Here is a 115,343-nt window from a genome sequence, read left to right as displayed (position 1 = left end):
TTCACACCCTCTTTCTCCATGAAGAACGGCTCTGATGTTAAGAATGCTTGTGTTACCGATTCTGGGTCAGCAAGGAAATTTACATGCTGGCCGGTATAGGTCATTTCTTTCACACCACTTAGATCATATTTGCTCTTCAAAAAGTCCCAATACGTAATACCTGGTTGAACAAATACCGTCTTTCCGTTTAAATCCTCGAAGTTCTTAACCTCAACGTTTTCCTGGAACATGAGAGCCTGCGGGCTGCCTTGAAGCGCAGCTGCTACTACAACTAGATCGATACCCTGATTTTTGGCTATAATAATTTGATCAGCATGTGCAAGACCAAATTCCGCTTTTCCAGAAGCAACTATTTGTACAGCAGAAACCTGAGGGCCGCCCGGCTCAATTGTAATATCAAAGCCATGCTTCTCAAAAATCCCCTGCTCTTGTGCTGCAAATACTCCGCCATGCTGAGCCTTCGGGAACCAGTTCAGTACTATCTTAGCCTTCTTCATCTCAGCAGGAGCTTTAGGCTCATCCGTAGCAGCTGGAGCCGGCTCCGCAGTTGGTGAACTACTCGTTGTTTCTGTTGGTGCGTTCTTTGCTGCATTGCCTCCACATGCTGCTGCAAATACCATCATTAGCACTAGCGATAAAGCAAATCCCCCGTTTTTCAACCATTTCTTCATTTTGTTTCCCTCCACTTTTATCTATTTATTTTCTCGTCTTCATCGCGGACTCATGCCATGAGCCCAGCACCCGCTTAGCTATCAAACTAACGATGAGATAGAAGCTGATGCCTAGAATAGCTGAGGCAATCCCGCAAGCAAACAAGAAAGGGGTCTTCATCTGAACAGCTGCAACTGTAATCGCATACCCCAATCCGCCTTTTCCGCCCCCAACTCCCGCTACGTATTCACCTACAATGACACCGACAATCGACAGCGTGCAGGATATTTTCAAACCAGCCATAATATAAGGCATTGCAGCTGGAAGACGGAGTTTCCACATTTTCTGCCACTTTGAAGAGTTATAGAGCGTGAATAACTCATCCATACTGGAATCGACTGAATTTAACCCCATTAATGTATTAGAGATAACGGGGAAAAACCCAATCAGAAAGGAAATAACGACGATAGAATTGTAGCCAGCACCAAACCAGATCACGACTAGCGGAGCTACAGCAACAACTGGGATTGTCTGAAGAATGATTGCATAAGGATAAATGCTTCGCTCCATAATGAGAGAGCTTGCCAGCAGTATCGAGACGGCAATACCGATTACAGCGCTAAGTAAAAAGCCAACAACTGACTCCAAAACCGTAATTCGTATAGCTCCCCATAAAATGCCCCAATCCTCGATTGCTGCGTTTAAGACATCAGTCGGTTTAGGAAAAATAAAAGGCTTCATCCCAAGCCATGCCGGAACGAGCTGCCAAAGCGCCATCACAAGGATAAAAGCTGCAATGGGACCCAGATAATAGTGTTTGAATGTATACACGAGGTTCCGGCTTGGTTTCTTCATAACCGTTGCCGCCTCAAGCGGCTTTGAAATCGTTTCGACTGATGAAACCGACATTTATCCCAGCTCCTTCCGAAGCGTGCCATGCTCCAAATAAGTCGATGCAAGCTCAACGTATTCGCCAAAATTTCGCTCCGTACGCATCCCGAGCGTTCTTGGATAAGGCAGCTTCACATCAATTAAAGTTGACAGTTTTCCTGGGCGTGCCGACATAACGGCAATTTTGGAAGATAGCAGTACGGCTTCAAATACATTGTGCGTAACGAACAAGACTGTCATTTTCTCTCGTTCCCATATGTCGAATAGCTCCATTTGGAGTGTTTGTCGTGTAATTTCATCAAGCGCCGCAAAAGGTTCATCCATCAGCAGAAGCTTTGGCTTCGCTGCCAACGCGCGAGCAATCGATACTCTCATCCTCATGCCCCCGGATAGCTGCCTTGGGTAGGCTTTGAAATAATCCTTCAAACCTACCATCTCAAGTACATGCTTTGCGGTTTCCTTATTCCCCTTCATATTTCCTCCTCGGAGCTCAAGCGGTAAAATCACATTGTCTAGTACCGTCCGCCAAGGCAATAAGTTCGCTTCCTGAAAAACGTATGCAATATCATTTGACTCGCGAATCAACTGCTTAGGTTCCTTGCCATTCACCCATACACCGCCGGATGTGGCCTCCTCCAGTCCTGCTACCATGCGCAGCGCAGTAGATTTCCCACAGCCTGACGGTCCAAGGAAACTGATGAATTCACCCTCTTTAATGGAGAGTTGAACATCGCTAAGTGCGATTGTTCCCGTGTTATATATTTTACTAACATGATTAAACGCTACGATTTCCTTCTCCGCCTTGTTATGCATATCGTCTCCCCCTATTGCGCTATATTATCGCTTGATCATTTAGAATTAAATGTTAATTTAAATGACATGTTATCATTTGGAATAGGTAGGAACAATAGTTATGTTAGCCAAAATCGAGCGCTTTTCTTTGTGCATTTCGAATAAATCTATCTTTATCGCGTTATGTTCACATTTCCAGACCTTCACTTATGTTATATAACTTGCCACAAAAGACATGTAATCGAAACAACAAAAAAGTGCTGATCTTGAACATCAAGATCAGCACTTCCCCCAAAAAAACACACTTCATTTACACCTGTTCTACGATTTGATTGATCCTAAAAACGCCAGAATGGAATCGTTAACAAAGATAGGCTTTTCTCTCAACATATGCGGTCTGTGGCCGCATTCTGGAACGACGATATAGCATGAGCCCTGTACCAGAGAGCTCAAATATTTGACTCTCTTCTCACCCACGAATTCGTCATGCTCTCCTGTAATAAATAAGGCTGGACATGCAATCGAGCTAATCTGTTCCTCCGTAAGCTGCGGATACAATCGCCAATCTGCAGCACTTTGCCGCATATGCTCTTCCCAGTTTCCTCGATGAGCCTCTTCATGTCTCTCTATCATTTGATTGATGGTATGCTGCTGCCCCGCTTGTATCAGAAAATCAGGTTCATATTGCTCAACTCCAGTTGGGTCACAGAATCCACTTGTACCAATAGTTGTTATTGACCCAACTCGATCCGGATGATTAACAGCCAAGTATAAACCTACATTTGCACCTAAGCTGTAACCGATTAGATGTGCTTTTTTTATGTTTAGACCATTCATAAAATGAAAGATATCATCCGCTAGTTGAGGAGTGTTCCATTGCAGGCTTTCACTTTTTGTTCTCCCATGTCCTCTGAAGTCAGGGAAAAAGCATGTATATTTATTTTGAAAATCGAGCATCTGACTTGCAAAAGCTAATATTCCTCTAGAGTAGCCGCTATGTAGAAATATAACCGGTTCACCGACACCCATTTTCTCATAAAACATCTCTAAATCCTCTATCTGCATGTATGGCATATATACCTCCGGAAACAAGATTAATAGTTGATGCACTGAAATTATAGAATGCTTTATATCATGTAGATTGTGTCTACAGTGAATCCAATATCTATTATTTCAATGAGCATTCTCACTATCCTTTAAAACGTCCTGTTCCAACGCAAAAAAAGCATTAGAATGTTGCGTATCGCACAACATTCTAATGCCCTCTATTTATTCAAACAAAATGATTCATAGTAAGAGCTTCCGCCGCTCTACTCCCCTATTCGATTTGCCTCTATCATGCATCTTACGATGCAAGCTTCGCCCGCTTCCAGCACTTGCATGCCTGTCAGTTCTCGCTTTAAGGGGAGGTTGAAGGCGTTCGTTACACTTGTATATGGCTCCGGACACATATATCCACCTGTACCATCGCCATTGTGAAGCACCCATTGGCCAAATGCAGGGTCTGCGCGGTAAACAACCTGAATATCCGCGGAACGATCCGTCATTACGACTTCATTCTCGCAGCAGTCTGCCGCTAGGAATACATCGTCTAACCGTATGCCCTCAATTCCCATGCCTTTACGCAGTACCTCGCTCCTTGCATCCTCGACTAATTCTCCTGTAGGTAGGAACTGGTCATCCAGTACCCATCGGCGCCCTACTGGCGCGATCATGGAGCAGCCTTTATTGTTTGCACCCTTCTGAAAGGGAAAGCAGAAGGTCGTGTGATAGCCAAGTCCCCAAGGAAAAGCAGTATCGCTCAGATTACGTATTTTGGCTTCCTGCATGAGAGTGTTGCCCTCAAGTATGAACCTCATCGTAATCGTAAATGCATGCGGAAATTGCTCCATAACAGACGGTACACTGCGGGAATCAAACACTGTCGTCACGATTGCTCTATCTCCTTCGATAGAGCATGTTCCCAATTTCCAAGATTGATCATGTACCAGTCCGTGTGAATGATTACCTAGATGCGGCTCATTGACTTGGAACTGATATTCGCGCCCATCAAAAGCAAAACGGCCATTCTCAATACGGTTTGGTGGGAAAAGCACCGGAATCCCATACAACAGAGGAGTCTTCTGGTAAGCCTCGATCGTATCTGGAGTCCGAAGCAGCTCAGCCTCCGCTTGCTTGCTGCTCAATCTGATAACTCGACTTCCCAGACTAGGAACAACCGTCATCCTTAAACGGCTATTCTCCGCTGTAATAGCGGCTATACCTAGAAAGGAATCTTCTTTAATCGAAGCCTTCAGTTGCTGTTCCATCTTAAATGAATTCAATCTTTCCACTCTCTGCAGAGCGATGAATCGCCTGAACAAGCTTCGTGTTAAGCAAGCCTGCTGCTGCGTTTGATTCCGGCATTATATTCAAGCGAATGTTATCAACAAAAGAATGAAGCATATAACTAGGCGCTGCAGTAAGCTGTCCATTAATTGGCGTACCTAGTGTGTGAACATGACTATAAGTCTGCCCCGCTTGGCGCACCATTTGATCTGCCAAATCGACGTACATCGCTCCGTCATCTCCGATTATTTCCACCTTGAAGTCATAAATGAGCGGCATTGATTCTGGAAGAATCCAGCTTGTTGTGAACGACGCATGCGTACCGTCATCGAAGGAAACGATCGTCTGCATGGAATCATACGTATCAATTCCCATGCTTACAAGCTTCTTCTTCGTTCCGACAGCGAATACGCTGACTGGCTTGCTGTCCTTCTTGAGCCATAAGGCAATATCCGTCGCATGAGGAAGAAGGAACCAGCCCGGAGTAGAGTCCCCTGCCCACTTCAACATTTGGGTAGGTACGAAGATCGTGTCGTTTAGACGCGTGTTAATCGATAAAATATTTCCGACTCCACCGCGCTCTACGGCTTCTTTTACTGCTACAAATGGTGAATTCCAACGATTCTCGAATGCAACCATACACTTAATGCCTGCATTCTCCACCGCCGCATACATTTCTTCAGCTTCTTCTACGCTAGTAGAGAATGGCTTCTCAACTAAGATATGAATCCCTTTCTCGGCTGCTAGCATTACAGGCTTCTTATGCAAGAAATCCGGCGTTGCGATGACAATGGCATCCAGCGCCTCTTTCTCTATCATTTCTTCAACTTCCAAATAACCAGGAACACCGAACTTTTCAACACTCTTGGCAAGCGTTCCTTCGAATGCATCACTAACAGCGACTAATTCCGCGTACGGGTTTTGTCCTAACGTCTCTGCAAACATACTTCCGCGAATGCCCATGCCTACTACTCCGAATTTAATCATCTTATTTGCCCCTCTACAAGTTGTATATGAATATGTGTATGAATTATTTCACTGCCCCTGCCGTCATTCCACTTGCAAGATGCTTCTGCAGCAGCCAGAATGCGATAACAATTGGTAAGGTTGTAATAACCGATCCAGCCATTAGATAATCCCAATTGACGACATATTGGCCTTGGAAACTTGCTATACCAACAGAGAGTGTCCACTTGTCGTAATCACTCAAGAAAGTTTGCGCAAACATAAACTCATTCCAGCTTGTTAGGAAGGAGAAAATCCCTGTTACGACGAGTCCAGGAAGTGTTAATGGGAGCAGGATTCGAATGAATGTCGTCCACCTGCTGGCGCCATCCACGCTTGCCGCTTCATCGATCGATTGCGATACGCTGTCGAAGTAGCCTTTCAGCATCCACGTACAGAACGGAACCGCAACTGTCGAGTAAGCGATCACTAGACCGAAATGTGAATTGAGCAAATGATAATCTTTCATGATCAAATAAAGCGGAATAATGAGAAGCGATCCTGGCAGCATTTGTGTGAGCAATATAATATATCCAATCGACATGCGTCCTCTGAAACCGAAACGGGACATCGCATAGCCGCCAAGCGCCGATATGACAAGTGACAAAACCGTTGTCAGCAAGGATACGAGTGCCGTATTGCCGAACCACTTCAAGAAATTCGCGCTGTCATCCGCATTGGGATCAAGCATTCCTTCATATCCGTTCAAATTCAGCTCTTGAGGCAAGTAAGTGAGCGGCGTGTTATAAATCTCAGCCTGCGGCTTCAAGGAGGTGAGTATCATCCAAATAAATGGCGATATGGCAAAAAGAGAGATCAGGACGGCACAGGCGTAAACGATAACCATCTGCGGTACTTTCTTCATGACATTTCACCTGCCTTCGTCGCTTTCATGTACAACACGGTAAATACAACCGATATGAGCAGCAGAATCATCCCTGCGGCAGCAGCCAAACCAAAGTCGAATGATTTAAAGCCCGCTCGATAAATAAATATAGTCAGAATTTCTGTCACTCGGCTAGGTCCTCCGCCAGTGAGCACATAAACAATGCCGAAATCCTTAATCGTCCAAATAATAAGAAGCAGGAATACGATAACCGATACTGGCTTAAGCATCGGGAAGGTCACACTACGGAACTGTCTCCACTTCGTCGCGCCATCAATGCTGGCAGCCTCGTATAAATCCTTTGATATGCTTTGCAAGCCAGCCAAGAGCATAATAGAAGCAAAAGGAAAACCCTTCCACACGTTGACGAACATAGCCGCTCCTAAAGCTGTACTGGATTCTCCCAAAAATGCGATAGGATTCGTGAGAATGTTCATTTTCAACAAAATATCGTTAATGACACCGAACTGATAATCATACATCAAAATAAATACGAGACAGGTTACTACTTCAGGTACAGCCCAAGGAATAATGACAAGCGCCCTAACCAAACCTCTTCCCTTAAAAGGAACATTAAGCAGTACTGCCGTTCCGAGGCCAAGTATAAACCTCAGCAATACCGTCACGATGATATATACGAATGTAATACCTAATGATTTTAAGAAATAACCGGATTGCAGTGCTGTTGCATAGTTATCAAACCCTACAAAAGGATGTCCTCCAGCAACTGGCTTCGCTACCTCCCAGTATTGAAAGCTCATTAACGCCGCCTTAAAAATCGGGTACAGAAGCACGAGAGCAACCGTCAGTGCCAAAGGTGCAATGAATAAGTAAGCGATGCCGTTCTTCTTGAAATGCTTCTTTTCCTTCAGCCAAAAGCCACTCATTTTACTAGGCTTATTGGTGAGCAAGGGACGCTGCTGATCATTACTCTCAATTCCCGTTAATTTCAAATCCCCTACCTCCTTCTTTATTCATTAACTATCCGGCGAATAATCGCCGGATAGCATCATTGGTCTAATTCATTGCGTCTTGCATTTCCTTAGCCGCATTATCCAATGTGGTCTTAACATCCTTCATTGCTACGAACATATCCTGCGTTGCATTTACAATGATTTGGGATAGTGTCCCAAGCTCAGGAATAGGAGGGTCCATAACTGCTGGCGCATATACGTTCTCTTGGAAATTGAAGAATTCTGCTGCAAGCGGATTAGCCGCTTTATACTGGTCAGTCTCTGCGTATTCCTTGCTGCTTGGAATCATACCGGAAACAGAAATAATAGCTTGAGCTTCCGCCGTCGTCATCCATTCTAGGAATTCCCATGCTTCGTCTTGATGCTTGCTTTTTTGTGAAATCATCGACACAATCGGGTAGTTATGTGGATTAGGCTTATAAGTCGTACCTTCGTAAACAACAGATGGCTGCGGGATAATACCAAGATTATCAAGAAGCTTCTCGTCGCGATCCTTTGTCATACCAATAAACCATGGTCCATCCATTACCATTCCTGCTTGACCGTTCCAGAACATTTCGCGGCTAACCTTTTTGTCGCGTGTACCCGGAGCTGTAACAGCTTTATCCTTCATTAGATCCTGCCACCACTGCGCTGCCCATACGTTAGCAGCAGAGTTCACATTGATCCGGTCCCCTTCATACGGTCCAGCTTCTCCGTCAGCGAAGAAAATACCATTCGATACAGGACGTGCAAGCAAGCGATACCACTCGGAAGCAATGAAAGGATGTGTACCAAGCACGCTTGAGAAGCCATATTGATTTTCCTTCATGCTGCCAAGCTTGATTGCTGCTGCCTTGAAATCATCCATCGTCTTGATCGATGCTGGGTCAATTGATGCCTCTTCAAACATAGACTTGTTATAGAAGATACCTGTTGAGCCCCACGCGTAGTTGGAGATTGCGTAATAAGAGCCATCCACTTTGCTAAGCTCCTGACCAATCAGCTTGTTCTCCAATCCGCTCGCTTTAATACGCTCATCCAAATTAACGAAAGTTCCGCCTTCTTTAAGTGCGTTATATGTTGCAATATTCTCTGGATAAACTTGAACTATGTCCGCTTGAGTTCCGCCAATAATTTCAGTCGTCAGCTTATCCCAATAATTTTCATAATCAGTACCGTGAACCTTAATAATGACGTTCGGGTGAGTCTCATTGTATTTTTGAATCAATCCATCAATTGCCTTCTTATGAGCCGCTTCCGCATATACGGATGTTTCAAGCGTAATCGTAATTGGATCGTCACCATTCTTCTTTTCATTGCCTGACGAAGAATTTCCACATCCGCTCAGTACTGTTGTAATTACTAGAGTGGCTGCAGCCAACATTGACCACTTTTTCCTTATCCCATTTACCATCTGATTAATCCCCCTCGATTTCTCATACGTTGTGATTTGCGGTTAACGAAATTAACATTTTCCGCCCCCTTATCAAACCATCCCTTCATTCCTTCGCACAACAAACACTTTTCACTCCATAAGCCAAAAGGAGAACTTGGAATTGAAAACGCTGTTTTAAATGTTAAGTAAATTCACATCTTTCTTTGTATCCGTTTACAGGCAAATACAAACTTTTCTCTACGACGAACTTTTTTCACATTAGTCAAAAACGCCGTAACAGCAAGGGTTTATCGTAGTATCAATAAATGATAAAACCGGCCGTGCTTATATTTCAGCGCGGCCGGTCTATGGAATCCAGTATACAAAAAGTTTACTTTCCTTTGCGAAAATCGACCGGCGACATTCCTACAATTTTCTTAAAGGTTCGCGCAAAAGAGATGGGACTGCTATAGCCTAGCTTCTCCGTAATGTCTTGAACAGACAGGCTGCTCTCTAGCAGCAGTTTCTTAGCTTCTTGCATACGAAGATCAATGAGGAAGTCAACAAACTTTAAACCATATTCTTCTTTAAACAACCTGCTTAAATATTTTCCGTTGACACCAAATTTAAGCTGCAAATAATCGAGTGATAAATTTGGATTTGTAAAATTGGCTTCAATATAGCCCTTTACTTCCTTTACAAGTGTTCCTTGATTGCGTGATTCCCTCCGTGTTTCCAATTGCTCAGAGAAGAGGTCCATTAGCTGGTAGACGGATTCTGCCATTTCATCTAGTATTTCTACCTCTTCTAATATCTGATACAAGGATGGCAGGGTTTCTAGCTTCCAGAGGTTCTGATACTCTGTATTCATTCCCGCAACTGCCTTGTCTAAATTAAAGATTAAATAATGAAGAACACTGCTAATTCCTTTTCGGGACACGCCTTCTGCTTGAAGCTGTAGGAACAGCTCGTTGAAATCTGCTCGCCATCTCGGCTCCGATAAGCGAAAATCATCAACTATGCTGTCAATTCGATGGAAATGTGTGAATACATTTTCGTTAGCTTGTAGTCCCGTAGAATAAGGAATAACCATATTAGTCCCATTCGCTGATTTGGATTGAAGGGCGTCAAGCGCCTCCCGATAGGAATCCCTTAAGTTCTCCGGATGCTCCACTGGCTCTCCAAGTCCAATAGACACAGTTACAGACAGCTCAGCACGCAAGCTTTCCTGCCAGCATTGAGCCAACTCTAGTCCGCCTAAATGGATCTCCGTTTCTTCTGACTCCACAAGAATACCTGCTAGCTGCTGTACAGATACCCAGAGCAGCCATACTACATATCCATGGCTCATCGCTAATTCACGTACCGCGGCTTCTATGCTCCGTTTATGCAGTTCTCGCTCTTCCTGCTCATACTGCCCAATCCACTCTGCTCGACGGTCAATTTCGAGCACAAATATTTGTTGCCTTCCGAACTGAAGCGGCAGACCATGCTTCTCTGCCTCTACTTCCCAGTCCTTCATGCTGACTGCTCGCGTTCCTTCCAGCAGCTCATAGATGAAGAAGTTCTGCTTCACCTTCAGATCATCTTCGAACTGTAGCTGAAATCGATTGTTTTGCTCGATCATATTTTCAAGTGTCGTATTAATAAAATTGAATTCATTTTTGACTACTGTCTCGCTGCTTCGTGCATCTCTTGGATTTAAGCTTTGAAGCTGCGTAACAAGTTTTTGGATTGGCCTATAGTTCTGGCGTGTAACGTAGATGATCCAAGCAATCGACGCGGCGCAGAGGAGCAGTCCAAACTTGAACCAAATGTTAGAGAGCGCAATGAAAAAATTGACTACACCAGCGTTTTGAATACTTCTAACGACACGCCAGCCTGTGTATTCCGAAACAGCCTCTGACTTTAGCAAACCAGTATGATCTGTAGTTTCGTTTACTTGGGCTTCATCATTCATTTGGTCGAATACTCCGTTATCACCTTGGTCATATAGGTGAAGGACGCTGAAATCTGGATTGTACATCTGATGAACAAGTACTTTAAGCGACTCTGCGCTTACATTGACAACAAATAGACCGAGATCCTTATTAAATATCGATACACTCCGTGTTAAGGAGACGACAGGCGTACCTTTGTCCGAATCGAGTTCTTTATACAGCCTCACATCCGACCAATTGCTATTCGGTGAATCCAGCTTGCCTTCAATAAAGGACTGATCTGCATATTGACTCAAGGGATAGGCTGTACTCTCGTTAAGAACGCGCTTATCGTCTGCTCTTACCATATAGATGGAGTGAATGAAAGGATTCGTCATTTTCAAATCACGAATAATATTCATGACATCAACCTGAAGCGGTAGATTTTCTTGCGATGGCTGAGAAAAATAACGATTGATCGTTCGGTTGCGCAGCATCTCCAGCGTAACGGTCTGATCGAGAGATGACAGAGATGAATCAATCATCAACAGTGCCTGCCTGGTCACGAACTCATTGGAACGTTCTGCATCTTTGCGGTTATTATCACTTAAGGATTGGAAAAAAAAGAAAAATAGAAAAGCGGGGACAATTAAGAAGACAGGGACATAGAGCAATAGCATTCGTGTAAACCAATTCCGATTCATGTTAGTTCCTCTCTGCAGGTATATTCAGATTAGCTTACAAATGCTTCTCTCAAAAAATAACGCTTACACAGATCTCTATTGAAGTAACTAATTACGATTACCTGCACCATTTTTAATCATTTTATTTTATAGTTATCGTACATTCTAAATTATTCTTTTAATTTTAACAGACCCCTACCATCTGTCAATCTCTGTGTAAAAGTACTATTAAATTTATGTTACTGCAACTCACAAATATTTCTGATAGAATAAGTAATTATTTCCAAATAAATTATACAAATATAGGAATACGATTATTGTAAAGGAGAACACGCCATGCCTAACAACGACTATTCAGAGTATTCTTCCAGCCTAAGCCGCAATGATTTACAGGCTGACTGTGAAAAGTGCTTCGGTATATGCTGTGTTGCGCTGCCTTACGCTGCTTCGGCTGATTTCGCTAATGATAAAGATGCCGGACAACCTTGCCAAAATCTGCAGCCGGACTTCCGCTGCGGTGTTCATGACAGCCTCAGGCAGCGCGGCTTTCGCGGTTGTACGGTTTATGACTGCTTTGGCGCCGGGCAAAAGGTTTCCCAAGTCACCTTCAGTGGAATCGACTGGCGACAAGCACCGGAATCTGCAAGTCAAATGTTTGATGTATTCATCATTATGCGGCAGCTCAACGAGCTTCTTTGGTATCTAACCGAAGCGCTTACCCTTCAGCCTGCTCATTCGATTCATGATGCGCTCGAGTTGGCGCTAAACGAGACGAAACGACTTACCAATCTCAAGCCTGATTCTCTAAAGCAACTGAATGTTGCGGCACATCGAGCAGAGATCAATGCTCTACTTCTTCAGACTAGTGAGCTCGTGCGCAATGAGGCTAGTCCCCAGCATAAAAGCCATTTAAATCGTCAAAAAAAAATTGGTCGAGGTGCTGACCTCATAGGCGCTAAGCTTAAAGGAGCGGATCTGAGGTATGCGAATTTGCGGGGTGCCTATCTGATTGCCGCTGACCTCAGAGGAGCCGACCTGAGAGCAGCCGACCTTATAGGCGCTGATTTCCGTGATGCTGATCTGAGGGGAGCTAACCTTACCGAAAGCATCTTTCTCACACAATCCCAGCTCAACGCAGCAAAGGGCGACGCTCATACCAAGCTCCCGCTAACGCTTCTTCACCCCAATCATTGGGCCTCTTAGGCGGTGCGTACACCCTTTTGTAGAGGAACAAAAAAAGAGCTGAGATAGTCTGCCAACCGGCAAACTGTCTCAGCTCTAACACCATGTACCAAGAACGTCAAAAATGAAAATATCAATTACCAGAAAGCCATTCAGCCAGCTCTTCTGTCTGGGCAAGAACAGCAAGCGGATCATAATACCAAGAACGATCCTCCGGCCATACATAAATGTTCCCGTTTTTCACAGCAGGAAGAGTGCCCCAAATAGGATCAGCTTGATAGTCCTCTACCGTACGGTTGTTGGAGGTCATAATAATATAATCACCAGCGTATTTTCCCAGTATTTCACTCGAAATCTCCGCCCATTGCTTTTCCATTATTTCATCTGCGATTTCTGCAGGCGGCTTCCGATTCAAAGCTTGATAGACCGGTTGTCCGCCGCGACCAAAGTTATCTCCATATACCCAAGTCGTTTTTTCGCTATTTTCCATGATACTGAATGTGGCATCAGCGGGAATTGCGGCATCAACCTTCGCCTTCGCTACAGCAATGCGCTCGTCATATTTAGCGAGCCAAGCTTTTGCTTCCTCTTCTTTACCAAGCAAGGCTCCGAAATAACTCAGCTCCTCGTGCGCATTTTTCAAATCCCCATATGGAATGAATAGGGTTGGCGCAATTTTGCTAAGCTGTTCATAGCTATCTCCATTCCCCGTAATTATAAGATCAGGATTGAGACCAATAATGCTTTCAGTGGACGGCTTCCCATAAACGCCCGTATCTGCAACACCATTGAGCGCATCTTTGAAATAGTAGTTTTGCAGCGTCAGTCCAGGCGCGCCTACAGGAACGACATCCAGCGCGATCAAGCTGCCCAAGTATTCTTCAGCAACAATTCGTATCGGGTGAACGGGAACCTCGATATCTCCTTTAACGGTTTTGATCGTTTTGACTTCTTTCGAATTATTAGCTTGCGTTGAGGCAGAATTATTCGATGTCTCTTCTTTCCCTCCATCGCCCTTATTTCCACCTTTATTATTCTGATCTGCTGCCCCGCAAGCAGAGATCATTAAAACCAATAATAAGCTGAAAACGAGTAATACTAGACTGCGCTTCTTGTATTTCTTCTGTTGAGTAAACAAATGTAACCCTCCCTATTTAATAACGATAATCATTATCAGTTAAACTTTACAATGCAGGAGGGGAAATTACTATACCTTCATATGATTTATATTCATGCATTTTTGTGATGTGCCGTCAGCGCACGCAGTAGTTCACGAAGCTGAGCTTGCGATGAAATGGGATCATAACCGAAGAACATTTCTGGCTCGTTCAATAGATATACCCGATTATTCCTTACAGCCTCCAGCTTCAACCACTGCGGAGAGCAAAGCAAACGTTTGACCCGCTGTTGAGCTTCTGGGAAAGATGGCATTTCCGTAATAAAGATATGGCTGGCCGGATAAGAGGCGATGGATTCAATCTCAACTTCTATATACCCGCTAGCCGTAATACCCTGTTCTATTAATTCGGATGGCGGAAGAAAGCCAAAATCATCATAGAGCACCTGACAGCCTCTGCCAAAACTGCTGCCAAAACAATAGGCTTTATTATGACCTATCTCCCAAACAATAGCAGTCCCGCGATCATCCAGCATCCGATCCAGCCGATGGTTGCTCCTAATGACCAGCTTGTCGTATTTTCTCATCCATTCCTCCGCTTGCTGTTGTCTATTCACAATACGCGCAATCATGTGGAACTGTTCACGCCAGCTCATTGTCATAAAAGGCAGTTCCATCACTGGTGCTAGGGGAAGAAGATTTTTGTTCTGTTCCTCCAAATTGTAGCTGATAATCACATCCGGAGCTGCAACTGCAATCTCATTATAGTAACCTTCAGAGGTTTGTCCGTATGGATTAAACGGCTGTCCGATGTCTAACTTCATCCTGCGCATCGCATGCTCTAGCCAGGATGTATAAACACCAAGATCAGGAGTAACACCCAGTGCTGCTAGGCACGCAGTATGATTAAAATTAAGTGCAGCAATTCGTTTATGCTTACGCTGATAAGCGGTAGGCGACAACCCGACTGATTCTTTGAATTTTCGGCTTAAATAGAAGCCCTCCTTGTACCCTACCTCATGAGCCAACGTATTCAAGTCAGGCGATCCGGTCAGAATACGACGCTGAGCGCTGCGAATACGAAGTAAGGTCAGATAAGAGGTGAAGGTTCGTCCAGTGTGGCTGCGGAATGTACGCGATAAGTGTTCTGGGCTTACATTAGCCAGCTCAGCCAGTTCCTCTCTCGTCATATCCTCCTGGTAATGATTATCTACATAATTCAGAACCTTCGTGAACCAATTTGTGGACGGCTGCGCCTTTGTTGCCAACTCTTGATGCAATCCCGCAAGAAGCTCAGTGAATAGCTGCTGTGCACGGAACGGCTCGCTAATCTGCGGATTTCTCCAAACCATTTCTAACTCATAAGCTAGGTTTAAAAGCCCTGACGGGCAGTTCTGTAGCGGCAAGGGATATTGTAGTCCGCTTGGTTTTGAGTCGTCATTAGACAAACAGCAGTACTCTAGCAGGACGCCCCGCAGTAGGGAACTCGACTTCAGTTGCATCTCTATATTGGTATTACTCAGAAATATACTTCCCCGAGATATTTCATGCTGTTGATCATTAATGCTTAGTAATCCCTCTCCATCCCACACGACGAGGATACGGAAAAGCGCCATATCCCTTTCTCTATCACTGCAAAACGTTTCATCACTCAATCCAGTAATACGGACGGGCATATAAAAGGAATGGGATGTTTGGTATTGGGACATCTGTTCACTATCAAAGGTGCTCATCTGTATAGATCTCCCTCTTTCGTTTCTCTAGTTGCTGCCGCCAAATACAATAACGTAACCGTCATGATCCTTGACTGCAAACTCTTTCCATTTGCTCTTCCCCATATCCTCTATGATTGGATCATACGCAATGATTGCTTGTTTCGCCTGAAACTCCTCATACAAGGATTGTACACCATCAAAGTCGGAATACGCATACGTATCCCAGCTCATCGGTGGACCAGGCCAGTCGAAAGGGTATTCCCTTTGTGATGGCTTCGCATTCGGTCGAACATCCTCAGCTCTCTCAGCTTGTTGAAGTAAGAACCCTACCCCTTCTCGTTCGGTATGTCCCCATTCATCAATGGTAAAACCCAATACATGTTCATAATATTCCTTTGCTTTAGCTAAATCGGATACCAATCTGACTTGAAGCGAATTTTTAATTTTTGCTTTCATCTTATCTGCAGGTCTCCTCTTAAGTTCTCCTATTAGCTTGCAATAACAGAAATACTGTCTTTGGGATCGGTAAAACCTTGTCTTAATCGGCTTATAGCGTAGAAGATGCTTCGCTTACGATTGAAGACAATTGCTCAAAATCAACCGCTTGTCCTTGACGTATCTTGATCGTTTTTCTTTCCTGCGGGCCTTCGAACAATCCATCTGGCAGCGTAAGCTCACTCGTATTAAAGATGACAAAGCTTACCGCTTCCTTAGATGTTGAAATGGCAGCAGCATACTTACCATTTTTCAGAAAATGAGGTTTCTTGTACTGAATACGTTCATTTACATCAGGAATCGCCTGAATAACAACCTCGCGAAGGCGGGCAGACAGTTCTCCCTGCCATGGTTCTTTTATCGCTTCAATAAAATCCGTTACTTCTTGTGCTCCCATTGTTCAACAACCTTTCGTTTATACGTTTATTTGTTATAGCCTCTAAACCCTGCTTATATGTAAACAACGAATGGAGGATAACAGAATCGACATGACAGAATCGACATGACAGAAAAATATATTTTAAAAATGACCTTATGTAGTTTTGGACAACAAATCCCGATCTTCTTACCTATAACTGCCGTTACCAGATTCATTTGATATGCATTCAGCGGCGCGCTTCAATAGCAGTTCACGCTCACGCAAATTGCTCGTCAGAGAAGCAGCCCGCTCAAATTCTTCACGAGCTTCTTTCATACGATCCAGCTTGAATAATAGGTCGCCACGCACGCTCGGAAGAAGATGATACTCTTTCAGCGAGGGCTCTGAAGTCAGCTCATCGACAATTTGAAGACCGAAGGAAGGCCCGAATGCCATGGCAATCGCTACTGCTCGGTTCAATTCTACGATGGGCGAAGGCATAACGCGAGATAAAGCCTCATAAAGAGCAGCAATGCGAACCCAGTCTGTCTCGGATGCACTTCGAGCTCTCGCATGGCATGAGGATATAGCTGCTTGAAGAGCATAGGGACCGAGTGGACGTCCAATTTTTTGTGCACGCTCCAGTGCGGCCAAGCCGCGTCGAATCAACAATTGATCCCATAATGCACGGTTCTGGTCCATAAGGAGTATAGGCTCTCCTATAGCGTTAACCCGAGCTTTGAAGCGCGAGGAATGAAGCTCCATCAAGGCGACCAAGCCATGTACCTCCGGCTCCCCAGATGAGATTTCTGCTAATATGCGTCCAATTCTAAGTGCTTCCTGGCAAAGCAAAGGACGTATCCAGCTGCCGCCAGAAGATGCCGTATACCCTTCGTTGAACATCAGATAAATGACTTCCAGCACAGTGGACTGACGCTCTTTAAGCTCGTCACCAGTAGGTACCTCAAATGGAATGCGTGCTTCGCTAAGCGTGCGTTTCGCTCGAACAATACGCTGTGCGATTGTCGATTCGGCAACGAGGAATGCATGAGCAATTTCCTCAGTCGATAGTCCTCCGAGAAGTCTCAGCGTCAATGCCACTCGCGCCTCCCGCGATAAGATCGGATGGCATGTCGTGAAGATTAATCGAAGAAGATCATCACCAATCTCTCCATCTATCTCCTTATCCAAATCATCCTCAGTATACAGATCGTTGCTGCGGCCAAGCTCTACATATTTCTGATCACGCAGTTTATTTCTGCGTATCCAATCAATAGCTCGGCGTTTCGCTGTCGTCATTAACCACGCGCCAGGATTTTCTGGGACACCGATATCCGGCCACTTTTCCATTGCAATGACAAGCGCATCCTGTGCAAGATCCTCCGCGAGTCCAACATCACGTACCATCCTTGCCAGTCCGGCAATAATCTTTGCCGATTCGATTCGCCAGATTGCATCTATTGTGCGAAGGGTTGCGGAAGCAGTCACGATTGCTTAAGCCTCTTCAACTGTTCCCTAAGTTCTAATTCTTTGGCAAGGATTTCTGGATCCTGCGTCAGATCTGGCGCTTCGAAAACCTGGCGGAGCTCTATTTCCCCTTCACCATTGCCATGAGGATCTGGCATGCGCATCGCCCATTCGATAGCTTCTTCTCTGGATTTGACCTCAATCAGCGTATATCCCGCTATTATTTCTTTTGTTTCCGTAAACGGACCATCCGTTATTTTCGGCTTACCGTTTCTTTCCGGATAAGAAATTCGAATGGCGGTCGAGCTATCATATAGGCCATCGGCAGCGAGCAACACACCCGCCTTAACCAATTCTTCGTTATAACGCTGCATGGCTTCAAATAGCTCCTGACTTGGCATGACACCCGCTTCTGAGTCCTTTGTAGCTTTGACAATCATCATGAATCGCATATTATATTTTCCTCCTGCACTCATATTGGAGAGACTTAATTAACCGTTCTAAACCAATCAACCGAAATTAATAATTGAATTTTTTTACATTATTCAGCATCATAATGGATTCGTCATTTATAAATAAAAGTCCTTTGATTTGAATGCTTAATTCTATTTTTATTAGAAATAACTCTACTCCTTTTTAACAAGCAGCCTCCCCAGATCGTAAACATAGTTAGCCTCTTCTTGCGTGAATACATCTCCAACTGCAATCCTCTTATCGTCTCCTAGCAGGGCATAGGTATTACCCTTATCCCCTAGAATCGCCAGCTTTACTGATTCGCTTACGGATAGGTTTCCTTCGCCCCATGAATATATAGTAAGGTCAGCGAATTGCATATGCAGTCCTTCGAACTGAACCACAAATTCATCAACACCATCCGAATTCAAATCGATTAAGTAGGGCTTGCCCCAAGCTTCAAACGTCAGCCATTGATTATTTTCGCAGTCATAGACGATGTAGATAAAGCTTCCAGGTCCGTTTGCAAATAATGCAATACCTCCTAATAAGAGAAGACCTTGATCCAGGTCAGGAAATGTATGCTGCAACACATACATCGTTGAGCCTTCAATAGAGGGTATCTCCATCAACTCATTACTAATTGAAAAGTATGTATCACGGTATCGAAGCAACCCATGGAAAGGTTCAATCGTTTCTTCCTCTTTCATTGGTTCTTGGTAAATAAGTAGATCCACTTTTTCCCGATTGATCATGCCAAATGGTATTTCCTTAATCCAATTCCATTCCTCTTTTGGTTGAGTTGTTTTCAATGCGTCCATTTGGAGTGCTGTAAAATCTAGTGACACGGAGTTTGGGAAAGAAAGCTTGGCGATTTCTGATGCTGCGGTTGCTGTTTGCATTGGCATTGGCATTGGCATTGGCGTCACTGTTTTATCAGTAGAGGCATCCTTTGGTTCTGTAACCTGAACTTTGCTGCAAGCCGCTATGAGCATTATTGCTCCAATTACTAAACAGATTCTCCACACTGAAACTTCACCTCCTCACACCTACACGCATATAAAATAAACGAGAAAGAAGGAGTGAAGGTTTCCAAATTTAGTTTTTTTAGCGCATATCTTCTAAAGTCATATCCTTAAAAATAAAAAAAGAGCAATCGAGATCTCGCCTCAAATTGCCCTGTATCCATGTTCTGTAATCGAAACTTTTTTGCATGATTTCACTGTAACTTCTATAGCTTAATACCCTATGTCGGTAATGTTACTCAGATCCAACTTCAAGGAAACATCCGTTTCCACTACCCCACCGTAACCGTAATCCCTCTCTCAGCCTGCGGAGTGATAATCGATACTACCCCGCTTTCCGAGCCCAGGTAAGGCCGAAGCTCAATCAGACATGAATCCGCTCCCGATACGACTATGCTTTCCTTCGAGAGCAAGGCAGCACGGGGATGGAAAATTAACGTTTCCTTACCTGATGGTACATACTCCATTTTCAAAATACCCGTATCATAATCATAATGGTATCCTCCAAGTACTCCACCTGTTGCCTGCGGATAAGCCCGCTTCAATACTTTTGCGTATGGCGTTTCCTTGAAGCCGTCACACCAGCACCAATACGTATTGCTCCAAAGGTATTTTTCAAAAATAGAAATGAGTGACTTGGTTAGCTCAAAGGTCGCAGGATGGTTAGTGAATGCCCCCCACTCCCCTATCAAAGTCGGAACGTTTAGCCGCTCCTGCACCTTTCGATGCGTAGCAAAGATTAAATCGACACGATCCCCATTATAAATCTCATAATGCTCTGTATCCACAACCAAATCATAACCATGAGGGGCGTACACCTGATGATGGACGACATTTCCCTCCGCGTTTTTTACAAGCTCCAACCCGGATTCTATGGCCATATTTGAGAAATAGCTAGTTTCAAGCATTAAAAATCCGTCGCCATCAACCGAGCGAATCGCTGCCCCCGTTTTTTTGAAAAAGGGAGAGAGAACGTCACGCTCAAATTTTTGTGAAGGCTCCTTCGCGCTTTCGACCAGCACCTGATAAATAGTCATGTCTGCCATACCAACGAGTATCTCTTGCTTCTTCTCCTCATCAAACCAGAGTGCGGAGAGCTGCTCCATATCGACCTCACTCGTTCCCATGACGGTTTGAGCATAGGCAGCGATAATAGTGCCAAACACCTCCTGCCCGCTTGATCCTGGGTAAGGCTCGTTCATCATGTCGTATCCAATAATATTGGTACAATCGCTAAAATACGCTGCTGCATGCTTCCACATCGCCGCATAATGATCCTGTAATCCTATACCATCGGGGGCTGGGGCGTTGTCCCAGAAATAATCCATGGCACGATTCAGTGCAGGGCTTTCCAAGTAAGCATCACTCCAAATTTGTCCGACTACATGAGGGAGACCGTCCGTAAACGTTGCCCACTCCGGAGCCCCGTCCGCATAGAGAGAGCTATACAAATCCTGATGCATATCGAGAAAAACATAGATATCGTTTTGTTCAGCCCAAGTCATTTGCTGTTTGATTTTGCTCAGATATTCATCATCATAGACACCCGGTTCGGGCTCCACACCATCCCAAATCAAGCCCAAGCGGATGACATTAAAGCCCTGCTCATGAAACCACTTAAATAGACTCTCATCACATGGGTCCACATATCCTTTCGACTTTTCCTTGCAGACCAAGTTTACGCCATTCAAAATAACCTGTGCTCCGTCTTCATTAACAAAACGCTGTCCATCCGTTGATAGCTTTTTCATTTCCACTCACCCTTCCTCATCCTCTGTTACAGGAATATAGATCTCAATGTAGTGCTTGTTGTACTGATTATATAAATTGATCTCCAGTGAATTTCCGGCGATCTTTAAGCCTCGTTTATGGATGAATGCTTTCATTTGCTCGTAGTGCTCATCTAATTGGGTGTAATCCTCTCTGCCGATTACTACATATTTTCTTGCACAAAAGCATGGCTCTACCTTTTGAAATACGCCGGTATCATCCTCCATCGGAAAGGTGGACAAAATACCATTATTCAGATAGCTGTGATAATGACCAGCGATAAGGTTCTCCATCGATACGATAGAGATGATATGGCAAAAAGCGATCCATTCCTTGTGGGTACTGATTTTATTAACCTGCTCCTGTACCTTGCTTCCAATCTTCTTATCGGTGCTCTCCATGATAGAATCGGTTAGAAACACCCAGCTGGGATTGCTTTTTACAAGCTCAATAACATCCGTATCCTCGAACCGTTGAAACTGATCCTTCAGAAAATCCAGCTTTTGAGACAGATGCTTTAAATAGGTCAGCTGCCTGTCAATATCCTTCTGCTTGTTAGAGAGCAGCTCGCGCATATCATTTAGACTATCGTCTGCAAGAAGGACTTGAATCCGTTCAATAGGAACATCCATTGCTCGCAGCATTCTAATCGTGATGAGGGAATCGAACTGTTCCAGATAATAATAGCGATAATTGTTGACGTCTCGATCATGGGAAGTCAGCAGCCCGATCTTGTCATAGTAACGAAGAGTATCAATGGGGATACCTAGAATATTGGATACCTCGCCAATTGTAAATTTCAGTTTTAAATTCACCTAATTCGGTCCTCCCCTTCTAGCAAAGTTACTAAATGCGGATATTTCTTCTTCTTTCTTCTTGTCAAATGGATAGAAAAACATCGGGATAAGTCCGATAATGATAGCCATAAGCGGGATCAGCCCTGTAGCCAATCGAATACCGAATACGGCAGAATCAGACTGAGCTTCAGCAAGACCATCGTAACCATACGCTCCGATAACATTGATAAAGATGACCGTCTGCAAGCTGGAGAAGGCAACAATAAACAACGAAAATAACCCGTTAAAAAGTCCTGTTTTCCGCACACCGGTTGTACGCTCGTTCTCATCAATAATGAGCGCGCCCATCGGTGATATCGCCGTTTTAATGTAGTTAACTGTAAACACGATTAAAATATAGGAAGCTGCTACCGTCCAAATATTATTCGCGAAAAAGATTCCGCCGTAGCCAAGAACGGCTGTGATTGTTCCCCAGTAAACGCTCGTTTTTGTTCCGTATTTTTTGACGATGAATCCCATGACCGGCAAAAACATGAGAGCGATTACATGGGTGCTCACGTCGACAATCGTAGCAGTGAGGCCACCCGAATTTAGCACATCATCCATAAAGTAAAGGTATGGTGTGAAGTAAAAGCCGATGGGGCCAATCGTAATGATGGAGTAGAGGATATAGGTGAGAAAAGGACGAGATTTGATAATTTGCCAGGATTCCCTCCAAACTTCTTTCGTTTCCATGTGTTGTGTATTTAGCGTTTCATACATCTTTGCATCATCCCTCAGCCCCCTCAAAGCCAAGGTGAAAAATATCGTTTCTACCAGAATTACTCCCGTAAAGACCGGAATAATCACCTCACGCTTTCCGTCGCCTACGAGCAGCAAAGTCGGAATCATCGTAATGAGAAAGGACATCCCTTGCGAAACGTAGTTTTGGATCACGCCGACATCAATACGCTCTTCTTTGGTGGGAGCAGCGATCAAGGTATAGGATTGGTAGGCCACACCGTAAGCTGTTGCTGCCGTATCGTAAATAAATAACTCTATCGTATAAAGAAGAAAGATCTGCCACTGATCCCAAGACGGACTGGAGAGCATCATGAGAAAGGAAGATATAATCATAAAAGGCACAGTCACACGCATGATGTAGACATATTTTCCGCGCTTCGGACGATGCCTCATTTTATCAATCCATACGCCTATCATCGGATCGTTAATGGCATTCCAAATATTATAAATAATGTACACCCAGCCCACATACTTCGGACTGAGCCCGATCATATCCGTGTAGTATTTGATGAACACATTATGGATGAGAACGCCGCCGACCGAAAGCACAGGTCCGGGGAGAGCTAATCGCCATTTTTGCCCTAAGGTCAGCCCCGTACTGGTAAAGCGAAAAAGTCCCCGAATAGAACGTACTGCTTTCCTCAAGAGCAACATTCCCTTCTCCTAAGCAGTTCTCTCATCAATGGTTCTCTACACTTCTCATTCTTATTGTTTTTTTATTATAAACGATGGAGTTACTCCAGCCTCAAGGGGAATTTTCAAAATAAAAGCACGGCTTTCCCATACAAAAAACTATGAATTTCCGTGTATGGCATACAATTTGCGGTATGCCGTAGGCGTCATACCCTCATGCTCCATAAAACGCTTATTGAAATAGCTAACGCTTGGATAGCCAGCCTCTTGAGCGATCTGACCGATGTTGGCATCCATCCTCTCAAGAAGCCATTGCTTCGCTGCTTGTAGACGGCATCGTGTAATGAAATCCATCGGAGTCATCCTCGTTGCACCCCGAAACAGCTTGCAGAAATAGTAAGGAGTCACACCCAGCCTATCTGACCATTCCTCCAATATAAACGGTTTTACCGCTTCCTGCTGCATAATCGGCAGCATCTCCATAATACGGTCACCAGGGGTTAGTCCCTTGTTCCGGTTTAATGCAACAGCCTGCTCTACGAATATCGTCAACACCGTATAGGTAAGCATGGATAAATGAACGGGATGAAGCATGCGATGCGTTTCAGCTTCATTCAGCAATTCTTCATGGGCTTGCTCCCAAGCAGCAGGCTGACGAAGTGTCCATAACTGACTCTTATGTAGTCCCTGCTCAAGCAAATATTCATGAAGCCCGTTTCCCCCGTAAAAGTGGAACCACCTAATGTCCCACGGCTCATCTTTACTGCTGTAGTAACGCTGCTTCTGCAGCGGGAAATAAAGAACAGCCTCTCCTGCTCGCAGCTCATGAACGACGCCATCCAGCTCAACAAAGCCTTTACCCGAAGCGACATAATGGACGTTGAAATTATTCAGCGCCCCCGCTTCTCTGTATACGTTATGTTCCGGATGATTGCGATAATAGCCGATGGATTCAGGGAAGCAAAAGTATGGCATATTCGGAATGGTAAGCAATAGACTCTGTCTTTGCAATAGGAACACCTCAATGACAATATTGTTTTAAACGACTGCAAAATAATATTATTTTCATTTTAATTTGTATGACCTATAATCGCAATATAATCATAAACTCATAAATAAAGCGAGGGTGAAGACATGAGTAAAAAGTTGAAATGGGGCATTATGGGATGTGCTGCAATTGCGAAGAGAGCAGTCATTCCGGGCGTGCATCTATCTGCATTAAACGAAGTCGCCGCTATAGCGAGCCGCGACGGGGATAAGGCTAAACAGACTGCGGAAGAGCTTCATATTCCTACCGCTTATGATAGCTATGAAGCACTGCTGGAAGATGACTCCATTGACGTTATTTATATACCGCTTCCGAATCACCTGCATAAGGAGTGGACAATCCGCGCAGCCGAAGCAGGCAAGCATATTTTATGCGAGAAGCCTCTTGCTCTAACAGAGCGTGAAGCGATAGAAATGGCTGAAGCGGCTGACAAAGGCGGCGTTCTTCTCTCCGAAGCGTTCATGTATCGCTATCACCCGCGCTATCAAACGATAAAAGATTTAATTGCCTCCGGTGCCATTGGCGAAGTACGTGGAATCCGCAGTGCTTTTACATTCAATAGCTCCTCGAATAAATCCAATGTCCGTTATCACAAGGATTGGGGCGGCGGATCGATCTACGACGTAGGCTGTTATCCCATTAATGCAGCTCGACTCCTTCTTGGCAAAGAGCCTGAAGCTGTCACAGTAAACGCCTTGTTCTCGCCTGAGTATGGCGATGTGGACATGATGGCTTCCGGACTGGTCGAATTTGAGGGATCAATTGCTCTTACTTTTGATTGCGGCATGTGGGCAGCCTTCCGGAATCCACTAGAGGTGCTTGGCACTGACGGGATCATTGAGCTCCCTTCTGCCTACCTAACGCCAACGCCTGAGAGCGGCAGCATCTTCCTCACTTCTAATGGGGATCGCAAAGAAATTGAAGTACCGTATGTGAACGCTTATACCGAACAAGCGGATCATCTTGCTCGTGCCATTACAGGAGGCAAACCTTTAGCCTTCTCAACTTCTGATGCCATTAACAATATGAAAGTAATTGAAGCCTGCTTATTGTCTGCTCGCGAGCGGACAAGAGTTGAACTATAAAATAGAAGACTTAGGAGGTTACAACGGCTATGGAATACTTAACTGTACAAGGATTAGAAAAGCCCGTATCCCGGTTAATGAAAGGTTCTGACTACTTCTTCCATCATAACTACGAGAAAGCTGCTGCAAACTTGGATGCGTTTCTTGCCATTGGCGGCAATTCCATCGACTCGGCTCATATTTACTGCGGCGGGGAAAGTGAAGAAGTAATAGGACGTTATATGAAAGAAAGAGACAACCGCGAACAATGGGTCATACTGACCAAAGGAGCACATCATGATCAGAATGGACCTCGCGTAAGCCGCGAAGCGATTCGCAGTGATTTGACGAAAAGTCTGGAAAGACTGCAAACGGACTATATCGATATGTATGCGCTGCACCGTGATGATCCGGCCGTTCCTGCCGGTGAGGTTATTGAAGCATTAAACGAACATATCGCTTCAGGTGCTGTAAAAACGATTGGGGTATCCAACTGGAGCTGGCAGCGCATTCAAGAAGCAAATGACTACGCCGCAGCTAACGGTTTGGTCGGCTTTTCCTTCAGCAGCCCTAACTTCAGCCTCGCAAAAGCGAATGAACCATTTTGGGCTGGATGCGTATCTGCTGATGATGAAACTTGCGCTTGGCATGAATCCAATCAAATTCCATTGTTTTCATGGTCTTCTCAAGCCAGAGGCTTCTTCACTGGAAGATTCTCTCCGGAAATTCGGGACAATGCGGATTTAGTCCGCGTCTTCTACAGCGATGGAAACTGGGAGAGACTTGAGCGTGCCAAACAGCTTGCCGAGCGTAAAAACGTAACAGCCATTCAAATCGCACTTGCATACGTGCTTAATCAGCCGTTCCCTACCTGTGCCTTAATCGGCGCTCAATCACTGGAGGAGCTTCGCTCATGCGATGAAGGCTCGCTCATCCAACTGACAAGAGATGAGTTGGATTGGCTTGATCTGACATCAGATAGCAAGCTGAATATTTAACTATATTTCCATAACACTCATGCCAAGAACTCCGTCCCGATAAGGACGGAGTTCTTCTATTATTCCGCTCCGATCATTAGCAAATCCCCTACCTCATTATTTCGGTTATTTTCTATCATTTATATTCGTTAATAGAAACGATTATATAAAAAAAAGGATTAAACCCGCTGTCTTGCCAGCGGGCTCAATCCTTTTTTGACATTTCATATCTATATTATGAGCGCTTGAAAATAAGGAAGCCGTCATCAACTGGAATGGTTTGTCCATTAATGGCCGATGCTTCATTGGAGAATAGGAAGCTAACAACGTCAGCTATCTTTTCCGGTTGAATGAGCTTTTTGCTTAGATGCTGATCAGCAAGGAATTCTTTGAAGCCATCTCCATCCTTGATAATCGGTGTATCAATAAACCCTGGGGCAACAGCCACGACACGAATACCATCATCAGCAAGCTCTAGAGCTGCCGATTTTGTCATCATGACAACCGCTGCCTTTGCTGCTTGGTAGGCAAAGCTGCCCTTTGCTGCCATATAACCGAAGATCGAAGCTGTGCTCACAATGATTCCTTGCACACCAAGTTCTTTCATCTTTTTGGAGGCATAATAGATACCAAGGTATACACCAAACTGATCAACGGAGATAACGTGATTGAAGTATTCTGGTGTGTGCTCCTCGAAGGAGCGTACATCGCCTACACCGGCATTGTTAAAAATACCGTCAATCGTACCATGTGTCTCCACCGTTTTGTCGATCATATGCTGCACATCTTCTACTTTGGATACATCAGCACGAATGTAAGAGGCTTGTCCGCCCGCTTGCTTAATCATTTCAGCTGTTTCTTTCGCCGTTGCTTCATTATAATCGGAAGAAACAACGATAGCTCCTTCAGAAGCCAGCTTGAGTGAAGTAGCACGTCCAATCCCGCTTCCTGCGCCTGTAACAACCAATACTTTGTTTTGCAGTTTCATGAATTTCACTCCATTTCGTTTTTATTACTGCCCCATCATACCGCCGTCTACTGTATATAGTGAGCCCGTTACAAACGAAGCTTCATCGGATAAAAGGAAGTTCATAACCGCAGCAACCTCCTGAGGTTCACCATAGCGTCCCATTGGAGTAGCAGCTTCATTAGCTGCTTTGAATGCTTCTGCGCTTCCAAAATTGTTTTCAATTTTACGCATCATTTGTGTATTTATCGTACCCGGAAGTACCGCATTGACACGTATGCCATGAGGGGCAAGCTCATTTGCTGTTACGCGAGTCAAGCCGACCACGGCATGCTTGGACATAATGTAAGGAGACATGCCAGGCGCGCCCATCAGTCCTGCTAGAGAAGAAGTATTCAGAATAGCTCCGGATTTTTGTTTCTTCATAACAGGAATGACATAATGCAGACCAAGAAACACGCCTCTTACGTTTACGTTGTACACAAGATCAAGCGCTTTGACGCTTTGCTCTTCGACAAGCCCCGCAGGACCCTCAATTCCGGCATTATTTGCAAAATAATCAATGGTTCCGAATTTCTCTACTGCTTTATTTACGTAGTTCTGAACATCTTCCTCTTTCGAGACATCAGCCCCTACAGCTAGAGAGTTAGAATCATTTAAACCCAAGTCCTGAATGACATTTTTTATCGCTTCTTCGTTCAAATCGACCAGAACTAGATTAAGCTTACGATCTGCCAACCGGCGAGCGAGCTCTTTCCCTATGCCGCCTGCGGCACCGGTAATAACTGCTGTCTTAACTTGTGATTCATTCATTATATATTCGCTTCCTTTGAGTTGAATTGGTTGTGCCATGTTTCCTAGAAGAAGAGAAATCCTCTCTCTATCTACTAGGTTACACCACAATTATTTAGCCCTTCAATAATCAAAAACCATGATAATGTCAGCTATTCAACAGTCAGTCCGCTAGTGTTTCCTCTTCTTTTAGATATTGAACATTCTGGGCTCTTTTGTTACCTTTAGGGTACTCACCAGTCGAGATCCTTATTTTATTGAAACGTAAGCATTTCTTTTTTTATAATATGTCCAGTAAAGAATAATACTAACAAGATCATAATTGGGGGCAGATTCTATTGACGCTGGAAGAAAATGTAGACAGAAGGGCAAGAAGAACTCGCCAAGCTTTGAAATCAGCATTCGTTGCACTCATTTTGGAGAAGGGGTATGATGCGGTCACGATTTTGGATGTGGCCAACCGAGCAGATTACAACCGAGGAACCTTTTATAAACATTATTACAGTAAAGAGTATTTGTTGAAGGAAATTCATGATGATTTTCTAAGTGGTTTTGCGTTAACGCTATTGGATCCCTACGAAGGGATGGAGCGAGTTGAAGCTACGATGATCTATCCATCCAGTTTGAAACTATTCGAATATATTGAGAAGCATAAAGATGAATTTTTGGCGTTATCGAAGGTCGAACGAGGAAATATGACGGTTGAACTTTTCGATCGACTACGGGAATCCATGCGGGAGGATATGCATATTGAGATGGAAGAAAGTGATCCTCCCCTCGACTATGAAATTATGCTGAGTTACCGGATGTCTGCAACGGTTGGGGTCATCATGCACTGGGCTGAGACCAGCTTCAAGTATTCAGCTAGCTATATGGCAGAACAATTAACTACGTTAGTGAACGGCAAAATGGACTATATCGTATTTAAGAAATAAAACATGTTTTATAATAAAAAAAATTCACATTGAAATGGAATAACAATCGTCTAATTTAAAATCTATATAAACAACAAAAGGGCAGGAACCGCCATATATGGTGGATTTCCTACCCTTTGCTTATTCAATATTCATAATCTCCCTGCTTCTCCTGATCTCCAAGCACCTAGTTGCCTTCGTCCATATAATATTTGCGTATAAAATAAGTCGGTGTACAGCTCCATGCATGACAGTAGCTATTGATTAGATTACTTCCGTAAGGCGATAGCTTCTTATCGTTTGGATTGTACAGCTCCCAGAATGTATCTGCGCCATCCTTAATCATCTCACCCCAGTAGGCCCGCATCTCCAACAGCGCCTTCTCCTTTTTCCCGCACAAGATCAGCGCTTCAATCAAGTGGTGATAAAGGTACGGTGTTGACATCGAAATTGCCGGCGGCTGCTCAAATAAGCGATCAAGCAATGCTGAACTTTGCCCCGCATCCAGAACCTCAGCCAGTACCATCCAAATTTGAGAGGCCCAAGATACCTGGGCATTGGGACCGCTAATAAAGTAGCCTGCCTCCTGATCCCAAAGATGCGTAATTGCCGCCTCAGTCGCTTGTTTGATCGCTGTGGAGATAAAAGTCCGCGCCTCGCTGTCACCCAACTCCGCAGCAATAGCCAAACCTCTCTTGAGGCTATAGATCAGGACTGCTTGCGCACCTGCTTGCTTATTCAGTTCTTCATGCCAATCGAGGAAGCAATACCAAGTATCGTCATCCTTGACAATGCCTCGTTCATCAAGCCGATGCAAGCCAATGTGTAGCTGCTCCATCGCGATGGGCCATAACGCAACAAGCGTATCCCGATCCTTCGTTGCTTCATAATAGTCATACAATGTAGCAACGAAAAATAACGCGTAATCATATAAATAGATGTCATCGACAAACGGGGCAGGCTTCTCATATAAACAAGCGCCTACCTGCCCATCCTCAAGCAGCATTCCACCAAAGAGATAAAGGCATCTTTTGACAAGATCATTGCTGTTGAAGGTTTCATAATTAGCGAGCGCCTGAAGACGCAGATCACCGATCCAAAGTCTTCGGTCCCGCTTCGGTCCATCCTCGAAAACGGTATGCATGCAATCCTGAAGCGTCTTGATTCCGATGCGGTCCATCGTTCTCAGCTCCTCGGATAAATGATTTGGCAGCGGTTTTACCTGTGCAATATCTCCTGAGGTTACGGTGGTGCAATATATTTCCGGAATCGAAATGCTGTAGCGCTGTGAAGTCGCCAATACTATTATTTTCAAATAACGAAATGTGTAACGTCTCGGCAAGGTTACTGTCCCTGGCAGCACATCGATATTTATTACTTCGTCTTGCAACCATGAACGACTCAGCCAACCTTCGTAATCATCAAAATCTTCAGCAATCTCACAGGGCATTTCGCCGAAAATTAATTTCAAGCGAAGCGGCGCATCGGCATTGCTGTTAACATTGTTAATCGAAAATGAAAGATATCCAACATGATGATCCCCGAAATCGAGCGTGATGCTGTCGCTTTTGTTTAACACGCGATCAGCTAGCTCTTCGCTAGTACCAACCCGCTTTGTTCGCCATCCCTGAAACGCAGTTGGATCCTTCTCCACATCAATAAGGCAGGCAGGATAAACCTTTTTCTCATACAAATGAGGAATGAATGTCTCTGCCAACTCCACGAAAGGCTGATTCACCTGTTTAGTTTTCATTTTTGTTCTCCTATTCCGTAATTATTAAATTCTTCAGCATGTCTTCAGTCAAAAGAAAACGGGGGACTCTCCCCCGTCTAGCAATCATCCTTTCACGGCTCCCACCGTCATGCCTCCGACAAAATACTTTTGCAAAAATAAAAAGGCAATGAGCAGCGGCAGCGCGCATAAGAAGCAAGCTGCAAACAGAACGTTCCACTGCGTCGGATTTTGCTGATCACCAAGAAAGCCGAGCATCGCCAATGGCAATGGGGAATCCGCAGCTTTGGAAATAAAAATCATATTAAAGAAATAATCATTCCATATCCAAACACCCTGCGTAATGACGACAGAAACCGTTACCGGGATCAGCAGCGGAAATACAACAAGCCAGAATCGGCGGAAAAGCCCCGCACCATCGATGTGAGCCGCCTCTTCCACTTCTTCAGGTACGCCGCTTCGAATGAAGCCCGTGTACAAAAACGTAGAGAATGGAAGACTGCACGTAATAAACATCAGAATCGGCGTGTACTGTGAAGTCGGAATATGAAGCGAATTAATCATCTGCACGATCGGGATGAGCACCATTTGAGAAGGTACGACTAAGCCCGAGAGAAAAAACAGGTACAAAAATTTGCTCCATTTAGTTTTGAGCCTTGCCATGGGATACGCTGCCATTGCTGCTAGCAGCACGACGAAAACGACGGAAATGCCGGTAAGCACAATACTGTTCATAAGTGCTTCGGTGAAGTGCATGCGCTCGAAGGCTGTACGGTAGCTGGCAAAGGACATCTCGCTGAATAAATTAAGCGGATTTGCATTATTTTTCGGATCACGCAACGAAGTGGACAACGCAATAATAAGCGGAATCAAATTGACAGCCATGACTAAAATAACGCCAAGCTGGATGAGTGTCTTTTTTGTCAAAGAACCTATAGTCATGCCGACACCTCCCGTTTGTTCATTCGGATAACAAAGGCAGCCGTAAGCACAATGATTAGGGCAAAGGAAATCACGCCAAGCGCTGAAGCTTTACCGAAAAGCTGCTCTGTAAAGGCCATCTTGTAGATGGAATAAATCAAGGTATTGGTAGAAGTGCCTGGACCGCCGTTCGTCATGATGAACGGGAAATCGAAGGCTTTCAAACCATTGATAAGGCTCAACGTTACATTGATCGTAATCGCAGTCGCGAGCAGTGGCAGCTTTACATGCTGCAAGAGCCGCCAAGGACCGCAGCCATCCATTTTCCCAGCTTCCAGCAGGTCATTCGGAACCGTTTGCAGACCAGCAAGGAAAATAATCATCGTCGTGCCTATGTTCTTCCAAATTTCTACGAAGATAATCGCATATAAGGCAGTGGAATAGCTGCCCAGAAAATTCAAGTTGTCACCGTTTATTCCTAATTTATCTAGGAAGGTAGAGATCATGCCATAGTCCGGCATATATACATAGCTCCAAATGAAACCGACAACTATAGCGCTGAATAAGGTCGGAATATACGCCAAGGAGCGGTAAATCCCTTTTCCTCTAATTTTCATATTTAATAGTAGAGCCAGTGCAAGACCAATCATATTGCCCAGCACAACAGTTACTAATGTGTAAATCAACGTATTTTTCACAGAAATACCTAATGTATCTCCTTTAAATAGAGCTTTATAGTTATCGAGTCCGATGTAATGATAAGCTTGGGAAAAGCCGTTATAGTCGGTAATACTGTACTGAAACAATCTTAGAATCGGAAAGATCCAGAAAATCAGATAAAAAATGAGAGCCGGTATTGCAAAAAAGTACATTGATTTTTTCATTACAGTCGAATTCATGTTGCTCCATCCTCTCCAGCTAACCTCATCCCAACGGGGAAGACGGTTGTCTTCCCCCGATGCTACTCTCCAGTTGATAGGAAATTTTTTATTTATTTTTCCAAAGCTCTTGGAACTTCTCATCCATCGCTTTTGCGACATCTTCCGGCGTCGTTTTCTGTCCGCCGATAATTTCAGCGAATTTAGCTTGCATAACATCAGAAACGCCTGCTGGCCACATTTGATTGCTGAAATATACCGAATTTCCGTTTGTTTGATAGTTCTCGTTCACTTCTTTAAACAGATCATTCGTCAAAGGAACATCCTTGTATACGCTGATTGAGCTGTTTGATGCAACAAACGCCTTAAACAGATCCGATTCTCCATCAAATAAATAGTTCAAAATTTCCTTGGCAGCGTCTAGGTTTTTCGACTTCGCGTTTAGCGCATAACCTGCAGCGGTTGCCGCAGATACGAAGGTTGGTTTACCCGCATCATTGCCTGGAAGCGAAGCAAAGCCTCGTGTAAAATCAGCAGCGCCCTTAGAAGTCATGGAAGCATAATCCCATGTGCCTGTGAATGTCATTGCAGCTTTGCCATCGATGAACAATTGGGAAGCCTGCGCGCTGCCTACTCCAAGTGAATTTTTAACGACATAGCCTTTATCATAAAGCTCTTTGTACATTGCAATCGTTTTTACCCATTTTGGATCATTAAGTGATTTTTCTCCATTTTGAACCTTTACGTCAAAATCCATTTCATCAGGATATACAACGTTTGCAGCGATTGGATACATACCGAATTGAATCACCCATGGATCTTTATCACCAAGAACGATCGGTGTAAAGCCTGCATCCTTCAGCTTCTGGCAAGCTTCAAGGAAGGAAGCCCAGTCTTTTGGAAATTCAGTGACACCCACTTGCTCCAACATTTCCTTGTTGTAGTAAGCACCTAGGTAATCAAGGCCTTCCGCTACTCCGTATGGCTTGCCATCATAGGACATATCATCCTTTGCACCTGCACCGATATTATCCCAGAATTTCAAATCAGATAAGTCAGCAGCAAATCCGGCTTTAGCGAAATCGATGACACCGCCAGCTGCATTTTTAGGGAATATCCAAAAAATATCCGGTCCTTGTCCGGCTGCAAGCTTCGTGCGAACCGAAGTATTGTATTGATCATCGGGAAGCTTCTGAACTTCAAGCGTAATATTTGGGAATTTTTCCTTTACCAAGCGCGGCAACGTCTCCAGTTCAAAATCCTCTCCTTCTGAAGCTTTGTTGCCAGACATCATCATCGTCAGCGTAATAGGCTCCGAACCATCCTTGTCGACATTAGATGCCGGTGTATTCGTCGCATTTGAAGGTTCGTTATTGGAACTGCAAGCGCTAAGTAGAACGAAACAAAATACTAAAAAAGCGAGACCCATTGTTTTTACCGATTTCATTGTGCATTTCCCCCTGTTTTTATTGTTTGTGGCGTAGAATTGCTCTCACCTGCGATTTCATGAAACGCTATTGCCTTGAGCACACTTTTATAATAATGTGAGAAACAGTATAATTGCTTTGGCTAATTTGGTGCACTATTTTTAGATTAGACAAACTAGGAGGATACGTGTATGCTCTTTTTTAATATTAAAACCAAGCTATTTCTTGTTCTTGTGCTTGTATCGATTGTGCCGATCATCGTCGTAACCGTTAGTTCTTATCGCAGTTACACCAAACTTGTCAATGAGCAAACTTCTCTTGTCGCATCAACAACCATCAACAACTCGATAAAAAGCATCGAAGAAATTTTACAAAATATCGATCGAATCTCCATAACCGTGCTGCAGCAGTCCTCAACTGCAACCGCTTACAACACGGTTAGCGATGAGCTCAGAAAGCTGCAAAATACAAACAATCAATACGAAATTTTCACTATAAGAGCCAAATTAAAGCTAATCTTCGAAAACATTTTACTGGGTTATAATTATATTAATGGAATTTACTTATTTACACCCGATGGTAAATTCATCAGTTATGGGAATGGAACAGATTTAAATGTAGACTACATCCCTTTTAAAGATGAATGGTACAAACAGACCGTTGCCAGCAAAGGTGAGCTGTATATCGGTGAGGTTGGCATCAAACCTTATATCATTAATGCCAAAACATCTATTGGCTTTTCACGGTCTCTTTACGATCCCAATTCCAATGAATTTCTCGGCGTCTTTATGCTTGATTGCAGCATGGATATCTTTGCAGGCTTAAACCGTAATCCCGCACCAAGCATTTCAAACATTTATTTGGCTAATGAGAGTGGAAAAATTTTGTATGAAGGCACAAACCTTCATATCGGTGAAAATCTGTCGGATGAACTGCTGAGCAAAACACTTGCAATGACTAGCTCCAAGCAGCAATTCAATGACTCCACAAACTTAACGGTCATCCAAACGATTCCTAGCAACAACTGGAAAGTAATTGCTAATATTTCCGTTGCCAAGGTCTATGAAGAATACGGCATCTCGCAAAAGCTGATTATCTATGTATCTGCTTCCTGCGCCGTTATCTTTCTGTTCCTCTCCTTCTTCTTGTCCAATTTAATAACCAAGCCTATCATTCAGTTGACAAAAGTAATGCGCAAAAACAAAGCTCAACGCTTTGTCAGCATTAAAGCCGACAAGAAAAGAGTAGATGAAATTGGAATCCTATACCTCGAGTTCGACAAAATGATGAAGGACATTGATACGCATATTCGCGAAAGCTACCAAAATCGCATTTTGACAATGGATTCACAAATGAAAGCGCTCGAAGCTCAAATCAACTCCCATTTCCTATACAACACGCTTGAATCCATAAACAGCATTGCTGAAATTGAAGAGGTTGAAAGCATCGTTGTTATGACTAAAGCTCTAGGAGATATGTTCAGATACAGCATCAAGACTGATAGCGAATTAGTGGTCGCTGCTGAAGAAATTCAGCATGTAGACAACTATATGGCGATCCAGCAAATTCGCTACGGCGATAAAATTAAGTTTGAAAAACAGATTGAGGAACAAATTTTACATATGAAAATGCTGAAGCTGCTCCTCCAGCCGCTCGTGGAAAACGCAATTTTCCATGGGCTTGAAAACAAGCGAGGCAAAGGCAGCATTATGATCAAGGGTTATCAAAGAGAAGAAATGATATTCTTCGAAATTAGCGATGACGGCGTTGGCATGTCACAGGAGCAAGTCAAAGAGCTTAGAGAACTGCTATCCCATCCACCTGAATTCTCATCCATTGGCCAACGGTCGAAGCAAAGCATTGGCATCAAGAACGTCCACTCACGACTGGCGCTCTATTATGGCATGAAAGACGGCATAACCTTTGAAAGCGAAAAAAATATAGGTACAACCATCAAAATTGCAGTTCCGTCTAATTGGGAAAAGAGGTGACAATAACATGTATTCATTTATTATCGTAGACGATGAGCCCTTGATTCGTAAGGGATTACTCAAAAAAATACAATCATTCAGCCAGCAGTTGACCTTCTCTGGAGAAGCTGACAATGGCGCAGATGCAATAGATTTAATCAATCGTTTGGACCCGGATATTATTTTTACCGATATGCGCATGCCCGAAATGGATGGGAAGTCGCTGATGAAATTCGTTCATCAGCAATATCCTGATAAAAAAATGATTGTAATAAGCGGACACTCTGACTTCGACTACATGAAGGAAGCTATATCCGCCAAGGTGGTCAGTTATTTACTGAAGCCATTTAGTCGTGAAGAGATTCATCGCACACTGGAACAAGCGATCGAAGCCATTGAGAAGGATCGGACCGTTAAGCAGGAAGTCGTATTGAAAACAGCTGAAAATGAGCATATCAGCTATCATTCAGATATCCAATCCCTATTGAATCTTATCATCGGCTTTCATCAAAGAGACAAGCTTCCATCCTTTCAATCAACCCGATTAAAAGAGGTGCTAGCCTCGTCCTCTTACATTTTACTGACCCTGTATGCCCCGGATTCGAACGCGCAAGCAATTAATAAACTGCATCAGGATTATATTTACATCCCTCACTCCCAAAGTGACAAGCTAGCCTTCATGTTGTTGTCATATCAGGAGGAGCAGTCAGAGTCTGCTATGCTTGAGCATGCCAAACAAACAGCAGAACTGCTGATCGAAACGGTGAGCATCAGGAAAGGCCGTGAGGGCTGCGTAGGCATCAGTACCATCATTCATGATGTCAATATGCTGCATCAAGCTCACCATGAAACAATTGCCGCACTTGATCAACGATCAATTGCCGATTTTGGTCGATGCTACCAGTATAACAAACATAACTCGTTGCCAAATGTCATGCTGTGGGAAAGAACGTATGAACTGCTGTTTCTAATCGAATCGGGTCAAACTGTGAAGGTGAAGGAGCTAATACTCGATTTTTTCGCCTTTTATATCCGCCAGCCTGCCGTCTCGCTCGCTCAGCTAAAAGAACAGAGCAGAGATATGATACAGGAAGTCAAAAAAATACTATCTTTTTATTTGCAAACGCATGCTGACGGCTCACCGTCTTCAAGCTTGGAGTCGGTGCTGAACATATCCTTTGATCTTGATTCGATTCGGGAATACTTATTTACTGTCTTAACGAGTACCGCAGATTTATTGAAAGAAAGCTCTGCTTATTCATCCGAAAATGTCATCGATAACATTAAAACATATATACACAAAAATTATACTAAGGATTTAACGTTGGAAAAAATCTCGTCGCTCTTTTATCTCAATCCAAGCTATCTGAGCTTCCTATTCAAAGAAAAGACTGCGCAAAATTTCACTGACTACATTAACCAACTACGGATCGAACAAGCAAAGAGGCTATTAAAAAGTACCGATGACAAAGTATACAAGGTTGCAAAACAATTAGGCTATGATAATCCGAAATACTTTTTCCGTGTATTTAAGAAAATAACAGGATTAACGCCAGAGGAATTTCGTAAAAGGTAAAACGAGCAGCAAAAATAGCCTGCCCTCTTTCGAGGCGCAGGCTATTTTGTTACTTCTACCGACTAGGAAATCCGATCAACGATGATGCTATGGGTACGGAGAGCAACAGCAGCAAGCTCCGCACGTGTAATGGTGCTTGAAGGCAACAATTGCTGTGCCGGTGTTCCTTTGAATATACCGTATTTAATGGAAATTGCCATTGCAGTACGGTTGTCTTTGGTTATTTTCGCTGCATCCGAGAACCCTCGCAGCAAATCATTTATTTCCGCATCGCTCAGTACAATGTCTACTCCCGCATAGCGAAGAGCGTTAATCAGAACCACTGCCATGTCTTCTCGTGACATTGGTGCATCAGAGGCTAGCGAAGAGTAACTAACCAGCTTATGGTTAGCTGCTGCTCTCACGACAGAATCATACCATTTCATATCCAATGCATTCTTTTCCGGAGCTAGGCCAAGCACATTAAGTGCAACCATAAGTGTTTGGGCTTTCGTTGTTGGAGCTCCCGGTTGCATAGTGGATGATGTCACTCCGTTGATTAGTAACAAGCTGTTTGCCTTTGCTATTTCACCTGCATACCATGCTCCAGCTGCTACGTCAGTAAATACACGCTCAGAGGAGATAGCCACGTAAGTTCCATCTAAGGAAACAAGCGCTTTAATTACGACTTTTCCACTTGCATCCGTACTTATCCTGCTAGGCACTGGTACTAAGGTGCCATCATCGGCAACCCAAGCTAGAGCCGTAACCTTTTTGCCGATTTCTTTCTCAATCATAACAGCCACTGAAGCATAGGAGCCGTTCAATTTGCCTGTTTTGATACCCACAGGCATCCCGACTACCGTAACTCCCTCCATCTTAATATTATTTACTTTCGCCACATCCGCTGCACTTGCTGCTGTAATCGTTACCGCTGGTGTTTCCGTGCTAGGCGTACCTCCCCCTGGAGTAGAAGTAGAAGCAGTAATTGTAATGGTTAGTTTGTTGCTGTCTGTTACATTCCCATCAAAGGCCGCAGCCTTTGCTGCAATTTCAATGGAAGCTGCTTGTGCAGTTCCGCTAAATTGAAGAGCTGCATTTCTTCCTATTTCATCTATGGTGATGGATTCCAGCTTTAGGCCGCTCGCATTTGCAGCAAAGCTCCAGTTATCGATTTGGGCTGCAGTTGCTGAGAAAGAAGCACTATCGCTCTTAATGACCGCAACAGGATTTACTTGGCCTACAGTAAACTGGCTGCTTGAGGTACTGATTGCAGATTCGCTTTCAAATGCCAAGCTGTCTATCCGCAGATCAGCAGCTTTGAATACAACATAAAGATTGTGTTTGCCCTTCAGATTCGTGTTGCTTAGATCAGCATGAACATCTACATAGGCCAACTCCGTAACCGGAACAGATGCATTGGAAATCGTATAAGATTTAGTCTTCGTTGCAGGAACCTCGATCATTGCGATAGGCGCACTGCTTGGCGAATCCGCATGCAGGGTAATGATCCCACCTGCTGCATCGGAAGCAACCGAAGCATTAACGCTTTTAGTACCAGTCAAATCAACATTCGGTATGGCAACGTAAGAACCATTCTGCTTTGATCTAACCGCGTAATATCCACCGACAACCTTTTTCGCCTTCAGATTTTGCGCTGTGCGTTCTTTGGATACTTCATGATAGATGACTTCATTGGATGCGTATGCATGGTCAAACACATTAAAGGGCTTGTATACTTGCAGTGCAGCAATTTCATCGCCATTGATTTGAATGCTCTTCTCTCCACGAATTTCCTTGGAGGACGAACCAACCATCAACGTATAGTCACCATTTTCAATAATGAAGCTATCCTTATTAACATCCCAAATTCCAAAATCATTTGCGTCAACCGACAAGGAGACCGTTTTACTCTCACCTGCTGCCAGTGCTATTTTCTCGAATCCAACCAATTGCTGCTTAGGAGCTGAATGACCATAGCCTGATTGGTTATTTTTGATATAGAGCTGAATGACTTCCGACGTATTCACGGAGCCTTCATTTTTCACTTTGACGGAAACGGTAAAAGGCTCTTTCCCACTGGCACTCTCAGGCGCATTAAAATCGCTGTATGAGAAGCTGCTATAGGAGAGACCGAATCCAAATGGATACGTAATCGGTGCATTCGTATACATATAAGTAAGCTCAGATTCAATAGGATCAGCGTTGGTCATATCCAACGTAAAGCGCGGATCAATTGTAGCTAATGATGCTGTCTTATTGCCTTCGGGAATGACATATTTATTAATCGCCGGGAATGCAGACATGTCGGCATACCAAGTTGAAGTCAGACGGCCCGTTGGTGCATAATCACCGTACAGAACCTGTGCCAGCGCATGAGAATCATATTGACCTCCGTATGGCTGATAAACGATAGCGGAAACATTTGGATTGTTTTGGATTTCCTCCAAACCTACCGGGAAACTGCTTTTGACAACAACGATTGTCTTTTTACCTTGAGCAGCAAAGGCAGCAGATACCTTGTCAACAAGCTCATAATCGGCATCCCCCATATACAAGCTTGAGCGGTCATTGCCTTCGCCTGCGCTATGACGAGGAACCGCGCCAACGAATACAACGGCATAGTCAGCGGTTGTCGCTCTTGCCACTGTATCCTGACCAACTTCCTTCACGACCGTCTCTTTAAATTTCACATCTGCATTGCGAATAGCTGCATTTGATACATTTCCAAGGACAGCTGCCGCTGTCTTCAACTTTGCATCTGCGCCTGTTGTAATGAAGCGGCCATTAGAATAATACCAATTCGTAAAATCACCTGAAAAGCCGCTTCGATAACCATTAGTGACTAAAGATATGGTTTGATCCGTATTTGTCTCGATGCGGAGTCTTGGCGGAATCGCGCTCGTATTGCCAAGCATCGCTGCAAGATCCCAATCATTGTTCGTTAAATTTAATCTAGTTGCGTCTGTATTGCCTACAGCAGCGTTGTTAGCAGTAGGAGACGTTACCCATCGATTGTTTTTAAGTGATAGCAGACTGGAGCCTTCTTGCCCCCAATCGAACACTTCGAACAACTGAGCTGGATCTTCAGGGTTTAGCGGGTCCTCTGTCGTAACAAGCTGTGCCCCGTCTGCAATTACGGCTGGACTATAAACATTAGCCGTAACCGTCTGATTATTACTCATTGCGGTAAGCGCAATGACTTTGCCAGCAGAATCATAAGATACATGATTAGCTCCGTTAGCATTAATAATCGCAAGCAGAGGTGAAATTCCTGATTCAGGAAGAACAGGCGTTGTCCCTACTGAATAGGTCGTTTTGAATCTTGCATCTGCGTATACACCGGAAACAGCAGCTTTTTTATTTTTGACCAGCGGCAAGACGCCGTCATTTTTCAATAATACAATGCTCTCCTGTGCTGCTTGCAGTGCAACTTCCTGATGCTCCGGCAAGCTATAGGTCGCTGCTGTTACTGTACGCACATCCTTGGCATCCTGAGCAAATGGATAAAATTTTGGAATACCGTTTTCATCCACCTCATTAAAAATTCCGACACGGACCATCTGATTGACATGGGGCCTTGCAGCCGTAATCAGATCCTCGGCGGTGATGCCATACTCACCTTTGTTGACAAGCGCAACCAGGTCCGGCACATCCGCAGGCGTCGTACCTGATGGCCGCCCTGCATTTGCCTCGGCCAGCGCCATCAATACAGTCGCATGTGTGCGGTCAACAGCATAGTTGGCATCATAGCCGTTGCTAAGATTGCCTGAACTTGATACATGTGCATCTGCATTAAAGTCTGGCGAGCTATAAACGCCGTATTTGGAAAAATCATTCGCATGGAGCTGCAATGGAGATAGAATATTTGGAATCCCGTTGGTACGTCCATAAGAAGTCATAACACCCGCAATTGATCCAGATTCTAGACCCTTAAGCGGACTCCGTGTCTGATATTCGAACATAGACCTTGCACTAGCGCTGTTATTTGCACTCTCACGAAACCATTGTGCATTATAAACCGAATAATGCTTGGTTCCAACAGCCGCGCGCATCCAAAACCCCTCATCACTTACTGATTGATCAATACCGCTAAGACCAGAAGCCATCTGATTGATCAAGGTGCCTGCCATATATGGATCTTCCGAGTAACCTTCATCAAACCTGCCACTTAAAGGATTAATACGCATATCACTGACTACCGTAAACGCAACCGTCGCGGACGCATTTGCCCCCCCGTGGATATTGGATTCTCCCTGCTTCACCTTCAATAAGCTGATCTTTTCATTTCCCATCACCTTCCCAATATCAGAAAGCAGCTCCTTATTCCAGGTTTGTCCCATTCCTAACAGCGCCGGGAAATCAGTAGAAACACCTTGTACATTATCAGCTGCTGCCAAGGCGCCCGGAATGATTTTCCCTGCATTTGGCCCCTGCGTAAGCGTATAATGATTGCGTGATCCAGTGACATAAACCGCCGGCCCCTCTAATCCGGTATATTCAAAATAACGGTCCACATATGCGTCCAAATGCTCTGGATTACCATCAAACAACGGCATACCGTCGAAGACTCCTCCACTTTGTGTCTTAAATACAGTACTCTCTGCCGCATGTACTGACGGGAAGGGGCTTGCAGTGATACTCGTAACAAGCACCCCTGCTAGCACCAAAGACACCATTCTTTTTCCCCATTTATGCTGGGTTTTGTCGTTCATTTTGTCGCTCCCTTTCATTCCTTATTTTTGTAATCGCTTTCATTTTGATCCAAATTAATTATACATTTGCATCAGGTGTACTTTGTTTTTACCTTTTGGTGCAATAATTTTAGATTCGAGCTCATTCTTATCATTTGGACTACGGACAAAATATATGAAACTCAACTTTAATAGAGCTAAAATCATTCTATTTTTTTCACATCGGTATAATCCAAGGATGGATATTGTTTTAAAAATGGCTTATAAATAAAAATACATCGCCAAATGTCAATGACACTTGCAGCGATGTATTCGAAACTAATTAAGCTTTTATCATTATGGTTAGAGCACTCTTCGCTTCCAGCCCAAAGCTTATGCTATCAGCACCCGGCAGCTTCAAATCCACATTCTCTGACTTCTCACTGTCATTGAATAATACGATCGCAATCGATTCATCCGTATTTTTAAAGGCTACTGAGCGGATCAGTTCATTACTTGTAGATGACGCAATGCGTACAGCCCTTGGACGTATACATTTGCTAAAATGCGCCAGTGCATAGTAATCAAGTGTATACGTAAGTTCCTTAGTTCCCTGATCAATTTTCACAATACCGCGACAGGTGCTTTTGCCGAATCCAGGTACAGCTGGACCATTATTCTCATCCAGTGCCATATTCCAAAGTACGAACGATTTGCTGTAGTTTCTAAGAATCTCAATTCCCGTACGCATTACATTGGAGAAAGCTTGCTCAAAAGGTGGTACCCAATCCCCGCCAGACCCTTCGGTGAAATGGACCTCCTTGCCAGGAAAAGCATCGTACACTTCGGTCTGAGCTGACGGTCTTCCGCCATACCAGTGCCATGCTACCCCATCAACCTCAGCATTCGCTTGTTCCAGAACGGCAGTAGGATAGTCGGGTTTATCCCAATTATGATCATAGCAGAGAATCTTGGCATCAATATTATGCTTGATGAATTGCGGCTTTAGATGATTTTTAATAAAATCAGCCTGCGCCTCCGGCAGCATGATCATGCCAGGATAATGGCCTGGTGAATACAGCGCCTCATTTTGCGGAGTAACGGCATAGATCGGCAATCCATTTGTTGCATATGCTTGAATATAACGGACAAAATAGTTGGCATAGACTGAATAATACTCTTTTTTCAGTTCTCCGCCAATCATTGATCCGCTTGTTTTCATCCAGCCCGGAGGACTCCAAGGTGATGCCATAAGCTTGATATCTGGATTTAATCGTACCGCTTCCTGTATCAAAGGAATAATATCTTCCTCGTCATGCGCTACAGAGAACCCCTTGAGCTCCTCGTCGGTTTCCCCAGCCGGCAAATCATTGTAGCTGTAAAAATCCCGTGCAAAATCGGATGCTCCCATCGGGTTCCGCAATACCGACAAGCCGATCCCATCCTTGGAATCGAACAATGCGCGCATAAGCTCGGATCTTTGATCCGATTCTAGTATTTGATTAATCAAATACGCGGAGGAATCCGTAAAGGAAGCTCCAAAGCCGTCCATCTCTTGATATGTCTGTTCTGCATCGATTGACACACTATTCTGTTCTCCATTTGAAGAAATAGGTGATAGCTGCTGCAAAGTCTTCTCTATAAATAGCTCCTCTTCACCATTTGAATGATAAATCGTTATGTTCGACATGTTGTTTCCCTCCAGGTTTCTATAAATATCTATTACATAGGCTTTAAAATAACTCTATTAGTAGAAGCCTCTTCCGAGGAAGAGGCCTCTTCTAAAATAAAACGTATACTTATTTCAGACCCAGCTTTTCCTTGTTCGCCTTCATCTTCTCACTGCGAATTTCTACGATTTTGTCCCAATTGTTGTCTTTCAGGAATGACTTATACTCACTCAGTACGCTATCGAATTTAGCATCATCCTTGGAACGAATCATACTTACTAATGTCGAGTTCCATTTCGTATTAATTGCACTCAAGGCACGGGCTTCCGGCGTTCCTTGATCTGGATTAATATTTTCTAGGATAAAGTGCGGCTTCATTTTCCCTTTGCCCCACTCTTGCATTTGTTTAATCGCTTCAGGGAATGCATCTTCACTTAAAGCTTTGTAACGGTCATGACCAAAGAACATGAATTCGCCCATCCGGTAATCTTTTTTGAAGTTTTCTGGATTATTCAATTGAAGATCCTTAACAGCTGGCAACAGTTCTACTGTACCATCAGCGTTACGCTTATACGTTTCGCCTTCAATTCCGTAGTTCATCAGCATTTGTCCTTCTTCGCTTAACAAGTAAGTAAAGACTTGGATTGCTTTTGCAGGATCCTTGCCCGTCTTCGTAATAAAGCTGATCATCCAGCCCGTAATGCCGGATTGATTTAATGTCGGTTTATTACCAACAGTGCTTTGAGGTCCATCAATCGCCATATATTCTTTTCCAGCATTTCCACTTAGGAAGCTTTGAAGATTACCGCCTTGTTGAGGTGTACCATCTAACAGCAGCGTTGCATATTTACCTGATTTCACTTTTTCTTCAAAAGCTGGTCCATCATCTGCAAAACTATCATCGCTAATAGCTCCGTCTCTGTAGGACATATTTAATGTTTTCACCCAAGCTAAATAATCTTCATTCAGATTACGATTGTAGAATCCGTTATTTTCATCTTCAAGCGGCACCCCAATGAAATCTTGAAGCACATCACCTAGTGAACCCGTACCTTCTCCAATGGAGTTAAACCCAAAAGGAATCATCGCAGGGAATTGTTTTTTAATATCCTTTAGTACTTTTTGGAACTCTTCAGGAGATCCCATGCTCGGCTTGCCTAGCGCTTCATAGACATCCTTCCGGATGATAAATGCTGTTTTCGCTGGAATATTGCCGCTATCATAGTCTTCTTGCGTATTGGAGTAGTTTGGATACCCGTAAGTCTTGCCATCCTTCGATTGGAACCAGTTCATCGTATCTTGCGCTGCCACTTTATTGAAATATGGATCATATTTCTCAGCAAGTTCATTTAGTGAGAAAGCCCAAGTAGCTGCTTTTTGCACCACTGGAGAATTGGAGTCAAAAGTCGTTATCAAATCCGGCATATCGCCGCCTGCAAAGAAGGTATTTAATTTGGTATCGTCACCTTTAATAAATTTAATATTGATGTTCAGATCTTCCTTAATCTTTTTGGTTACAACATCATTGCCAAAATCAGTGTTCCACCAATCTGCGTTCACGTACCATGTCAGGTCAGTCATCTTTTCTTTTTTATCCAACTGCCAAGCTGGTGTTTCTTGATCTGGTGTATAGCGATCTTCAATCGAAATCCAATTCTCTTTTTTCGAACCCGAACCGCCCTTTGAACTGCAACCGCTAACAACCAATACAACAGCCATTAAAACCATAAAAAACATAAGTCCCTTTTTACCAAAAACGTTGCTCAACCTATTCACTTTGTCAGCCTCCTTTTAATAAAAACATTTACTTGAGTCTTAAACTTCAGATGCCTCTCTTACTTAACTCAGAATGAAATTTTTACTCTTTTACCGCCCCCAGCATCATTCCAGAGATAAAGTACCTTTGAAGTATTGGATACATCACAACAATCGGCAGTGTAGTAATGACAATTGTTGCTAGTTGAACCCCTTTGGTCGTTGTCTCGATCGCTACTGCTCCCCCGATATTTTGCATCGACTGCGTCTGTGACTGAACAATGATTTCATAAAGCATCATCTGCAGGGGATAGAGAAATTGATCGGTGATATATAATTTGGTAGTCATAAAATCATTCCATTGCCCGACTCCGTTGAATAGTGCGATTGTAGCCATAGCCGGCATGGAAAGAGGGATAAATATACTCAGGAATATACGCCAGTCGCCGCCGCCATCAATTTTTGCTGACTCTTCAAGCGAATCCGGCACATTTCGAAAGAAGTTCATCAGAATGATGACATCATAGAAGCTCAATAGAGCTGGGATAATATAGACCCAAAAGCTATTTAACAATCCTAGTGATTTGATCAATAGATAGGTTGGTATCATACCGCCTGAGAAGAACATCGTAATGACACCCATCACAACATAGAACTTACGTCCGCGGACATATCTTTTGCTTAACCCGTAACCAACCATGGCGCAGAAGAAAACGTGTGTGATGACCCCAATAAAGGTTTTGGAGACCGATATGAAGAAAGCCTGCCATATACCTGCATCCCTAAATACTGCTTCGTAATTCTCCATGGAAAACTCTTTTGGCCAAAATATAAACCCGCCTTCTGCAAGGGATCTGCCCGAACTGAAGGAAGAAACGATTACATTCCATAATGGAACCATGATGATAATCGTAAAAATAACGAGCAAAGTAATATTTATGGCATCAAAGATTCGACTATCATGATCCCCTTTTGCTACTTTCAGATTCAAAGTGATGCCTCCCCTCTGTATGACTTATAGGACTGATTGATTATCGTTTAGCTTGCTAGTTATTTTGTTAGCGGTTACAAGTAGGATCACAGATACAATCGAAACACCCAAACCAACAGCAGTTGCATAAGAGAAATCACCTTGCGTCATACCCATACGATATACATAAGAATTGATGACTTCCGCTTTCTCACGGTTTTGCGAGTTCATTAATACTAGCGTCTGATCTAGATTCGATCCTAATAAACCGCTTACAGTTAGAATCAAATTTAAACCGATCATCATTTTCATGTTAGGAATCGTAATATTCCAGATCTGCCTAATCCGACTTGCGCCGTCTATTTTAGCGGCCTCATAGTAGGTAGGATCAATTTTTGCCATAACCGCCAAGTATAAAATCGTTCCCCAGCCCGCTTCTTTCCAAATATCCGATAAAGTCGCGATCCACCAATACTTGTTTGGATCAAGCAAAATATTTTGAGGCTGCGAAATCAAACCTAAAGTAAGGAGAAGCTCGTTAAACAATCCCGATGTCGAGAACCAAGTAATGAGCATGCCGCCCAGAACGATCCAAGATAAAAAGTGCGGCAAATACGAAATGGTTTGTACGAATTTCTTGAAACGCCCCATACTGACTTCGTAAATCATGATCGCCAGAATAATAGGAATGACAAAGCCTATACCCAATTTAAGAAAACTGATTCCAATCGTATTAACGACAGAATCCCAAAAATACTTGTCAGATAATATGATTTTGAAATTATCGAAGCCAACCCATGGGGCGGTATCGAGCGTGTCGATTACGGTGTAGTTTTTAAAAGCGATCGACAATCCATAAATCGGTATATAGCAAAAGATGAACATAAAAATGACGCCTGGAAGGATCATGGATTGAAGCTCCCATTGTCTTCTGAAATCAATCACAAATTCCCGCATTCTTTGCCCTATCGGCTTTTTCCCGGTTGGCTTCAATGCACCTGACCCATTTGACTGGGCTACAGCTGTTTTATTCACCTGCTTCGCCTCCTTATAGAACCTCATATTTTGTAATAAAAACGTTTTTATTTTTGATCAAAAATCCCTCCTATTTCGCATGACAAATAAACATGTACTCGGAATGATTTTTTTCCTATTAGCTTTGCTCATTCCGATCGATCTTTACATGACTAGAACCTCGTACGACAAGCTCACTTGCCAATTTCATTACCTTGCCCTGTTCTTTCTTCTGTATCATGCGAACCAAATGATCGATAACTAGAATTCCCTGTCTGGCAATCTGATTTCTTACAGTCGTCAAGGGCGGTGTAAAATACTGCGCGATATCAATATCATCGAAGCCCACTACGCTAATATCGAGCGGAACCTCATAGCCAAGGGATTTTAAAGCACGAATACATCCGATCGCACTTATGTCATTACCCGCCAAAAATGCATCTGGCATTTTGCTGGAGTGTGCACGGGAAAACGACTTTACAGCATTATAAGAGCCTTCTTCTTCAAAATAACCTTGTAGGATATAGTCTTCATCAAACGGAAATTGATGCTCACGTAATGCCGCTAGATAGCCTTCCTTCCGCTGAACACTGTCAAACATCGTATCTACACCGGAAATATAGGCAATTTTCTTATGACCTAAGCTAATCAGATATTTGGTCGCTTCATATCCAGCTACATAGGAATCAAAAATGATGCTTCCCATCGTCTCGTTCTGAATAATGCGATCTAGAAATACAGCTTTAATTTTCTCTTTTTCCATAGCTGCAATGTCTTTATCATCCACTTTTAATTCTTCAAAGATGACTACACCATCCACACGTCCACCAAGAATATTACTTATAATGGCTTGCTTATCATTTGTGACAAAAACATTCAATCCGTAGCCTAAACGGTCGCATTCACGTGACATGGATTCAACCAGTATATAGAAATACGGTCCTGATACGCTTGTTGTAAAGAAGCCCAACATCTTAGTCTTCCCTGACTTTAAAAGCTTTCCGTTAATGTTCGGTACATAATTTAAGCGCTCAGCGACTTTCAAAACATGTTGTTTTGTTTCCTGATTTAGTACATCTACATCATTCAAAGCATTAGAGACCGTAGAAATGGAGACTCCGGCCTCTCTAGCAACATCTTTGATTGTTACTTTCCCCATAACTTTCACCCTTTTAATAAAAACGTTTTTATTAAATACAAATTACCATAAAAGCGTTTTCAATACAATACCTTTTTTAAAGATCGTTAGGAATTTTTTATCCTATACGGGTTTTTAACCATTCGATTTAACAAACTCCTGCTGAACACAGATCAATAGGGCTGTAACGAGAGGTCTACGACCTTCTGTTACAACCCTGCGGATTAACCATGCAAAGAAAAGGAATTAGAGGAGTTCAAGTTCAATGACCGTATCCATCTCATCAGGCAGCTCTGCGCCCTTCAGTGTAATAAATGCGCCGCCATCAATATCGGAATATTCTTCGGCCATCCATGGTGTTTCAATTTTCAGCTCCGTACCGTCACGCAGTAATCTAGCCTTTTTAATCTTCCCTTTTAAGCCTTGGAAATAGATAGGGCCGATACCTCTGTCATAGACATGAGCATACAATTTGTTGCCCTTCTGCGTATAACGGCCCCACTCCGGCTTCGGAAGCGAGGAATGACCACAGCCATAAATGCTGTCACCATTCAATCGCATCCATTCACCGATCTCGCTTAATACGACAAGCGATTCACGTGTCATTTCACCTTTCGCATCAGGTCCAACATTAAGCAGCAGATTGCCATTCTTACTAATGCATTCTACCATTGTCCGGATAACCTGCTTCGTTGACTTGTAATTTTTGTCCTCCGAGCAATAGCCCCAATTGTCGTTAAGCGTAATACATGCTTCCCAAGGGATAGATTGACCGTTCACGTCCACAATGCCGCCTGGAGGGATGATTTGCTCCGGCGAGAAAAAATCACCTGCATATTCTTCCGGCTCCGCCGCGCGAATGTTCCCGCCTAAGCGGTTGTCGATAATAATATCAGGCTGAATGGAGCGTATCATACGAACGAGCTCAGTCGCTTTCCATTTCTCACCCGTCATGTTGTCGTAAGAGAAGTCGAACCACATGATGTCGATTTTACCGTAATTCGTCAACAGCTCTTTCACTTGTCCGTGCATATACTCGAGGTATTGGTCAAAGTTAATCGGCTTGTCTTTCGCCGCTTCATTGCTCCGATCGGGATGCGCTTTATCGCCGTAGCCCGGATAATCGTCATGATCCCAGTCGATAATGGAATAGTACAAGCCGACAGCGATTCCCTCTGCCCGGAATGCATCTACATATTCACGAACAAGGTCGCGGCCAGCAGGCGTGTTCGTTGCTTTGAAGTCAGTGAGCTTGCTGTCAAATAAACAGAACCCATCATGATGCTTGGTCGTCAGTACAGCGTACTTCTGCCCCGCAGCCTTAGCTGCTTTTGCCCATGCCTTCGGATCATAACGTGATGCATCAAACTCATCAAAATACGTCATATAGTGCTCTTTGCTCATGCGCTCATTGCCGCGAATCCATTCACCTCTAGCCGGAATTGAATAAAGTCCCCAATGAATGAACATGCCGAATCTATCCTGCAAAAACCAATGCGTTCTGTCTTCTCTCGTTCCCATTCCTGAATCCCTCCGATTATAAAATGAATGATACGTTCATTATTCTGCTTCGATTGTATGGAATAACGCCGCAGCTCCGATAAGACCAACATCATCCTTGAGCCCTGCGGATACGATATTGAATGTTCCTCTGTAAGGCGCCATAACGAATTCATCTGTCTTCTTCCGCAGCGCAGGCAACAGTAAATCTCCCGCTTTACTCACACCCCCGCCGATAACGATACGATCGGGATTAAAAGTATGAACCGCATTCGCCAATCCAATTGCCATATAATGAATCGTCCGGTCAATGACCTCGACGGCTACCGGATCGTTTAATTTCATTGCTTGGAATACATGCTGAGCTGTCACTTTGTCTCCGTTCGCGCTTGCCAGCTCCGTTATAAGTGACGATCTATTTTCCATAAAACGCAGCGCAGTATCGCGAATGGCCGTACCTGAAGCGAACACTTCCCAGCAGCCGTATCTACCACAGCTGCATACCGAACCGTTCGGGTCGATAATGTTATGTCCCAGCTCACCAGCAAAGGAATCTGTTCCCAGCATCAGTTTGCCGTCCATGACGATTCCCGCTCCAATGCCTGTGCTAAATGTAACGTAAACCATATTTTCAGCGCCTTTGCCAGCGCCTCTTACATACTCGCCCCATGCAGCAGCGTTGGCATCATTAACGACCTGCACCTCAACACCGAGCGCTGATTCCATCCATTGCTTCAGCGGGACATTGTCCCATTCCGGTAGGTTAGTGCCGTTAATAACGATACCATCCCGGCTGTTAACTGCTCCAGGAGATGCTAATCCGACGCCCCTCAATGGCCGTCCTTCGGAGACAGAGCGAATCATGCCGATCATTCGCTGAACCACTTCTTCGGCTGTTCGAGCACCGGCCGTCTCCATCTGTTCCCTATTCACCAGACTGCCGTTCGAGTCGAACAGTGCTGCGGCAATCTTCGTTCCTCCCAAATCGATTCCAACTACGTAGCTCTCAACCTTATGCATTGCCATTCACCTTTTCACTTTCTAGTTTCAATCCTAACTATGAACGCAGACTATCAGCCAACGTACGCAAAGTCGCTGGATCAATAGGAGACAGAGAGTCATTGCCATAACGAACAGCTGACCCAAAATGCACTTCCGTTACGCCGGTTTGCTCGATAAACATCGTAATGCCTTCCGGCTTCAAGCCGCTGCCAGCCAATATTTTTATCGATCCACCCTGCGATTCCTCTACTAACCTGCGCATAGCTGGAATAGCTTCCATCGCTGGTCCTGGTCCAGCCGATGTGAGCACTCGTGTTATTTGCGGGTACTTGCTTAGCGTTCGCATACCGTCAATCTGATCTTCCAGCTCGTCGAATGCGCGGTGGAATGTCACTTGAAGGCCATTCGTTAATGGCAGCAATGTTTCCAAAGCCTGCTCATCAATGCGTCCTTCCGGTGTCAATGCACCCAGAACAACACCCGCTGCACCGCTTGCCGCAATGGCTTTGATCTCCGCTGCCATTGTCAAAATATCATTTTTCGAGTAGACGAATGATCGACTATGCGGACGAACCATTACAAAGACAGGGATATTCACCGCTTCGGCAACCTGCTGGATTAATCCAATTCCTGGTGTTAAGCCACCCTCTGTAATGGCAGTAATCAGCTCAAGACGATTAGCACCGCTCGCCTCAGCCGCTAATGCATCCTCTATACAAGTGGCGATGACTTCCAAAACCATACCTAAGCCCTCCTAATCTAGCGATTTTCTTACTGACGCTGCTGCTTCATCGCATAATCAGCAAGAAGTCGTGCGCCATATCCGGTCGCGCCTGCTTCTGAATAACTCATATCTTGCTTATACTGAACCGTTCCAGCCATATCAATATGAATCCACTTCATAGATTTAGCTACGAAGCGGCGAATGAACAGAGCTGCTGTAATCGCACCTGCGAACGGAGAAGTACCGACATTTCGCAAATCAGCATAAAGGCTTAGAAGATCCGCTTCATACTCATCCATAAGCGGCATCGGCCACAGTCGTTCTCCATTGCGCTCTCCAATTTCAACGAGACTACGCGTCATGTCCTCATCACCCCAAATACCTGCGATGCCAAGACCCAGTGCAGCTCCAACATTACCAGTCAGCGTAGCAATATCGATTGCTTCTACTGCCCCGATATTCGCCGCATGAATTAGTGCATCTGCAAGAATGAGCCTGCCCTCGCCATCGGTATTTGCAACCTGAACCGTCAGCCCATTCGGATAGTGAATGACGGACGACGGTAATGTTGCTTCTGCATCAGGTACATTGTCAACGACCGGAATGAGTGCAGTCACATTCACTTTAGCTTGCTTCCGAAGCAAAATATCCATAGCGCCAATGACAGCAGCAGCACCGCCCATATCCATACGTGCATCGCTAATATCGCTGGCAGTCTTCGCGTTCATCCCGCCCATATCAAAAGTAACGCCCTTGCCAACCAAAGCCAGCATCGGCAGCTCAGGGTTTCCTTCGTAGCGGATTTCGACGAGCGCTGGCGCATGCTTGCTGCCTGCGCCTACTGTAATCAGACCGTTCATCTGTAGGTCAACAAGCTCCTGCCCTTGGTAGACATGAACCTTAATAGAGCTATCATCACGGTCGAAGTACTCCGCCATCCATTGTGTGAATGTATCCGGATTGAGCGTTTGGGGAGATTCATTCACCCGGTCACGCGCAAGCATAGCGCCTTCAGCACGGATTCGCCCAGTCTCAAGCACAGCATCCAGCTCTGCAACACTTAGCTCAGACCAATCTTTCGAATTCAGCAATAAATCAACGGAGACTTTTAGCTTCGTTGCTTGCCGATAAGCCTCGAATCGGTATAAACCGAGAAGCCAGCCTTCTGTCCACGCTTGCAGCCAATCTGCGGCAGAAATTCCACTGTTATTGTTAGCTGCATCAGCTTCTTGACCATCCGCGATGCGTACAAATGCGGCACTGCTTCTACCCTCACGCTGCACCATGCGAGCGGCTGTCCCAGCTGCCCGACGAATCCTCTCAAGCGTCAGATCGCTGCGCTTCCCCATTCCTACAGCAAGCACGTCATGCTCTTCTTCTGTTCGGCTGAATAACCACGTCGCACTGCATGACCCTTTATGCGATTCCCCTAGCTTGTGGGGAAACGTCTCTTCTTCAAAAGCCAGATAGACGAGAATATCCGCCAAATTGGCGGAATCGATTAAGATATTCATCGTTGTCCCTTCTTTGCTTTAAAATATTTATACAAATTGGATTAACGCTCTAATCTCAACATCTCTTCATCGAATAAGTGGCACGCAACCTCATGTCCAGGTTCAACTTCCCGGAAAATCGGCTCATGCTGCTTACAAATTTCCATGCAGGAAGGACATCTTGTATGAAATCTGCAGCCGGTTGGCGGATCGACAGGACTTGGAAGATCGCCCTTCAAAATAATGCGTTCCTTCTTCAAGCTCGGATCAGGTACGGGAACGGATGAGAGCAAGGCTTGCGTATAAGGATGCAGCGGACGATCATAAAGCGTATCCTTGTCCGCCGTCTCGACAAGTGAGCCTAGATACATAACGCCAATACGGTCGCTAATATGTTCAACAACACTTAGATCATGCGAGATGAACAAATAAGTCAGACCATACTCCTCCTGCAAATCCTGCAGCAAGTTCAGCACCTGAGATTGAATCGATACATCCAGTGCTGATACGGGCTCATCCGCTACTATTAAGCTCGGTCTAACAGATAACGCCCGGGCAATACCGATCCGTTGTCGCTGCCCGCCGCTGAATTCATGCGCGAAGCGCTCGGCATGAAAGCTGCTAAGCCCAACCGTTTCGAGAAGCTCAGAAGCAAGCTTATCTCTTTCTTTGGGTGAGAGCTTTGTATGAATAAGCAATGGCTCAGCTACAAGATCCTTGACCTTCATCCTTGGATTAAGAGATGCATAGGGGTCCTGGAACACCATCTGCATATCTTTGCGAAGCGGTCGCATTTGATTGTCTGATATATGGCTGATGTTCTGACCCTTAAACCACACTTCACCATCATTAGGCTCCAGCAGTCGTGTTACTAGTCTACCTGTAGTAGATTTGCCACAACCGCTCTCACCGACGAGGCTGAACGTTTCGCCTTTACGGATAGCGAATGAGATACCATCAACCGCTCGCAAATATTTAGTCGTTCCGAGAAAGCCCTTCTTTACTGAAAAGGACTTCTTCAGACCTTTCACTTCTATTAGCGGTGCCTCTTTCATACGCGACTCACTCCTTCCGTATTCTTCTGCTCTGTTAGGAAACAGCGGCTCTTACGCCCCGTATGCCCTTCAATGGGAAGCAAATTCGGTTCTTTCGTCAGACAACTGTCCATAACGAAGGAGCAGCGCGGTGCAAACTTACAGCCTTGCGGCATCTGTGATAGATCGGGAACATTTCCTTTAATGGAATCCAGACGGCGTACATTCTGACGCAGCTTCGGAACCGATTGGATCAAGCCCTTCGTATAGGGATGCTGTGGATTTGCGAACAACTCATGAACAGAAGCTTCCTCCACAACACGTCCCGCGTACATGACAACAACCCGGTCACATAGTTCAGCTACAACACCGAGATCATGCGTAATGAGCAGCATGCCCATATCCTGTTCTTCTTTCAGCCGCTTCATCAGATCAAGAATTTGCGCTTGTATCGTCACATCGAGCGCTGTTGTCGGCTCATCTGCAATGAGAAGCTTCGGATGGCAGGACATTGCCATCGCAATCATGACCCTCTGCCTCATACCACCTGAGAGCTGATGCGGATAATCATCAACCAGCTCCTCTGCGCGTGGAATACCAACAAGCCGCAGCATTTGAATCGCATGCTCACGTGCCTTCTTGCGTCCATAGCCCAAATGCAGCATAATCGGTTCTGCCAACTGCAATCCGATTCTCAGCACAGGATTGAGAGAAGTCATCGGCTCTTGAAAAATCATCGCCATCTCATTTCCCCGAATACGGCGCATGTCCTTCTCAGAAATACTCGTTAAATCTTTTCCTTCAAAACGAACAGCACCTCCGGTGATTTTGCCCGGCGTATCCTTAAGCAGGCGCATAATCGACAAGGAGGTTACGCTTTTCCCACAACCGGATTCACCGACAAGACCAAGCACTTCACCTTTTTTTATGTGAAAGTCAACACCAGAAACCGCTGTTATGCTGTCGCTGCCGCGTTTGAACTCCGTTTTCAACCCTTGTACTTCCAGCAAATTATGAGTCATGTCTTGTCCCTCCTTAGTTTTTCATTTTGGGATCAAGAGCATCACGCAGTCCGTCCCCGAGCAGGTTAAAAGCAAGTACAGTCAAAAAGATCGCTATACCCGGAAAATAGACGATATGCGGAGCAATACTCAAATAATCGCGCCCCATACTTAACATCGCACCCCAATCGGGCTCTGTTGTCTTCGCACCCATTCCGAGGAAGCTTAGTGATGCAGCTGCCAGAATGGCACCGCCGATTTTCATCGATACATTAACGATAATGCTAGAAATCGTCTCTGGAAAAATATGACGCCAAATAATTCGACCATTTTTGGCTCCCATTGAGCGGGCAGCCTCTACGAACAATGTTTCTTTAGAGGATAACGTCACGCTTCGAATAATTCGCGCAAACGAAGGTGTTCCGAATACCGCGACCGCAATAACGACATTCGATAGGCCGGGACCCAGTATAGCCACAATACCAATAGCCAATAATAGATCAGGGAATGAGAACAGCACGTCACTGCCTCGCATAATAATCCGATCCAGCCACCCGCCGTAATAGCCGCTGAGCAAACCTAGAATGGTACCGAGTACCGCTGCAATCGCTACGGCACTGAGACTTACTGCTAATGTTAGCCTAGTTCCATCAATCAATCGGCTTAGAATGTCACGGCCATATTCATCCGTACCCGCCCAATGAGCAGCGGATGGTCCCTCCATCAATGCATCATAGTTCGGCACATCAGGATTGTAAGGGGTCAGAAACTGTCCAAAGATAGCAACAATAAACAGCAATATAATAAAGCAGGTAGCCACAAGAGGCATCCGTTGTTTGCAAAACTTGCGAATAAATGCTCCAAATCGGCTCTTCTTTTTCACCGGAGCCTGCACCTTTTCCGATAATGGGGAATTCGGCCCCATCACCGTCGAATTGTTGCTCATGATATTCCTCCTAACCCTAAATAAACGCTGTAAGTAACATCATCTGTCGCATGAATAACAATTCGTATCACTACATGTCTTCATCGCTTTAATTACGACGAATACCTAATTTTTGGATTGAGTACGCCATACAGTAAATCAACAATTAAATTGATAAGAATAAACTGCGTCGCGAATAGCAATAGCAATGCCTGAATGACTGTGTAATCACGGAATAGAATAGAATCAACCAGCAATCTTCCAAGACCTGGAATACTGAATACCGTCTCGACCATAACCGAACCGCCAAGAAGAAAACCAAATTGAAGCCCTGCTACAGTTACAACCTGGATAAGTGAATTGCGAAGCGCATGTCTTCCAATAACAACAGACTCACGCAAACCTTTTGCACGACCCGTACGGATGTAATCCTCTCGCATCGTCTCCAGCATCGATGACCGTGAATATCTGGCTAACATAGACATGATACCTGCTCCAAGCGTAATTGAAGGCAAAATGTAAGACTTCCAAGAATCAACACCACCAGTAGGAAACCAACCAAGCTCTACCGAGAAAATTTGAATAAGAACGAGTCCTAACCAGAACCCGGGAATGGACATCCCCGAAATAGCTGTCAATGTGCCTGCATAGTCAGGCCATCTGTTACGGTATACTGCAGATACAACCCCAATCAAAAGACCGATAACGAGCGCCCAAGCCATGCTTAGGAACGTCAACCATAAGGTCGGCATTATTCTGCTCTCCAACATATCGGTAACCGGCATCCCAGATCGAATCGAATTACCTAGATTGCCACTCAGCAAATCTCCCATATAGTTAATATATTGCTGCCATAGTGGAAGATTAAGTCCAAGCTGCTCCTGAATGCCTTGAATCTCTTCAAGTGTAGCGTCCTTTCCAGCAATAAGCCTTGCCGGATCGCCTGGAATTAAGTGAATAAACATAAAGACAAGTACGGATACGACGAACAGCAACGGAATAACCCCGAGGAGTCTTTGCAAAGCATATCTACCCAATTCATAAGCCTCCTTCAGTTTCGACAAATGATATAATAGGGCCGCTTCCTATTAATCTATAGAAGCGGCCCCGTACATTTCATGTGATACTAAGCCTAACGATTGTGAATCTAGTTGATTATTTCACTTCAGCATTAAGGATATTTAAGGAACCGTCTGGATATACTTTAACGCCTTCTAGGTAAGATCTTTTGCCTGAGATAATTTGGTCAACGCCCATGAACGCCCATGGTGCTTCTTCCCAAATTGTTTTTTGAATGTTAGCGTAAATACCTTTTGCTTCTTCTGGATCAATGGATTTATTTGCCTCAGCAATCCATTTGTCTACATTGTCATTTTTGTAGTAAGCCGTATTGGAGCCTGCAGGAGGGAACATTTCACTGCTGAACAAACCTCTTGTTGCACCATCAGCATCACCTGAAGATGGTGACCAGCTTACATACCACATTTGGATTTTTGCTTCTTCAGGCGTTTTAGCGGAGTTGATTTGATCAGAAAGCGTACCGCCCTCCATCGATTTCACTTCCAGCTTAATGCCAACAAGCGCTAATTGCTGTTGAATGAATTGCATACCTTTAATCGTTTCGGACTCGTTCTCGCCCCAGATTTCAGCTTCGAAGCCATCTGGATAACCTGCTTCAGCAAGCAGCTGTTTTGCCTTCGCTACATCATACTCGTAACCCGTTTGTTGTGAGTAATACTGTGTTTTCGAAGACATAGTGGAGTCAAGCTTAGCTCCAAGACCTGATTTTACAACTTTAATATATGCTTCTTTGTTGATTGCATAATTGATCGCTTGACGCACTTTTACATCATCATAAGGCTTCTTCATCGTGTTCAACGTCACATAACGAACGATGGTTGAATCAATGGTATCAATCAAAATACCTTCTTTACCTTCAACCTCAGACACTTGCTCAGTCGGCATCGGATAGATGAAATCCGCTTCACCAGTCTTCAACATCGCAATTCGAGAACCGTTCTCTGGTACCGGTCTGAATGTTACGCTGTCTACTTTCGGAAGCCCTTGCTGCCAGTAGTCAGCATTTTTCTCTACAACCAGACGATCACCTTGAACCCATTCTTTGAATTTGAACGGACCCGTACCTACTGGCTTCTTCGCAATATCAGCTCCGCTCTCCTCGAGCGCTTTCGGACTGATAATACCTGCCATAGCCACTTTATTTAGAAATGCGTTGTATGGCTCGCTAAGTGTAAAAACAACTGTCTTAGCATCTGGCGTTTCTACTTTTACAACTTTAGCAAAGCTTTTACGCAGTCTTAAGTTGTTTTTCTCGTCTTGAATACGTGCAATGTTAATTTTTACAGCCTCTGCATTGAAATCCGTGCCATCATGGAACTTCACGTTCTCTTTCAAAGTGAACGTATAAGTAAGTCCGTCTGGGCTTATTTCGTGGCTTGTAGAAAGCACAGGAATGAGCTGCATATTTTCATCAAAACCCATCAAACCTTCATACATCGTTCTGCCGCCGCTGATGGAATGTGTATCACTCGCATTATGCGGATCCAACGTAATAAAATTTGCATTAATAGCAATGACAATATCTTTATTATTCTTAGTTGCCGTGCTCGACTCTTCCGTCTTGCCAGTGGTGTTGCCGCCCGTATTGCCTTTACCTCCATCATTGTTCGCCTTTCCACAGCCTGCCGCAACTACAGCTATGATAACCAGCAGCATGAACATCGACCAAACTTTTCCTTTTGCTTTCATCTTCTACACTCCCCTATAGAAATGATGTATTAGAACAGCTCCTAAATCATTGGTTATCGACTTGGAGATTATTCTTGCCTTTGAATCAGAATCAGACTTGCCATTGGAAAACAGCTCTGCGTTCACCTACTGCTGTACCACCGTCATTTACAATCTCGTTTGGCACAAGTGCATACAGGCGATCAATCGTCTCTTGATTGCTGTAGCCGATACGTTCAAGGATAGATGCGATAATACACGGCCAGACTTGCTCCGATCCGTCAGACACTTTCAGCGAGATGCCAATTCGTTCCTTACGAAGCCCAATACCATACACTCCTTTTGCCCCGCCCTTAGCTGTCAAATTATCGTCCTTCAGCAATGCCGAGCATACGAACTTCGTATCGGCAATCATATCCGGATTATCATTCATTAGCTTTGCGGTTACAGCTGCAGCATTACGTATTTGGATATCCTCGATCAGATCTGGACAAGCCAGCTTTAGATAGGAATAAGCAATCTTATGAAGAGGAAGTGCAAAGATAGGCAACCCACAACCATCAATACCTTGTGGAATGGATTCCTTTGGCACCTCGGCAATATAACTCATGATATCGATAATCTCTTGTTGAACAGGATGACTCGGCTCGTAATAGGTTTGCTCATCCCAGCCCATATGCTTGCTAAGGCCCAATAATCCTGCATGCTTACCAGAACAGTTATGGAAGATTTTGCGCTTCGGCTCATTAGCCCGATGACGATCTGCTTTCGCATCCTCGTTGAGAGGGTATGTTGAGCAGCAGTGAAGAGCATCTTCTCTCAATCCCATTTTCTGAAACATAGATTCCAGTGCTTCAATATGAAAGGCCTCTCCTCGATGTGAAGCGGTGAAGAGAGATGCTTCCTGACTCGTCAATCCATATACCTCATCGATTCGTCGCATCATCACAGGCAAAGCCTGAAATGGTTTGGCCGCAGAGCGCAGATACGTGATATGCTCCGGATTGCCTGCCTTATACAGAATGTTGCCTTTCTCATCCACTACACTAACTGCACCGTAATGTACATTCTCAAGTATGCCGCCGCGATATTCTTCTACTAGTGTTGTAAATCCCATCTGTATGCCCTCCCGGTTAGTAATACATTTACTCCAATGCGAAAAATCGATTTTGTGACAATAATCCCGATCCAATCATTACGCCCCGCTCGTTCAGCATTGAACGATGGTATGTAAATGATTCACGAAGCGGTTCCCATATGAAGCGTGCGAGATATATCTTCTCAACTTCATCGTGAATATCTGGAAATTTGTCAACAAGCTCTCCACTCAATATGACACTGTCAGGATTGTACATGCATACGACATTGTTAATTGTAATGGCCATATACATGAGTGCACGATCGATGAGATGGATTGCCCAGTGCTCTCCAGCACGCCTTGCCTCAAATAACTCCTCGATCGTGTTCACTGGGCGAATGCGATTCGCTTCCGACAATAACGAACTAATATTGATATAAGTCTGTAAACAGCCTGCTTTGCCGCATTCACACATCATTCCGCTCGGATCTACTGTCGTATGACCAATTTCACCGGCACTATTCATAACACCTCGATAAATCTCTCCCTCGAGAATGATTGCAGATCCAACGCCATGCCCAAAGCCCAGCAGCGCAGTACGTTTAGAGCCGACTGCAGCACCCTTCAAGTGTTCGGCAAGTGCTCGTACTTTCAGCTCATTATCAACAGCAATTTCAAATCCGGTCAGTTCCTTTAATCGTTCCGCCAGCTTTACATTCTTCCATCCAAGCTGAACGGAGAAGACGACGATACCCTCTTCATTATTTACGATGCCAGGAAGCCCGACGCCAATGCCGACGATACTTGTTCTATCAAGCTCTTGCTGCTGCAGAAGCTGCTCTATCGCTTCACTAATTCGTACAAATGTCGCTTCCGGACTTTCATCAATTGCTCGGGGATACTTACCGCTGCAAACAAGCTTGCCTTGCAAATCCACAATGCCAATACTCATTAGACTGCGATCTAGATCAACGCCTATCGATAACACTGAAGCGTTAACCATACCTAGAAGAGTCGACTTCCTTCCTAAGCCAGCCGATACTTGATCGGAATTCAGTAGATAGCCTTGTTCCGTCAATTCACCGACAATTCTGCTAACTGTTGTCGGACTCATGCCCGTCCGTTTAGCAATAGAAGCACGAGAAATGGGATGATGGTTTTTAATAATTTCAAAAACGGTAAGACGGTTTTGCCTCTTCATAAAATCCTGATCATGCTTTTTCACGGACGTCTCTCCTATTTTTTTCTCCACTGAATTAAATACATATATTTTCCACTGTTAATAACCCATGCTAATCTGATTTCACTACTTTTTTATTCATTTTCGGTTTAGTTTCTCCACTGCTGGTTATAATAATAAATGGTCAACGTTATCGTGTCAATATCAATGACATGATTGCCTTTATATTTTTTATTTTCACAAATGAAAGCGATTAACTCGGAATTATTCGAATTAAAAGATGTTCTACATGACACATACCTAACATAAAGTGGGCGTAACGATTCTTGACGCCTCCATCTAATGATGTCGCTTTCATAGATATTTATTTCTTGGAGCTGATTCAACGTTAAATCAAATCAAGAATAAAACTCTTTTCCAACATTTGATAACAAAAAAATCGCTTTCGATCCATCGACTCTATGAGACGATTTGATCGAAAGCGATTTTTTGTTGTAGGTTAGCTCCTGCCTACGTGTTCTTTTTGCGGATCTGCTTATCTCGGTTCTCGCCCCATTCCTTTGCCTGAGACGTTGCAATCGCAATAGCTCTGCCCTCTTCATAGCCATCCTCCAGCAAAGCATTGGCAATTTCGATGGCCTTGTTGCGAACCGGAGCCATAAAGTTTTTGAGAGATTCCGGGTAATCATCTTTTGTCCACGGCATCGTACAGCCCTCCTCTCGAAATGAAGTCTGGAGCTTTCACTGCTTGCATCCTCTGCAAAAATCTAATATCTATTACCCATGATGTCCTTCAGATTAAACAACTAAAAAACACATCGCCCAAGAGGTATGACTCTTGTGGCGATGCATTTTAATTTTACATCCTATATTAATCGTTTCATCCTTAACTGTTTTTCATATTCTCAAGATGAACATCCAGGTTATCCAACGTTTCAGACATACCTTGGATCATCCCCATATCGAGCACCGTTTGCAGCGCTTCTGGCGATGCGTATTTCGCAGTGTTAACCAACTTCGTCTTACCCTCTAGCTCCACGAAGTCGAGTGTAACCAGCGTTTGAGGCATATTTTCCGCAACATTACCTTCTGCATCAGAGAAAGCATCCGTATAGACGATTTGCGATGGAACCATAATTTCGTGATAGAGTCCCTTACCCCATGACTCCATGCCATAGAAGTCACCTTGGTTCTTATCCTCGCACTTCATGCAATAATGCCAAATACCTCCCGGACGGAAGTCAATGTTGCATACAGGAATGGTCCAGCCTTTCGGCCCCCACCAATGCTTCAAATGCTCCGCTTCCGAAAATGCCTTGAATACAAGCTCGCGCGGCGCTTGGAAAATACGCTCCAATACAAGTGTGCTGCCTTCAACTGTAGTTACCATTTGGTTAGAAAGGTTAGAATTTGTCATTTAATGTTTCCTCCTCATATTTGTTTGCATCATCAAACCGGTTTTAGCTGCCACTACTCTTGCTTTCCTATCTCCTTGCTTTGCAACTCCTGTAGATAATCATCTAGGCGATCGTAACGTTGCTCCCACATACGTCGGTACGACTCCAACCAAGCATCCAATTCCTTAAACGGATCGGGCCGCAGCTTGCAAATCCGCCGGTTAGCAACCGCCTGTACCTCAATAATGCCAGCCTCACTAAGGACGCGCAAATGCTTGGACGCTTGAGGTTGACGTAGCTGGAGCCTTTCGGCGATCTCCCCAACGGTTAGGGGATTCTCGCGCAGCAGCTCAACAATCTGCAGACGGTTAGGCTCAGCTAAAGCACTCATAACGTTAGCATTCATAAGAAATCATCCACTCGCTTCAATTATTTAATTCGTCCTTCGCTTAAGACGAACATCATATTATGGACTCTACAGTGCCTCCCTCTTTGTATTTCCCTTTGTTGGATTTAATATACCATAACAAGAATATTCCCATAAAGGAATATTCAATGATTTTCTTATTGTTGAATACAATCGGTTTCCGGTTTAAGCAAACAAAAAAAAGGAACCAACATATACATTGATTCCCTTTATACCGATTAAACCATTCTATTTTGTTCCAACTTTGAAATGATTAACAAATCGTTCTATAATCGTTGCTGCCTCAGCACGAGTAAGCAGCCCTGATGGATTGAGCAAATTGTTATTTGCCCCTTGAAATAATTGATTATTTACTGACCATTTCATTGCGTCGGAAGCCCAGGCTGCAACTTGGTCTGCATCTGTAAAGGTCAAAGTATCCTGATCAATCGCAGTATTTAATCCCAATGTCTTAGCGTAGTTGTATAAGATGACTGCAAATTGTTCACGAGTAATAGATTGATTTGGAGCAAAATTAGTTTCATTAACACCATTTACAATACCATTGCTTTTCGCCCAAGCTATAGCATCACTATAATAAGAATTCTTACTGACATCTTGGAAATGCTGTGATTCTCCTTTTGTTTCACCAGCTAAGCGGTGGATGACAGTCACTAACATACCGCGTGTCATAGAATCATTTGGACTAAAGGTTGTTTTGGATGTACCGAAAAACAATCCTTTATTTAATACGAATTGAATCGAAGCATTTGCCCAATGATCTTCAATATCGGTAAGCGAAATAGTTGGTTTTGTTGGCGGTTGAATAGGTTCTTCAGGGATTTCTGGCGTACCTGTATTTGAAGGCTCCGCTTTTACAGTAACGATATAAGATTGTACAACACTCTTATTTCCGCGAGAGATAGCAGCGCTTAGTACTACATCAACATTACCTTTGCTTGCAGATGGACGCGTTACTTTTGCCGAATCATTTTGAATAACAATACTTTCATCGCTACTTTTCCACTCAATAGCAGTACCATGTAACCCTGCTAGAGGAAGTGTGAAATCTGATGTAATGGAACTCATGTCACCTAATTTCCCAGTTACAAATGCAACAGTATCGGCAACTGCTTGCTCATCATTATACGCTGCAACATCAACAAACACTGGGTTTGAGTAGAACCACATGCTTGTATAGTTACGATCATTAAGTAGATTGAAACGTTCTTCGTTATCCGTTACTTCACTGAAAGACTCATCCTTCACAGGATCGCCATTAACCGTAAATCCTGCAACATCTACACCAAGGTTTGTCCCACGCAAGCGATAATAACGGTTTTCATCAGCAGGAACTGTGTAAGAAATCGTATAATAGCCTTCTTCATCTGCTTCTCCCCAATCTTTCTCAGTGAAGCGAGCAACAACTTTAGATGTGTCATTTGTTGTACGAGTAGCGTATTCACTTTCATCTACCTTACCAGCAACCTCACCAGAGATAAGGTCAATATGATCTACTTTAACTTGGTTGGTAACGGATGACTCATGATCACTTATTGGCGTATAGTTATTGTATTCCGGGCTCTTAAAACGAATATTTATCGTAGTCAGATCGCCTTCCGTAACTTGTAATTCTTCGCCCATATCTGCTTGGTTAGCGTTATGATTAATGTTAAAATCAAGTGCATTAATGAGATTGCCATATACGGAAAAAGATTTACCTGAACGCATGCCGTCTACAACGTCATGGAAAGTATCCCCCTCAACCCATACATAGTTTCTTGCGTATTCACTTGGCCAGTAACCGCTAGAGTAATTTCTATTGCTGCTTACTTTGAAATGAAAATCGGAGTTGGTGAAGTTCCAGAAGTGACGACCTTCTCCAAGCAATGCATCCCACACACCGCCGACTTGAGCAATCATTACGTCAGCCCCGCCATATATATCCGTTAATTCGGATCTATTTCCACCAGCAGCCATTTGATTACCAGGCATACCTTCCATGCCAAATACAATTTCAGGAGCGGCATCATTCATCAATCGAAGATCTTTAATTGTAACGACACCACTGCTATCCCCGTTATGTCTGGATGGATGGTTAGGAAGAACAAAACTCTCAGGATAATTTTTGTTTAACCAATTAATCGCTTCATAGACCTTGTTCTTGTCCGCTTTAATGGCTGCTTGAGACTGTCTTTCTCCCCATAATTGACTTTCATTAGAAGTAAATCTATCACCAGAAGTATCATAGCTATATAAATATTCAAACTGACGGATAGCCTCTGTTGGTACCTCGTCGCTCTTAGAATCGACAATACCAACTGAAGCGTGATCCAACCCCATCATATCCCATTCAAATCCTGAATAAATAAGTTTCCCTTTATATTTTCCGGAATTCTGAAGCTTCTCTATTGCTTCTTGCTGATCTTGTATAGCTCCCCAACGAGCAGTGCTTTTCTCATTACCTTCAGGATCACGCGGTGAGTTTCTTAAATGATCAGTTAACACCAAAAAATCAAATGCTTCTCCATATGATAGGGCTGCTTCTGATTCTTTAGGCAAAGTGTCTACATTTTCACGGAAGCCAGCGTTTAATACATTTTCTAGTTTCATGAAGGACTCGGAGGCATCGCTCGACTGAATCGTATGCGCATGGTATTCACCCGACATCCATCTTCCTGCTTCGGCGGAAGAGCTTACTGCTGCTGCAGACACCGTCCCGAAACTCTGGGCCAGTATGAATACAGCTAGCGATGTCCCAATAAAGGATTTCATTTTGTTTTTCATTCGATAGTATTCTCCCTTAATGTTCATTTTGTAATAGGTTAATTGTATGTGTTGATTGTTAATTCCTATCTCGAATTATATTTATTATTTGTAAACACTAATCTCTCACTGTACTTAAGAAGCTGAAATATTAATGAGACTAACGAGAGGTTGAAGGAAATTTTTTACTGCATGTCGAATGAATCGATAGTCCGAGATGATCGGAATTTTTGAGCAACTAACATGAGGTGACGGAATGGCAAAGTCTTGGTACGAAAGGTATATTGCGGTTTATAACGATGAGTGGACTCGTGAAGAGGCTAGGCAAGCTTATCGCCAAACAAATAGAGAGATTGATTTGTCAGAAGAAAGCGTCGGATGGATCATCACATGTATTTCCTATTTCTTTATCTTGCGTTTTTTTGCGTACCACAATGTCATTCCCAATGTCGACACCGTACATATGGGCTGGTTTAGCTTTAGTATTATCTTTGTTATCATGTGCGCCTTGAGAAAATATCGTTTTTTCGCAGAGCCCGCCTTTCTATTAGCGGTTATTATTCAAACCTATTCCGCAACCTTTGCCAATGGCGGGATTTGGAGTCCCATCATCGTCTATTTGTTGTCTACTGCTTTTAATTTCTTAATCTTTTATGAGGCGTGGGGTCCAAAAATGATAAGAGTATACGCTTGGATGACCCCTATCTACTGGCCGGTATTGATTAAGCTTCTAATATCGAATTCGCTTAAGAAAAGCGTTTCTACCCCTTCCCATGCCAAAGTAGAACTAAAAAAAGTCGTTGAAACAAAGTCCGTTACTCTGACCAGTCGCGTGGTACCAACGAAGATACAACCCTATGCTGCTACTTCGTCAGGTGTGAAACCCGCGCCAGTTTATGACCAGGAAACTCCAGTCAGCCAGCGTTTAATAACTATTTCGAAAATTTTGATCGTAGATGATCAAAAGGGCATACGCGTAATACTAGACGAAGCATTTACCAATAGCGGCTATCATACTTTTCAAGCAAAGAACGGAATGGATGCCTTAGAGATTGTCCGACTGCATTCACCGGATTTAATCATACTGGACTTGAAGATCCCTGAAATGGATGGTATTGAAATTCAAAAAAGAGTTAGACGGATTGATCCTACTATTAAAGTCATTTTCATAACTGCATATCCTGAATTGAACTTGTTGAATGAAATTTACGAGCATGGTGCACTTACCTATTTCTCCAAACCTTTCGATATAGATGAAATTCAGGATTTTGTCCACTCCGCTCTAAATATTAGCAAATATTAATCCTATCCAACGTCAGAGAAAGAGGAAGAAGGATGTAACACGACGGTCCTCATTTGGCCTAAAACAACCGTTGAATTTACCGTAGAAACAGAGGTGGAAGCGACTGATCCTTATCAATCGCTTCCACCTCTGTTTTATATGAATAATGACCATCCAACCAGTAATTTAGCCAATGAAACGATCTTGAGCAGCAGTACTGTGAAAAGCGTTACCAACATGGATGTCCTCCCTTCCGTCTATTCATTTTGCATATAACCTTGAACTCATAATAAAACAAAAAAAGAAGGTGATACTATGCTTGGAACTTTTCGACAATTTACAGACTAATGTAATTTTTATTTTCCAAGCAGACATAAGAACAGGAGTGGCAAAAAAATGAATATTAGAGAATCAGATTTACCGGGCATTGGACGTAAATATCAGATTCAGACGAAAGGCGGCGACAAGCTGGTCATTGTCATTCACGATGACGGAAGGCGTGAACTGTTTCATTTCGATTACGACGATCCGGATGACAGTGTCTCCATGGTTTCCTTGGAGGATGATGAAGCACGTCAAGTCGCGGCTATTATCGGAGGAATGACATATAAGCCGAAAGCGCTTGAAACCATTGAAATCGCCATTGATGATCTAACAATCGAATGGTACAAAGTCGAGCCTGCTTCCCTTTGTGTCGGCAAATCGATTAGCCAAGTGGATTTTCGCCAACGTACTGGCACTATTATTATTGCTGCTGTCGAGAAAGATGCGAAGCATATTAATCCTGGACCCGATTATGTCTTCAAAGCCGATACCACACTTATAGTTGCGGGTGAGCGCAAGCATCTTAAGCTGCTTAAGCAGCTACTTGCAACTGGGAGTGAATAACAATGGACCATGTGGTATTAGAGATTGGTCTCGCTGTCATTCTAATTGCCTTAGTTGGTTTGCTTGCTGCAAGGGTGCGTTTTTCGGTTATCCCATTCTATATCCTAATTGGGATGGCGGTTGGACCTCATTCGATAAAAATCGGAGCCTTTGATTTTCGCTTTATTGAAAGTGCGCCTTTCATTGCTTTCCTAGGCAGGCTTGGCGTCTTATTTCTGCTGTTCTACCTTGGACTAGAATTTTCTGTTGGCCGTCTAATGAAGTCTGGCCGTTCGATTGCCATAGGCGGTACTATCTATATCGTTATTAACTTCTCACTCGGATTAGCTTATGGTTGGGCAACCAATTTCCCTTTAGAGGAAGTGCTGATCATGGCCGGGATTACAACGATATCCTCCAGTGCCATCGTGGCGAAGGTACTCGTCGATTTGAAACGGACAGCCAATCCGGAAACAGAGATGATACTCGGCATCATCATGTTCGAGGACATTTTTCTTGCCGTCTATATCTCCATCCTATCCGGACTCGTACTTAGCGGCGCAACCTCCTTAGGAGGCGTTATGCTATCCGCTCTGTACGCTCTCGGCTTCATGCTTCTGTTTCTTATTATCGGACGCAAAGCCGTACCCTTGTTGAACAAAATATTCAACATTCGCTCTAATGAATTGTTTCTGCTGCTCGTATTCGGCTTCTTGTTCGTCGTTGCCGGCTTTGCCGAAACCATTCATGTCGCTGAAGCAATCGGCGCGCTTCTTGTCGGGCTTGTTCTAGCAGAGACAGAGCATATGAAGCGCATCGAGCACCTCATATTACCGTTCCGCGACTTTTTTGGAGCCGTCTTTTTCTTCAGCTTCGGTTTGACGATCGATCCCCTCGCACTCGGTGGGGCAGTATGGCTGTCGCTTGGTGCCGTTGCCATCACGTTGTTCGGCAATTTTCTCGCTGGCATGCTCGCTGGAAAAAGCGCAGGTCTCTCACCCAAAGCTTCAGCCAATATCGGATTAACGATCGTCTCACGCGGCGAGTTCTCCATTATCATGGCCAATCTTGGCAAGACCGGCGGCTTGCTTGAGCTGCTCCAGCCTTTCGCAGCACTATATGTGCTCATATTAGCGATATTAGGACCATTGCTGACGAAGGAATCTAAGCTCGTCTATATGGGCTTGAACAAGATTTTTCGATTCGATCGTAAGAAGAAACCTGATAAAGCATCGGAATGAAATGGCATCTGCAAAAAAGCCTTCCCCCTTACTCGTCGTTGTCTGAGCGAGAGGGTAGGCTTTTTGTCGTTTATAAGGATATGCGCCGCAGGTTACCTAAAAGTGCCTTCTTGTTGCCATTAATGGATTTGCTTATGATGAATGCATGAAGACGCCCATTTCATAGGAGGATCATAACTTGAGATATAATAAACGAATAGCTATTGCTCTAGCTGTAATATGCTGCATATGGTTAATGAACGGTTGCAGCAGTAACGCAGGTGCAAAGCCCGATCAGCTAGATGATTTGGCTGCTTTAAGTGATGAATTCAATGATACCAGCACGCTGGGACACTGGCTTACTGCAAACGATGTCTCAAATATTCGAAATGAAGGTCCATTTATTACAAGCATGGATATTAACCAAACGAGAGAAGGCTCACTCTATATCGAACCGGCAGCAGGCTCCTGGTATAGCCGAAATACCGGTCACTTGTCCTATAAAAAGATTAAAGGTGATTTTACAGTTACGATGCGAGTCAAGGTAAATGGTAAAACCTCATCCATCCCTACTGGTGCTTTCGATCTTGCAGGGCTGATGGCTCGATCGCCTAGTTTGGTCGATGGCGAGGTTGTGCCTCCAACGAAGGAAAATTGGGAATATCACAGTACGGGCGGTGAAGGCAACAAACGCATCCTTGACTTTAAGACAACGGTTAACAGCAGCTCTAGCTTTCGAATAAAAGAAGTCAACTCAGAGTGGATCATCCTACGCATGGCGCGTGTGGGTACCCAAATCGTGAAGCTTTATAAAGAAGATGATCAGGGAGAATGGCAGCTGGCATCCATGAATGAACGCAAAGACTTGCCCGAAGAACTGCAGGTCGGTGTTTGTGTCCTTACTAACTTAAATGGTGAGCCGGATCATACGATTGAAATTGACTATATTCATTTTAATCGCCCTGTCCTTTCGAAGGAAATGCAGGAAAAGGCAGCACAAAAAACGGCAACGGAAGAAGACTGGAAAACTGCATTAGTCGCTTCATAGTCTCATTGTTTCGTCACTGGAAAGATAAGCGTAAAAACGATTAACTATATTTAAGACAGTTAAACGAATGATCGTTTAACTGTCTTTTTGCCGTTACAAACACTTCCATATAATAGATATTTTAAGTAAAATAGGTCTATTGGGTTAATGGGAGGGTGTTTACATGTCTATGGAGAATGACTACTCCAAATGTCCGGTGGAATTTGCGATAGATATGATGAAGGGCAAATGGAAAATCCTCATTATATGGTATTTGCAGTATAGAACGCGAAGGTATAATGAACTGCTTCGCTTGATGCCTAGAGTCAGTAAGAAAGTAATGACGCAGCAATTGAAGGAATTAGAGGCAGATGGAATCATCAGGAGAGAAGACTTTGCTGAGAACCCTCCACGGGTCGAATATTATTTAACGCCTATGGGCGAGAAATGTATCCCTATTTTACAGAACCTCTATGAGTGGGGCGAGCAGCTTCAGTCACAATCCTGTCAGGATTCCTCCCTGCCGCTTGCTTCATCCGGTAACGCAACGGTATTTAAATGATTCATTGGCTTATGGGAGTGGTTCTCTTTACTACTTATGGTGACCACGCGGTTTTTTGCCGCTCCAACGTTCGTCTACTTTCTCCAAGGACGACTGGTATCTCGTATCCACGCTGAGCCGATATTGGTTTGTCGTATTTTCCAGTGAGCAGTGCATCAGGAACATCCCGAAAATCAGCACATCGCCCGCTTCGAACTCTGTTGTCGCCCATTTTCCACCAAATCTCTCCGTAATGATGAGCGGATCGTCCGTATAGTGACCGACACCGATGTCATCGCGATCCGCGTCTTTGGAGCCGTACGATTTCTTCAATTCCTCGAAGTTATGTGAATCTAGACATATAGCTAGACCACCCATCGCATAGTTTACGTCACCAATTGGAGACCATACGGTATATAGGTTATGTGTGCCGCGGCCCATATATACGATGTCGTAATGAGCGCCAGTAAAATCACCTTTCCCAACAGCGCGAAGCCACTTGTAGCGGTAAGTGAGCGATTGCTCACCAAGGAGCTTATTGAAGAAATCCATGATATGCTCCCCATTCAGCACACTAAGCAGCTCAGGCAGATCCTCATTCGTACCTCCCATAAAAATTGTTTTACTGCCATCCGCCATAATGCCATCCTCAAGCAGTGTGTCCCTTTCCAGCTTGCCCATCTTATCCATCTTCTCCAAAATACTTCGACGTGCCTTGAGCACTTGCTCCCGATCATGAAAACCGCGAATAAGCAAGTAACCATCTTCTGCAATCCGATTCCTTAGAGCATTATCATCATGTAAAATATCATTAGAATCCCTTAATTCCGTTAAATGCGGTCCTCCGAGTTCCAATTGGCGGTTGCCTACTTTGAGCAGCATCTGAAACACTCCTTTTAAGCTTTGATAAGCTAATTCTATAAAAAGTCCCCTCTCCCCGCCATGGAATACCTTCACTAAAACATGTATAATCGTACTGAATTCCAAGAAAGGGTTGTGTACGATGTCATATATGGATATTCCTTATGAGCTGGATGAGCATCAATCGATTTCTCCATGCCGCTTCAAATCGATTTGGAAAGTAAATGCGAACGACACCTATCAGGTTTCCAAACCAAATGGCTTTTCTGCTCCTGGGATGTTTGTTACTTTTGAGGGGAAAGGAATCATTTCTCTGGGGGGAAGCAGGTACGAGCTTGATGCTGGAACCTATATGATAGTCCCGAAAAACGAGCCTAACGCCTACCAGTGCTTGGGTGGAGATTGGAAGTTCTACTTTGTGGATTTCGACACGCTGGACATGGCGCTTCAATTGGATCTGCCCGTTGGTCAACCGGTATCCACCGCTAAAATGCCAGAAGCAGCCCGCTTGTGCGAACGATTAATCGATAGTCTCATCGTCCATCCGAAAGGTTACGGATACACCATCCATCTCGTCATTCAAGAGCTGCTCCTGCTCTTCGCAAGAGAGCAATTTGCCAGCAGCCCAAGCCGCCACCCCGAACTTGATGAAATTTTATATCAAATGCACAAGAGCATCGGTCAAACCATAGCAGTAGATTACTGGGTTCAGCTAAGCGGTTTGTCACGTACCGTTTTTTTCAATCGTTTCCGATCGAGGACCGGCATGTCGCCCAGTCACTATATGCTAGAGCTTAAACTCGCTTCAGCGAAAGCTGCTCTTGAGACGACAAACTCATCGGTGAAAGAAATCGCCGTCGCTCTTCAATTTTATGATGAATTTCATTTCTCCAAACTGTTTAAAAAACGATATGATGTATCTCCCCGTGCTTATCGGCACAGTATTGCACTAGATTAGCGAGCGTTTCCTCCCATTATCTACAGTTAAAAAATGCAGCTGAAGACAGATTTGTTCACAAAAAAAGCGGCAGCCTTGGACGATAACTAACGTCCTAGACTTCCGCTTGAGCATGCATATATTCTGCTATAACTAGATTCCATAGCCATACTCTCTTATTTCGAACGAGAAAGCAAAAATACAAAGTAAGGAGCTCCTATTAGCGCAACAACGACACCTGCCGGCAATCCATCTGGATAGGCAACATTTTTTCCGATGAAGTCTGCAATTAATAATAGCCAACCACCCAGTAAGATCGATACCGGAATAAAGCTTTGCGATTTGGGACCGACAAGCCGCTTTGCAATATGCGGAGCCATCAAACCAATGAAGGATATTCCACCTGTTACCGATACTGCCGCTGCCGCTAAAGCTACCGCAGCAATAATTAACAGCAGTCTTTCTCTTTGCAAGTTGGCTCCTAGACCCAATGAGACAGGCTCATCTAAACTAATCACATTCAGCGTATTCATTTTATAAAAAACAAAAGGTACGATAATGATTAGCCACGGCAGCAGCGCTATAATATACGGCCAGTCTGCTCCCCATATATTCCCCGCCAACCATTTGCTAATAAATTGGACCTTCTCACGGTCTGCTGATGAAATTAAAATGATCATTAATCCAGACAGTGCCATTGAGAATCCTACACCTGTCAAAACAAGATTGAATGGTTTAAAGCCAACCTTTCGCTGATAGGAAAAAAGATAAATAATAGCCGCGGTTGCAAGCCCTCCAATTAATGCAACGACCGGAAAAATATATGCATATTTCTCTCCCACAGGCGCAAATAAGAAGTACAGTGCAATTCCCACACCTGCTCCAGCATTAATACCAAGCAAGCCAGGATCTGCAAGCTCATTTCTCGTAATACTTTGCAAAATAGCACCTGATAGTGCCAAGGCCATTCCTGCTAATAGCGTAATAATCATTCGCGGTAATCGAATAGAGAACAGGATTTTATGTTCCTTAACCGTCCCCTCACCCATTATCGTAGGCAATAACCTATTGAAAGATAATGAGGCATGCCCAACAGCCGCAGCCAAAACGAATGTAAGGATGATTAAGATTACCAGGGAGAGAATAGTCCAGCCTAGTTTTCTTTTCATTAAACGTGTTAAAATCATACTCCCTTACCTCCTTTATTCACAATAAATAGGAAGAAAGGAATACCAAGTACAGCAACGATTGCCGCTACTGAGGTTTCAAAAGGAGAGTTAATGACTCGCGCAAAGGTGTCTGCTCCTAGCATAAATATAGCTCCCAAAATAGCCGAAATCGGAATGACATGTTTATAATCAATACCAACCAGTTTCCTAGCCATATGCGGAACCATAAGACCGACAAAAATGAGATTTCCCGCTAATGCGACAGAGACACCCGCAAGCAACACAATGAGGATAAATAAAAAGACTTTGATTATTAGCGTATTTTGACCAAGTCCTGTCGCCACTTCCTCGCTTAAACTTAAAATCGTAACTTGTTTGGATAACAAGATAGCAAACAGGATACCAATAACGACGATAGGAATTAACAGCGATAATTGATCCCAGCTACTGCCGACAAATCCCCCTGAAGTCCACATCGATACATCTTTTGATACTCGAAATTGAATGGCAACACCCTGAGAAATGGCATATAGAAAAGCGGATACAGCAGACCCAGCCAGCACTAATCGCGCTCTCTTGGCAATCGTATCTCTCTAATGATTAGGATTTGATCATTTACTTGATTCGTAAATAATGCTCGCAACACGTTTATAACGGAGATATCTCTAGCTCCCCAAATAATGGAGACGATAAAGGTTATAAAAAGTAGACCTAATAATCCAATCATAGACAACGTAAACGTTAGAGATCGATTTTTCATCTGTTACTGACCTAGAAGTCCATCGATGAAAAATTGAAGTTGGTATTCAAGAGTAATGGGATCATTGAAATAGAATTGAGCTGACCGATACACGGAATGCCGATCAACATCAACTCAGCGTGCTAATATGGTGCTAAATACTGCCGGCTCCATCTCCCAACTGGCTTTCTAATTCTTGTATTAACTGACTCGATGCATAAACCTGTACTCCAATATTCTTTACTTCATCCATTCCTTTGCTATAAACGCCTGAAATAGCGTCTTCTACCATTACAACTTTAAAGTCCCTCTCGCTTGCTTCATAAATGCTAGTTCTAGGGCAATTCGGAAAATTACATCCAATAAAAATGACGGTATCTATTTCTTTTTCTCTTAAAAAGCTTTCCAGTTTTGTTTGATAAAACGCACCCCATCTAGGCTTATATAAAGCCCATTCAGCATTTCCAATTCGTTGTATTGTTCCTTTCAATAGATCCTGATAATGCAAGTCTTCTGCATTTGATGGCTTAATGGCATGAACAAGGTCTGCTCCGATCGAACCGGGTCTAACTATTTCAACGCCAGATTCAATCAACTCTCTTCGACAAATGTCTGCATTTGATCCATCTTCTTTGTATATTCGGATAACATGTATGATTGGGATAGCATTTTTTCTGCAAGCATCTAAAATACTCTTCATCTGAGGAATGACTTCATTTGTCCCTTTTATTTCAGCGACAGCACCAGGCAAGCTAAAGTCATTCTGAGTATCTATCGTTATTACGGCACACTGAGTGAAGTTTGGTTTAGTATACTTTTGCATTTTTTAACCACCTTCAAATATAGTTTTATTCCAATAGCATATACCTTTTTATTTATAAGGTTTAATGTTAATTGGATATTATTACAAATACTTGAAAATGAATATATCATGACATTAAGTCTATGTATATATGAATTGATGCGTGAATAGGGAAAACACAAAAACCCGATAGATGGGCACTTTACTAAGTGTCTATCTTTCGGGTCGCATTTCGTTTCATGGATTGTAAGACTGAATATTTGATTAGAGCATTACTAGTTGGGGTAAGTACAACCTAACTGCCATACAAAGCTTTTAAGAGCGTACAGACTGACGCCAGACGATAGATGCACCGATCTTGACGCTTTCCCGTTTTACATTGCCTTTGATCAGTTCCAGCAGTTCCTTGGCGGCTAGAAAGCCGCTTTCGTAACGGGGGATTTTGATCGTAGTCAGTCCTGCCAGCGCAGCCGCGTCTGAATCATCGAAACCTGTAATGGAAATATCATGCGGCACGGAAATCTGATGCTCTTCAAAAGCTTTCATCGCTCCGATCGCCATATTATCATTGGCACACACCAGTACTTCCGGGTATTCATTGCTAAGAATCATGAGCTTGGCCGCTTGATATCCGCTTTTTTCCCGGTAATTGCCGTGATAGTAATACGTTTGGTCAAATGCTATTCCGTTCGTTTGAAGCGTATCGGCGAATGCGGAGAATCTCTCCTTATTGTCTAACGATGACGCATGTCCTCCTAAGTAGCCGAAGCGTTGAAAACCTCTATCTACTAATGATTGCACAAGCTGACACATTACCGGATAGTTGTCGACGATCACGCTTTTTGTACTTTTATTATCGTTTTCAAGCACCCTATCCATAAGCACAACGGGAAATTCAGGTTTGGCAACTGTCTGGAAAAACTCATCCGTCAGGCTTCCGTCCAAACTAATCGTGCCTCGGGCGAAGCTGCTTTTCAGGAAGTTTTCACTTGATTTGTTGGTACAAATGATTAGATCATATCCGTTCTCATTAAGACAGGTGCTGACACCTTCGATGATCTTCAAATAAAACTCCCGATCAAAATCGCTAAATATAAATACGATCCGTTTATCTTTTTCCATTTTGGATTTTTTGGGCGAGGCGTCATGAACGTAGCCTAGTTCTTCACAGCATCGCATTATTCGTTCTCTTGTTTCTTGTGATACATTTTTCCGTCCATTAAGCACATTGGATACGGTTGAAATAGAGACACCCGTTGATTCGGCAATTTCTTTCAAACTGCTCATCCATTAACCTCCTCATCAATTACTACAAGTAAAACTTATTATATCACTTTACTAACATTTTACCTACACCTTTTAATTAGATTAATAACACAAAAAACATTGTAACAGTAGGAAACAACCGTTAACTGCAAATCCAATAATTAGTAAAAAACATTGGTTTCACCTAATAATATGAAGTGCGTTTTACTTGTTTTACTTACATATTTATTAGTAAAATATCTTATTTTATTAAGTTTTTTATTGACATCTTCACTCGTCCGTTTATAATCAATGGTACATCAAACTAAAGGGGGACTATGCAAGTGACAAAAGTAAAGCGCTTTATTTCCATCATGACAACTGCAGTTTTGCTGACGACCATCCTTTCCGCATGCGGCAGTAACAACACCAATAACGGTTCGAAGCCGAATGAGGGCGGGGCCGCGAAGCAGGCCAAAATTTCATTGTTCCAATCCAAAGTTGAAATCGCAGACCAATTAGAAGAAATGGCTAAGAAGTATAAGAAAGAAACAGGGAATGAAGTTGATGTATGGGGTTCAGCAGGGGACAACTATCTGACTCAACTTACAGCGAAACTGAATTCCGGTGAAGGTCCTACAATCTTCGGTGTTCAAACCGGTGCAGAGACAACGAAATTTAAATCTTACTACTACGATATGAGCAATGAGTCTTACGTGAAGAACATCGCACCTAATATGGAAGTAAAGATTGACGGCAAAATCGTCGGCGTTCCAACCGGCCTTGAAGGCTTTGGGCTAGTGTACAACAAGGAATTGGTTGATCCAGCTAAGATTACTGATCTTGCATCCTTCAAATCCTTCTTGGAAGACATGAAATCAAAAAAAATTAATGGCCTTAGCCTTTCTCAAGAAGCTTACTTCTTGATTGGACATATTATCAACACACCATTCGCGTTGCAAAAAGACCCTATTCAATTTATTGAGCAATTGAACAAGGGCGAAGTAAAAATGTCCGACACCAAGGAGTTCCTAGAGTTTGCTCAATATATGGAAACTATCAGAGAACTAGCTTCCAACCCGCTTGAGACAACTTATGATTCCCAAATGGGCGACTTCGCTACAGGCAAAACAGCGATCGTTCACCAAGGCAACTGGAGCTACGGTATGCTTGCCGACTACAAAGATATTGAAGTAGGCATGATGCCGTTTCCTCTTGCAGGCAATCAGAAGCTAGCTGTAGATATCCCGGCAATCTGGGTTATCAACAATAAAGCAAACGCCGATCAAATTAAAGCGGCAAACGCATTCTTCGAATGGCTGTACAACAGTGAAACAGGCAAAAATACTATCGTAAACGAATTCAAATTCATTCCTGCTATGACGAATATTGAAACAAGCAGTCTGGACCCGCTTTCCCAAGCGGTATCCGAAGCTGCAATTAGCGGCAACACCATCCCTTGGGCGCTGACATATTTCCCTCAAGGCATTATCAGCAACGATCTGGCGCCTGTCGCACAACAATTTTTCTTGGACCCGTCCATGACCGGAGAGCAATTACTCCAGAAGCTTGACGAAGTTTGGGCGAAAGCTCCGAAGTGAGCCATAGCTTCTCATTGAACAAAACGAGAAAAACTAACCTGGGCGACCAGGTTAGTTTTTCATCATTTATCTTCCGTACGAACCGAAACTACTCCGAAATGAGTGAATGTACATGAAAGCGATCAAAAATAGAGGCTGGTACGCTCTATTTACATTGCCGTTGTTACTTATTTTTTCTATCGTCGTCCTCATTCCCTTTCTTATAGGGATCTGGTATTCCTTTATTAGCTGGGACGGCATCCCTGCCAACCCGAAAGTTTTTGTGGGTATCGATAACTACACCCAAATTTTCCAGGACGACCGTTTTTTGAAATCGGCTTGGCTGACGATTAAGTTTACTTTTCTCGCTCTCGTTATCGTCAATGTTATGGGTCTTGCTTTGTCGCTGCTCGTTACTGCGAAGCTACGCACCAGCAATTTAGCAAGAACGCTATTTTTCATGCCGAACCTGATCGGCGGCTTGATATTGGGTTATATTTGGAAATTCATCTTTACGGACGTGTTTAAATATGTCGGGCAAAACACCCACATGGACAACATTTTCTTCAACTGGCTTCTAAATCCTGAATATGCTTTATATGCGATCGTCATCGTATTTGCATGGCAGATGGCCGGGTATACGATGATTATATATATCGCAGGAATTCAAGGCATTCCTGACGACTTGATGGAAGCGGCGAAGGTCGACGGTGCAAATGCTTGGCATAAGCTAACCAAGATTGTGTTCCCTCTGCTCATGCCATCCTTTACGATTTGCTTATTCCTGACGTTATCTGGCGCATTCAAAATATTTGACGTTAACCTCTCGCTCACCGCTGGCGGTCCGATTAACTCTACTGAAATGTTTGCGATGAATATTTACACTGAAATTTTCGGCTATAGCCGTTATGGCATTGGTCAGGCAAAAGCGATCATCTTCTTTGTTATCGTAGCCGCTGTAACCTTGGTCCAAGTATATATTACGAAGAAAAAAGAGGTGCAAATGTAATGAAAAAAACAAGCAAATGGATTCTAGAAGCGTTGCTTGTCCTATTTGCCCTTCTATTCTTATCGCCTATTTATATCATGATCGTGAACTCTTTCAAAACACGTTCGGAGCTTTACGAGAATGCCTTGGCATTTCCGTCCTCCTTTAGCTTCGAGTATTACGCTCAGGCGATGGAAAAGATGAATTTCTTGAAGGCCTTTGGCAACTCGCTGTATGTAACTTTGGTTTCCCTTGTTTTCATCGTTGTGTTAGCATCCATGACGGCATGGATGCTGGTACGTACAAATAACAAGCTTAGCCAAATCATCTTTATGGTTCTCGTATCTACAATGCTCATTCCTTTCCAAACCTTAATGATGCCTCTTATGCAAGTAATGGGATGGATCGGTAATACGCTTCACATTCCAATGCTGAATACACATGGCGGACTAATTTTTATGAACATCGGCTTCCATACCAGCATGGCCGTATTCCTGTACCATGGCTTTATTAAATCTGTTCCTATTGCGCTCGAGGAGGCCGCCACTTTGGATGGCTGCAGTAAATTCGGCGTTTTCTGGCGGATTGTGTTCCCTATGCTCAAGACTATTACAATTACTGTCGCGATTCTGGATGTCATTATGATGTGGAATGATTACTTGCTCCCATCACTGACCCTTTCAGATAAAGGCTTGCGTACCATCCCTCTCTCCACCTTCTACTTCTTTGGTGAGTTTACGATTGTGTGGAACTTGGCGATGGCAGGTTTAGTATTGTCTATTATTCCGGTTGTCATCTTCTATTTCGTAGCACAAAAACACATCATTAAAGGGGTCGCCGAAGGCGCAGTGAAGTAAGCAGGAGGAATGTCTACATGAATAACTGTGTAATGAAAGAGGGGCATTTGTTCTGTCTCACGAATCCCAGCGGGGATATGACCGAGAGCTCAGATGACGGTTATGGTCTCTATGCCAAGGATACTCGCTTCCTAAGCGGGATGATTTTGAACATTAACGGCGAGTTGCCTGAACTGCTTTCCGCTCATCTTGAACGGAGCTATTATACCAAGGTACGTCTCATGAACCAGACAAAAGATGAAGGCGCTTTGGAGATTGTTCGGGAACGTTATCTATATGAAGGCTCACTGCATGAGCGGATTACGGTTACGAATTTTTTCCCGGACAGCAAACATGCCGATATCAATATGAAGTTTCAAGCAGACTTTCAAGATATGTTTCTCGTTCGTAAATATCGCACCGGTGAAGTTGGACATGTCAGTCATGCCGATTATACGCCGGAAGCGATCACATTGCAGTACTCGGGAAAAGACGACGTTCAGCGCTTCATTCACATCCAGTGGGATTCGGAGCCTGTAGAGGTGAATGAGACTGGTCATGTCCGTTTCTCCCGCTTGTTGCAGCCTCACGAATCGGTTTCGATTCATTTTATGATTACTCCCCAGTGGGAAACCTTAACAAAAACTGACTTTATCGCATTCGAAGAAGGCTTGGAGGCTCTATCCCAAAGCTACCGTGCATGGCAGGAAGAAACAATGACGGTAGAGACCGATCATCCGCAGTTTAATAAAGTGTATAACCGAAGCACGCAGGATCTGAAGATGTTATTGTCCGACTATGGGTTTGGCGAGATGCCTACGGCCGGATTGCCGTGGTTTGCAGCTCCGTTTGGCAGAGACAGCTTAATTACATCTCTATATATGTTGATGCTGCAGCCAGACACTGCAAAGGCAACCTTACGTACACTGGCAGCTTGGCAAGGCGACAAATATGACGCCACACGGGATGAGCAGCCGGGGAAAATCATGCATGAAATGCGGTTTGGCGAACTGGTCGCTACGGGACAATCTCCATTCGGACCTTACTTCGGCACCGTCGATGCGACGCCGTTATTTCTCGTCGTCCTTGCTGAATATATCAAGTGGACAGGCGATATGGAGCTGGTCGAAGAACTAACCCCTGCTGTAATAAAAGCTTTGGCGTGGATCGATGAAACATCTAACAAATACGGCGGTTTTCTCTCCTATCATCAAGAAGCCGAACTGGGCTTCCCCAATCAAGGATGGAAGGACTCGCCTAATTGCATCGTTCATCCAGATGGACGTTTGGCGTCCTCACCTATTGCCTTAAGTGAAGTGCAAGGCTATGTCTACTATGCCAAGCAGCAGCTCGCTTCCATTTATACAAGCCTTGGTCATGCGGATTTGGGAACTAAATTGCGCCAAGAGGCCGATCGGCTTCAGGAACAATTCGAATCCTCCTACTGGATGGATGAACATCAATACTACAGCATTGCACTTGAACGCAGCCTCGCGCCTGTGCGATCCGTCACGTCCAATCCCGGTCACCTCCTCTTCTGCGAGTTGCCGGAGCCGGAACGCGCTTCGAAGATCGCGGAGCGATTAAGCATGGCAGATATGAACGGCGGCTTCGGCATTCGTACGATGAGCGAGCAAGCGACAGGTTATTATCCGATGAGCTATCATAACGGAAGCGTCTGGCCTCATGACAATGGATTCATCCTGCTCGGTATGAGCCGTCTCGGCTATAAGGCGGAAGCGGTGCAACTCATGGATAGCTTATTGGAAGCCTCTCTCTCATTCGGCGATGCGCGTTTCCCTGAATTGCTTTGCGGATATGCGAATGAAGGCGAGGGCGTCGTCCCTTATCCTACGACATGCTCTCCACAGGCTTGGTCTGCCGCCGTATCAATCGTTTTGGTGCAATCGGCTTTGGGACTTTTCCCTAATGCTTTGCTGAAAATCATTCAGCTTAATCCGGCTTTGCCAAGAGGAATGAACATAATGAGGATTGAACGAATTCCAATTGGAGAAGGCCATCTAAATATTGAAATACAAAGATCAACAACGAATAATGACCTGCATGTGAATGTGCTCCGCAATACGACGGGCTATACGGTTGAAGTAGGAAAGGGAAGATAATAAAATGAACAAAACATGGTGGAAAGAAGCGGTCGTCTATCAGGTATATTGGCGCAGCTTTTATGACAGTAATGGCGATGGCTATGGAGACCTTGAAGGCGTATATCACAAGCTGGACTACATCCAAAGCCTGGGCGTTGACGTCATATGGTTGAATCCTTGCTACGATTCACCCGATGTGGACAATGGCTATGACATTTCGGATTACCGCTCGATCATGCCGAAGGCGGGCACGATGGCAACGTTTGAGAAGCTGTTGTCAGCTGTGCATGATCGTGGAATGAAACTCATTATGGACTTGGTCGTGAACCATACCTCCGATCAGCATGCCTGGTTTAAGGACTCGCGCTCCTCAAAGAATCATCCGAAGCGAGATTATTACATTTGGCGCAAGGAACGTAACAATTGGCGCTCCTACTTCGCTCCATCCGCTTGGACGTATGATGAGACAACTGGCGAATATTATTTCCACTCCTTCTCCTCCGAGCAGCCGGATCTGAATTGGGAGAATGAGCTGGTTCGAGAAGAAATTTATGCTTTGATGCGTTATTGGCTGGATAAAGGAATCGACGGCTTCCGTATGGATGTCATCAATTTGCTTGCAAAAATACCAGGTTTCCCGGATGCAGAACAGCCAGACGATATTTCATATTTAGGCAACAATCCCGGTATCCATGAATATTTACAGGAAATGCATGACAAAGTGTTGAAGCATTACGATGCTTTTACAGTCGGTGAAATTCCATTCGTGAACCCCGATGACGGCGTGCTCTATGTTGGCGAGGAACGCGGTGAATTAAATACATTGTTCCACTTCGAAGTATGTGATTACATGGCCCATTGGGATATGCTTCGATTCAAACAAATTCAGGAGCGCTGGTATAACGGCTTGTGGGGCAAGGGCTGGAACTCCCAATTTTTGAATAACCATGACCATACCCGGTTGGTGACGCGCTTCGGCAACGATACCAACTATCGGGAGCAGTCGGCAACATGCTTTGCCACCCTCATTCACACGTTGCCAGGCATGCCTTACATTTATCAAGGCGAAGAGATCGGAATGACGGGCATACGGTTCTCTTCCATTGAGGAATACAACGATATTGCAATGAAAAACAAGTATAAGGAAGAAGTCGGAAAAGCCCGCGACCCGGAAGAGGTGCTGAAGGAGCTGCAGCATCTATCTCGCGATAACTCCCGAACCCCTATGCAGTGGAATGCCGAATCGCAAGGGGGCTTCACGGATGGTCAGCCATGGATTGGTGTCAATCCGAACTACAAAGACATTAATGCCGAGCAAGCTTTGGCGGACGAAAACTCCATTTTTTATTACTATAAGAACCTCATCTCTTTGCGAAAAAGCAATGAGGTTATGGTATACGGAGAGTTCCAAACCTATCTGGACCAACATGAACAAATTTACGCTTATACAAGAACGTCAGGATCGGAAACCTGGCTGATTCTGCTCAACATCTCGGAGAAGCTTGTGACCTGCAATGTGGCTGACTGCGGCGTAGAGAAGCTGGGCGACGTGATCATTAGCAATAATCCCGGAAGAACCAATCAAGAAACAATCATTGAAATGCAGCCTTATGAGGCGATTGTGTATCGAGTATAAGAGGTCCCAAGTGAGTAGCAACATGTAAGAGCCACTAATCAGCCAAAGACAGATTACAGGAAAAACAACAGCCCCCACCTTGTCATCAAGGTGGGGGCTGTTTGATGCTGCCTTGCAGAAATGGTCACTCCGGCGCTATGAGTTCTGAGTGTGAGAGATACGGTTGGCACATATAGCCCCTGACTGCAGAGTGCTGAAACAAGAGGGCTGCAACAGTCCCTCTTCCGAGAACCTGTCACATCCCTATTAAAGATAGAAATTGTGATATTAGATCAATTCCTCAATCGCTACTTGATATAACAAATCCCCTTCACTGAACAGCACACGATTTTTCCGGAAATCTTGTGTGTGTGCTTCAAGTGGTTTGCCCTTTTCATTCAAAAAGTATAACTTTCGCCCTTTGGTCAAGCTTCCTGGTTTTTCATTCTTCTTGAGAATGTAAGTTCCGTGTTTTCGATATCCTCCATCGAACAAAAAGTGATAACCATCCGTACAAAAACCTGCCGATCCAGAAATTTCAGGATTCATAAAGCTAACCTTAGCCTGCTCCGGTCCACCTGAGATGCATCCCAGCAAAAAGTCAGTATAATAATAAAACCAGATCTCCTTTTCATTAAATACATTTAAAGCATAGCAATCGGCAATATCTGCTGCGTGATTTTCATAGATGTTGTTGCCATGCTCATCCCAGGCCAGAAGGCCGTGTGCTCCAATGGGGTTATCCCACCCGTTATTTCCGAAAACGCCTTCGTCAAAATAACTGGTCCAGATGGTACCTTTCTCTGTTACCTGAACGCTCTGAATCCCGTCTCCAAGTAGAAACTCTCGAATGGTATGGCCTTCATAATCACACACTTTTGCATTTAGATCATACTTCCAGATGCCATATAATAAGAGCAGCGCGCTCCGACAAGCAGCAGATGATTCTGCAGCGGCTGAACATAATGATAATTGAAGTGCTGCCCTGGGATTACTACCTCCTCCATTCTTCTATCCGCTACGATCAGCACTTTGTAGGTATAAGTTCTTTTCAGACCCGCTGTTACAGGCACGCCTCGTTCCCGTTCCGGGATATGATTAATCAATAGGACATACACACGACCGTCTGCACCGAATTGTGTGGAAACCATCTCAAACCCCTCAGTATGCTCTGAAATATTTGCAAAAGGCTGCAGCATCACCGTTTTATTTACCATGATAATCCTCCTAAAAGGTTAGTTATAATGCCTCTCTCTTTACTAGATAACTTTATTATGTCTGAGAAGAAAGCTCCTGAACATGGCGGAAGTATTACTATCCAGTAATGGATCTAGCGTTTCATGAAGGTAACAAGTGAAAACTAAATAGAACTGACAAAACCGCAGAATACATCTGGTCTTCCAGACATATCCTGCGGTTTTATTTTACGTCGCGTTCGATTAGCCAAAAGTTAAGCTTTTGAAGCAAAATTATGGTTATTAAATATTTTTGAACTCATAATCCTTTCATTGAATTTTTGCTTTATAATACCAATTTCCATTAGTATCTACATACCCCTTGTCTGTTTTGGTAACAGCCCATGCCAATTTATTTTTGTAGGGCTGTATTTCTACATATTGAAAAGGTGTAAGTACCTTGCCTGTACTTTGAATGATAGCCCATAATCCGTTTTTCTTTACGCTTGCTAACCCCTCTTGATAGGAGGAAGCATCTTCATATTGGGTTGCAATAACAAGTTTACCCTTTAGATTGATATAGCCCCACTTTCCTTTAATTTTGACAGCCGCTAAGTTTGTATCTGCAAATATTTTAGCTTCCTCGTATTGAGGTTCAATTACCCAAGCTCCTGTTTTATTGATATAGCCCCACTTTCCGTTTTGTTTTACAGCTGCTGCCTGTTTAGAAAAAGGGCCAACCGCCGAATACATCGCTTTAATGACAAGTTTACCTGTTGAATCAATAAAGCCCCATTTCCCGTTTATTTGCACGGCTGCTAAACCATTTTCAAATTGCTGAGCTGCTGAAAATTGAGGAGTAATTTTCAATTTCCCATTGAGCTCAATGTAACCCCATTTTTTATTAATCAAGACTGGTGCAAGGCCATTTGCGAAAGAGCCTGCATCTTGATAATGATCTTGATTAATAAATAACCCCTTTGAATTAATGAAATGCCAACCATCCTGGAGTTTGACTGCTGCATTTCCCTGGTAAAAGTCCTTAACCAGAATAAAATTTTCCGAGAATGCTGGCTTGCCTTGAGCAGTAATAAAGGTCCATAAGTTATTTGAGGCTCTTTGTACCGCAGCAAATCCTTCCGAAAAAGGCTTTACACGAAAATACAATTGGTTGTCTTTGATTAGTGAACCCTTATCATCCAAAAACGTCCAAGTAGAAGCGTCTCTTGGTATAGGTAGCGCATAGGTCACCTTCGGCAGTGTCAACGGAACTGGAGTAGGAGGTAGAATATCTGCCGGTACATTGGCAATTTCCCCGTTACGATTACTCCCCCATTCATATAACGTTCCATCTTTAGTCAGAGCAACCGTTATTTCCTCACCGCTTGTGATATCCGTAACATTATCAATCTTATTAAGTAATATAGGTTTAGGCCGTGATAGATTCGTTCCATCGCCTACTTGCCCATAATCATTTCTTCCCCATGACCAAACTTGTCCATCTTTTGTGAGTGCTTGAGTTTTAGAAACCGCAACAATATCAATTAATGAAGTTACGGGTATCGGATCTGGAAAGTATCCATAGTCCGTAGATCCGTTTCCAATGCTTCCTTGATAGTTAATTCCCCATTTGACAACAGTTCCATTTTGTAAGATAGCAATCTCATCGGAAATAGCCTTCACATCATGCAAGCCTTCAAATAAGATTGGTGTTGGTACAGCTTCTCTTACGCAAATATCATTGCATTTCGGTACAGCGCCCCATCTCCATACTTTTCCGTCTGCGGTAAGCGCGTAGCTTTCACCAAAGGTGGCGTATATTGCCGTTACATTGGTTAATGCTTGGACTTGAACTGGCTTTGATTCGTAATCGCTGATACGACCGTTACCAAGCTGCCCCGTACTGTTTCTTCCCCAACTCCAAACAGTGCCATCTTTTCTCAGAGCTAAAGTGAAAAATCCACTATCAGAAATGGCTATTACATCGTTGATCCCATCAACTTTGCGCGGTTGTGTAGAGAGCTGTAGAGCACTTGGATTCACACCTAAAACACCGTCAGTATTTTGTCCCCATTTCCAAACCGTTCCGTCTTCTTTCACAGCAGTAGAATGAGAATATCCAGCAGAAATGAGTTTAACATCTTCTATTCCTTTTATTTGCACCGGGGAGACACTATAACTTTGAGCAAATTCTCCAAGTTGGTTCCCAACATTCATCCCCCACCCCCATACGTTTCCGGTATTATCTAAAGCAAGAAAATGATAATACTCACCAGCGACATCGGTAAATGTCACGTTTTGAGTATTTATATCCTTGTTTGGAACTGAAGCTGCAAATGCACTCTGACACCATAGAATACAGCTTAGGATTAAAATTAAATATTTTGATTTAGCATATAAAGGCCTCATCCTAAATTCTCCTCACAATGTAATTTATTTGTAGTAATAAAAATTCGGTGAATGTTTACATTCACCTTTTTTATTATGACTTAATATCAAAGCAATCTTCTAACCAATAAGCATGCCATGTACACTCATTGCTCTTAATATCTATCTGTTCCCAATCAATGGGGATGGTTGAATTGGAGTTAACATCTCCTCATTCACTTCTCAAAAAAAGCCGTGACTATCCCATAGAGGGATGAGTCACGGCTTTTCATATGTAGAGATTTGAGTTCAAGCGTAATATTAAAACCTAGAGGTGGTATTTCATTAGTTAAAATCTCTCTCCTCCAACCAAGCTCGAATATTTGAGATCAGGTTTTCGGGATACGTATAATGGTATGTATTTGACACTTCATAAGATAATCGATGGAATAGCTCAAAAGAAGAGATTAGCGCTTTCCAGCTTTTATTTTGGTCATATCCGCCAAATGACTCTTTTAAATCAACTATTATATCTTTGTCTGCCCATTCATTAATAAATTTGCCTGCATGCCATGTATCATATGTCGATCCGTGCAAGGCTTTGGCATGCCACTCAATCATCTGGAGCAGCAGCTGCTTGCATTCCTTGTCCCTTTGATTAGCTATCCACATCTCACCTCGCAAAATCTGTTTCGCTACATAGAGGCTGGCAAATCCGAACATATTTACGACCTGTAAAAATGTATCATTAGTGATCGAATTATGCTCCTGGGCAATGTTCCCTTTTGGTAGTAATTGTTGTCCCTTCCCTGTCTTGTCGAGAAGCAGCCTGACGCCTCTCTGAAAGCCTTCAGGTATCTGATTGTTTGCTATTAAGTGCTCAAAATCAGAATTATGACGGAATAAAAAATCAACTTGTAATCCTTTATCAAAGAGAACGAGTTTTTCTGGATCTCCTCCAGCAGTTCGAAACAGAAAACTTGTCCAAACCTTGCCTACGTCTAGCAACCATTCATCATTCTGAAAATAGTCATTCGGATTAGTTGAAAAGATGAGGACATCCAAGTCGGAAAATTCATCAAACGGCTTCTCTACTCTTGCTCTTGAGCCAACCACGTAAATCGCAATGATCTCATTATTATGAAGACCCCATTTAGTTATACGCTCTTCAAGTATCTCGTACATATCTATTGTCATTCTGCTACCTCCGATTACATTAAACTCCAACCATTTACAGGTAATCGTATTATAAATCCCTACCCGTTACCTCAGTCCGAGGATGTAATTTATAGTCATTTATTTGGATAGTTGATGCTATCCCAATTGCGATGATATCCGCCTTCTAGTTATGATGTTGCCTAAAATGGGTACTAATAGATAGCCTTACAAAAAGATAATTTCAATCATCCATAAGATTTCCCCTCAATAGATGCAAGCTGTATAGGTGCGATTAGTACTGGTAAAGCTATTTAAATGCTTAAGGACATAGAAAGGTGGATATTTTCATTGAAAACTTTTGATGCAATTATTATTGGTTTTGGTAAAGCAGGAAAAACATTAGCAGGAGAATTGGCTTCTCATGGACAACATGTTGCAGTGATCGAACAATCCAAATATATGTATGGGGGAACCTGTATTAATGTTGGTTGTATTCCTACAAAATCTCTTGTTAACAGCGCCAAGATCTCACAGTATAAGGAGCTGGATAGTTATGAACAACAAGCACATGTATATGAGCAGGCTATTGCAGACAAGAACAAACTTACAACAAAACTTAGAGAAAAAAACTTCAATAAATTAAATGACAATTCGAACATTACTATTTTTACTGGTAAAGCCTCATTTATTTCTAGCTATGAAATCAAGGTAGAGATGGCAAATGAAACGATTCATTTACAAGGTACTCAAATCTTTATCAATACCGGTTCTAAGGCAAATATTCCTGATATAGATGGAATTAGCGACAATAAACGTGTGTATTCTAGTGAATCTATGTTGGACGTATTAAAGCTTCCAGCGAATCTATCCATTATAGGTGGAGGATATATCGGACTAGAGTTTGCATCTATATATGCTAACTTCGGCTCTAAAGTAACCGTCTTTCAGGACAATAGGACATTCCTTCCTCATGAGGATAATGATCTTGCAGACGAAGTGAAGAAGACACTGGAGGAAAAAGGAATTGTTCTCAAGCTGGGAGCTAAAACAAAATCAATCAACGATAACGGAAATGAAGCTATCATTCACTATACAGACTCGCAGAGCGATGAAAGCCTGAATCATAAAGCAGATGCGGTTTTGATAGCTACAGGAAGAAAACCTAATACCGAGGATTTGAATTTGGATGCTGCAGGCATAGCAGTGACAGCAAAAGGAGCCGTTAAGGTCGATGAATATCTACGCACAAGCATACCTAATATTTGGGCTATGGGAGATGTGGTGGGTGGCTTGCAATTTACATATGTGTCTTTAGATGACTATCGAATTGTTAGGGATCAACTTTTTGGAAATGGCAAACGGAGCACACGAAATCGTACCATTCCCTATAGCGTCTTTATTGATCCCGCATTCTCAAGGGTAGGTTTGAATGAGAAAGAGGCTAGAGAGCAAGGTTATGATGTGAAAATAGCAATGCTTCCTGTCAATGAAATCCCCAAGGCTCAAATTGCAAAAGAAACAAAGGGCCTTCTTAAGGCAGTCGTTGATGGGAAAACAGATCGCATATTAGGAGCAATGCTGTTTTGCTCTGAATCCTATGAGATGATAAATATTGTGAAGCTTGCCATTGATGCAGAACTCCCCTATACATTTTTGAAAGATCAAATGTTCACGCACCCCACTTTCAGCGAAGCATTAAACGATCTGTTTTCAAAGATTAAATAGTTAATGGGGAACTCATTCAGACTCGAATCATCTTTTGGAAATACCTCTTCACATACGCGAAAGATAAGGCTTGTATGGCATAACCTGTGACCGCTACTCATACACCTATAATAAACAACAGAGAATCAGCATACCTCCGTCTGACAGTTGCACAAAAAAGTTAGGGAACCCCATTAAGGAGGCTGTTTCTGAATGAAGGTACTTAACGTTATTAGTCTTATTTTGGTCATACTCGGGGGCTTAAACTGGCTTTCAGTTGGCTTATTCAAGTATGATGTCGTCAGTGAAGTTTTCGGAGGAACGGAGGAGGTTGGAGCACGAATCGTATATATCGTCGTCGGTGTCGCTGCGCTTTACGCCCTCTCCTTTTTCACGAAGGTAACAAGTGATAACTAAGTAGCTAAGTAGAAGCGACAATAACCGCAGGACATGTCTGGGTTTTCCAGACGTATCCTGCGGTTTTGTTTTGCATCGTATTCGATTAGCATGAAGTATATAAGATAAGCTATTTTTGTAAAAAGTAATCATAATAAGCGCCTTGGATAAGTAAAACCATCTCACCGAAAACCCCTATACAAAAAAACATAAAGTAGTAAGTTGCAGATGATACCTCTTTATTAAATAGTTCCTTAAAGGCTTGATTAAACAATCGCTCGAATTTAAACCAATTCAGGATCCAACCGACCAAGAGAAAAGTAAGGATTGCCATATCGTATACATCACCTCCAATATCCATTTATGGTTTCGTTTATTTTATTATAACGGTGTGTTAATCAGACTCACTCATTCGTTACTGCGTTTAATATGACCCCTCCATCTCCGTAAACAACATCCGATATAAAATCGGTTCTTTCCATGTTGAAATTAGCAAAGTCTGTCATGTTTGATAGGGTTGCCGTAAAAAGGGACAGGCTGCCGTCACTGTTATTCATTAGGGTCATATCCTCATTAAAATGAGTATACGGAAGGGTTTCAACTTCTTTGGTTGCCGGATTAAAATAAGCCACATGAGAGCGATGAAGTCCGGAACCCCATGAATAAGTAAAATACAATTCCGATTTCCCGTCACTGTCCATATCGGCTAGAGCCATGCTTGTTACACCAAAGCCGCCAAACCACTCTCCAAGCGGATATACTTCTCCCTCATATAGCAAAAATGATGCGGAAGATTTGCCATATTTGAAAATCCTATAATCAGAGTTTTCTTTAATAAATTCCGTTGTGATGTTATAGCTCGGGTCTGTGTCATAGCCTGAATGGAAATCCTTTTGCAAAGCTAAAAAAGCATCGACACCGTCCTGAGTTCCCGCTATAGCTTCAATTTCTTGTATTTCTTCGTCCATCTTCGAGATTTTATAAATACTCCAAATATATTCACTCTTTAACTTATTGACGTTATCCTTATGTACTTTCGCCAGCCATAACTCTTCATCCAGCAGAAACAGACGATATTCAGGAACAGCGGCTGAATCGGTCAGTACGTACTCATATCGCGTTTTATACTTGGAAATATTGGGAACATTCATGTTAGGCATCATAAAGCTTTCTTTAAACGACTTCACATCTAAAGCTTTACGTTCATAATTAGCCTTCATTTTCTGTTGATTACCGGCTCCGTCGGTTATGATAAGCGAGTTTTCAGTAAGTGTATAGTACTCCTTAAACCCTTCAAAGGCTAAAAACGAGCTCAGTGGATTCATATACACCTGCTCCTCAAAGCGATAGCTGCCGTACGGTTCTCCAGTCTCTTTCAATGCCCCATTCACGATTGGATTCGTGGCACAGCCGGCAACAGCAATGATGCAGGCTGCGGCTGAGAAGACAATGACTCGTTTTTTTGGCGTCCTAAAGCGCAGTATATTCTTTACGCGCTCCCGGATGCCCGTCTCTCCGAAGGCTAGCGGGCTGGCAGATGGTAAACGACGGTTTGCCGCAAAGGACAGCAATGACGTGCAATATTCCTTCGCGATGCCTGAACCAGTCTCCGACAGCACCTTCTCATCGCAGCTCATCTCCATGTCTTTGGCCATCATAGCGAAGGCAACCCAAACAAGCGGATTAAACCAGTGAAAGGCAAGAACTACAAATGCGAGCAGCTTGATTAGATGATCTTTCCTTTTTAAATGGTAGGCTTCATGCTTCAGGATGTAGACGCGTTCCTGCTCTCGAAGTCCAAAGGGGATATAAATTCGCGGATTGATAAAGCCAAGAATAAATGGCGACCGAATGTTGTCGGACTCAAATATATGGTTATCAAGACGGACTGCTGTGACCATGTGACGTTTCAAGCGGAAATAGGACACCATACCGTAAATAAGCAACGCAATGATACCTAAAACCCACAAAACTGTGCCGATCTGTACCCATATTTGCAGAGGGTTCGCGCTAGCGACCGGGTCAGCCGGAGGCAGTGTGTCGCTTAGTATAACATTGACAGCCGGTATGCCCACCGTCACCCCTGGATTCTCCATATAGCCGATGTCAGCAGGAACATAGCTCAGCGCCGCTTCTCCGCCCTTTTGCGCTGCTGTCATATCAAAGGGGGAAGCATTAAAGATGCTGACCTCAGAGGAAATGGACACCGGGCAGACAAGGCGGAACAGAACAATAGCCCACAACATATAGGAATACTTCTTCGGCGCTCTTTTCAGCAGCTGACGGATGAGTAGCACGACGACGATCACATAAGTCGCTGTGAGGGTCATATTGAGTATTTTCAAAAACAACGTTTCCATACTCACCCCTCCTTATGCTCGTCAATCAGTCGCTTTAGCTCATCAGCTTCTTTATTGGAGAGTGCTTTATTGCCGAAAAAAGATACGAGAAACTGGGGCAGAGAGCCCTCGAAGGTCCGTTCAATAAAATGCTCACTCTCATATGCCTGTATCTGCTCCTTTGGGATAATGGAGCTTACAATTGTATCCTCATTTTTAAGAATTCCTTTTTCACACATCTTCCGAAGCACGGTATAGGTGGTAGGCTTCTTCCAGCCGAGCTTTTCTGAGCATAGGGTTACCAGTCTTCCCGACGCCACCGGCTCACTCTCCCACACGACAAGCATGAAGCGATAATCACTTTCGCATAGCTTTAAATTATTCATCGCAGCCTCCCCTATCCGGTTTATGATTATAAACCTATGGAACGAGTTTATAACTATAAACCAAAATAGTCAATGGCAAGGGAGGATTCATACATCGCTCAAGGTGTACACAACCTCTCCATTCCACTTACCTCAAATAGGATAATAGTAGCAAGTATAGAAGTGATCATTCCATGCATTTGAGAGGTATATGCAGAATAATGTCGAATTGTAACGAAAGCTAATTTTTAAAAAAAGGAGTTATACCATGCCGGTGCTACGCGAGATTAGAACAAGTCAGAGGAATAAAATCGGTCTGGCCACACTTTTGTCGGGATTGGTCACACTTTCTGTCGTGCTCACGTTGACCATTTTACTCATTGCATCCTATCAATCAAAAAAACAGGCATTATATGATACGACACTCACCTTAAATTTCACAAACGCTGCAAAGATGAGTCAAACCATGGACTCCTTATTTAAATCGATGCGGAGCAGCCTTCAGTATACAGCCGGTATATTATCAATTAATCCTACTGCGAACGAAGAGGAGCTGTATAAAAATCTCGAACTCATGCGTCTTAGCAGCAACTACTTTAACTCAGTCTTCGTAGTGGATGAAACGGGTCTCATACGCAACAGGTCTCCCTATTCCAAAGGCGCTGTCGGGAGCCTCATCTCAACGAAAGCTATCAAAGAAGCACTGGCTTCGAGAAAGCCCTACTTGTCCCATTCATATACAACCGCTAAGAGCAATCGCCTCATTGTATTTATGAGCGAGCCCTTATTTGAGGAGGACGGGACGTACCGTGGAATTGTCGGAGGCACCATTTTTTTGCAAGAGAACAACATCATGAATATGATTTTCGGGAGGAATAACGTCGATGATGTTGGCTCCTCCTTTTATGTGGTAGGGTCAGACGGTCATCTTTTGTACCATCCCGACAAAACCCGGTTAGGTGAGGATGTTAGCGCCAATACAGTCGTTCAGAAGCTTATTCAAGGCAAGAGCGGACAGGAACAGATGATCAACTTGCAAGGAGTTCCCTTGCTCTCCGGATATTCCACCGTTCCGGAGAACGGTTGGGGAGTTGTAGTTTTTTCTCCCATCGGTGCCGTCCATGAACAATTGAGCCATCATATCCAAACCTTGCTCTTATATACACTCCTTCCGTTTATCCTATTATTGCTTTCCGCAATATTTCTTGCTAGAAGATTGGCCCGCCCCTTCGTATCACTTGCCGACCTCGTTAGCAAAATCGGGAGAGAAGAAGTCCGTCTTCCGGAAACCAAGAACCATTGGAACCGAGAGGCTGATTTACTTACAAAAGCGATAATGGTTGCATTAACAGATATAAGGAAGCATACGGAGCAATTAACTCGCGATGCCATGACAGATCCTTTGACCGGGTTAACGAACCGAAGAACGCTTGAATCCATTATGAATAAATGGATAACCGAACAAGTCCCTTATTCCATTATCGTTATGGATATCGACCGATTTAAAAACATTAACGACACATACGGTCATCAAACTGGGGATGAAGTGTTGAAGCTTCTAGCGAAAATAATCACGCTATCTATTCGACCCGGTGATATAAGCTGCCGTTATGGTGGAGAAGAATTCGTCGTGCTTCTCGCCTTAGCTACAGCGTCGGATGCTTATTTCGTAGCCGAAAAAATTCGCAAGACACTGGAAACGAGTGATCATATAGTCGGGGAGCAGATAACGGTCTCAATGGGCATCGCCCAATATCCGTTACACTCTGATTCTCCTGAAGCATTGTTCCATCTAGCCGACCAAGCATTATATAAAGCAAAGGATGCAGGAAGAAACCGGACGATGGTTACGGATATAGCCAATCAGAACGAATTGTAGCCAATCTTCCCTCCAATTTGTAACTGCTTCTATCAATATCAATCCTATTACATTTATCCTCGCACTTATCCTAATTGTTCCTTAAAATCACAAATGACCCATAAGAGGGGTACTTTTTTAGAAAAAGTATCTCTCATATGGGTCACAGTTCAATTCTCGGCAGCCTTAATATAAACTCTACCTTCTCGCTTCAATTAACCTATCCTATCTAACCCTTATGCTCTAATCGGCGCGACACTATACGAGGCTCTTCCGTCTGAATCTTGTGTCCCCGCATGAGGAGTTAAAACCCATCCAAATGAAAGGACTGAAGCTAGACGCTGCGCATCAGATTCTGACAAATGAGCGATGACCGCTTCGTTCTGCGGCTCCAGAATAAGCTCCGCTTCTTGCTTCAGCGCGACAAGTACCCAACTGTGAATGCCGCGAATCGTGTTGTACTTAATTTGGTAGCCACTCTTCACAGCTTTCGCGAATGTGTCTGCGTCCTCGTTCGCAAAGGTTGTTAAAGCGGCGTAATCGAAATGGAATTTGCTTTCATCTGTAGGCAGATTCCCTTCCTGAACTCTACTAATTAGTTCATCATTGGGCCATCCGTATGACTTTAGCGATTCCAACATCAGAGCATCCCATTGTGATAGTTTCGTTTCGGGCTTGAATATGTCAGCCATTCGTGATCTCTCCTTTTCCTTTGTGCTCGCGTGTGAGCAATCCTACGTGAAAGAGACTGCCCCGGTTATCAATGATAACCGGAAGCAGTCTCTTGCCATTATTAAAAGTTACTTGCTCGCCTTGTAAGCGTTTAGGAATTCTTTTACTTTCGCCGGATCAGCTTTAAGCTCTAGGCCTGTATCGACAAGCGGGCTAAGCGTGGAGACGGCTTTGAACTTGTTGCCATTGTAGAAAGACAAAATCTCATCTTGGTTGATGGAGTAAAGAACAGCTTTCCGCAGGTCTGCGCTTTCCGCGACTGGGCGGTTTTTCGTATTGAACAGCAAGTAAGAAACAGCGTTGCTCTGTACGGTTTGAAGCGCCAGCTTGCTGTCGCCCTTCACGACGTCGAATTTAGTTTCGGATACGCCGTAGTAGATATGAATCTCACCGCTGCGAAGCGCGGACAAGCTGCTGTCTGCGTCTTTGATGAAGCGGATTTTAATATTAGAGATATTCGGCTCATTGTCCGTACCCTTCATATACGCAGGGTTTTTGTAGAAGATTGCCTCGTAATCGTTTTTGGAGGACAGGATGTAAGGACCGCTCGTATACAATGTATTGTTGTACGAGCTGCCTTCCGTTACCGTATTTTGGTCACCGTAAGGAATATCTTTGTTCACATCGAATTTGGCCACATCATACGTATTGATGCTCTCAACCTGTTTCTTGGACACGATGCCCGCTGATTGGTGAGCCAAATAGTTCAGCACTTGAGGGAAAGGCTCAGTCGTCGTAAGCTTAACGACTTGGTATTTACCCTCTTTGTTGTTCGCTTGCTTCTTATCCGATACGAGCTCGGAAATTTTTGTTCCAAGGCCTTTCTCAAGAGCGGATTTCACACTGTCGCTGCCGCCGGAGAGCTTAACAGCTTCCAGTGCCGCAGCATCTGTCACCAGCTCCACGTTCTTGATATGCTCGTGAAGAGTGAACGTACGGTGGTCAGGCACGGAGTTTTTGTCCTTCGCGCGGTTCAGCGAGAAGATTACATCATCCGCACCAACGCGTTCGCCTGTATCCACTGCCAGCTTGTTTTTGATTTGGGCAAAGTTGATATCATCTCTTAGGATAAAGTAATAGTCGGAATTACCTTCAGCGATGGCATGATTGAGTGACAGGGAACCATCCGAAGTGATTTTATCATCATCTGTCAAATTCACTAACCGAACGTACATATTAGTATTGATAATATTGATGGAGCCGTCGTTGCCTTTGATCGGATCAAGCGACGTCAGTGTCGGCATAGTTGACTGCAGCACTAGCGCATCCTTCCCACGCTTCGATGTGTCTTTAAAATCAACGTCTTCCCAAGGAAGAGAACGGGACTTCGAGATCCGAACAGAATCCTTGTTCAATACGTCCTGATTCAAAGCCTGTGCTTTCAATGAGTTGTATAGCGGCGCGATATAAGCTTTGTCGAAAACGAGCTGCTGCTCGAATTGCTTGTAGGTTTCCGTGTACTCTTCTGGCGTTTGAGCACCAGCGGCATCAATCAATTTATCGATCTCCGCATCGGCAAGGATACTGTAGTCCCCGCCTGTTTTGAAGAGCGAGCGTACTGCATAGTCAGGATTCCCTGTAACGGTAGTCCAACTGGACAAAGCGATGTCATAATTGCCAGCGTCCTGCTGTGACTTGAAGCTGCCGTAATCAGCCTGTACATTCAATTTAACTTTAAAACCGTTTTTGGTTAACTGGTCGCGAACGATGTTAAGATCAGCCTCGTTTGCGCTCATGCCAAGCAATTCTATATCTACCGGATTACCGTCGACGACAGCTTCCGTTCCTTGCGTTGGAGCTGGTGATTCCTTCACATCATTTTTAGTCGTTAATTTGCAACCGCTGAGCATAATCGAAAGACTGATTAGCAACAATGCGGCGAATTTCCCTTTGTTCTTCATGGTGCACTCCTCCAGTGTTATCGTTATGTTGTATGTTAACTCACATTCAGTTATCGGCCATTCGTGTCTCGTAACATAGAAGTCGATGGAATATGAATGAGGTTAAAAAAGGATTGAAATCTTTAATCCAGCTTCGGATCAAGCGCGTCGCGCAAACCGTCGCCAAGGAAGTTGAATGAGAGCACGAGCGCGATAATGGCAAGTCCCGGATAGACAGCCGTGAAGGCATGCGTCTCCAGATAGGCGCTTCCGAGCTTTAAAATATTGCCCCACTCCGGAATATGAGGCTCTACGCCAAGCCCTAAATAGCTCAAGCTGCTGGTCGATATGACCGCGGTACCAATCGTCAGCGTAGATTTTACAATCATCGGCGCGATGGAGTTAGGTACAATATGCTTGAACAAAATAGTCCGGTCGCTTGAGCCGAAAGCTCTTGCTGCCTGCACATATTCAAGAGTGGATACGAGCATGACATTAGCTCTCATTGTTCGGGCATAAGTCGGGATCGCGCCTACGCTGAGTGCCAAAATTAAATTGACAGTACTTGCACCAAATGCCGCGATAATAGCAATGGCAAGCAGAATGCCAGGTATCGCATAGAGGATATCTAATATTCTCATAATAATATTGTCCGTGTGCCGCCCATAATAACCGGAGACTGCACCCAGAACTCCCCCAATCAGGACGGGTATGAGCGTTGACAACAAGCCGACAGCCAATGAAATGCGTGCGCCGAAGACGATACGCGAGAATAGGTCTCTTCCGAAGTTATCCGTTCCGAGCGGGTAGGCCAGCTCCGGAGATTGAAGAATTAAGCTGTAATTGTTCTCGATCGCAAGCCCGTAATCAAAGGTCAGATAACTGGTTATGGACAACGTAAGCAGGAACAGGATAAAGAGCAGTCCCAGCATGGAAGTCGAGCTTCTGGACAGTCGCTCCACGACTTCCCCCAGCTTGGAGCCGGATGAATAGCCCTTGTCCCGGAGCTTGGCAATCAGCAATATCCCAAGGAATAAAGCGAACAAGTTGCCTGATACCGCAGTTAAAATAAGGATGCCGGCAACGATTCCCATCCAGCGTGGCATAACCGCTTTCTCCGCGTACTTGGCAACAAGGAGCAATGCTACGAGTTGCAGGAGCGCGGCAACAATCAGCAGAAACATGCCTATCATGAACCCGTTAGCCACATATGGCTTGAACAGGTTGAGGGCAGACACGGAGAATACAAGCAAGGTCGTAAGCAGCGAATAAACAGCCAGCGTATACGCCGCGCTTTTCTTCTCTTTAATGAGCTGGAACGCCACGGTTGCCACGAACACATTCGCGGTTAGAATGCTTAATAGCAGTACATAACCAAGCATCCTTGTGGAACGTCTAATTGCGCCAAAACGGATAAGATCACTTCGAATGAGCGCCCAAACCGCCAGCTCAAGCAGCGCGAAAGCAAAATATGCGATGCTGGCAATCAGTACTGCAGGCTTAAATGTCCCGTCGCCGGGAACATAACTGTTTAGCAGAAGTACAAGCCCTAGAGCCAGTGATACGATGCCGGCGAAGCTCGCCTGACCGTATTCTTGGCTGGATTTCAACCTGAACCTGACTTCTTGCTTGGTGATTGTAGGATTCTTCAAGAGTAGCACCTGCTTTAGTATTGTTTCATTTTCGAACGGATTCTAGGATCAAAAAACGCATACATCAAGTCGACGATAACATTCACGATCGAGATGGTAATCGCTGTATAGACGACTCCACCCATCACGCTAGGAATGTCAGGAATGAACTGCTTATCTACGATATAACTGCCTATACCGCTAATATTGAATACTTTCTCCGTAACTGCTGCTCCACCGAGCATACCGCCGAACTGCAAGCCGATAACCGTGATAATAGGGATTAGCGCGTTGCCTACGGCATGCTTCCATATGACATGTCTTCGGGCAAGCCCTTTTGCTCTTGCGGTTGTAATGTAATCCTCATGGATAACTTCCAACGTCGATGAACGGGTCATACGGGCTACGGCGGCCGTTAGTCCCGTACCCAGAACGACGATCGGCATAATTGCGGACAGCCAGTTCTCGGGATTATACGTTGCAGGCAGCCATGGAAGCTTAATTGAGAAATTCAAAATAAAAATAAGTGCCTGCCAGAAATTCGGGATCGACAATCCCAGCAAGGCGATAAACATAAAGGTATAATCAAAAAAGGAATTGGGCCTCGTTGCCGAAACAATGCCGATTGGCAATGCGATCAATACAGCAATCAGAGTCGAGATAGCCGTTAACGTTAGCGTCACCGGAAATTTATTCGCGATAGCTGCAGTAACGTTCTCGTTGCCTGCGAAAGACTTGCCTAGATCAAAAGTAAATATGCCTTTTATCGTGTCCCATAATTGGACAAGATAAGGTTGATCCAATCCGTACAGATGATTGAACGCTGCGATCTGCTCGGCGGTTGCTGTCTCTCCTAATAGATTAGCCGCTGGATTCATCGGCGATATATATAGGATCGTAAAAACGAGAAACGCAACTCCCAAAATGACGAAAAGAGACATTACCATTCGTTCCACTACGTATTTCAAGTAAGGCATAGAATAAATGGCCATCACTACATACATTGGAAAGCCGATAATTAGTGATAGTGTGAAGAAGACTGGATTCAAAGCTAACGCATGGTACGTATCGCCAAACGAAAACTTCAGCCCATTCTTTCCGTCAAGCTGTTTCTCCAGCTCACGGTTGAACCTATCATTGAATTTGATCTCAGCCATCCGGTTTGCTTCCAGTTCGGTCTGCTCTGCGCTGACCGTTTGTCCGAAGAAACGATGCTTACGGATTAGCTGCTCTTTAGCCTCCGTCTGCAACTTATCTCGGTACCCTGTAGCAAGGAGCTTATGTCTCGTCTCCTCAGCGATAGCTTTGTATCCATACTTGGATTTTCGATATTGATGAACGCCATACACGATGGCAGATATAGGTGCTCCTAACAGCAATATAAGCAGACTGTAGGTCGGATGTAATAACATTTTGCGGTAGATGGCGGCGATATGATCAACAAAGCCATTACCCGTTGCAGTTGCATGCCCTTTCAAGCTAGTCCGCTTCCTTTCATTCTATAAATTTTAAATTGCATTAATCCGATCAATATAGTAGATTTTATTTTAAGGAATGGAATATGTCAATAACTTATAACCGTTACTTACTTTTTTTCATTATACATGATATAAGAAGTATGAGGTATAAATAATCATCACCATTCACATTTAAGTATTCCTAATATTGGAAAAACACAGAATTGCAGGTGCACATATATGGATACATTATTGCAAGTTAATGATTTATCGGTTTCTTTTTTCACTCGTAACAAAGAAATAGAAGCAGTCCGTCACGTCAGCTTTGAAATTCGTAAAGGCGAGACGCTGGGTATCGTAGGTGAATCCGGTAGCGGAAAAAGCGTTACAGCACGTACGATTATGAGACTCCTCCCTTCTCCTCCTTCCATAGTGAAGAATGGCGAGGTGCTTTTTCAGGGTCAAAATCTAGCCTTTAAAACCGACAAAGAAATGGAAGCCATTCGCGGGAAGGATATCGGTATGATCTTCCAAGATCCCATGTCCTCCCTTAATCCGACGATGCGGATCGGCAACCAAATTGAAGAAAGCTTGATCAAGCATCGAAAGCTGGACAAGAAGCAGGCCCGTACGGAAGCAATTGAGATGCTGAAGCTCGTAGGCATTCCGAACAGCGAAGCCCGCTATCATCAGTATCCTCATGAGTTCTCTGGCGGGATGCGTCAGCGGGTCATGATTGCCATTGCTCTGGCGTGCCGTCCTTCTCTGCTTATTGCGGATGAGCCTACGACGTCGCTTGACGTGACCATACAGGCACAGATCCTGAACCAGATGAAGGATATACAGAAACAGCTAGGTACCTCCATTATTTTAATTACGCATGACCTCGGCGTCGTGGCAGGCATGTGTGACCGTGTCGTCGTGATGAAGGATGGAGAAATCGTCGAGACTGGGACTACGGAGCAAATTTTCGCAAATCCGCAGCATCCTTACACTGTTAAGCTTCTCCATGCATTGCCTCGTTTAGACGAGAAGAAAAAAATCAAGCCAGTGCCTGCAATTGTTCAGCGGGAAGAGGGCGTGCCTCTGCTGCAGGTTCGCTCTTTGAAGCAATATTTTGATATGGGAAAAGGACAGATTGTTAAGGCGGTTAATGATATCAGCTTCGATATTCAGGCAGGAGAAACGCTTGGCGTGGTAGGAGAATCAGGCAGCGGAAAGTCGACGACCGGCCGTACGATTCTTCGCTTAAATGAACCTACAGGCGGCGAGGTGCTGTTCAAAGGGATACCGCTCCATCAATTAAACCGCTCGGAGATGAAGACGATGAGGCGGCATATGGGAATGATCTTCCAGGATCCGTACGCATCCTTGAACCCTAGACTTCGCATCATTGATATTATCGGTGAAGCGCTTGACGTGCATGAAATAGCTACTTCCAAGAAAGAACGTCAGAGACGTGTCGAGGAGCTGCTTGAGATGGTTGGACTAGACCCGTCTCATGCTATGCGGTACCCGCATGAGTTTTCCGGCGGCCAAAGGCAGCGGATCGGCATTGCGCGGACGCTGGCCGTGGAGCCTGAATTTATCGTATGCGACGAGCCGTTGTCCGCCCTCGACGTTTCGATTCAATCCCAGATCGTGAAGCTGCTTGAGGAACTGCAGCAGAGGCTTGGGCTGACATACCTGTTCATCGCCCATGATTTATCGATGGTGAAGCATATTAGCGACCGCGTCGCGGTAATGTACAAAGGGAAGATCGTGGAGCTCGCCGAAAGCGAGGAGCTTTACACCAACCCGATCCATGCCTATACCAAGTCGCTGCTTGCGGCTATCCCGGTACCTGATCCCAAGGTTGAATCGCAGAAGAAGCTAGTGTTGCATGAAGAAGCTTCCAAAGCCGATCCCTACGGTCTTGAGCGCTCCGAATTCGTGGAAGTGAAAAAAGGCCATTGGGTAGCTATTGCTACCGACTAAGCCTGTATAGCAATGAAAAAACCGTGACCCGTAAGATGAATCATCTTGCGGGTCACGGTTTTTTCAGGCTGGAAATCGAAACTACATTCATTATTACTCATCCAATTTCGTTCTTAATGCCGTTATCAAGTTACCCATTAAATGGATTTATCATCGCTGTCCATAATCGAACCGAAACCGCCCTAATTATGTCCAGATTGTGAATTTTGTAAAATTAAGCCTTTTATTATACCATAAAATTACATAAAAATCAAGTATTGTTTCATTCAATGCCTTAATGCTAAAACAGATATGAGGTGAAAAATAATGGAAAATAAAAGTTTAACTGCGCTCGTCAGTGCGTTCTCAAGAGCGTATCACGCCAAGCATAATGGGATCAAAATTTTTGATGATCTACTCGCCAGACAACTACTAACCGATGAAGAATACGAGAATATTGCCAACAATATGTCACAGGCAATTGCTTTCTTCCATCCAGAATTTGTTGGTTCACAAGAGCAAGCACTGCGTAGAATCGTTGACCAACAATTGTCTCCATCCCCACTTGGTAGAGCTGCATTTGCCGAAAAAACACTTGCACTTGCCACCACGCTTGGCGCCAGACAATATCTCATTTTTGCTGCTGGTTACGACACCTTCGCTTACCGCCAGCCGAAGTGGGCAACGAAGCTGCAAATCTTTGAAATCGATCATCCTGCTACTGCAGCCGACAAACGCAGACGTGTATCGGCTCTGCACATGGACGCGCCATCAAATCTGCACTACATTTCTGCCGACTTTCGCGAACAGGATTGGCAGGACCCTATGCTGGCCTGCCCCTCTTTTGACCCAAGTTTAATCAGCTTTAGCAGCTTGCTGGGAATCAGCTATTATTTGCCTAAGGATGTGTTTAAGCATTTCTTGTCCGTCATTGCCTCACTACTCCCGAGCGGCAGCAGTATTGTCTTTGATTACCCCGATGAGCATACATTCACCTCGCAAGCAGGTGAACGGACACAGAAGCAAGTGATGATGGCCGCGCGGGCGGGCGAACCTATGCAGGCAAGCTATGCCTATTCGGAGCTTGAGCAGATGTTGGAAGAAGTTAACCTGCTTGTCTATCAGCATTTGACTCCTGCGGAAATTACCCTACAACTGTTTCAAGCCTACAACGACAGTCAGCCCGCACATAAAATAACAGCATTCGATAATGTAAATTATTGCTTAGCGGTTAAAAAATAAATTCACTCAGTCCCGCTTACCGTATCGAATACATTAATCTATCGTCAACCACAACAACGTAAAAATCTTGTGACATTCACCGATATGCCGAATAGCTTAATTGGAAGGCATAAAAACTGTTCACAAGGAGAATAAATCATGGGGAATAACGCAAAGCTTTGGAAACCCTCATTCAAGAGTAACACCAGGTTAAATAACTCCAAACGTCTTCCAAAAGGCCCCTTTAATTTATTTGCACGCTTTATAGCGTAAGGTGACATAATATGCTAAGCAGAGCTCATGCTCTATGCTATTTGAAGTGTAGATTTACGGTCGTATGAAGAGGTTAACCAGTCAAAGCTGGTTGACTTCTTTATTTTGCGAGCAATTAGATGTAGATGAGAAGGGCCGGGAACCTCCTCACTGGAGAGACTCCCGGCCCTTTCTGTTCGTAAGACAGATTATTTCAGCAAACGTGTATGGTCATAGGAGAGTCCGTAAGAACAGCGATGAGTGCCGAATTGCGAGTTATAGGACTTAGGGAACTCACGGCTGCCGTCACATCCTTCCAAACCAAAAAGAGACTCTGCTTTTGTCTCATGTCTTCGGCGGTCCGATCAGCATTTGCAGCTGCTAGATTGATATTATATTCGCAAATACCAAGTTAACCCATAGGTTATATTAGATACTAACATGATCAACGCAGGTCGTCAATTATAATAGATCGTTTTTCCTATGAAATGAGTGTTGATTTAACATTGATTTGAAGCATAAAAAAATACATCGTCCAGGGCATACGACCCACCTGGCGATGTATTCCTATCTAACATATTGCTTGCCACCCAAACCTTCTCCTAAATCCCCGTTGTGCCCGATCCCTAAACACTCGAAATTCGCCGCAGGAGTCGTAGGCTTCATTTCGTGTACAGAGCGATGAGGTCAATTTCGGATTTAAAAGACAGGTGTTTGGTTCAGCCTCAGCTCTTCTTCTGTAGTCAGGCCGTCCTTTAGCCCTTGTTGGCGTAATGCCAAGTAAAGCTCTGCCTTCGTGGCATTGATATATGGCATCACAAACAGGACGCCGACGAAGCATAACATTAGGCCTAGAATGATCCAGCCGAGGAAGCTTAGATCAAGCACGAATATGCGGAATTTATGTCCCCGCGTCATTTGGTTGCTTAAGTCCACCGCGCGTCTATACCCAATGTTGGGGTTGTCCGCCAAAATAAACGGCACCATGCTGTATGCGTAGGATTTCACGATTCCCGGGATGATAAGGAGCAGAAACCATAAGAAATTCAGAAATCCTCTCCACAACATTGCTTTCACGATATCCAAATACCTTTGCTTGTTAAAAGCATAACCTAAATGGTTTAGGTTCACCTCATGCTCCGCAGATTGCTTGAAGTAACGCATTGAACCGACCTCAAGGGGAAAACAGAGAAAGATACGAAACGCAAGTGCAAACAAAAAAATTACAATAAATACGATTATCGCGATAGCAAAAAAAGGTGCTAAAAACTCCCAATCCCAATTTATACCGGAGTTGCCGGAAGTACCTGAAGAACCAGATGATCCAAAGTTAAAAGTCGGAGGACTGCCGCCTCCAGTAATAAATGCCAATATAATACTTACCAAAAATGCCTTCCAGTATGATGTCCGCAGCACCTCCTTGGCTTTTCGTTTCAGATCTTTACGATCCCACATCGCTATCCCTCTCTCCATTAGTACTTTGTTTTTCATCTTACAATAGATACCATATTTAATATAGTACGATATGCAATGAATCATTCCATTCTCGGATGATTGTACGGTTGTTAGGCAAATTGTTGACGATACCGTCAGCATTGTCAGCGTGCTATTTTTTTAAGCGACTGCATGTTTAGTTCACGTTAACTGTAAGCATAAAAAACACATCGCCCAAGGCTAGTTATTCCATAGACGATGTATCCAAATAATTATTCAATTATCACATCAAAATTCAAGCTTTTTCCGGTGTGACCTTCAAACTGACTTGATTGCCTTGGATAGTTAAAGCCCCTTCATAATATCCTCTGTCGCAGCCGCTTGCTTTACATTTGCACTTATAATCTCCTGAGCAGCCGCATACATAAAATTGCGTGTTAGCAAAACCTTTAAAGATGCCTGTCTTCTTCTGGAAGAACGTGTGGGCATGATGCGTAAATATGCCCAGCACTTTGTCCCTCACATTTGTAGGAATGGCATTGAAAAAATTCTCCGTTTCCTGCATGCTTACGACATGAGACGGATCGACGTTGATCCCGTTAACCTTCAGAGGCCAATGACAATCAATAATATAATAATATTGAGGTGTCAATGTTTTGAGAAGGCTTATGCTTGCATAGCTGAATTTGCCTGAAGCGTTGTCCAGCCAAACGTACTTTACCTTCCCTTGCGTACCTGGAAAATCAATGATGCCCAGTACGTCGTTCAAATATTGTGGAAACAGCTGCCGCGTACTCTCTTCCCAGTTTCCGATGGAAGCCCGATACGGGATATTCTTCGGCCCCAATACGTTCGTCACGGCATCTTTAAAGTTTTGATAGTCCGTTTGCGCTTGAGCTCCCACCGATCCATGCTTATTATCTCCACCGAATATGACGAACCGTTTATCCCCTGATTTTACCGCCTTTGGCAACAACCCTTTTAACACATTTAAACTGTTCCCGTATCCAACGTGACTGTCTCCAATCACGGCAAAGTTGACGATCTTCGCAGCAACTGCGTTTAATTTCTGCGGTATGATCATAACCTTAACTTTTTTTGAAAGCCATGGTTTTGGTATTTTCATGAAGGACGTCCTCTCCAATATGTCTATCCGACATATATATTCCGTAAGGCTTGGTCATGAAAATAAAAACCACTGAATTCTTCAGAATACAAGTACAAGTCTTGAATCTGTTATGAAGATGGTTGTTATTTAAACTAATTTAGAATCAACATACTTAAATTGATAACTTCAACGTGAAACAAGAATGCAAAATTCAAGATTTTGGCTTGCCGCGAGCGAAAAAACACTGCAAAAAAAATAAATCGCCACAGGCAATAAGCCTGTATGGCGATTTATTTGTTAATGCGGGAAGCACTACTTATATTCTCGTCAAAGTGTACACTTTGCTTTTCGAGTCATAGCTCACTTTATAGTTGGCTTCGTTATATCTGATCCCCAGAAACTTCGGATTCGTATCCACGTTATTATTCGTCACGGCAAACTTGATCGTCTTTGGACGTGAGCCGGCATTATCGATCGTTCGCAACAAGAATACCCGATACTCTTCCGTAGACTTCAGCTTCATGCCGTCTACTGCAGGATATGTATTTATATCCGGATATCCGAAGCCGTCCCATTCGCGGGTGTTCATCATGAAATTAGCGTCCTTCAGATAATAGGTATAATCGATGTTTTTCTTCCCGTCAGCTAATGTCGCGTCCAGATAACGCCATTTGCCATTCACGTACACCATATTCCATGCGTGCCGTCCAACAAAGGAGTGTCCATCTAATGGGATATCCGGTATGTTAGCTCTGATTGCTAAATAGTGAAAAAGCGCCGTATAGTGCGCGCACACCCCTCTGCCCGTGTTGATCGCTTCCAACGCGTTCTCACCTGAGAGGAGACTCGTGCCTTTTGAGTATGTGATGTGAGTGACGACGTAGTCGAAAATGGCTTTGACCTTCTGCTCGTCTGTCATGTTCGGCTTAATAATTTTCTTCAGAATCGGGTCAAGCTTCTCGTACAGTTTCTTATGAACGGTGTCCGGCTGCGCCGTCATAATAGGCTTTTCGTCTGCTTTAAGCACTCGCGCTTCCGCTGTATAGCCTTCACCGTTCCAGCCTTCATAGACATACGTGCCATACAGCACTTTGGATTGACGAAACCGAACGTTGGTCAAGCCGCTCTTAAACGTGAATTTGACCTCGGCATCCGGCGCCCATAGTTCCAGAATAGCAAATCCGATGTCTACTCTTTGGTAAGCACTTCTCGACAGCTTTACCCCTTGCGTTATGTCATCAAGATGGTAGGTGATATATTCAATCGCATCCGCATTAGACTCAAAATCCAAATAAGCGTAGTTAGATCCTACCGTAACATGCGACTTGTAGATTGCCCCATTTAGCGGAAGAATTCCTCTAATATTGTTCGATCTAAATTGCTCTGCACCCGATTCGGCTTGTTTGCGTGTGAATGGCTTTGTAGGCTCGAAATTGCCATTGATCACATTCATAACGCTGCGGTTAAGCACGTTCGACACAGCATGGAAATCCTCCGGCTTGATGCTTCCGAAATCACTCGTTGTCACCTTATTTTTAAGTGCGTAGATTACGCTTCTCGAAATTCTCTTCGCCGCCTCGGTCCGCGTCATCGTCTGATCAAGCTCACTAAGATCATCAATAAAGCCATAGAGAAACGCTTCTTTCAAATAGTTCGGAGTATCTTCGGTGAAACCTTTGTAATCGATCGTATACCACTCTTTCGGCTTGCTATCTCCGTAATAAAGCTGTGCTAACTCATCTACCGTAATCCCCTTCTCAGGCGCAGATTCTGCAATTGGAGCAAGCAGAGGCAACGATAATAACAGGCACAGCATAACGGACAAAATTTTTCTAGCCATTTTAATATCCTCCATTTGACGACATGATTCGACTCTAATAGCATCATTGTATCAACTATGGAAAATATTGACTATACTTATTTTTTGGAATCTACGTCTCAGCTGGTAGTTTTACTTACTAGTGATTTACAACTTTTCTTTTTTAATAATATTTTAAATCTGCGCTATTTTCATTCAATTGGAACGAACTGCGAAATGCATAAGTCATGCTTATTAGCCTTAGAGGCTTAGGCCAATACCTGTAAAATATCATCGATTTTCTTACCATTGGAAATAACTCCGTCATTCATCCATGTCAAAAAATCCACTTCATAAGCATGATTGTTCCTCACAGCCGGCAAAGTACGCCATGCGGGATGCTGCAACAGGCTTCTTTCCGTCCCTTCGGCTTGGCTATGCCACTTATCAAATGTGATAAACAAATGGTCCGCGGAAAGAGTAGACAGCTCTTCCACCGTCAGCTTTGTCATTCTTTCTTGAGCTATTCCAGCTCTTGCCTCACCTCTGGAACACGGACTGAGGCCTAGATCTTCATATAAGACCGCTGTCGCAAATCCCCTGCCCTTATCGGTATATTGGTGAATACAATCAGCTGAAATACGCAAAAAAGCGACCGTCTCTCCATTCATGGAATGACTCAGCTTCTGACGAGCCAACTTCGCTTTCTCCTCATACATGGCAATGGCCTCTTCAGCCCGCTCCAATCGTCCGAAATAATTACCCACCGTGCGCAGCAATGTCCGCCAGTTATCCCTAAGCTCCGGGAGAACACAGGTGCTCGATATACGGCGGCATTGCGAGTATTGATTCTTATGATATTGCTCCCGAAGCACAATAAAATCTGGCTTATAGCTGGAAAGCACCTCGAAATCGCCGCTCATATCGTCAAAAGTCGGGATATCATGCAAAGCCAAATAATCCTGCTTGCCCCATTTAGCATGAGAATACTGTGCGACAGGTATGATATTCAGCGCGACCATAAAATCCTCCAGATAAGGTGCAAACACTCTTAGTTGCTCTCGATGACTGAGACGGTATTGTCCGGGAGAGATCCCCACCATTTGCTTGAAGCGCCTGTTAAAATAATACTCATTCGTAAACCCGGCATGTTTGGCAATCTCAGCGAGCTTATCCTCGCCTCCGAGAAGCCATTTTTTGGAATGATTAATCCGCACATCATTCAAAAACTGCAGCGGCACCACTCCAGTAACTTCTTTGAACAATCTGGTGTACTTCCAACGTTCCATTTTGGCTATAGTAGCAAGCTCCTCTACCGTCAGCACGTCTCGGTAATGCTGCTCGATATGTCGGATAGACTGCTCTACCCCCTGCTGCTCGGTCGCGCCAATCACACCGCTCTCATCTGAACCGTTGGAATTCTGGCTAAACAACAGAAGCAACAGCTCTTGAAAGCGAACATAACAGTGAAACAACTGTAGTTCCTCCCTGGCATGACGACCAGCATATATATCCTCCAGCAGCTCGAGTACTTTAACAAATGGGGAACAAGATAGATCAGGCTTTGTCGGTAGCAGACTCCAAGCCAGAGCAGCTTTGCCGGATTCCTGATCTGGGATTAGTGTGAACTCCAACTGATAATAGCTGCAGCCATGTTGATCCGACTGAATAGATATAGCCTTCCCAGGCTCTACGATCCAGCATTTCCCCTGTCCAAAGGTTCGTTCCTCCTGATCAATACCCAATCGCCCGACGCCTCTCGTAAAAATCAGCAGCGTGAAGCAGCCTGTACTTTGCTCATCATGAGTGAGCTGCTGCAAGGCATGGATGTGCTGAATCGCATGCATCCTATAAAAGGCGGCGGGTGCTGTTGATACGAGCTTGGTATCTTGTTGTTCCATGTGTATAAGCACACTCCAATCCAGATAATCTTCCGCACTTATAATCTAAAACCAATAGAGCTGCCCTTCAACTCTCGTTGAAGAAGCTGCCCTATTGGAGAAATCAACAATCTATTGCTAGCATTACGTATTCGATGGAGCGAGAAGACGAAGCAAATCATCCATTTTTTTATAATTCGCCATAATAGCCCCAGTCTGCCAATAAGACCTCTCGACAGGATATACATGTCCTTGCTTAACTGCTGAGACTGTCTTCCACAGTGGATTAGCCAACATGCTCTCCAATGCTTTGGCATTCCCCTCATCTTCCCATGAGCCATTAGATGGAAGCAAAATAATATGATCTGCATCAAGCTCAGGAATGACTTCCAAAGACAACAGTATATTAGGTTCTGTCATGGCCTCCACAAAGGTAGGCGCTTTAAGACCAAGATCTTTATACAAAATTTGACCTATGAAAAAATTCTCGACACCAAAAATATTAATCGATTTATCAACCACATTCATTCGCAATACGACGACCTTTTCTTCCCCTACCGCTGCCTTCAATTTTGTCTTGACTTCAGCAATACGGCTATCATATTCCTGTAGCACCTGAACCCCTTTATCCTGCATGCCGAGAAGATCTGCGATTACGGTTAGTGTTTTTCGCGAATCCGCCAATACATCGCTTGACAGAATGTAGGTAGGCGCTATCTTTTTGTATTGCTCGTACTGGGCTGGTTCCTCGCCTGCCGCAATAATTAAATCAGGCTCAGCAGCGAGCATGCCCTCAATGTTCCCTGTAATATCGAACAGCGGGACATTAAGCTCCAAATAATCCTGTTTGCCCCACATCGGATTAAAATATTGCACAATTGGTGTTACACCCAGCGCTACCAAGAAATCCTCCCGATAAAGCGCGGATATCCGCTTCGGATGGGCAGGAATTTCCACCTCGCCTGATTGATCGACAACCACTCTATTTTCTTCCTGTGTTGCCGCCGCATTCGTCGCTGTATTCGAAGCGTTTGTCTCCGCAGATTGCTTCTCTGCTGCATTTTTTGTGTCGCCGCCTGTTCCGCAGCCTGTTAATATAATTACGGCTGCCAACAGGGAAATCCACCCCGTCTTTAAGAAACCTCGCCAAGCCATGAACCATCCACTCCTATTACAATTATACTTTCAACAATAATGATAATCATTATCAATATGATAGAGTAAATATTACCGTATTACTCCCCCCTAATCAATACACATTCTCGACAAAATTGTTTATACAATCTCTACACAGAAATAGCCGGGTTTATCAGTAAGCCCGCTCTTCTGAATACAACGCAAAGAGTACATCGCTTTATCAGCGATGTACTCCGAGTCGCATACTGTTATAAAACTCAAACCTTCTCTTCATCCCCGGTTGCAACTGGGTTCCCGCTATCAGAAATCCAATCGCTCCAGCTCCCCGCATACAAGCGCACTTTCGTGAAGCCTGCTTCCTGTAGCGCAATAACGTTTGGCGTAGCCGTGACGCCAGAGCCGCAATATACAATCAGATCACCGTTCTTATCCAGATCATCGAACCGATCGGTTTGAGCGGCGACGTCCTTCCATGCGCCGGATTCCGTTAGACTGTCTTTCCAGAAACGATTAATTGCGCCCGGAATGTGGCCTGCGACGCGGTCGATCGGCTCGACCTCGCCGCGGTAGCGAGGAGCTTCACGCGAGTCGATGAGGGTTACTCCCTCGCTGTCCAGCAGCTCCCTAACCTCATCCATTTCCACTAGCATATTGTGCTGCACCGTTGCAAGGTATGTCATAGGCTGCACCACTTCCTTTTCGGTTGCTACAGGCAACCCTTTTTTTGCCCAAGCCGAGAAGCCGTTGTCAAGCACATAGACCTGCTCATGCCCCATATACTTCAGCAGCCACCACAGCCGGGAAGCCATCGCTCCGCCTTGATCATCATAAGCAACCACAATCGAATCGTTGCTTATGCCAGCCCTCGCAAATGTCACCGTCATTGCAAAAATATCCGGAAGCGGATGGCGCCCGCCATGCTCCTCGACCTCGCCAGACAGATCCTTCTCCAAGTTCATATAAACAGCCCCAGGGATATGCGACTCCTCGTACGCTCTGACCCCCGCTTCGGGATCGTCCAATCGAAAACGGCAATCCGCGATGACTAGCTTTGGCTCACCCATTTTCTCCTTCAGCCATTCCAATGACACAATGTTACTCATTCCGACTCGCCTCTTTCGTTCATTTATGTAATCCATTATGGATCCATTAGCCTTAGATCGTTCCGATTGCCTACCTATCTATAGTATATGGTGAGATTCCAATCTTCAATGGAACGTTTCAGCCAATTATAAAAAAAAGGCCGGGAGTCTCTCCACTAAGGAGGCTCCCAGCCTGCAATTCCTAACTAGATCACACCGTTACAATTGCGATCGTTATCATCGTCCCGCACCCAATCTCGCATAGATGCAGCCGGCGGTTGTTATTATTTAATCATCTGAAATACTTGCTCGACATCCTTGTCTCCGCGGCCGGATAGGTTAACGATCAGGATCTTATCCTGATCCATCGTTGGCGCCAGCTTCTTGGCATAGGCAACCGCGTGAGCACTCTCCAGGGCAGGGATAATCCCTTCCGTACGAGAAAGTTCTTGGAACGCTGCCAACACTTCCTCATTGGTAACTGTCGCATATTCGGCGCGCCCCGTCACCTTCAAGTGGCTATGCTCCGGCCCGATGCCCGGATAATCGAGCCCCGCGGCGATCGAATACGTCTTCCGCGGCTCTCCTTCCTCGTCTAGCAGTACCAAGCACTTGAAGCCGTGAATCATGCCCGGAACGCCTTCCGTTAAGGTCGGGGCTTGATCGGGTTCAACACCGATCAGGCGAACGCTCGGCTCGTCGATGTAATGAGCGAATGCTCCAATCGCATTGCTGCCACCGCCCGCACAGGCTACCACCGCATCAGGCAAACGACCTTCCTTCTCCAAAATCTGCTGCTTCGACTCTTCGCTGATAACCGCCTGAAAATGCTTGACCATCGTCGGAAATGGATGCGGACCAACCGCGGAACCGAGCAAATAAAACGTATTTTTATAATTGCGAACTAGATCGCCCAGCGCTTCGTCCACGGCGTCCTTCAGTCGACCCTGCCCTTTATCAACCGGCACGACAGTAGCACCGAGCAGTTCTATCCGGAACACGTTGAGCGCCTGACGGCGCATATCTTCGGCTCCCATATAGATGACGCATTCCATATTAAACATGGCACAAGCCGTTGCCGTAGCAACCCCATGCTGTCCGGCACCAGTCTCGGCGATAATCCGCTTGGCGCCCATTCGCTTGGCGAGCAGAATCTGACCAATAGCGTTGTTGATCTTATGCGCTCCAGTATGATTCAGATCTTCGCGCTTCAAGTAAATTTTGGGTCCTCCCCATGCTTTGGACAGCCGCTCCGCATAAGTCAGCGGGCTCTTGCGGCCAACATATTCACGCAGGTAATAGCTAAGCTCTTCCTGAAAGTCCGGATCGTCTCTGAACTTGTAAAATTGCTCGCTCAAATAGTTTAGCACTTCCTGCAATTCCGGCGGAACGAAGCTGCCTCCGAATTCCCCGAAGTACCCCTCTTGCTGCAACTGTTGGTCCATAAGTAAGCCCTCCATATAATAAAATGGTAATCTATCAAAACTATATTACCATAAATTTCTTTTATATTTTATATAAGCGTTTTGTAATCCGATAGAATGATTACAAATCTGAATGACTAGGTTTCATTCACTAGGCACAGATAAAAACTCCTTGAATCCATAAGATTCAATGAAGAGACTGTGACGAACCTGTTGCCATCATCTTTATGTTTATCAATGACTATGATGATTTCCAAAATGCAATATATTGTTTACATTTTGAAATACATAAATTACAATAATTTCTAACCAGTGACTGGAAAGGGGTTTATATGCTTGTTAACAACGTTCGTGAACTGAGGGCACGCTTCAGATGGTCTCAGCAAGACCTCGCGGATGCCATTGGAGCCACTCGCCAGACTGTAGGGTTAATCGAGAAAGGAGATTACTCCCCTTCGATTACGCTCGCTCTCAAAATTGCCGCAGCTTTCAAGGTGCCCGTTGGAGAAGTTTTTTCTTTAAAGGAGGGAGACAAATAAGATGGTATCACGGATTTTGCGTTCGCCATTATTTTCAATAACAATGTTTCTCGCAGCATTGGGCGGAATTTATATATTCAGGAAATATTGGGAATCAGGCGAATTCAAGAAAGCTTTGGATTCAGGCGAACCTTTGACTGCGGGTAACATTTATGCCTTGTGCTATGCGGCCTTTTTCGTGCTGTGGGTGTTGCTTGTAAGCATTCATAATCGGAAGAATCCAAAAGAGCTCATTAGTATCTGGTTGGGCATGTCTGAAATTTGGGAGGTGGGTGAGGGGCAGCAATGGATCACGTTTAAGGCTTGTCGAAACGTCTATATTTACTACAGCATTTGTTTGCCCTTAGCTGCAGTAGCAGTCATATTTGTTCCATCCGATTTCACCTATGCTTTAATCGTTTTGGGATTATTGGGATTGGGTCAATATCTCGTCTATGGTCTGACAAGATGGAAGTATATCCGCATCTGATTCCGTTAAAACGGGTAGGCATTATAGTGGGTTTGAATTTGATGGATGACAGATCAGCGCAAATATTGTTCGAAACTAAGCATATTTCTACCGAGGGGAGATCAAATGCCTATGAATATAGCCGTCAAATTGATGCAAAAATTCAAAGACCGCGATACCCAGAATAA

General features: G+C 44.0%; 94 protein-coding genes and 1 pseudogene (2 of these 95 running past the window's edge). 25 read left to right on the top strand and 70 right to left on the bottom strand.

Going from position 1 to position 115,343, the window contains the following annotated elements; translation table 11 throughout:
• From AC0YOD_RS13390 to AC0YOD_RS13345, 10 genes are all read right to left on the bottom strand, one after another.
• Window positions 1-671, bottom strand: the 5' portion of a protein-coding gene (locus tag AC0YOD_RS13390; RefSeq protein ID WP_475799792.1) for an ABC transporter substrate-binding protein. 397 nt of this gene lie to the left of the window's left edge; the window shows 671 of its 1,068 coding nt (coding positions 1-671); its start codon is at window positions 669-671; its stop codon lies off the left edge, out of view.
• A gap of 25 nt (window positions 672-696) precedes the next feature.
• Entirely contained in the window at window positions 697-1,560 is an 864-nt protein-coding gene (locus AC0YOD_RS13385) for an ABC transporter permease (RefSeq protein WP_475799791.1), read from the bottom strand.
• A complete protein-coding gene (locus AC0YOD_RS13380) occupies window positions 1,561-2,355 on the bottom strand; it encodes an ABC transporter ATP-binding protein (RefSeq protein ID WP_475799790.1) in 795 nt (264 codons plus the stop codon).
• A gap of 300 nt (window positions 2,356-2,655) precedes the next feature.
• Window positions 2,656-3,408 carry an alpha/beta fold hydrolase gene (locus AC0YOD_RS13375; RefSeq protein ID WP_475799789.1) on the bottom strand — a complete coding sequence of 251 codons (753 nt, stop codon included), beginning with the start codon at window positions 3,406-3,408 and terminating at the stop codon, window positions 2,656-2,658.
• 236 nt (window positions 3,409-3,644) lie between these two features.
• Window positions 3,645-4,643 (bottom strand): aldose 1-epimerase, encoded by a 999-nt coding sequence (locus AC0YOD_RS13370; protein WP_475799788.1) that lies wholly within the window; start codon window positions 4,641-4,643, stop codon window positions 3,645-3,647.
• Window position 4,644: 1 nt separating this feature from the next.
• A complete protein-coding gene (locus tag AC0YOD_RS13365) occupies window positions 4,645-5,649 on the bottom strand; it encodes a Gfo/Idh/MocA family protein (protein WP_475799787.1) in 1,005 nt (334 codons plus the stop codon).
• 43 nt (window positions 5,650-5,692) lie between these two features.
• Window positions 5,693-6,532: a carbohydrate ABC transporter permease gene (locus tag AC0YOD_RS13360; RefSeq protein ID WP_475799786.1), complete on the bottom strand. Its 840-nt coding sequence runs from the start codon at window positions 6,530-6,532 to the stop codon at window positions 5,693-5,695.
• Window positions 6,529-7,506 carry a carbohydrate ABC transporter permease gene (locus AC0YOD_RS13355; RefSeq protein ID WP_475799785.1) on the bottom strand — a complete coding sequence of 326 codons (978 nt, stop codon included), beginning with the start codon at window positions 7,504-7,506 and terminating at the stop codon, window positions 6,529-6,531. The genes AC0YOD_RS13360 and AC0YOD_RS13355 overlap by 4 nt, the downstream gene beginning before the upstream one ends.
• Window positions 7,507-7,570: 64 nt before the next feature.
• Window positions 7,571-8,923 (bottom strand): ABC transporter substrate-binding protein, encoded by a 1,353-nt coding sequence (locus tag AC0YOD_RS13350; protein ID WP_475799784.1) that lies wholly within the window; start codon window positions 8,921-8,923, stop codon window positions 7,571-7,573.
• Between the two features lie 352 nt (window positions 8,924-9,275).
• Window positions 9,276-11,507, bottom strand: a complete 2,232-nt coding sequence (locus AC0YOD_RS13345) for a helix-turn-helix domain-containing protein (protein ID WP_475799783.1) — start codon at window positions 11,505-11,507, stop codon at window positions 9,276-9,278.
• A gap of 315 nt (window positions 11,508-11,822) precedes the next feature.
• On the opposite strand from AC0YOD_RS13345, the gene AC0YOD_RS13340 reads away from it, so the two are divergent.
• A complete protein-coding gene (locus tag AC0YOD_RS13340; RefSeq protein ID WP_475799782.1) occupies window positions 11,823-12,689 on the top strand; it encodes a pentapeptide repeat-containing protein in 867 nt (288 codons plus the stop codon).
• 112 nt (window positions 12,690-12,801) lie between these two features.
• Here the strand turns inward: AC0YOD_RS13340 and AC0YOD_RS13335 are convergent, their stop codons facing one another.
• The 11 genes from AC0YOD_RS13335 to AC0YOD_RS13285 form a co-directional block, all read right to left on the bottom strand.
• Window positions 12,802-13,806, bottom strand: coding sequence for an ABC transporter substrate-binding protein (locus AC0YOD_RS13335; protein WP_475799781.1), 1,005 nt, complete (start codon window positions 13,804-13,806; stop codon window positions 12,802-12,804).
• A gap of 92 nt (window positions 13,807-13,898) precedes the next feature.
• A complete protein-coding gene (locus AC0YOD_RS13330) occupies window positions 13,899-15,518 on the bottom strand; it encodes a helix-turn-helix domain-containing protein (RefSeq protein WP_475799780.1) in 1,620 nt (539 codons plus the stop codon).
• 27 nt (window positions 15,519-15,545) lie between these two features.
• Complete coding sequence (locus AC0YOD_RS13325) at window positions 15,546-15,956, bottom strand: VOC family protein (RefSeq protein ID WP_475799779.1); 411 nt, start codon at window positions 15,954-15,956, stop codon at window positions 15,546-15,548.
• Window positions 15,957-16,047: 91 nt separating this feature from the next.
• Window positions 16,048-16,392 carry a DUF1801 domain-containing protein gene (locus AC0YOD_RS13320; RefSeq protein ID WP_475799778.1) on the bottom strand — a complete coding sequence of 115 codons (345 nt, stop codon included), beginning with the start codon at window positions 16,390-16,392 and terminating at the stop codon, window positions 16,048-16,050.
• A gap of 168 nt (window positions 16,393-16,560) precedes the next feature.
• Complete coding sequence (locus tag AC0YOD_RS13315; protein ID WP_475799777.1) at window positions 16,561-17,841, bottom strand: RNA polymerase sigma factor; 1,281 nt, start codon at window positions 17,839-17,841, stop codon at window positions 16,561-16,563.
• Window positions 17,838-18,272, bottom strand: a complete 435-nt coding sequence (locus AC0YOD_RS13310) for a YciI family protein (protein ID WP_475799776.1) — start codon at window positions 18,270-18,272, stop codon at window positions 17,838-17,840. The genes AC0YOD_RS13315 and AC0YOD_RS13310 overlap by 4 nt, the downstream gene beginning before the upstream one ends.
• A 174-nt stretch (window positions 18,273-18,446) precedes the next feature.
• Window positions 18,447-19,301: a hypothetical protein gene (locus AC0YOD_RS13305; RefSeq protein WP_475799775.1), complete on the bottom strand. Its 855-nt coding sequence runs from the start codon at window positions 19,299-19,301 to the stop codon at window positions 18,447-18,449.
• Window positions 19,302-19,570: 269 nt separating this feature from the next.
• Window positions 19,571-21,049: a cellulase family glycosylhydrolase gene (locus AC0YOD_RS13300; protein WP_475799774.1), complete on the bottom strand. Its 1,479-nt coding sequence runs from the start codon at window positions 21,047-21,049 to the stop codon at window positions 19,571-19,573.
• Between the two features lie 6 nt (window positions 21,050-21,055).
• Window positions 21,056-21,883: a MerR family DNA-binding transcriptional regulator gene (locus AC0YOD_RS13295; protein ID WP_475799773.1), complete on the bottom strand. Its 828-nt coding sequence runs from the start codon at window positions 21,881-21,883 to the stop codon at window positions 21,056-21,058.
• Window positions 21,884-23,302: an MFS transporter gene (locus AC0YOD_RS13290; protein WP_475799772.1), complete on the bottom strand. Its 1,419-nt coding sequence runs from the start codon at window positions 23,300-23,302 to the stop codon at window positions 21,884-21,886.
• Between the two features lie 138 nt (window positions 23,303-23,440).
• On the bottom strand, window positions 23,441-24,292 hold the full coding sequence (locus tag AC0YOD_RS13285) for an AraC family transcriptional regulator (RefSeq protein WP_475799771.1): 852 nt from the start codon (window positions 24,290-24,292) through the stop codon (window positions 23,441-23,443).
• A 123-nt stretch (window positions 24,293-24,415) separates the two neighbouring features.
• On the opposite strand from AC0YOD_RS13285, the gene AC0YOD_RS13280 reads away from it, so the two are divergent.
• Together AC0YOD_RS13280 and AC0YOD_RS13275 are read left to right on the top strand one after the other, a co-directional pair.
• Window positions 24,416-25,414, top strand: coding sequence for a Gfo/Idh/MocA family protein (locus tag AC0YOD_RS13280; RefSeq protein ID WP_475799770.1), 999 nt, complete (start codon window positions 24,416-24,418; stop codon window positions 25,412-25,414).
• A gap of 29 nt (window positions 25,415-25,443) precedes the next feature.
• Complete coding sequence (locus tag AC0YOD_RS13275) at window positions 25,444-26,391, top strand: aldo/keto reductase (protein WP_475799769.1); 948 nt, start codon at window positions 25,444-25,446, stop codon at window positions 26,389-26,391.
• Window positions 26,392-26,605: 214 nt separating this feature from the next.
• Here the strand turns inward: AC0YOD_RS13275 and AC0YOD_RS13270 are convergent, their stop codons facing one another.
• Both AC0YOD_RS13270 and AC0YOD_RS13265 read right to left on the bottom strand, forming a co-directional pair.
• Window positions 26,606-27,358 carry an SDR family NAD(P)-dependent oxidoreductase gene (locus AC0YOD_RS13270; RefSeq protein ID WP_475799768.1) on the bottom strand — a complete coding sequence of 251 codons (753 nt, stop codon included), beginning with the start codon at window positions 27,356-27,358 and terminating at the stop codon, window positions 26,606-26,608.
• Window positions 27,359-27,382: 24 nt separating this feature from the next.
• A complete protein-coding gene (locus tag AC0YOD_RS13265; protein WP_475799767.1) occupies window positions 27,383-28,150 on the bottom strand; it encodes an SDR family NAD(P)-dependent oxidoreductase in 768 nt (255 codons plus the stop codon).
• A gap of 317 nt (window positions 28,151-28,467) precedes the next feature.
• Between AC0YOD_RS13265 and AC0YOD_RS13260 the strand changes: the two genes are divergently transcribed.
• A complete protein-coding gene (locus tag AC0YOD_RS13260; protein ID WP_475799766.1) occupies window positions 28,468-29,064 on the top strand; it encodes a TetR/AcrR family transcriptional regulator in 597 nt (198 codons plus the stop codon).
• Between the two features lie 166 nt (window positions 29,065-29,230).
• Here AC0YOD_RS13260 and AC0YOD_RS13255 read toward each other — a convergent pair whose 3' ends face one another.
• The 4 genes from AC0YOD_RS13255 to AC0YOD_RS13240 all read right to left on the bottom strand — a co-directional run bounded on the left by AC0YOD_RS13255 (window position 29,231) and on the right by AC0YOD_RS13240 (window position 34,021).
• Window positions 29,231-30,796 carry an alpha-L-rhamnosidase-related protein gene (locus AC0YOD_RS13255; RefSeq protein WP_475799765.1) on the bottom strand — a complete coding sequence of 522 codons (1,566 nt, stop codon included), beginning with the start codon at window positions 30,794-30,796 and terminating at the stop codon, window positions 29,231-29,233.
• Between the two features lie 84 nt (window positions 30,797-30,880).
• Window positions 30,881-31,717, bottom strand: coding sequence for a carbohydrate ABC transporter permease (locus AC0YOD_RS13250; protein ID WP_475799764.1), 837 nt, complete (start codon window positions 31,715-31,717; stop codon window positions 30,881-30,883).
• On the bottom strand, window positions 31,714-32,580 hold the full coding sequence (locus AC0YOD_RS13245; protein ID WP_475799763.1) for a carbohydrate ABC transporter permease: 867 nt from the start codon (window positions 32,578-32,580) through the stop codon (window positions 31,714-31,716). The genes AC0YOD_RS13250 and AC0YOD_RS13245 overlap by 4 nt, the downstream gene beginning before the upstream one ends.
• A gap of 103 nt (window positions 32,581-32,683) precedes the next feature.
• Window positions 32,684-34,021: an ABC transporter substrate-binding protein gene (locus tag AC0YOD_RS13240; RefSeq protein WP_475799762.1), complete on the bottom strand. Its 1,338-nt coding sequence runs from the start codon at window positions 34,019-34,021 to the stop codon at window positions 32,684-32,686.
• Between the two features lie 171 nt (window positions 34,022-34,192).
• Here AC0YOD_RS13240 and AC0YOD_RS13235 point away from each other — a divergent pair, with 171 nt between their 5' ends.
• Both AC0YOD_RS13235 and AC0YOD_RS13230 read left to right on the top strand, forming a co-directional pair.
• On the top strand, window positions 34,193-35,992 hold the full coding sequence (locus AC0YOD_RS13235) for a cache domain-containing sensor histidine kinase (protein ID WP_475799761.1): 1,800 nt from the start codon (window positions 34,193-34,195) through the stop codon (window positions 35,990-35,992).
• Window positions 35,993-35,999: 7 nt separating this feature from the next.
• The gene (locus AC0YOD_RS13230; RefSeq protein WP_475799760.1) at window positions 36,000-37,547 is read left to right on the top strand and encodes a response regulator transcription factor; all 1,548 of its coding nucleotides are present in this window, start codon (window positions 36,000-36,002) and stop codon (window positions 37,545-37,547) included.
• Between the two features lie 62 nt (window positions 37,548-37,609).
• Here the strand turns inward: AC0YOD_RS13230 and AC0YOD_RS13225 are convergent, their stop codons facing one another.
• The 21 genes from AC0YOD_RS13225 to AC0YOD_RS13125 all read right to left on the bottom strand — a co-directional run bounded on the left by AC0YOD_RS13225 (window position 37,610) and on the right by AC0YOD_RS13125 (window position 66,021).
• Window positions 37,610-42,241, bottom strand: coding sequence for a glycoside hydrolase family 3 C-terminal domain-containing protein (locus tag AC0YOD_RS13225; protein ID WP_475799759.1), 4,632 nt, complete (start codon window positions 42,239-42,241; stop codon window positions 37,610-37,612).
• A gap of 301 nt (window positions 42,242-42,542) precedes the next feature.
• Window positions 42,543-43,889, bottom strand: coding sequence for a glycoside hydrolase family 30 protein (locus AC0YOD_RS13220; RefSeq protein WP_475799758.1), 1,347 nt, complete (start codon window positions 43,887-43,889; stop codon window positions 42,543-42,545).
• Between the two features lie 109 nt (window positions 43,890-43,998).
• Window positions 43,999-45,606, bottom strand: a complete 1,608-nt coding sequence (locus AC0YOD_RS13215; RefSeq protein WP_475799993.1) for a type 2 periplasmic-binding domain-containing protein — start codon at window positions 45,604-45,606, stop codon at window positions 43,999-44,001.
• Between the two features lie 121 nt (window positions 45,607-45,727).
• Window positions 45,728-46,615 (bottom strand): carbohydrate ABC transporter permease, encoded by an 888-nt coding sequence (locus AC0YOD_RS13210; protein WP_475799757.1) that lies wholly within the window; start codon window positions 46,613-46,615, stop codon window positions 45,728-45,730.
• Window positions 46,616-46,639: 24 nt separating this feature from the next.
• The gene (locus AC0YOD_RS13205; RefSeq protein ID WP_475799756.1) at window positions 46,640-47,629 is read right to left on the bottom strand and encodes an ABC transporter permease; all 990 of its coding nucleotides are present in this window, start codon (window positions 47,627-47,629) and stop codon (window positions 46,640-46,642) included.
• A gap of 118 nt (window positions 47,630-47,747) precedes the next feature.
• On the bottom strand, window positions 47,748-48,767 hold the full coding sequence (locus AC0YOD_RS13200) for a LacI family DNA-binding transcriptional regulator (RefSeq protein WP_475799755.1): 1,020 nt from the start codon (window positions 48,765-48,767) through the stop codon (window positions 47,748-47,750).
• Between the two features lie 225 nt (window positions 48,768-48,992).
• A complete protein-coding gene (locus AC0YOD_RS13195; RefSeq protein WP_475799754.1) occupies window positions 48,993-50,267 on the bottom strand; it encodes an alpha-L-fucosidase in 1,275 nt (424 codons plus the stop codon).
• 39 nt (window positions 50,268-50,306) lie between these two features.
• Complete coding sequence (locus AC0YOD_RS13190) at window positions 50,307-51,266, bottom strand: ROK family protein (protein ID WP_475799753.1); 960 nt, start codon at window positions 51,264-51,266, stop codon at window positions 50,307-50,309.
• Window positions 51,267-51,303: 37 nt separating this feature from the next.
• Window positions 51,304-51,990: a copper homeostasis protein CutC gene (locus tag AC0YOD_RS13185; RefSeq protein WP_475799752.1), complete on the bottom strand. Its 687-nt coding sequence runs from the start codon at window positions 51,988-51,990 to the stop codon at window positions 51,304-51,306.
• A 29-nt stretch (window positions 51,991-52,019) separates the two neighbouring features.
• Window positions 52,020-53,486 (bottom strand): leucyl aminopeptidase family protein, encoded by a 1,467-nt coding sequence (locus AC0YOD_RS13180; protein ID WP_475799751.1) that lies wholly within the window; start codon window positions 53,484-53,486, stop codon window positions 52,020-52,022.
• Window positions 53,487-53,527: 41 nt separating this feature from the next.
• The gene (locus AC0YOD_RS13175) at window positions 53,528-54,520 is read right to left on the bottom strand and encodes an ABC transporter ATP-binding protein (protein ID WP_475799750.1); all 993 of its coding nucleotides are present in this window, start codon (window positions 54,518-54,520) and stop codon (window positions 53,528-53,530) included.
• The gene (locus AC0YOD_RS13170) at window positions 54,517-55,521 is read right to left on the bottom strand and encodes an ABC transporter ATP-binding protein (RefSeq protein WP_475799749.1); all 1,005 of its coding nucleotides are present in this window, start codon (window positions 55,519-55,521) and stop codon (window positions 54,517-54,519) included. Before AC0YOD_RS13170 ends, AC0YOD_RS13175 begins: the two co-directional genes overlap by 4 nt.
• Before the next feature lie 13 nt (window positions 55,522-55,534).
• Window positions 55,535-56,446, bottom strand: coding sequence for an ABC transporter permease (locus AC0YOD_RS13165; RefSeq protein WP_475799748.1), 912 nt, complete (start codon window positions 56,444-56,446; stop codon window positions 55,535-55,537).
• A gap of 92 nt (window positions 56,447-56,538) precedes the next feature.
• Complete coding sequence (locus tag AC0YOD_RS13160) at window positions 56,539-57,462, bottom strand: ABC transporter permease subunit (RefSeq protein WP_475799747.1); 924 nt, start codon at window positions 57,460-57,462, stop codon at window positions 56,539-56,541.
• 118 nt (window positions 57,463-57,580) lie between these two features.
• A complete protein-coding gene (locus AC0YOD_RS13155) occupies window positions 57,581-59,194 on the bottom strand; it encodes a glutathione ABC transporter substrate-binding protein (protein WP_475799746.1) in 1,614 nt (537 codons plus the stop codon).
• Window positions 59,195-59,285: 91 nt separating this feature from the next.
• The gene (locus AC0YOD_RS13150; RefSeq protein WP_475799745.1) at window positions 59,286-60,290 is read right to left on the bottom strand and encodes an asparaginase; all 1,005 of its coding nucleotides are present in this window, start codon (window positions 60,288-60,290) and stop codon (window positions 59,286-59,288) included.
• A 28-nt stretch (window positions 60,291-60,318) separates the two neighbouring features.
• On the bottom strand, window positions 60,319-61,476 hold the full coding sequence (locus AC0YOD_RS13145; RefSeq protein ID WP_475799744.1) for an ROK family transcriptional regulator: 1,158 nt from the start codon (window positions 61,474-61,476) through the stop codon (window positions 60,319-60,321).
• A 465-nt stretch (window positions 61,477-61,941) separates the two neighbouring features.
• On the bottom strand, window positions 61,942-62,136 hold the full coding sequence (locus AC0YOD_RS13140) for a DUF2188 domain-containing protein (RefSeq protein ID WP_475799743.1): 195 nt from the start codon (window positions 62,134-62,136) through the stop codon (window positions 61,942-61,944).
• Between the two features lie 181 nt (window positions 62,137-62,317).
• On the bottom strand, window positions 62,318-62,848 hold the full coding sequence (locus AC0YOD_RS13135) for an SRPBCC domain-containing protein (RefSeq protein ID WP_475799742.1): 531 nt from the start codon (window positions 62,846-62,848) through the stop codon (window positions 62,318-62,320).
• Window positions 62,849-62,901: 53 nt separating this feature from the next.
• Window positions 62,902-63,234, bottom strand: a complete 333-nt coding sequence (locus AC0YOD_RS13130; RefSeq protein WP_475799741.1) for an ArsR/SmtB family transcription factor — start codon at window positions 63,232-63,234, stop codon at window positions 62,902-62,904.
• Window positions 63,235-63,483: 249 nt separating this feature from the next.
• Window positions 63,484-66,021: an S-layer homology domain-containing protein gene (locus AC0YOD_RS13125; protein ID WP_475799740.1), complete on the bottom strand. Its 2,538-nt coding sequence runs from the start codon at window positions 66,019-66,021 to the stop codon at window positions 63,484-63,486.
• A gap of 913 nt (window positions 66,022-66,934) precedes the next feature.
• On the opposite strand from AC0YOD_RS13125, the gene AC0YOD_RS13120 reads away from it, so the two are divergent.
• The 5 genes from AC0YOD_RS13120 to AC0YOD_RS13100 all read left to right on the top strand — a co-directional run bounded on the left by AC0YOD_RS13120 (window position 66,935) and on the right by AC0YOD_RS13100 (window position 70,958).
• Entirely contained in the window at window positions 66,935-67,303 is a 369-nt protein-coding gene (locus AC0YOD_RS13120; RefSeq protein ID WP_475799992.1) for a response regulator, read from the top strand.
• Between the two features lie 375 nt (window positions 67,304-67,678).
• Window positions 67,679-68,170, top strand: coding sequence for a cation:proton antiporter regulatory subunit (locus AC0YOD_RS13115; protein ID WP_475799739.1), 492 nt, complete (start codon window positions 67,679-67,681; stop codon window positions 68,168-68,170).
• Between the two features lie 2 nt (window positions 68,171-68,172).
• Window positions 68,173-69,390 (top strand): cation:proton antiporter, encoded by a 1,218-nt coding sequence (locus AC0YOD_RS13110; RefSeq protein WP_475799738.1) that lies wholly within the window; start codon window positions 68,173-68,175, stop codon window positions 69,388-69,390.
• Window positions 69,391-69,568: 178 nt separating this feature from the next.
• Entirely contained in the window at window positions 69,569-70,417 is an 849-nt protein-coding gene (locus AC0YOD_RS13105; protein WP_475799737.1) for a DUF1349 domain-containing protein, read from the top strand.
• Window positions 70,418-70,580: 163 nt separating this feature from the next.
• A complete protein-coding gene (locus AC0YOD_RS13100; protein WP_475799736.1) occupies window positions 70,581-70,958 on the top strand; it encodes a winged helix-turn-helix transcriptional regulator in 378 nt (125 codons plus the stop codon).
• A 30-nt stretch (window positions 70,959-70,988) separates the two neighbouring features.
• Here AC0YOD_RS13100 and AC0YOD_RS13095 read toward each other — a convergent pair whose 3' ends face one another.
• Window positions 70,989-71,819 carry a phytanoyl-CoA dioxygenase family protein gene (locus tag AC0YOD_RS13095; protein WP_475799735.1) on the bottom strand — a complete coding sequence of 277 codons (831 nt, stop codon included), beginning with the start codon at window positions 71,817-71,819 and terminating at the stop codon, window positions 70,989-70,991.
• A 121-nt stretch (window positions 71,820-71,940) separates the two neighbouring features.
• Between AC0YOD_RS13095 and AC0YOD_RS13090 the strand changes: the two genes are divergently transcribed.
• Window positions 71,941-72,756 carry an AraC family transcriptional regulator gene (locus tag AC0YOD_RS13090; protein WP_475799734.1) on the top strand — a complete coding sequence of 272 codons (816 nt, stop codon included), beginning with the start codon at window positions 71,941-71,943 and terminating at the stop codon, window positions 72,754-72,756.
• A gap of 155 nt (window positions 72,757-72,911) precedes the next feature.
• Here the strand turns inward: AC0YOD_RS13090 and AC0YOD_RS13085 are convergent, their stop codons facing one another.
• From AC0YOD_RS13085 to AC0YOD_RS13070, 4 genes and pseudogenes are all read right to left on the bottom strand, one after another.
• On the bottom strand, window positions 72,912-73,922 hold the full coding sequence (locus tag AC0YOD_RS13085) for a FecCD family ABC transporter permease (protein ID WP_475799733.1): 1,011 nt from the start codon (window positions 73,920-73,922) through the stop codon (window positions 72,912-72,914).
• Window positions 73,919-74,664 (bottom strand): annotated as a pseudogene (locus AC0YOD_RS13080) (FecCD family ABC transporter permease). Before AC0YOD_RS13080 ends, AC0YOD_RS13085 begins: the two are co-directional and overlap by 4 nt.
• Window positions 74,665-74,797: 133 nt before the next feature.
• Entirely contained in the window at window positions 74,798-75,466 is a 669-nt protein-coding gene (locus AC0YOD_RS13075; protein ID WP_475799732.1) for a cysteine hydrolase family protein, read from the bottom strand.
• Between the two features lie 294 nt (window positions 75,467-75,760).
• Entirely contained in the window at window positions 75,761-76,732 is a 972-nt protein-coding gene (locus tag AC0YOD_RS13070; protein ID WP_475799731.1) for a LacI family DNA-binding transcriptional regulator, read from the bottom strand.
• Between the two features lie 332 nt (window positions 76,733-77,064).
• On the opposite strand from AC0YOD_RS13070, the gene AC0YOD_RS13065 reads away from it, so the two are divergent.
• From AC0YOD_RS13065 to AC0YOD_RS13045, 5 genes are all read left to right on the top strand, one after another.
• Window positions 77,065-78,291, top strand: a complete 1,227-nt coding sequence (locus AC0YOD_RS13065) for an ABC transporter substrate-binding protein (RefSeq protein WP_475799991.1) — start codon at window positions 77,065-77,067, stop codon at window positions 78,289-78,291.
• A gap of 112 nt (window positions 78,292-78,403) precedes the next feature.
• The gene (locus tag AC0YOD_RS13060) at window positions 78,404-79,279 is read left to right on the top strand and encodes a carbohydrate ABC transporter permease (RefSeq protein ID WP_475799730.1); all 876 of its coding nucleotides are present in this window, start codon (window positions 78,404-78,406) and stop codon (window positions 79,277-79,279) included.
• Window positions 79,279-80,115, top strand: coding sequence for a carbohydrate ABC transporter permease (locus AC0YOD_RS13055; RefSeq protein WP_475799729.1), 837 nt, complete (start codon window positions 79,279-79,281; stop codon window positions 80,113-80,115). The genes AC0YOD_RS13060 and AC0YOD_RS13055 overlap by 1 nt, the downstream gene beginning before the upstream one ends.
• 17 nt (window positions 80,116-80,132) lie before the next feature.
• On the top strand, window positions 80,133-82,217 hold the full coding sequence (locus tag AC0YOD_RS13050) for an amylo-alpha-1,6-glucosidase (protein WP_475799728.1): 2,085 nt from the start codon (window positions 80,133-80,135) through the stop codon (window positions 82,215-82,217).
• A 4-nt stretch (window positions 82,218-82,221) separates the two neighbouring features.
• Entirely contained in the window at window positions 82,222-83,835 is a 1,614-nt protein-coding gene (locus AC0YOD_RS13045) for a glycoside hydrolase family 13 protein (RefSeq protein ID WP_475799727.1), read from the top strand.
• A gap of 267 nt (window positions 83,836-84,102) precedes the next feature.
• Here the strand turns inward: AC0YOD_RS13045 and AC0YOD_RS13040 are convergent, their stop codons facing one another.
• From AC0YOD_RS13040 to AC0YOD_RS13025, 4 genes are all read right to left on the bottom strand, one after another.
• Window positions 84,103-84,690, bottom strand: coding sequence for a hypothetical protein (locus AC0YOD_RS13040; protein WP_475799726.1), 588 nt, complete (start codon window positions 84,688-84,690; stop codon window positions 84,103-84,105).
• 8 nt (window positions 84,691-84,698) lie between these two features.
• Window positions 84,699-85,031: a hypothetical protein gene (locus AC0YOD_RS13035; protein ID WP_475799725.1), complete on the bottom strand. Its 333-nt coding sequence runs from the start codon at window positions 85,029-85,031 to the stop codon at window positions 84,699-84,701.
• A gap of 288 nt (window positions 85,032-85,319) precedes the next feature.
• The gene (locus tag AC0YOD_RS13030) at window positions 85,320-87,398 is read right to left on the bottom strand and encodes an RCC1 domain-containing protein (protein ID WP_475799724.1); all 2,079 of its coding nucleotides are present in this window, start codon (window positions 87,396-87,398) and stop codon (window positions 85,320-85,322) included.
• A gap of 303 nt (window positions 87,399-87,701) precedes the next feature.
• Window positions 87,702-88,553 (bottom strand): aminoglycoside 6-adenylyltransferase, encoded by an 852-nt coding sequence (locus AC0YOD_RS13025; protein WP_475799723.1) that lies wholly within the window; start codon window positions 88,551-88,553, stop codon window positions 87,702-87,704.
• Window positions 88,554-88,862: 309 nt separating this feature from the next.
• Here AC0YOD_RS13025 and AC0YOD_RS13020 point away from each other — a divergent pair, with 309 nt between their 5' ends.
• Both AC0YOD_RS13020 and AC0YOD_RS13015 read left to right on the top strand, forming a co-directional pair.
• Complete coding sequence (locus AC0YOD_RS13020; RefSeq protein ID WP_475799722.1) at window positions 88,863-90,239, top strand: FAD-dependent oxidoreductase; 1,377 nt, start codon at window positions 88,863-88,865, stop codon at window positions 90,237-90,239.
• A 192-nt stretch (window positions 90,240-90,431) separates the two neighbouring features.
• Window positions 90,432-90,635 (top strand): DUF378 domain-containing protein, encoded by a 204-nt coding sequence (locus AC0YOD_RS13015; RefSeq protein WP_475799721.1) that lies wholly within the window; start codon window positions 90,432-90,434, stop codon window positions 90,633-90,635.
• Between the two features lie 383 nt (window positions 90,636-91,018).
• On the opposite strand, the gene AC0YOD_RS13010 is transcribed toward AC0YOD_RS13015, so the two are convergent.
• Together AC0YOD_RS13010 and AC0YOD_RS13005 are read right to left on the bottom strand one after the other, a co-directional pair.
• Entirely contained in the window at window positions 91,019-92,974 is a 1,956-nt protein-coding gene (locus AC0YOD_RS13010) for a M56 family metallopeptidase (RefSeq protein WP_475799720.1), read from the bottom strand.
• Between the two features lie 2 nt (window positions 92,975-92,976).
• Window positions 92,977-93,339: a BlaI/MecI/CopY family transcriptional regulator gene (locus tag AC0YOD_RS13005; RefSeq protein WP_475799719.1), complete on the bottom strand. Its 363-nt coding sequence runs from the start codon at window positions 93,337-93,339 to the stop codon at window positions 92,977-92,979.
• A gap of 247 nt (window positions 93,340-93,586) precedes the next feature.
• Here AC0YOD_RS13005 and AC0YOD_RS13000 point away from each other — a divergent pair, with 247 nt between their 5' ends.
• Window positions 93,587-95,197, top strand: coding sequence for a sensor domain-containing diguanylate cyclase (locus AC0YOD_RS13000; protein ID WP_475799718.1), 1,611 nt, complete (start codon window positions 93,587-93,589; stop codon window positions 95,195-95,197).
• A 215-nt stretch (window positions 95,198-95,412) separates the two neighbouring features.
• Here the strand turns inward: AC0YOD_RS13000 and AC0YOD_RS12995 are convergent, their stop codons facing one another.
• The 4 genes from AC0YOD_RS12995 to AC0YOD_RS12980 all read right to left on the bottom strand — a co-directional run bounded on the left by AC0YOD_RS12995 (window position 95,413) and on the right by AC0YOD_RS12980 (window position 100,897).
• The gene (locus AC0YOD_RS12995; RefSeq protein ID WP_475799717.1) at window positions 95,413-95,868 is read right to left on the bottom strand and encodes a hypothetical protein; all 456 of its coding nucleotides are present in this window, start codon (window positions 95,866-95,868) and stop codon (window positions 95,413-95,415) included.
• Window positions 95,869-95,976: 108 nt separating this feature from the next.
• Window positions 95,977-97,809 carry an ABC transporter substrate-binding protein gene (locus AC0YOD_RS12990; RefSeq protein ID WP_475799716.1) on the bottom strand — a complete coding sequence of 611 codons (1,833 nt, stop codon included), beginning with the start codon at window positions 97,807-97,809 and terminating at the stop codon, window positions 95,977-95,979.
• 122 nt (window positions 97,810-97,931) lie between these two features.
• Window positions 97,932-99,440: an ABC transporter permease gene (locus AC0YOD_RS12985; RefSeq protein WP_475799715.1), complete on the bottom strand. Its 1,509-nt coding sequence runs from the start codon at window positions 99,438-99,440 to the stop codon at window positions 97,932-97,934.
• 14 nt (window positions 99,441-99,454) lie between these two features.
• Window positions 99,455-100,897, bottom strand: coding sequence for an ABC transporter permease (locus AC0YOD_RS12980; protein ID WP_475799714.1), 1,443 nt, complete (start codon window positions 100,895-100,897; stop codon window positions 99,455-99,457).
• 219 nt (window positions 100,898-101,116) lie between these two features.
• Between AC0YOD_RS12980 and AC0YOD_RS12975 the strand changes: the two genes are divergently transcribed.
• Both AC0YOD_RS12975 and AC0YOD_RS12970 read left to right on the top strand, forming a co-directional pair.
• Window positions 101,117-102,853, top strand: coding sequence for an ABC transporter ATP-binding protein (locus AC0YOD_RS12975; protein WP_475799713.1), 1,737 nt, complete (start codon window positions 101,117-101,119; stop codon window positions 102,851-102,853).
• 306 nt (window positions 102,854-103,159) lie between these two features.
• On the top strand, window positions 103,160-104,074 hold the full coding sequence (locus AC0YOD_RS12970; protein WP_475799712.1) for a class I SAM-dependent methyltransferase: 915 nt from the start codon (window positions 103,160-103,162) through the stop codon (window positions 104,072-104,074).
• A gap of 930 nt (window positions 104,075-105,004) precedes the next feature.
• Here AC0YOD_RS12970 and AC0YOD_RS12965 read toward each other — a convergent pair.
• The 7 genes from AC0YOD_RS12965 to trpB all read right to left on the bottom strand — a co-directional run bounded on the left by AC0YOD_RS12965 (window position 105,005) and on the right by trpB (window position 114,189).
• Window positions 105,005-105,760, bottom strand: coding sequence for a DUF975 family protein (locus tag AC0YOD_RS12965; protein ID WP_475799711.1), 756 nt, complete (start codon window positions 105,758-105,760; stop codon window positions 105,005-105,007).
• A gap of 274 nt (window positions 105,761-106,034) precedes the next feature.
• Window positions 106,035-106,865, bottom strand: a complete 831-nt coding sequence (locus AC0YOD_RS12960; protein ID WP_475799710.1) for a metallophosphoesterase — start codon at window positions 106,863-106,865, stop codon at window positions 106,035-106,037.
• A 298-nt stretch (window positions 106,866-107,163) separates the two neighbouring features.
• Window positions 107,164-108,687, bottom strand: coding sequence for a transglutaminase domain-containing protein (locus tag AC0YOD_RS12955; RefSeq protein ID WP_475799709.1), 1,524 nt, complete (start codon window positions 108,685-108,687; stop codon window positions 107,164-107,166).
• Window positions 108,688-108,914: 227 nt separating this feature from the next.
• Complete coding sequence (locus AC0YOD_RS12950) at window positions 108,915-110,546, bottom strand: helix-turn-helix domain-containing protein (protein WP_475799708.1); 1,632 nt, start codon at window positions 110,544-110,546, stop codon at window positions 108,915-108,917.
• 123 nt (window positions 110,547-110,669) lie between these two features.
• Window positions 110,670-111,680 carry an ABC transporter substrate-binding protein gene (locus tag AC0YOD_RS12945; protein WP_475799707.1) on the bottom strand — a complete coding sequence of 337 codons (1,011 nt, stop codon included), beginning with the start codon at window positions 111,678-111,680 and terminating at the stop codon, window positions 110,670-110,672.
• Between the two features lie 239 nt (window positions 111,681-111,919).
• Window positions 111,920-112,765 (bottom strand): sulfurtransferase, encoded by an 846-nt coding sequence (locus AC0YOD_RS12940; RefSeq protein WP_475799706.1) that lies wholly within the window; start codon window positions 112,763-112,765, stop codon window positions 111,920-111,922.
• A gap of 263 nt (window positions 112,766-113,028) precedes the next feature.
• Window positions 113,029-114,189: a tryptophan synthase subunit beta gene (trpB, locus tag AC0YOD_RS12935; protein ID WP_475799705.1), complete on the bottom strand. Its 1,161-nt coding sequence runs from the start codon at window positions 114,187-114,189 to the stop codon at window positions 113,029-113,031.
• Window positions 114,190-114,500: 311 nt separating this feature from the next.
• Here trpB and AC0YOD_RS12930 point away from each other — a divergent pair, with 311 nt between their 5' ends.
• The 3 genes from AC0YOD_RS12930 to AC0YOD_RS12920 form a co-directional block, all read left to right on the top strand.
• The gene (locus tag AC0YOD_RS12930; RefSeq protein ID WP_475799704.1) at window positions 114,501-114,707 is read left to right on the top strand and encodes a helix-turn-helix transcriptional regulator; all 207 of its coding nucleotides are present in this window, start codon (window positions 114,501-114,503) and stop codon (window positions 114,705-114,707) included.
• A gap of 1 nt (window position 114,708) precedes the next feature.
• Complete coding sequence (locus tag AC0YOD_RS12925) at window positions 114,709-115,176, top strand: hypothetical protein (RefSeq protein WP_475799703.1); 468 nt, start codon at window positions 114,709-114,711, stop codon at window positions 115,174-115,176.
• A 111-nt stretch (window positions 115,177-115,287) separates the two neighbouring features.
• A protein-coding gene (locus tag AC0YOD_RS12920; protein WP_475799702.1) for a preprotein translocase subunit SecA crosses the window boundary here: on the top strand, window positions 115,288-115,343 show its 5' end (the start). Its footprint extends 2,236 nt past the window's final position; 56 of the gene's 2,292 nt are visible here — the first part of the coding sequence; it begins with the start codon at window positions 115,288-115,290; its stop codon lies off the right edge, out of view.

The organism is Paenibacillus sp. J31P13 (assembly GCF_056269295.1).
The sequence above is the reverse complement of the archived record's forward strand: the minus strand, read 5'-3'. Positions and strand labels throughout refer to the sequence as shown.

Bases quoted from the DNA above. Each gene is read 5' to 3' on its own strand.
- AC0YOD_RS13255 (WP_475799765.1), bottom strand. From the start codon at position 30,796: ATGAAAACTAAACAGGTGAATCAGCCTTTCGTGGAGTTGGCAGAGACA.
- AC0YOD_RS13240 (WP_475799762.1), bottom strand. From the start codon at position 34,021: ATGAAATCGGTAAAAACAATGGGTCTCGCTTTTTTAGTATTTTGTTTC.
- AC0YOD_RS13155 (WP_475799746.1), bottom strand. From the start codon at position 59,194: ATGAAAGCAAAAGGAAAAGTTTGGTCGATGTTCATGCTGCTGGTTATC.
- AC0YOD_RS13130 (WP_475799741.1), bottom strand. From the start codon at position 63,234: ATGAATGCTAACGTTATGAGTGCTTTAGCTGAGCCTAACCGTCTGCAG.
- AC0YOD_RS13320 (WP_475799778.1), bottom strand. From the start codon at position 16,392: ATGGGAGCACAAGAAGTAACGGATTTTATTGAAGCGATAAAAGAACCA.
- AC0YOD_RS13325 (WP_475799779.1), bottom strand. From the start codon at position 15,956: ATGAAAGCAAAAATTAAAAATTCGCTTCAAGTCAGATTGGTATCCGAT.
- AC0YOD_RS13250 (WP_475799764.1), bottom strand. From the start codon at position 31,717: ATGACTATAGGTTCTTTGACAAAAAAGACACTCATCCAGCTTGGCGTT.
- AC0YOD_RS13200 (WP_475799755.1), bottom strand. From the start codon at position 48,767: ATGGGGAAAGTAACAATCAAAGATGTTGCTAGAGAGGCCGGAGTCTCC.
- AC0YOD_RS12995 (WP_475799717.1), bottom strand. From the start codon at position 95,868: ATGGCTGACATATTCAAGCCCGAAACGAAACTATCACAATGGGATGCT.
- AC0YOD_RS13365 (WP_475799787.1), bottom strand. From the start codon at position 5,649: ATGATTAAATTCGGAGTAGTAGGCATGGGCATTCGCGGAAGTATGTTT.
- AC0YOD_RS13360 (WP_475799786.1), bottom strand. From the start codon at position 6,532: ATGAAGAAAGTACCGCAGATGGTTATCGTTTACGCCTGTGCCGTCCTG.
- AC0YOD_RS12970 (WP_475799712.1), top strand. From the start codon at position 103,160: ATGGAAAATAAAAGTTTAACTGCGCTCGTCAGTGCGTTCTCAAGAGCG.
- AC0YOD_RS13345 (WP_475799783.1), bottom strand. From the start codon at position 11,507: ATGAATCGGAATTGGTTTACACGAATGCTATTGCTCTATGTCCCTGTC.
- AC0YOD_RS12960 (WP_475799710.1), bottom strand. From the start codon at position 106,865: ATGAAAATACCAAAACCATGGCTTTCAAAAAAAGTTAAGGTTATGATC.
- AC0YOD_RS13385 (WP_475799791.1), bottom strand. From the start codon at position 1,560: ATGTCGGTTTCATCAGTCGAAACGATTTCAAAGCCGCTTGAGGCGGCA.
- AC0YOD_RS13045 (WP_475799727.1), top strand. From the start codon at position 82,222: ATGAACAAAACATGGTGGAAAGAAGCGGTCGTCTATCAGGTATATTGG.
- AC0YOD_RS13220 (WP_475799758.1), bottom strand. From the start codon at position 43,889: ATGTCGAACATAACGATTTATCATTCAAATGGTGAAGAGGAGCTATTT.
- AC0YOD_RS13175 (WP_475799750.1), bottom strand. From the start codon at position 54,520: ATGAAAGAGGCACCGCTAATAGAAGTGAAAGGTCTGAAGAAGTCCTTT.
- trpB (WP_475799705.1), bottom strand. From the start codon at position 114,189: ATGGACCAACAGTTGCAGCAAGAGGGGTACTTCGGGGAATTCGGAGGC.
- AC0YOD_RS13025 (WP_475799723.1), bottom strand. From the start codon at position 88,553: ATGACAATAGATATGTACGAGATACTTGAAGAGCGTATAACTAAATGG.
- AC0YOD_RS13340 (WP_475799782.1), top strand. From the start codon at position 11,823: ATGCCTAACAACGACTATTCAGAGTATTCTTCCAGCCTAAGCCGCAAT.
- AC0YOD_RS13000 (WP_475799718.1), top strand. From the start codon at position 93,587: ATGCCGGTGCTACGCGAGATTAGAACAAGTCAGAGGAATAAAATCGGT.
- AC0YOD_RS12945 (WP_475799707.1), bottom strand. From the start codon at position 111,680: ATGGCTTGGCGAGGTTTCTTAAAGACGGGGTGGATTTCCCTGTTGGCA.
- AC0YOD_RS13215 (WP_475799993.1), bottom strand. From the start codon at position 45,606: ATGTTTTTTATGGTTTTAATGGCTGTTGTATTGGTTGTTAGCGGTTGC.
- AC0YOD_RS13185 (WP_475799752.1), bottom strand. From the start codon at position 51,990: ATGGTTTTGGAAGTCATCGCCACTTGTATAGAGGATGCATTAGCGGCT.
- AC0YOD_RS13150 (WP_475799745.1), bottom strand. From the start codon at position 60,290: ATGGGATTTACAACACTAGTAGAAGAATATCGCGGCGGCATACTTGAG.
- AC0YOD_RS13380 (WP_475799790.1), bottom strand. From the start codon at position 2,355: ATGCATAACAAGGCGGAGAAGGAAATCGTAGCGTTTAATCATGTTAGT.
- AC0YOD_RS13085 (WP_475799733.1), bottom strand. From the start codon at position 73,922: ATGATTTTAACACGTTTAATGAAAAGAAAACTAGGCTGGACTATTCTC.
- AC0YOD_RS13310 (WP_475799776.1), bottom strand. From the start codon at position 18,272: ATGCGATTCATGATGATTGTCAAAGCTACAAAGGACTCAGAAGCGGGT.
- AC0YOD_RS13280 (WP_475799770.1), top strand. From the start codon at position 24,416: ATGAGTAAAAAGTTGAAATGGGGCATTATGGGATGTGCTGCAATTGCG.
- AC0YOD_RS12990 (WP_475799716.1), bottom strand. From the start codon at position 97,809: ATGAAGAACAAAGGGAAATTCGCCGCATTGTTGCTAATCAGTCTTTCG.
- AC0YOD_RS13225 (WP_475799759.1), bottom strand. From the start codon at position 42,241: ATGAACGACAAAACCCAGCATAAATGGGGAAAAAGAATGGTGTCTTTG.
- AC0YOD_RS13125 (WP_475799740.1), bottom strand. From the start codon at position 66,021: ATGAAAAACAAAATGAAATCCTTTATTGGGACATCGCTAGCTGTATTC.
- AC0YOD_RS13035 (WP_475799725.1), bottom strand. From the start codon at position 85,031: ATGGTAAATAAAACGGTGATGCTGCAGCCTTTTGCAAATATTTCAGAG.
- AC0YOD_RS12930 (WP_475799704.1), top strand. From the start codon at position 114,501: ATGCTTGTTAACAACGTTCGTGAACTGAGGGCACGCTTCAGATGGTCT.
- AC0YOD_RS13350 (WP_475799784.1), bottom strand. From the start codon at position 8,923: ATGGTAAATGGGATAAGGAAAAAGTGGTCAATGTTGGCTGCAGCCACT.
- AC0YOD_RS12950 (WP_475799708.1), bottom strand. From the start codon at position 110,546: ATGGAACAACAAGATACCAAGCTCGTATCAACAGCACCCGCCGCCTTT.
- AC0YOD_RS13235 (WP_475799761.1), top strand. From the start codon at position 34,193: ATGCTCTTTTTTAATATTAAAACCAAGCTATTTCTTGTTCTTGTGCTT.
- AC0YOD_RS13195 (WP_475799754.1), bottom strand. From the start codon at position 50,267: ATGGGAACGAGAGAAGACAGAACGCATTGGTTTTTGCAGGATAGATTC.
- AC0YOD_RS13270 (WP_475799768.1), bottom strand. From the start codon at position 27,358: ATGAAACTGCAAAACAAAGTATTGGTTGTTACAGGCGCAGGAAGCGGG.
- AC0YOD_RS13110 (WP_475799738.1), top strand. From the start codon at position 68,173: ATGGACCATGTGGTATTAGAGATTGGTCTCGCTGTCATTCTAATTGCC.
- AC0YOD_RS13275 (WP_475799769.1), top strand. From the start codon at position 25,444: ATGGAATACTTAACTGTACAAGGATTAGAAAAGCCCGTATCCCGGTTA.
- AC0YOD_RS13115 (WP_475799739.1), top strand. From the start codon at position 67,679: ATGAATATTAGAGAATCAGATTTACCGGGCATTGGACGTAAATATCAG.
- AC0YOD_RS13015 (WP_475799721.1), top strand. From the start codon at position 90,432: ATGAAGGTACTTAACGTTATTAGTCTTATTTTGGTCATACTCGGGGGC.
- AC0YOD_RS13375 (WP_475799789.1), bottom strand. From the start codon at position 3,408: ATGCCATACATGCAGATAGAGGATTTAGAGATGTTTTATGAGAAAATG.
- AC0YOD_RS13075 (WP_475799732.1), bottom strand. From the start codon at position 75,466: ATGCAAAAGTATACTAAACCAAACTTCACTCAGTGTGCCGTAATAACG.
- AC0YOD_RS13265 (WP_475799767.1), bottom strand. From the start codon at position 28,150: ATGAATGAATCACAAGTTAAGACAGCAGTTATTACCGGTGCCGCAGGC.
- AC0YOD_RS13050 (WP_475799728.1), top strand. From the start codon at position 80,133: ATGAATAACTGTGTAATGAAAGAGGGGCATTTGTTCTGTCTCACGAAT.
- AC0YOD_RS13165 (WP_475799748.1), bottom strand. From the start codon at position 56,446: ATGAGCAACAATTCGACGGTGATGGGGCCGAATTCCCCATTATCGGAA.
- AC0YOD_RS13180 (WP_475799751.1), bottom strand. From the start codon at position 53,486: ATGAATATCTTAATCGATTCCGCCAATTTGGCGGATATTCTCGTCTAT.
- AC0YOD_RS13190 (WP_475799753.1), bottom strand. From the start codon at position 51,266: ATGCATAAGGTTGAGAGCTACGTAGTTGGAATCGATTTGGGAGGAACG.
- AC0YOD_RS13005 (WP_475799719.1), bottom strand. From the start codon at position 93,339: ATGAATAATTTAAAGCTATGCGAAAGTGATTATCGCTTCATGCTTGTC.
- AC0YOD_RS13140 (WP_475799743.1), bottom strand. From the start codon at position 62,136: ATGCCGTGGACAAAAGATGATTACCCGGAATCTCTCAAAAACTTTATG.
- AC0YOD_RS12925 (WP_475799703.1), top strand. From the start codon at position 114,709: ATGGTATCACGGATTTTGCGTTCGCCATTATTTTCAATAACAATGTTT.
- AC0YOD_RS13030 (WP_475799724.1), bottom strand. From the start codon at position 87,398: ATGAGGCCTTTATATGCTAAATCAAAATATTTAATTTTAATCCTAAGC.
- AC0YOD_RS13065 (WP_475799991.1), top strand. From the start codon at position 77,065: ATGACAACTGCAGTTTTGCTGACGACCATCCTTTCCGCATGCGGCAGT.
- AC0YOD_RS12940 (WP_475799706.1), bottom strand. From the start codon at position 112,765: ATGAGTAACATTGTGTCATTGGAATGGCTGAAGGAGAAAATGGGTGAG.
- AC0YOD_RS13370 (WP_475799788.1), bottom strand. From the start codon at position 4,643: ATGGAACAGCAACTGAAGGCTTCGATTAAAGAAGATTCCTTTCTAGGT.
- AC0YOD_RS13135 (WP_475799742.1), bottom strand. From the start codon at position 62,848: ATGACAAATTCTAACCTTTCTAACCAAATGGTAACTACAGTTGAAGGC.
- AC0YOD_RS13060 (WP_475799730.1), top strand. From the start codon at position 78,404: ATGAAAGCGATCAAAAATAGAGGCTGGTACGCTCTATTTACATTGCCG.
- AC0YOD_RS13095 (WP_475799735.1), bottom strand. From the start codon at position 71,819: ATGCTGCTCAAAGTAGGCAACCGCCAATTGGAACTCGGAGGACCGCAT.
- AC0YOD_RS13055 (WP_475799729.1), top strand. From the start codon at position 79,279: ATGAAAAAAACAAGCAAATGGATTCTAGAAGCGTTGCTTGTCCTATTT.
- AC0YOD_RS13100 (WP_475799736.1), top strand. From the start codon at position 70,581: ATGTCTATGGAGAATGACTACTCCAAATGTCCGGTGGAATTTGCGATA.
- AC0YOD_RS13290 (WP_475799772.1), bottom strand. From the start codon at position 23,302: ATGTTGCTCTTGAGGAAAGCAGTACGTTCTATTCGGGGACTTTTTCGC.
- AC0YOD_RS12965 (WP_475799711.1), bottom strand. From the start codon at position 105,760: ATGTGGGATCGTAAAGATCTGAAACGAAAAGCCAAGGAGGTGCTGCGG.
- AC0YOD_RS13330 (WP_475799780.1), bottom strand. From the start codon at position 15,518: ATGAGCACCTTTGATAGTGAACAGATGTCCCAATACCAAACATCCCAT.
- AC0YOD_RS13010 (WP_475799720.1), bottom strand. From the start codon at position 92,974: ATGGAAACGTTGTTTTTGAAAATACTCAATATGACCCTCACAGCGACT.
- AC0YOD_RS13070 (WP_475799731.1), bottom strand. From the start codon at position 76,732: ATGAGCAGTTTGAAAGAAATTGCCGAATCAACGGGTGTCTCTATTTCA.
- AC0YOD_RS13090 (WP_475799734.1), top strand. From the start codon at position 71,941: ATGTCATATATGGATATTCCTTATGAGCTGGATGAGCATCAATCGATT.
- AC0YOD_RS13245 (WP_475799763.1), bottom strand. From the start codon at position 32,580: ATGAAAAAATCAATGTACTTTTTTGCAATACCGGCTCTCATTTTTTAT.
- AC0YOD_RS12975 (WP_475799713.1), top strand. From the start codon at position 101,117: ATGGATACATTATTGCAAGTTAATGATTTATCGGTTTCTTTTTTCACT.
- AC0YOD_RS13230 (WP_475799760.1), top strand. From the start codon at position 36,000: ATGTATTCATTTATTATCGTAGACGATGAGCCCTTGATTCGTAAGGGA.
- AC0YOD_RS13170 (WP_475799749.1), bottom strand. From the start codon at position 55,521: ATGACTCATAATTTGCTGGAAGTACAAGGGTTGAAAACGGAGTTCAAA.
- AC0YOD_RS13300 (WP_475799774.1), bottom strand. From the start codon at position 21,049: ATGAAAAAGCTATCAACGGATGGACAGCGTTTTGTTAATGAAGACGGA.
- AC0YOD_RS12955 (WP_475799709.1), bottom strand. From the start codon at position 108,687: ATGGCTAGAAAAATTTTGTCCGTTATGCTGTGCCTGTTATTATCGTTG.